General features: G+C 59.6%; 118 protein-coding genes (2 of these 118 running past the window's edge). 41 read left to right on the forward strand and 77 right to left on the reverse strand.

The genetic code is table 11. The features are described 5' to 3' along the window. From AC53L6_RS10805 to AC53L6_RS10815, 3 genes are all read left to right on the forward strand, one after another. Window positions 1–64, forward strand: the 3' portion of a protein-coding gene (locus AC53L6_RS10805; RefSeq protein WP_299741924.1) for a protein-L-isoaspartate(D-aspartate) O-methyltransferase. 587 nt of this gene lie to the left of the window's left edge; the window shows 64 of its 651 coding nt (coding positions 588–651); the start codon falls outside the window, past its left edge; it ends in the stop codon at window positions 62–64. Between the two features lie 68 nt (window positions 65–132). Next, window positions 133–1335, forward strand: a complete 1203-nt coding sequence (locus AC53L6_RS10810) for a peptidoglycan DD-metalloendopeptidase family protein (protein WP_496907838.1) — start codon at window positions 133–135, stop codon at window positions 1333–1335. A 167-nt stretch (window positions 1336–1502) separates the two neighbouring features. Further along, window positions 1503–2546 carry a Hint domain-containing protein gene (locus AC53L6_RS10815; protein ID WP_496907839.1) on the forward strand — a complete coding sequence of 348 codons (1044 nt, stop codon included), beginning with the start codon at window positions 1503–1505 and terminating at the stop codon, window positions 2544–2546. Here AC53L6_RS10815 and AC53L6_RS10820 read toward each other — a convergent pair. The 4 genes from AC53L6_RS10820 to AC53L6_RS10835 are packed head-to-tail and all read right to left on the reverse strand — an operon-like array spanning window position 2543 to window position 4989. Then, window positions 2543–3385 (reverse strand): ATP-binding protein, encoded by an 843-nt coding sequence (locus AC53L6_RS10820; RefSeq protein WP_496907840.1) that lies wholly within the window; start codon window positions 3383–3385, stop codon window positions 2543–2545. The genes AC53L6_RS10815 and AC53L6_RS10820 overlap by 4 nt on opposite strands. Then, window positions 3382–4311, reverse strand: coding sequence for a twin-arginine translocase subunit TatC (tatC, locus tag AC53L6_RS10825; protein ID WP_496907841.1), 930 nt, complete (start codon window positions 4309–4311; stop codon window positions 3382–3384). The genes AC53L6_RS10820 and tatC overlap by 4 nt, the downstream gene beginning before the upstream one ends. Beyond that, complete coding sequence (gene tatB, locus AC53L6_RS10830) at window positions 4312–4767, reverse strand: Sec-independent protein translocase protein TatB (protein ID WP_299597370.1); 456 nt, start codon at window positions 4765–4767, stop codon at window positions 4312–4314. Between the two features lie 3 nt (window positions 4768–4770). Beyond that, window positions 4771–4989, reverse strand: a complete 219-nt coding sequence (locus tag AC53L6_RS10835; RefSeq protein ID WP_299200556.1) for a twin-arginine translocase TatA/TatE family subunit — start codon at window positions 4987–4989, stop codon at window positions 4771–4773. A 212-nt stretch (window positions 4990–5201) separates the two neighbouring features. Here AC53L6_RS10835 and AC53L6_RS10840 point away from each other — a divergent pair, with 212 nt between their 5' ends. Continuing rightward, window positions 5202–5576 (forward strand): hypothetical protein, encoded by a 375-nt coding sequence (locus AC53L6_RS10840; RefSeq protein WP_496907842.1) that lies wholly within the window; start codon window positions 5202–5204, stop codon window positions 5574–5576. A 1-nt stretch (window position 5577) separates the two neighbouring features. Next, complete coding sequence (locus AC53L6_RS10845; protein WP_496907843.1) at window positions 5578–6249, forward strand: helix-turn-helix transcriptional regulator; 672 nt, start codon at window positions 5578–5580, stop codon at window positions 6247–6249. A 31-nt stretch (window positions 6250–6280) separates the two neighbouring features. Here AC53L6_RS10845 and AC53L6_RS10850 read toward each other — a convergent pair whose 3' ends face one another. From AC53L6_RS10850 to AC53L6_RS10865, 4 genes are read right to left on the reverse strand one after another with little or no spacing between them, the layout of a single operon-like run. Beyond that, complete coding sequence (locus tag AC53L6_RS10850) at window positions 6281–6619, reverse strand: Lin0512 family protein (protein WP_496907844.1); 339 nt, start codon at window positions 6617–6619, stop codon at window positions 6281–6283. Continuing rightward, window positions 6612–6959 (reverse strand): Lin0512 family protein, encoded by a 348-nt coding sequence (locus AC53L6_RS10855; protein ID WP_496907845.1) that lies wholly within the window; start codon window positions 6957–6959, stop codon window positions 6612–6614. The genes AC53L6_RS10850 and AC53L6_RS10855 overlap by 8 nt, the downstream gene beginning before the upstream one ends. Next, window positions 6956–8044, reverse strand: a complete 1089-nt coding sequence (locus AC53L6_RS10860) for an ABC transporter ATP-binding protein (RefSeq protein ID WP_496907846.1) — start codon at window positions 8042–8044, stop codon at window positions 6956–6958. Before AC53L6_RS10860 ends, AC53L6_RS10855 begins: the two co-directional genes overlap by 4 nt. A gap of 36 nt (window positions 8045–8080) precedes the next feature. Then, the gene (locus AC53L6_RS10865; RefSeq protein ID WP_496907847.1) at window positions 8081–9436 is read right to left on the reverse strand and encodes an SLC5/6 family protein; all 1356 of its coding nucleotides are present in this window, start codon (window positions 9434–9436) and stop codon (window positions 8081–8083) included. A 183-nt stretch (window positions 9437–9619) separates the two neighbouring features. Between AC53L6_RS10865 and AC53L6_RS10870 the strand changes: the two genes are divergently transcribed. Then, window positions 9620–10096, forward strand: a complete 477-nt coding sequence (locus AC53L6_RS10870) for a hypothetical protein (protein ID WP_496907848.1) — start codon at window positions 9620–9622, stop codon at window positions 10094–10096. 55 nt (window positions 10097–10151) lie between these two features. Here the strand turns inward: AC53L6_RS10870 and AC53L6_RS10875 are convergent, their stop codons facing one another. After that, window positions 10152–11279: a YhaZ family DNA alkylation repair protein gene (locus tag AC53L6_RS10875; RefSeq protein WP_496907849.1), complete on the reverse strand. Its 1128-nt coding sequence runs from the start codon at window positions 11277–11279 to the stop codon at window positions 10152–10154. Between the two features lie 122 nt (window positions 11280–11401). After that, entirely contained in the window at window positions 11402–12181 is a 780-nt protein-coding gene (locus AC53L6_RS10880; RefSeq protein WP_496907850.1) for an SDR family oxidoreductase, read from the reverse strand. Between the two features lie 136 nt (window positions 12182–12317). Here AC53L6_RS10880 and AC53L6_RS10885 point away from each other — a divergent pair, with 136 nt between their 5' ends. Next, window positions 12318–13319: a Hint domain-containing protein gene (locus AC53L6_RS10885; protein WP_496907851.1), complete on the forward strand. Its 1002-nt coding sequence runs from the start codon at window positions 12318–12320 to the stop codon at window positions 13317–13319. Between the two features lie 84 nt (window positions 13320–13403). Beyond that, a complete protein-coding gene (locus AC53L6_RS10890; protein WP_299597403.1) occupies window positions 13404–14243 on the forward strand; it encodes a universal stress protein in 840 nt (279 codons plus the stop codon). A gap of 88 nt (window positions 14244–14331) precedes the next feature. On the opposite strand, the gene AC53L6_RS10895 is transcribed toward AC53L6_RS10890, so the two are convergent. Continuing rightward, entirely contained in the window at window positions 14332–14697 is a 366-nt protein-coding gene (locus tag AC53L6_RS10895; RefSeq protein WP_299200580.1) for a nuclear transport factor 2 family protein, read from the reverse strand. Window positions 14698–14756: 59 nt separating this feature from the next. Next, window positions 14757–15140 carry a BrnA antitoxin family protein gene (locus AC53L6_RS10900; protein ID WP_496907852.1) on the reverse strand — a complete coding sequence of 128 codons (384 nt, stop codon included), beginning with the start codon at window positions 15138–15140 and terminating at the stop codon, window positions 14757–14759. A 189-nt stretch (window positions 15141–15329) separates the two neighbouring features. Here AC53L6_RS10900 and AC53L6_RS10905 point away from each other — a divergent pair, with 189 nt between their 5' ends. The 4 genes from AC53L6_RS10905 (at window position 15330) to AC53L6_RS10920 (ending at window position 20388) form a co-directional block, all read left to right on the forward strand. After that, complete coding sequence (locus tag AC53L6_RS10905; RefSeq protein ID WP_496907853.1) at window positions 15330–16928, forward strand: peptide chain release factor 3; 1599 nt, start codon at window positions 15330–15332, stop codon at window positions 16926–16928. Window positions 16929–16932: 4 nt separating this feature from the next. Continuing rightward, complete coding sequence (locus tag AC53L6_RS10910) at window positions 16933–17886, forward strand: glycosyltransferase family 2 protein (RefSeq protein WP_496907854.1); 954 nt, start codon at window positions 16933–16935, stop codon at window positions 17884–17886. 3 nt (window positions 17887–17889) lie between these two features. Beyond that, window positions 17890–18822, forward strand: a complete 933-nt coding sequence (locus AC53L6_RS10915) for a glycosyltransferase family 2 protein (RefSeq protein ID WP_496907855.1) — start codon at window positions 17890–17892, stop codon at window positions 18820–18822. 123 nt (window positions 18823–18945) lie between these two features. Continuing rightward, window positions 18946–20388 (forward strand): DEAD/DEAH box helicase, encoded by a 1443-nt coding sequence (locus AC53L6_RS10920; RefSeq protein ID WP_496907856.1) that lies wholly within the window; start codon window positions 18946–18948, stop codon window positions 20386–20388. Between the two features lie 51 nt (window positions 20389–20439). On the opposite strand, the gene AC53L6_RS10925 is transcribed toward AC53L6_RS10920, so the two are convergent. From AC53L6_RS10925 to AC53L6_RS11075, 31 genes are all read right to left on the reverse strand, one after another. Further along, window positions 20440–22110 carry a ribonuclease J gene (locus AC53L6_RS10925; RefSeq protein ID WP_496907857.1) on the reverse strand — a complete coding sequence of 557 codons (1671 nt, stop codon included), beginning with the start codon at window positions 22108–22110 and terminating at the stop codon, window positions 20440–20442. Window positions 22111–22114: 4 nt separating this feature from the next. Next, complete coding sequence (locus tag AC53L6_RS10930) at window positions 22115–22888, reverse strand: type III pantothenate kinase (RefSeq protein ID WP_299200596.1); 774 nt, start codon at window positions 22886–22888, stop codon at window positions 22115–22117. A gap of 13 nt (window positions 22889–22901) precedes the next feature. Next, window positions 22902–23651, reverse strand: a complete 750-nt coding sequence (locus AC53L6_RS10935) for a biotin--[acetyl-CoA-carboxylase] ligase (RefSeq protein WP_496907858.1) — start codon at window positions 23649–23651, stop codon at window positions 22902–22904. A gap of 54 nt (window positions 23652–23705) precedes the next feature. Then, the gene (nuoN, locus tag AC53L6_RS10940) at window positions 23706–25142 is read right to left on the reverse strand and encodes an NADH-quinone oxidoreductase subunit NuoN (protein WP_299200600.1); all 1437 of its coding nucleotides are present in this window, start codon (window positions 25140–25142) and stop codon (window positions 23706–23708) included. 10 nt (window positions 25143–25152) lie between these two features. Further along, entirely contained in the window at window positions 25153–26694 is a 1542-nt protein-coding gene (locus AC53L6_RS10945) for an NADH-quinone oxidoreductase subunit M (RefSeq protein ID WP_496907859.1), read from the reverse strand. After that, window positions 26694–28820, reverse strand: coding sequence for an NADH-quinone oxidoreductase subunit L (gene nuoL, locus AC53L6_RS10950; RefSeq protein ID WP_496907860.1), 2127 nt, complete (start codon window positions 28818–28820; stop codon window positions 26694–26696). The genes AC53L6_RS10945 and nuoL overlap by 1 nt, the downstream gene beginning before the upstream one ends. 6 nt (window positions 28821–28826) lie before the next feature. Then, on the reverse strand, window positions 28827–29132 hold the full coding sequence (nuoK, locus tag AC53L6_RS10955) for an NADH-quinone oxidoreductase subunit NuoK (RefSeq protein ID WP_039686350.1): 306 nt from the start codon (window positions 29130–29132) through the stop codon (window positions 28827–28829). Between the two features lie 45 nt (window positions 29133–29177). Beyond that, window positions 29178–29609, reverse strand: coding sequence for a hypothetical protein (locus AC53L6_RS10960; RefSeq protein ID WP_496907861.1), 432 nt, complete (start codon window positions 29607–29609; stop codon window positions 29178–29180). Between the two features lie 42 nt (window positions 29610–29651). Beyond that, window positions 29652–30254 (reverse strand): NADH-quinone oxidoreductase subunit J, encoded by a 603-nt coding sequence (locus tag AC53L6_RS10965; RefSeq protein WP_189369898.1) that lies wholly within the window; start codon window positions 30252–30254, stop codon window positions 29652–29654. Further along, window positions 30251–30673, reverse strand: coding sequence for a carboxymuconolactone decarboxylase family protein (locus tag AC53L6_RS10970; RefSeq protein WP_299200610.1), 423 nt, complete (start codon window positions 30671–30673; stop codon window positions 30251–30253). Before AC53L6_RS10970 ends, AC53L6_RS10965 begins: the two co-directional genes overlap by 4 nt. Continuing rightward, complete coding sequence (locus AC53L6_RS10975) at window positions 30670–31362, reverse strand: DUF4259 domain-containing protein (RefSeq protein WP_496907862.1); 693 nt, start codon at window positions 31360–31362, stop codon at window positions 30670–30672. Before AC53L6_RS10975 ends, AC53L6_RS10970 begins: the two co-directional genes overlap by 4 nt. Continuing rightward, complete coding sequence (nuoI, locus tag AC53L6_RS10980; RefSeq protein WP_299200614.1) at window positions 31362–31856, reverse strand: NADH-quinone oxidoreductase subunit NuoI; 495 nt, start codon at window positions 31854–31856, stop codon at window positions 31362–31364. Before nuoI ends, AC53L6_RS10975 begins: the two co-directional genes overlap by 1 nt. Window positions 31857–31858: 2 nt before the next feature. Further along, window positions 31859–32053, reverse strand: coding sequence for a hypothetical protein (locus AC53L6_RS10985; protein ID WP_299200616.1), 195 nt, complete (start codon window positions 32051–32053; stop codon window positions 31859–31861). Between the two features lies 1 nt (window position 32054). Beyond that, complete coding sequence (gene nuoH, locus AC53L6_RS10990; RefSeq protein WP_299200618.1) at window positions 32055–33092, reverse strand: NADH-quinone oxidoreductase subunit NuoH; 1038 nt, start codon at window positions 33090–33092, stop codon at window positions 32055–32057. Window positions 33093–33098: 6 nt separating this feature from the next. Next, on the reverse strand, window positions 33099–33479 hold the full coding sequence (locus AC53L6_RS10995) for a YNQ4 family lipoprotein (protein ID WP_496907863.1): 381 nt from the start codon (window positions 33477–33479) through the stop codon (window positions 33099–33101). Next, window positions 33476–35494, reverse strand: a complete 2019-nt coding sequence (gene nuoG / locus AC53L6_RS11000; protein ID WP_496907864.1) for an NADH-quinone oxidoreductase subunit NuoG — start codon at window positions 35492–35494, stop codon at window positions 33476–33478. The genes AC53L6_RS10995 and nuoG overlap by 4 nt, the downstream gene beginning before the upstream one ends. 3 nt (window positions 35495–35497) lie before the next feature. Continuing rightward, window positions 35498–35896 carry a DUF5333 domain-containing protein gene (locus AC53L6_RS11005; RefSeq protein WP_496907865.1) on the reverse strand — a complete coding sequence of 133 codons (399 nt, stop codon included), beginning with the start codon at window positions 35894–35896 and terminating at the stop codon, window positions 35498–35500. Between the two features lie 123 nt (window positions 35897–36019). Beyond that, the gene (locus tag AC53L6_RS11010) at window positions 36020–36394 is read right to left on the reverse strand and encodes a hypothetical protein (RefSeq protein WP_299768604.1); all 375 of its coding nucleotides are present in this window, start codon (window positions 36392–36394) and stop codon (window positions 36020–36022) included. Window positions 36395–36421: 27 nt separating this feature from the next. Next, window positions 36422–36865 (reverse strand): DUF3291 domain-containing protein, encoded by a 444-nt coding sequence (locus AC53L6_RS11015; RefSeq protein ID WP_496907866.1) that lies wholly within the window; start codon window positions 36863–36865, stop codon window positions 36422–36424. Window positions 36866–36870: 5 nt separating this feature from the next. Continuing rightward, window positions 36871–37134: a hypothetical protein gene (locus tag AC53L6_RS11020; RefSeq protein ID WP_496907867.1), complete on the reverse strand. Its 264-nt coding sequence runs from the start codon at window positions 37132–37134 to the stop codon at window positions 36871–36873. A 9-nt stretch (window positions 37135–37143) separates the two neighbouring features. After that, window positions 37144–38424, reverse strand: a complete 1281-nt coding sequence (gene nuoF, locus AC53L6_RS11025) for an NADH-quinone oxidoreductase subunit NuoF (RefSeq protein WP_496907868.1) — start codon at window positions 38422–38424, stop codon at window positions 37144–37146. Window positions 38425–38464: 40 nt separating this feature from the next. Continuing rightward, entirely contained in the window at window positions 38465–38683 is a 219-nt protein-coding gene (locus tag AC53L6_RS11030) for a DUF5337 domain-containing protein (protein WP_496907869.1), read from the reverse strand. A gap of 3 nt (window positions 38684–38686) precedes the next feature. Further along, complete coding sequence (locus AC53L6_RS11035; RefSeq protein ID WP_496907870.1) at window positions 38687–39436, reverse strand: helix-hairpin-helix domain-containing protein; 750 nt, start codon at window positions 39434–39436, stop codon at window positions 38687–38689. A 26-nt stretch (window positions 39437–39462) separates the two neighbouring features. Beyond that, window positions 39463–40614: an NADH-quinone oxidoreductase subunit E gene (locus AC53L6_RS11040; protein WP_496907871.1), complete on the reverse strand. Its 1152-nt coding sequence runs from the start codon at window positions 40612–40614 to the stop codon at window positions 39463–39465. A gap of 74 nt (window positions 40615–40688) precedes the next feature. Continuing rightward, the gene (locus AC53L6_RS11045; RefSeq protein WP_496908076.1) at window positions 40689–41906 is read right to left on the reverse strand and encodes an NADH-quinone oxidoreductase subunit D; all 1218 of its coding nucleotides are present in this window, start codon (window positions 41904–41906) and stop codon (window positions 40689–40691) included. A 121-nt stretch (window positions 41907–42027) separates the two neighbouring features. Continuing rightward, on the reverse strand, window positions 42028–42195 hold the full coding sequence (locus AC53L6_RS11050) for a hypothetical protein (protein ID WP_299201149.1): 168 nt from the start codon (window positions 42193–42195) through the stop codon (window positions 42028–42030). A 5-nt stretch (window positions 42196–42200) separates the two neighbouring features. Further along, window positions 42201–42809 carry an NADH-quinone oxidoreductase subunit C gene (locus tag AC53L6_RS11055; RefSeq protein ID WP_496907872.1) on the reverse strand — a complete coding sequence of 203 codons (609 nt, stop codon included), beginning with the start codon at window positions 42807–42809 and terminating at the stop codon, window positions 42201–42203. A 9-nt stretch (window positions 42810–42818) separates the two neighbouring features. Further along, complete coding sequence (locus AC53L6_RS11060) at window positions 42819–43352, reverse strand: NuoB/complex I 20 kDa subunit family protein (RefSeq protein WP_299200639.1); 534 nt, start codon at window positions 43350–43352, stop codon at window positions 42819–42821. Then, the gene (locus AC53L6_RS11065; protein ID WP_222520372.1) at window positions 43349–43714 is read right to left on the reverse strand and encodes an NADH-quinone oxidoreductase subunit A; all 366 of its coding nucleotides are present in this window, start codon (window positions 43712–43714) and stop codon (window positions 43349–43351) included. Before AC53L6_RS11065 ends, AC53L6_RS11060 begins: the two co-directional genes overlap by 4 nt. A gap of 150 nt (window positions 43715–43864) precedes the next feature. After that, window positions 43865–44656, reverse strand: a complete 792-nt coding sequence (locus tag AC53L6_RS11070; protein ID WP_496907873.1) for a GAF domain-containing protein — start codon at window positions 44654–44656, stop codon at window positions 43865–43867. A 176-nt stretch (window positions 44657–44832) separates the two neighbouring features. Further along, window positions 44833–45114, reverse strand: a complete 282-nt coding sequence (locus tag AC53L6_RS11075; protein ID WP_299699273.1) for a DUF1330 domain-containing protein — start codon at window positions 45112–45114, stop codon at window positions 44833–44835. A gap of 93 nt (window positions 45115–45207) precedes the next feature. On the opposite strand from AC53L6_RS11075, the gene AC53L6_RS11080 reads away from it, so the two are divergent. Further along, a complete protein-coding gene (locus tag AC53L6_RS11080; RefSeq protein WP_496907874.1) occupies window positions 45208–46119 on the forward strand; it encodes a LysR family transcriptional regulator in 912 nt (303 codons plus the stop codon). Here the strand turns inward: AC53L6_RS11080 and AC53L6_RS11085 are convergent. From AC53L6_RS11085 to AC53L6_RS11110, 6 genes are all read right to left on the reverse strand, one after another. Further along, window positions 46116–46901, reverse strand: a complete 786-nt coding sequence (locus AC53L6_RS11085; RefSeq protein ID WP_496907875.1) for a crotonase/enoyl-CoA hydratase family protein — start codon at window positions 46899–46901, stop codon at window positions 46116–46118. The genes AC53L6_RS11080 and AC53L6_RS11085 overlap by 4 nt on opposite strands. A gap of 16 nt (window positions 46902–46917) precedes the next feature. Beyond that, the gene (locus AC53L6_RS11090) at window positions 46918–47772 is read right to left on the reverse strand and encodes a hydroxymethylglutaryl-CoA lyase (RefSeq protein WP_496907876.1); all 855 of its coding nucleotides are present in this window, start codon (window positions 47770–47772) and stop codon (window positions 46918–46920) included. Further along, the gene (locus AC53L6_RS11095; RefSeq protein WP_496907877.1) at window positions 47773–48438 is read right to left on the reverse strand and encodes a glutathione S-transferase family protein; all 666 of its coding nucleotides are present in this window, start codon (window positions 48436–48438) and stop codon (window positions 47773–47775) included. It lies immediately after the preceding gene. Beyond that, window positions 48435–50369: an acetyl/propionyl/methylcrotonyl-CoA carboxylase subunit alpha gene (locus tag AC53L6_RS11100; protein ID WP_496907878.1), complete on the reverse strand. Its 1935-nt coding sequence runs from the start codon at window positions 50367–50369 to the stop codon at window positions 48435–48437. Before AC53L6_RS11100 ends, AC53L6_RS11095 begins: the two co-directional genes overlap by 4 nt. Before the next feature lie 87 nt (window positions 50370–50456). Beyond that, window positions 50457–50687, reverse strand: coding sequence for a hypothetical protein (locus AC53L6_RS11105; RefSeq protein ID WP_496907879.1), 231 nt, complete (start codon window positions 50685–50687; stop codon window positions 50457–50459). A 62-nt stretch (window positions 50688–50749) separates the two neighbouring features. Continuing rightward, complete coding sequence (locus AC53L6_RS11110) at window positions 50750–52354, reverse strand: carboxyl transferase domain-containing protein (protein WP_496907880.1); 1605 nt, start codon at window positions 52352–52354, stop codon at window positions 50750–50752. Between the two features lie 137 nt (window positions 52355–52491). On the opposite strand from AC53L6_RS11110, the gene AC53L6_RS11115 reads away from it, so the two are divergent. Continuing rightward, window positions 52492–53097: an OmpW/AlkL family protein gene (locus tag AC53L6_RS11115; protein ID WP_496907881.1), complete on the forward strand. Its 606-nt coding sequence runs from the start codon at window positions 52492–52494 to the stop codon at window positions 53095–53097. A gap of 14 nt (window positions 53098–53111) precedes the next feature. On the opposite strand, the gene AC53L6_RS11120 is transcribed toward AC53L6_RS11115, so the two are convergent. The 6 genes from AC53L6_RS11120 to AC53L6_RS11145 all read right to left on the reverse strand — a co-directional run bounded on the left by AC53L6_RS11120 (window position 53112) and on the right by AC53L6_RS11145 (window position 58916). Then, complete coding sequence (locus AC53L6_RS11120) at window positions 53112–54578, reverse strand: AMP-binding protein (RefSeq protein WP_496907882.1); 1467 nt, start codon at window positions 54576–54578, stop codon at window positions 53112–53114. Further along, the gene (locus AC53L6_RS11125; RefSeq protein WP_496907883.1) at window positions 54575–54850 is read right to left on the reverse strand and encodes a hypothetical protein; all 276 of its coding nucleotides are present in this window, start codon (window positions 54848–54850) and stop codon (window positions 54575–54577) included. Before AC53L6_RS11125 ends, AC53L6_RS11120 begins: the two co-directional genes overlap by 4 nt. Continuing rightward, the gene (locus AC53L6_RS11130; RefSeq protein ID WP_496907884.1) at window positions 54850–56013 is read right to left on the reverse strand and encodes an isovaleryl-CoA dehydrogenase; all 1164 of its coding nucleotides are present in this window, start codon (window positions 56011–56013) and stop codon (window positions 54850–54852) included. The genes AC53L6_RS11125 and AC53L6_RS11130 overlap by 1 nt, the downstream gene beginning before the upstream one ends. A gap of 79 nt (window positions 56014–56092) precedes the next feature. Then, entirely contained in the window at window positions 56093–56815 is a 723-nt protein-coding gene (locus AC53L6_RS11135) for an EF-hand domain-containing protein (protein WP_496907885.1), read from the reverse strand. A gap of 155 nt (window positions 56816–56970) precedes the next feature. After that, on the reverse strand, window positions 56971–58170 hold the full coding sequence (locus tag AC53L6_RS11140; RefSeq protein ID WP_496907886.1) for a DegT/DnrJ/EryC1/StrS family aminotransferase: 1200 nt from the start codon (window positions 58168–58170) through the stop codon (window positions 56971–56973). A gap of 80 nt (window positions 58171–58250) precedes the next feature. After that, complete coding sequence (locus AC53L6_RS11145; RefSeq protein WP_299744089.1) at window positions 58251–58916, reverse strand: HAD-IA family hydrolase; 666 nt, start codon at window positions 58914–58916, stop codon at window positions 58251–58253. 127 nt (window positions 58917–59043) lie between these two features. Here AC53L6_RS11145 and glmU point away from each other — a divergent pair, with 127 nt between their 5' ends. Genes glmU through AC53L6_RS11160 form a run of 3 tightly spaced genes read left to right on the forward strand, consistent with a single transcriptional unit; the run spans window position 59044 to window position 62891 of the window. Then, the gene (glmU, locus tag AC53L6_RS11150) at window positions 59044–60399 is read left to right on the forward strand and encodes a bifunctional UDP-N-acetylglucosamine diphosphorylase/glucosamine-1-phosphate N-acetyltransferase GlmU (protein ID WP_496907887.1); all 1356 of its coding nucleotides are present in this window, start codon (window positions 59044–59046) and stop codon (window positions 60397–60399) included. Then, window positions 60400–62220: a glutamine--fructose-6-phosphate transaminase (isomerizing) gene (gene glmS / locus AC53L6_RS11155; RefSeq protein ID WP_496907888.1), complete on the forward strand. Its 1821-nt coding sequence runs from the start codon at window positions 60400–60402 to the stop codon at window positions 62218–62220. Then, on the forward strand, window positions 62217–62891 hold the full coding sequence (locus AC53L6_RS11160; RefSeq protein ID WP_496907889.1) for a DNA alkylation repair protein: 675 nt from the start codon (window positions 62217–62219) through the stop codon (window positions 62889–62891). Before glmS ends, AC53L6_RS11160 begins: the two co-directional genes overlap by 4 nt. A gap of 10 nt (window positions 62892–62901) precedes the next feature. On the opposite strand, the gene AC53L6_RS11165 is transcribed toward AC53L6_RS11160, so the two are convergent. Beyond that, the gene (locus tag AC53L6_RS11165) at window positions 62902–63351 is read right to left on the reverse strand and encodes a hypothetical protein (protein ID WP_496907890.1); all 450 of its coding nucleotides are present in this window, start codon (window positions 63349–63351) and stop codon (window positions 62902–62904) included. A 76-nt stretch (window positions 63352–63427) separates the two neighbouring features. Between AC53L6_RS11165 and moaA the strand changes: the two genes are divergently transcribed. Genes moaA through AC53L6_RS11180 form a run of 3 tightly spaced genes read left to right on the forward strand, consistent with a single transcriptional unit; the run spans window position 63428 to window position 66780 of the window. Then, complete coding sequence (gene moaA, locus AC53L6_RS11170) at window positions 63428–64435, forward strand: GTP 3',8-cyclase MoaA (protein WP_299200677.1); 1008 nt, start codon at window positions 63428–63430, stop codon at window positions 64433–64435. 7 nt (window positions 64436–64442) lie between these two features. After that, a complete protein-coding gene (locus AC53L6_RS11175; RefSeq protein WP_496907891.1) occupies window positions 64443–65738 on the forward strand; it encodes a 3-deoxy-D-manno-octulosonic acid transferase in 1296 nt (431 codons plus the stop codon). Continuing rightward, window positions 65731–66780: a glycosyltransferase family 4 protein gene (locus tag AC53L6_RS11180; RefSeq protein WP_496907892.1), complete on the forward strand. Its 1050-nt coding sequence runs from the start codon at window positions 65731–65733 to the stop codon at window positions 66778–66780. The genes AC53L6_RS11175 and AC53L6_RS11180 overlap by 8 nt, the downstream gene beginning before the upstream one ends. A gap of 49 nt (window positions 66781–66829) precedes the next feature. Here AC53L6_RS11180 and AC53L6_RS11185 read toward each other — a convergent pair whose 3' ends face one another. The 4 genes from AC53L6_RS11185 to argE all read right to left on the reverse strand — a co-directional run bounded on the left by AC53L6_RS11185 (window position 66830) and on the right by argE (window position 71788). After that, complete coding sequence (locus AC53L6_RS11185; RefSeq protein WP_299200683.1) at window positions 66830–67996, reverse strand: M20 aminoacylase family protein; 1167 nt, start codon at window positions 67994–67996, stop codon at window positions 66830–66832. 15 nt (window positions 67997–68011) lie between these two features. Next, entirely contained in the window at window positions 68012–69178 is a 1167-nt protein-coding gene (locus tag AC53L6_RS11190) for a M20 aminoacylase family protein (protein WP_299742087.1), read from the reverse strand. 12 nt (window positions 69179–69190) lie between these two features. Further along, on the reverse strand, window positions 69191–70537 hold the full coding sequence (locus tag AC53L6_RS11195) for an NAD(P)/FAD-dependent oxidoreductase (RefSeq protein WP_496907893.1): 1347 nt from the start codon (window positions 70535–70537) through the stop codon (window positions 69191–69193). 90 nt (window positions 70538–70627) lie between these two features. Next, window positions 70628–71788, reverse strand: a complete 1161-nt coding sequence (gene argE, locus AC53L6_RS11200; RefSeq protein ID WP_496907894.1) for an acetylornithine deacetylase — start codon at window positions 71786–71788, stop codon at window positions 70628–70630. An 83-nt stretch (window positions 71789–71871) separates the two neighbouring features. Here argE and AC53L6_RS11205 point away from each other — a divergent pair, with 83 nt between their 5' ends. Beyond that, window positions 71872–72324 (forward strand): HIT family protein, encoded by a 453-nt coding sequence (locus AC53L6_RS11205; RefSeq protein ID WP_496907895.1) that lies wholly within the window; start codon window positions 71872–71874, stop codon window positions 72322–72324. On the opposite strand, the gene AC53L6_RS11210 is transcribed toward AC53L6_RS11205, so the two are convergent. Continuing rightward, window positions 72318–74150, reverse strand: a complete 1833-nt coding sequence (locus tag AC53L6_RS11210; protein ID WP_496907896.1) for an ABC transporter ATP-binding protein — start codon at window positions 74148–74150, stop codon at window positions 72318–72320. The two genes, AC53L6_RS11205 and AC53L6_RS11210, sit on opposite strands and share 7 nt — an antisense overlap. 293 nt (window positions 74151–74443) lie before the next feature. Between AC53L6_RS11210 and AC53L6_RS11215 the strand changes: the two genes are divergently transcribed. The 3 genes from AC53L6_RS11215 (at window position 74444) to AC53L6_RS11225 (ending at window position 78201) form a co-directional block, all read left to right on the forward strand. After that, on the forward strand, window positions 74444–76147 hold the full coding sequence (locus AC53L6_RS11215; protein ID WP_299597569.1) for a peptide ABC transporter substrate-binding protein: 1704 nt from the start codon (window positions 74444–74446) through the stop codon (window positions 76145–76147). 82 nt (window positions 76148–76229) lie between these two features. Then, on the forward strand, window positions 76230–77237 hold the full coding sequence (locus AC53L6_RS11220; RefSeq protein ID WP_299200697.1) for an ABC transporter permease: 1008 nt from the start codon (window positions 76230–76232) through the stop codon (window positions 77235–77237). Beyond that, complete coding sequence (locus AC53L6_RS11225) at window positions 77230–78201, forward strand: ABC transporter permease (protein WP_496907897.1); 972 nt, start codon at window positions 77230–77232, stop codon at window positions 78199–78201. Before AC53L6_RS11220 ends, AC53L6_RS11225 begins: the two co-directional genes overlap by 8 nt. A 129-nt stretch (window positions 78202–78330) precedes the next feature. On the opposite strand, the gene AC53L6_RS11230 is transcribed toward AC53L6_RS11225, so the two are convergent. The 4 genes from AC53L6_RS11230 to AC53L6_RS11245 form a co-directional block, all read right to left on the reverse strand. After that, complete coding sequence (locus AC53L6_RS11230) at window positions 78331–79614, reverse strand: DUF3422 family protein (RefSeq protein WP_496907898.1); 1284 nt, start codon at window positions 79612–79614, stop codon at window positions 78331–78333. 192 nt (window positions 79615–79806) lie between these two features. After that, window positions 79807–81303: an NAD(P)(+) transhydrogenase (Re/Si-specific) subunit beta gene (locus AC53L6_RS11235; RefSeq protein WP_299200703.1), complete on the reverse strand. Its 1497-nt coding sequence runs from the start codon at window positions 81301–81303 to the stop codon at window positions 79807–79809. A gap of 15 nt (window positions 81304–81318) precedes the next feature. Beyond that, on the reverse strand, window positions 81319–82893 hold the full coding sequence (locus tag AC53L6_RS11240) for a Re/Si-specific NAD(P)(+) transhydrogenase subunit alpha (protein ID WP_496907899.1): 1575 nt from the start codon (window positions 82891–82893) through the stop codon (window positions 81319–81321). A 146-nt stretch (window positions 82894–83039) separates the two neighbouring features. Further along, window positions 83040–83492, reverse strand: a complete 453-nt coding sequence (locus AC53L6_RS11245; RefSeq protein ID WP_496907900.1) for a methyltransferase family protein — start codon at window positions 83490–83492, stop codon at window positions 83040–83042. 168 nt (window positions 83493–83660) lie between these two features. Between AC53L6_RS11245 and AC53L6_RS11250 the strand changes: the two genes are divergently transcribed. Continuing rightward, window positions 83661–84428: an SDR family NAD(P)-dependent oxidoreductase gene (locus tag AC53L6_RS11250; RefSeq protein ID WP_496907901.1), complete on the forward strand. Its 768-nt coding sequence runs from the start codon at window positions 83661–83663 to the stop codon at window positions 84426–84428. A 95-nt stretch (window positions 84429–84523) separates the two neighbouring features. On the opposite strand, the gene AC53L6_RS11255 is transcribed toward AC53L6_RS11250, so the two are convergent. The 4 genes from AC53L6_RS11255 to AC53L6_RS11270 form a co-directional block, all read right to left on the reverse strand. Then, window positions 84524–85096, reverse strand: a complete 573-nt coding sequence (locus tag AC53L6_RS11255) for an REP-associated tyrosine transposase (RefSeq protein WP_496907902.1) — start codon at window positions 85094–85096, stop codon at window positions 84524–84526. Window positions 85097–85131: 35 nt separating this feature from the next. Then, complete coding sequence (locus AC53L6_RS11260) at window positions 85132–85911, reverse strand: gamma-glutamyl-gamma-aminobutyrate hydrolase family protein (protein ID WP_299200709.1); 780 nt, start codon at window positions 85909–85911, stop codon at window positions 85132–85134. 111 nt (window positions 85912–86022) lie between these two features. Further along, entirely contained in the window at window positions 86023–86448 is a 426-nt protein-coding gene (locus tag AC53L6_RS11265) for a GlcG/HbpS family heme-binding protein (protein WP_496907903.1), read from the reverse strand. Between the two features lie 105 nt (window positions 86449–86553). After that, entirely contained in the window at window positions 86554–88695 is a 2142-nt protein-coding gene (locus tag AC53L6_RS11270; protein WP_496907904.1) for a malate synthase G, read from the reverse strand. 452 nt (window positions 88696–89147) lie between these two features. Between AC53L6_RS11270 and AC53L6_RS11275 the strand changes: the two genes are divergently transcribed. Together AC53L6_RS11275 and AC53L6_RS11280 are read left to right on the forward strand one after the other, a co-directional pair. Next, window positions 89148–90056, forward strand: a complete 909-nt coding sequence (locus AC53L6_RS11275; RefSeq protein WP_496907905.1) for an NAD(P)-dependent oxidoreductase — start codon at window positions 89148–89150, stop codon at window positions 90054–90056. Next, window positions 90053–90916: a sugar phosphate isomerase/epimerase family protein gene (locus AC53L6_RS11280; RefSeq protein WP_496907906.1), complete on the forward strand. Its 864-nt coding sequence runs from the start codon at window positions 90053–90055 to the stop codon at window positions 90914–90916. The genes AC53L6_RS11275 and AC53L6_RS11280 overlap by 4 nt, the downstream gene beginning before the upstream one ends. 347 nt (window positions 90917–91263) lie before the next feature. Here AC53L6_RS11280 and AC53L6_RS11285 read toward each other — a convergent pair whose 3' ends face one another. Next, window positions 91264–91428, reverse strand: coding sequence for a DUF2256 domain-containing protein (locus AC53L6_RS11285; protein ID WP_189369841.1), 165 nt, complete (start codon window positions 91426–91428; stop codon window positions 91264–91266). Continuing rightward, the gene (locus AC53L6_RS11290; protein ID WP_496907907.1) at window positions 91428–92954 is read right to left on the reverse strand and encodes a cryptochrome/deoxyribodipyrimidine photo-lyase family protein; all 1527 of its coding nucleotides are present in this window, start codon (window positions 92952–92954) and stop codon (window positions 91428–91430) included. The genes AC53L6_RS11285 and AC53L6_RS11290 overlap by 1 nt, the downstream gene beginning before the upstream one ends. 111 nt (window positions 92955–93065) lie before the next feature. Here AC53L6_RS11290 and pepN point away from each other — a divergent pair, with 111 nt between their 5' ends. The 5 genes from pepN (at window position 93066) to AC53L6_RS11315 (ending at window position 98292) form a co-directional block, all read left to right on the forward strand. Further along, window positions 93066–95609, forward strand: coding sequence for an aminopeptidase N (pepN, locus tag AC53L6_RS11295; protein WP_496907908.1), 2544 nt, complete (start codon window positions 93066–93068; stop codon window positions 95607–95609). Window positions 95610–95687: 78 nt separating this feature from the next. Then, on the forward strand, window positions 95688–96203 hold the full coding sequence (locus AC53L6_RS11300; RefSeq protein ID WP_496907909.1) for a DUF1993 family protein: 516 nt from the start codon (window positions 95688–95690) through the stop codon (window positions 96201–96203). Window positions 96204–96224: 21 nt separating this feature from the next. After that, window positions 96225–96968, forward strand: coding sequence for an SDR family oxidoreductase (locus tag AC53L6_RS11305; RefSeq protein WP_299699231.1), 744 nt, complete (start codon window positions 96225–96227; stop codon window positions 96966–96968). Continuing rightward, on the forward strand, window positions 96965–97396 hold the full coding sequence (locus tag AC53L6_RS11310; RefSeq protein ID WP_496907910.1) for a hypothetical protein: 432 nt from the start codon (window positions 96965–96967) through the stop codon (window positions 97394–97396). The genes AC53L6_RS11305 and AC53L6_RS11310 overlap by 4 nt, the downstream gene beginning before the upstream one ends. Continuing rightward, window positions 97393–98292 carry an alpha/beta fold hydrolase gene (locus tag AC53L6_RS11315; RefSeq protein ID WP_496907911.1) on the forward strand — a complete coding sequence of 300 codons (900 nt, stop codon included), beginning with the start codon at window positions 97393–97395 and terminating at the stop codon, window positions 98290–98292. Before AC53L6_RS11310 ends, AC53L6_RS11315 begins: the two co-directional genes overlap by 4 nt. Window positions 98293–98383: 91 nt before the next feature. Here AC53L6_RS11315 and AC53L6_RS11320 read toward each other — a convergent pair whose 3' ends face one another. Beyond that, on the reverse strand, window positions 98384–99007 hold the full coding sequence (locus tag AC53L6_RS11320) for a transglycosylase SLT domain-containing protein (RefSeq protein WP_496907912.1): 624 nt from the start codon (window positions 99005–99007) through the stop codon (window positions 98384–98386). 279 nt (window positions 99008–99286) lie between these two features. On the opposite strand from AC53L6_RS11320, the gene AC53L6_RS11325 reads away from it, so the two are divergent. Continuing rightward, window positions 99287–100594 carry a hypothetical protein gene (locus tag AC53L6_RS11325; RefSeq protein ID WP_496907913.1) on the forward strand — a complete coding sequence of 436 codons (1308 nt, stop codon included), beginning with the start codon at window positions 99287–99289 and terminating at the stop codon, window positions 100592–100594. Here the strand turns inward: AC53L6_RS11325 and AC53L6_RS11330 are convergent. Beyond that, entirely contained in the window at window positions 100591–101085 is a 495-nt protein-coding gene (locus AC53L6_RS11330; RefSeq protein ID WP_496907914.1) for a hypothetical protein, read from the reverse strand. The two genes, AC53L6_RS11325 and AC53L6_RS11330, sit on opposite strands and share 4 nt — an antisense overlap. A gap of 104 nt (window positions 101086–101189) precedes the next feature. On the opposite strand from AC53L6_RS11330, the gene gatB reads away from it, so the two are divergent. After that, complete coding sequence (gene gatB / locus AC53L6_RS11335; RefSeq protein WP_496908077.1) at window positions 101190–102704, forward strand: Asp-tRNA(Asn)/Glu-tRNA(Gln) amidotransferase subunit GatB; 1515 nt, start codon at window positions 101190–101192, stop codon at window positions 102702–102704. A 37-nt stretch (window positions 102705–102741) separates the two neighbouring features. Here the strand turns inward: gatB and AC53L6_RS11340 are convergent, their stop codons facing one another. Then, on the reverse strand, window positions 102742–104340 hold the full coding sequence (locus AC53L6_RS11340) for a C1 family peptidase (RefSeq protein ID WP_496907915.1): 1599 nt from the start codon (window positions 104338–104340) through the stop codon (window positions 102742–102744). Window positions 104341–104460: 120 nt separating this feature from the next. Continuing rightward, window positions 104461–105648 carry a class I SAM-dependent methyltransferase gene (locus AC53L6_RS11345; RefSeq protein WP_496907916.1) on the reverse strand — a complete coding sequence of 396 codons (1188 nt, stop codon included), beginning with the start codon at window positions 105646–105648 and terminating at the stop codon, window positions 104461–104463. 85 nt (window positions 105649–105733) lie between these two features. On the opposite strand from AC53L6_RS11345, the gene AC53L6_RS11350 reads away from it, so the two are divergent. Both AC53L6_RS11350 and AC53L6_RS11355 read left to right on the forward strand, forming a co-directional pair. Then, window positions 105734–106207 (forward strand): thioesterase family protein, encoded by a 474-nt coding sequence (locus tag AC53L6_RS11350; protein WP_496907917.1) that lies wholly within the window; start codon window positions 105734–105736, stop codon window positions 106205–106207. A 66-nt stretch (window positions 106208–106273) separates the two neighbouring features. Continuing rightward, on the forward strand, window positions 106274–106750 hold the full coding sequence (locus AC53L6_RS11355; RefSeq protein ID WP_299200745.1) for a DUF4177 domain-containing protein: 477 nt from the start codon (window positions 106274–106276) through the stop codon (window positions 106748–106750). 6 nt (window positions 106751–106756) lie between these two features. Here the strand turns inward: AC53L6_RS11355 and AC53L6_RS11360 are convergent, their stop codons facing one another. Beyond that, window positions 106757–107014: a BolA family protein gene (locus AC53L6_RS11360; protein WP_496908078.1), complete on the reverse strand. Its 258-nt coding sequence runs from the start codon at window positions 107012–107014 to the stop codon at window positions 106757–106759. Between the two features lie 88 nt (window positions 107015–107102). Here AC53L6_RS11360 and AC53L6_RS11365 point away from each other — a divergent pair, with 88 nt between their 5' ends. Further along, the gene (locus tag AC53L6_RS11365; RefSeq protein ID WP_299200746.1) at window positions 107103–107729 is read left to right on the forward strand and encodes a J domain-containing protein; all 627 of its coding nucleotides are present in this window, start codon (window positions 107103–107105) and stop codon (window positions 107727–107729) included. Here AC53L6_RS11365 and AC53L6_RS11370 read toward each other — a convergent pair. Further along, a complete protein-coding gene (locus tag AC53L6_RS11370; protein ID WP_496907918.1) occupies window positions 107722–108195 on the reverse strand; it encodes a hypothetical protein in 474 nt (157 codons plus the stop codon). The genes AC53L6_RS11365 and AC53L6_RS11370 overlap by 8 nt on opposite strands. A gap of 191 nt (window positions 108196–108386) precedes the next feature. Between AC53L6_RS11370 and cobS the strand changes: the two genes are divergently transcribed. The 4 genes in view from cobS to AC53L6_RS11390 are tightly spaced (at most 48 nt apart) and all read left to right on the forward strand, a layout consistent with a single transcriptional unit that may run on beyond the window. Then, on the forward strand, window positions 108387–109373 hold the full coding sequence (cobS, locus tag AC53L6_RS11375) for a cobaltochelatase subunit CobS (RefSeq protein WP_299200750.1): 987 nt from the start codon (window positions 108387–108389) through the stop codon (window positions 109371–109373). A 15-nt stretch (window positions 109374–109388) separates the two neighbouring features. Then, complete coding sequence (locus AC53L6_RS11380) at window positions 109389–110090, forward strand: aspartate/glutamate racemase family protein (RefSeq protein WP_496907919.1); 702 nt, start codon at window positions 109389–109391, stop codon at window positions 110088–110090. After that, entirely contained in the window at window positions 110087–111964 is a 1878-nt protein-coding gene (gene cobT, locus AC53L6_RS11385) for a cobaltochelatase subunit CobT (protein WP_496907920.1), read from the forward strand. The genes AC53L6_RS11380 and cobT overlap by 4 nt, the downstream gene beginning before the upstream one ends. 48 nt (window positions 111965–112012) lie before the next feature. Then, window positions 112013–112260, forward strand: the start of a protein-coding gene (locus AC53L6_RS11390; protein ID WP_496907921.1) for an aminopeptidase P family protein. The gene runs 1543 nt beyond the window's last position; 248 of the gene's 1791 nt are visible here — the first part of the coding sequence; the start codon lies at window positions 112013–112015; the stop codon falls past the right edge of the window.

Raw genomic sequence — 112260 nt, forward strand, 5'->3', positions numbered from 1 at the left:
CGAATATGACGAATTGCGCGATGTGCGCTTTGTTCCCTTGCTCGAGGGCTTGGGCAAAGACTGAAACTGGTGTAAACATCGCGCAACCGACAAGGCCCCCATTCACGAGGGGTCAGGAAGAGGACGACGCAGATGATCCCGACCCTACAGCGCCCCCGTGCGCCCCTGATGATTGCAACCTGCGGCTTGCTGGTGCTGGCAGCCTGCGAAGAGCCGCTGGATTTTGACCTGCGCGGTCTTGGTGGCGGGTTTACGACGGCCGAGGCGGCACAGAACGCAACAGCGGACAGACCGGAACCGGACAACCGCGGCGTCATCTCCTATCCGAACTACCAGGTTGCCGTCGCCAGGCGGGGCGATACGCTACAGGATGTGGCGACCCGCGTTGGGTTGCCAGTGACTGAGTTGGCAAGCTTCAATGGCGTTGAAACGGACGTGCCGTTGCGCAACGGCGAAATCATCGCCCTGCCCCGCCGTGTGTCGGAACCCTCACCACTGACCGGCGCGATCGGCACCGGCCCCATTCAGCCATCATCCGTGGATGTGACCACGCTTGCGGGCAATGCGATCGACAATGCCGCACCGACGCCTGTGGCCAATGCTCCGACAACCACACCCCTGCCCCAAACGGGCCAGGAGCCGATCCGCCACAGGGTGGAACGGGGCGAAACCGCCTTTACAATCGCGCGGCTGTACCAGGTACCCGCAAAATCGCTGGCGGAATGGAATGGCCTTGGTGCCGATTTTGCCGTGCGCGAAGGACAGTATCTGCTGATCCCCGTGGCGCGCGCCAACGCGCCCGAACGGCGCGCCGCAGCACCTGACACCGCCACAACGGCTCCCGGTGCAGGTTCGCCGACGCCGCTGCCGCCGAGCGCAACCAAGCCTTTGCCGGAGGACGATACCGCCAACCCACCCGCCGCAACCCCGGATCCCGACAAGCCGGTTGCAGATGTTGGCCAGACCAGCGCCCCTGCCCAGTCCGGTGAAATGTCTCTGCCCGTTCAAGGGACCATCATTCGGGACTATGCCAAGGGCCGGAACGAAGGCATCGACATCCAGGCCGCACCGGGCACGGCTGTCAGCGCAGCGGCCGGCGGCACCGTCGCCGCCATCACGGAAAGCGCCGAGGGCGTGCCGATCATCGTTGTGCGGCACCCGGATAACCTTCTGACCGTTTATGCCAACGTCACGGACGTAACTGTTGCAAAGGGCGACACGGTATCGCGTGGACAGTCCATCGCAAAACTGCGCGACACCAGCGACACGGCGTATGTCCACTTCGAAGTGCGCGACGGTTTCGACAGCGTGAACCCCAACCCGTTCTTCAAATAAGGCCGACCTTGGGCAATTGCGGCTGATTGCCACTCACGCGGGTGAATGTGCCGAAATTGCCCCAAACATTCCCTGAATTCTCCGCAAACAGCGGCGTATGGCCCTAACTCCGCCCGGTTGAGGGATCAGAAACAATCCAAAGAAACGGTTTGGATTGGTTCGGGCGCATGCCTGTCTTTTATGGATACAGCTTTGCCCTGCGGGGCATTCAGAGCACCGTCAACGGCGCGGCGAACAACTATGCGTTCGCGCCGACAGGCACGTGGCGCTACACGGGCGACACCACCTATTTCGTGGTGAATGAAAATGATGGCGCGACCGTATTCAATGGTGACGGCGCCAACAACGAAACAGTCCAGGCCCAGGAACGCATTGGCGGCGCTTTCCCGCAAACAGTCACCATTGATGGCACAGACCGACAGGTCATCTGGGACTACACGTTCACGGTGACTGACGGCACAACCACATGGCAAGTGGCTGTCATCGACGTCGACCTCAACAATGACAACGACCTCAATGATGGTGCTGATGCGACCGCAACCGATGAAGACGGGTACTTTCTTGTCTTTCCCGATGGCATCCCCCCGCCCAACACAGACCTCACGATCGGTGGTATCGTCGAAAACGGCGAATTCGTCGCACACGGAGATCTTGGCGGCACCATTGTGTGTTTTGCGTCCGGCACATTGATCGAAACACCGACGGGCCCCCGCACTATTGAGGCGTTGAACGAAGGCGACCTTGTCCAAACTGGCGCGTCAGGCCCGCAACCCATTCTCTGGGTGGGCCAAACAACGGTTCTGGCCACGGACGACCTGGCCCCTATCGTCATCTCTGCTGGCACCCTTGAAAACGACCGTGATCTTGTCGTTTCACCACAGCATGCAATCATGCTGACGGATTGGCGGGCCGAGTTGCTCTTTGGTCAGGACGAGGTTCTTGTTCGGGCCAAGGACTTGCTTTGCATGGATGGTGTCTATCGCAAGGTCGGAGGGCGCGTGACGTATCATCACATCCTGCTCAATGAGCATAACGTCGTGAAGTCGCACGGAATCTGGAGCGAAACCCTCTATCCCGGTTCAATTACCATGGGTGCTGTGGGCGACGATGCCCGTCGTGAAATCGAACAACTGTTCCCGGACCTGACCGGATATGGCCCGATGTGTGCGCCCTGTCTGAAAGGTTACGAAGCACATCTTCTGGCCGCCTAGATCGCGACGCCCCGCCGCCCGGCTAAATCGCAAAAGTACTGCCACGCCACGCGCCCCGATCTGGACCCGCGCGTGGCCTGCCATTCAATGGCCTCGGCCCACAGCGTATCGTCGTCGATCTTGACCTCGTAAGCCGCGCAGTAGCCCCGGATCATCGCCAGATACTGATCCTGATCGCAAGCGTGGAAGCCCAGCCAAAGGCCAAAGCGGTCGGACAGGCTTACCTTCTCTTCGACTGCTTCGGACGGGTTGATGGCACTGCCGCGCTCATTCTCGATCATATCGCGGGGCATCAGGTGACGGCGGTTGGACGTCGCATAAAGGATCACGTTGTCAGGCCGCCCTTCGATACCGCCATCCAGTACAGCCTTGAGGGATTTGTAATGCTGATCATCGTGGCTAAAGCTCAGATCATCGCAGAACAGGATGAAACGTGCATCAGGTGCTTCGCGTAGAACGTTCAGCAAGCGGCCAACTGTGGGCAGGTCCTCCCGATGCAGCTCGACAATCTTCAGCTGCCGAAAATCAACTTCAAGTGCGCCATGTATTGCTTTGACAAGGCTGGATTTCCCCATGCCACGCGCACCCCATAGCAGCGCGTTGTTCGCAGGCAGTCCTTGGGCAAATTGACGCGTGTTGGCCAACAATGTATCGCGTGATCGCTCGACACCCAGCAGCAAGTCCAATGGCACGCGCGACACATGCGCGACGGGTTCGAGCCGGTCAGGACCTGTTTGCCAGACAAAGGCCGATGCCGCATCAAAATCAGGGGCCTCCAACGGCGCAGGAGACATCCGCTCAAGCGCCGCTGCAATGCGGTCCATGGGGTCGTCGATCACTTCAGGTCTTCCTCGGTCATGTCACCAAGGTCATCCTCGTCGTCAAAGTATCCTTCTTCACGCAGCTGCGCGTCGCGCTTCTTCTCGACACGCCGGACGAGCCAGATCGACACCTCGTAAAGACCGTAAACGACCGTGAATAGGATCAACTGCGTGATGACATCAGGCGGCGTGACAACAGCGGCCAGCACCAGAATGCCAACCATCGCGTATTTGCGCACATTGCCGAGGCCCTCGGAACTGACCAGCCCCGCCTTGCCCATCAAGGTCAGCAGCACGGGAAGCTGAAAGCACAAGCCAAAGGCCATGATGAATTTCAGCGTGATATCAAGGCTCTCGTTGACCTTCCCGAAAAAGGTGATTGTCGGACCTTCGGTCGCTGCATCGGGCGTTATCACGGCGCCGTCGGGTAGGTTTTCCGGGTTGCCAAACACAATCGCCAGAACGGATGACACATCAGCAAAACCCAGGAAAAACGCCATCGCCAGCGGTGTCACCACAAACTGCGCAAAGCTTGCGCCGAGCAGGAACATCACGGGTGATGCGATCAGGAACGGCAGGAACGCGTTCTTTTCCTGACGGTACAGTCCCGGCGCCACGAACCGCCACATCTGAAAACCAATGACCGGAAAGGCCAGAGCAAACCCAAACACCATCGAGATGCGGAACAGCGTGAACAGATACTCTTGGGGCGACGTATATTGCAGCGTGGGCGACGGGTCTCCCAGATCGCGCAATGTGTCGACGATCGGCTCCATCAGGAAGTTCAGCACATGCACCGCAATGAACTCGCCCTGGATGGGGATAAAGAACACCGTAATCGCAATGATGAACGCAATCACCGACCGGATCAGCCGCGTGCGCAGCTCGGCCAGATGTTCAATCAGTGGCGCTGTGCTGTCGTCGATGTTTTCGGTCTGGCTCATCTAGCTCTCTTTCGGCGCCTGTGCTTCAAGCTCTTCGGCTTTTTTCAACGCATCTGCGGCCTCTTGGGCCTTGCGCTCGGCCTGTGCACGGGCGGTTGCGGCTTGGATCTTGCGCGCATTTTCGGCCCGCTCCGCCTTGTCCGCGGCCAGCTTTCCCGTCTCGCTCTCGGGATCGAGATCGGTCAGCGAAGATGTCACATCGCGTGCCGCATCTTTCACCCCATCCATCGCACTCTTGACCGGATTACTGGCAGTCTTGATCGTGCGCTGAATGTCTTTGACGCCCGCCTCGTCCGCAGCCTGGTTCATGGCAGACGAAAACTCGCGTGCCATGCCCCGTGCCTTGCCGACGAAGCGGCCGACATTGCGAAACACCATTGGCAGGTCTTTGGGGCCAATGACGATCAGCGCCACGATCCCGATGACCAGCAATTCCGCCAGCCCAAGGTCAAACATGGATCAGACCTTGTCTTTTTCGGACTCGGGCGTGATGTCCTTGGCCTCATCGGCCTGCGCTGCTTCCAGCTCTTCCTTGCCTTCGTTGATGCCCTTCTTGAAGCTGGTGATGCCCTTGCCGACCTCACCCATCAGGCTTGAAATCTTGCCCCGGCCAAACAGCACCAGCACCACAACGGCGATCAGCAGCAGGCCCGGAAGTCCAATGTTTCCAATTCCCATGGTGTCTCTCCCATCTCTGGCGACGGAATGCCGCCTGTCGGTTAGTGTTCTATGGTTTTGCCGCAGTTGCGAAAAGGCTGACGGCCAGCTTCGCGGTAACGAAGACGCCAAATCCGCAAGAAAATTCCTGTGGCCTGCGTTCAACTGACAGGTTAATGTCAGTTGGATAGTCCTAAACCCGGCGCATCACCGCTCGAACACAGGAGAAACCGATGCGCACACCTATAACCAACCTCTTTGCACCTGCCATTAACCACGCACCCACAGGCGAAGGGACAGCAGGCGCTCAGCCCGTCGCCGAAATCGTGACATTCCGGCTGGTCGACGGCACCGATCCGGCGTCTTTCATCTCTGCCGCAGATGGCATGGGACCCTTTCTGCGCAGCACGGGCGCGATGATCAAACGCACACTGTCGTCAGATGAAAGCGGTCTCTGGACCGACCACATCACCTGGACATCCCTCGAAGCCGCCAAAACGGCTGCAAACGAAATGTTCCAAAGGCCCGAGGCGCAGCCCGTCATGTCGATGATAGATCACGACAGCATCGACATGCGCCACGCCCCCATACAGTTACAACAGGAGTAACATGCGCCGCACCGACCGCCTTTTTGACATCATCCAGATCCTGCGCGACGGCAAGTTGCACAAAGCACAGGAGATCGCGGATGTCTGCGAAGTGTCGGTGCGCACCGTTTACCGCGACATGGACACGCTGGTGGCCTCGGGCGTGCCCGTGCAAGGTGAACGCGGGGTGGGCTACATGATCACCGAAGCGATCAGCCTGCCGCCGCTCACCCTCACGACCGAAGAGCTTGAGGCGCTGAACCTCGGCATGGCGATTGTGGCCGAAGCGGCGGATGACACGCTCAAATCCGCGGCCCGCACGCTGGCCGACAAGATCGACGCTGTGCTGCCCGAACGGACCGTGGCCGAAGCTGACAAATGGAAGTTTGCAGTCTACCCCTTTGCCGACGCAGTGCGTGGCTTTGCCCAGATGCCCACCTTGCGGGCGGCGATCCGTGCCAAGCAGAAACTGAAGCTAACCTATCACTCCAAAGGCGACCGGATCAGCACCCGCACCATCCGCCCATTGCATATGGAATACTGGGGCCGCGTCTGGACGCTGACCTCGTGGTGCGAGCTACGCGACGACTTCCGCGTCTTCCGCGTGGATCTGATCCAGTCGGCCGAGGCACTGCCGGAAATGTTCGTGGACGAACCGGGCAAACGTTTGTCAGATTACGACCCGAATCTGTGACGCACGCGACCAGATTTTTCGCAGAAAAATCTCAGCCCTGCACCGGCAGGAACACTTCGATGGCCGCGACAGCCATCACTGCTACATCTCCGGCCACAGGCACATCCAGCCCGCCCTGTTCCGCGACAACCTCAACCGACCCATAGGGCAGCAAACCTGCGATCACATCGACATCCACTGCCTCGGGACGTGGCACAGCCACATGCACCACAACGCGCATCGTCTCGCGGTCCACACCCAATGTGCCAAAGATCGGCAAGGATGCGCCCTGCAACGCCTGCTCCACCGCGCGCTTTGCCGCCTTCGTGTCGTCGCGGCCATGCAGATCAACACCCTGCGCCATCTCGATGATCAACCGCTGCTCAGGCATTTGACACCCCCACCGACACGATCAACGCCGCCTGCGCCATCACTGTCGGGTTTCCCTGCCCCTCAGGCCGCGCAACATCAAGACCGCCATGCCCGACGACGAAAGAGGTCTCACCATAGGGGAACACCTCGGCCAACACGTCGGTGTCCACCAGTTCAGGCTTGGCACACCCGATATGCACTTCGATGCGCATATCCTCTTTGCCAACGCCCATATATTCGGCCAGGTTGATCGAATTGCGCCACAACGCCGCGCGCACAGCCCGCGCCGCCGCCTCGGTATAGCTGCCCCGGCGCAAGGACGTACCCAGGCCGAATTCCACAATCATCGGTCCACTCATTCCGCCGCCTCCGCGCTTGGAAATACATAGCATTTGTCGCGCCGGACGCGCAGCCACATCACGGTATCGGGTTGCGGCAGAAACACGCCCGGCACGGTGCTCTTGATCTGGGCAACCCCGTCATCCAGACGAAACTCCACAAGGCTCTCATTGCCCATGAACCGCGCCCGCACCACATGGGCCCGCGCCGCCGTCCCCTCCGTCGCCGTCGGACTGGGACCAATCCCCGCTCGGTCGAAGTCGATCTTCACATGCTGAGGGCGAAAAACGATATCCACCTGCGTGCCATCCGCCACACCCGGGGCCAGGAAGTGACCAAAGGGCGTTATCGCCAAAGCCCCTTCAACAACGGACCGCAACCTATTGGCATCGCTGAAAAATGCAACAGACGCGCGATCCACAGGGCGGGTGTAGACATTATACGGTGCACCCTGCTGCACAATATGACCATCCCGCATCAGGGCAATCTCATCGGCCATGCGCATGGCCTCTTCCGGTTCATGCGTGACAAGCAGTACGCCGGTATCCTCTTCCTTGAGGATCGCCAGCGTCTCGTCCCGAATGCCATCCCGCAACCGGTTGTCGAGGCCGGAAAACGGTTCATCCATCAGCATGATGCGTGGACGGGGCGCCAGTGCCCGGGCCAAAGCGATGCGCTGCTGCTCACCTCCAGACAACTGGTGCGGATACATATCGATGAAGCGCGACATGCGCACCCGCGCCAGCATCTCGACCACACGCGCGCGCTTTTCGTCATGACTGCCCGACAGACCATAGGCGATATTGCCCTCAACGCTCAGATGCGGGAACAGGGCAAAGTCCTGAAACATCAAGCCAATCTCGCGCCGTTCAGGCGGCACACGAAACCGGGTGTCACAGATCAGCTTGCCATCAACGTATATCTCGCCCGAGTCCTGCATCTCGACCCCGGCAATCATACGCAAGGTCGTCGACTTGCCACATCCGGAGGGTCCCAACAGGCACGTCACCTGCCCAGGCTGGATCGACAGGCTCACCCCATCGACCACACGCCGCCCCCCAAAGCTGCGCACGAGATTGCGAATTTCCAGCCGAGGTGCAGTCACGGCGTCCCCATACCCGATCAAAACAGTCGGGACGTATCAGGCCCGGCGCGCGCCCGCAAGCACTGCTGCAAATCCGGCGACCAGAACGAAAACACAAATCACCAGCAATTGCTCGTACTTGTGACCCTCCGGCAGGACAGAGGCAAAGACAGGCCACGCGCGCCCGAAATAGGCCAAAGCCCCAAGCATGGCAGCGGCAAAGGCGAGCAGATAAGACCACGTTGGCACGCGCAAACCCATCACCAGCCCCACGATCAGCACGGGTGTCAGGAACATCGACGCCGTACCACTGACGGCCACGGCATCAAACAGCGTCGCATTTCCCCAAAGGGTCAATGCCGCGCCCAACACCATGAACACCACCATCACAGCGCGCCCGCCCATCAGCGTGCGCGGTGCCAGCGCCAACTCCTCAACCACCAACCGAGCCGAAGAGGACAAGGCTGAATCCAGCGTCGACAGGGCCGACACAAGCAGCGACAGCATCAAGAGGGCAAAGACCCACATCGGGAACATTGTCCCCCATGTGCCAATCAACTCGCCCTTGTACTCTGCCCCCACAAGGCTTGCTTGAATGCCAAAGAACCCGAACCCGATGATGCAAAAGGTCGACAGCCAGAAGGCATACAAGAAAGACCGGCGCGTGGTCTCTTCATCCGCAATGAACCCCCGGTCCATCATCACTGGATCATGGGCGGGATAGGAAAACACCTGAAGCGCCGCAACAGCCAGCAACACCCACCCATTCCAAGCCCCTGCCGTCCCCGGCGCGGTCAGCACAGCCCCCAGCGAAAAGCCGGGGCTCAGCACAAGGTAGAGGAGCGCAAGGCCAAACACGCCAAGAAAAACTGACATCTGGACGACATCTGTACGTAAGGCAGCACTCAATCCTCCCCACGCGGAATAGGCCAGCCCGACAACGGCCACGATCAGGATGGCCCACGTGCCACTACCCTCAATCACGGCACCTGCAATCAACCCAACCACCAACAGATTGGCAAACACCTCGGACAGCAGGCGCAGCGCAATGACAAGGTTGTAAGCCACGGTGCCGCGCGCACCGAACCGGTCGTGCAACCAATCCTGAACGGACATTGCCCCTTTCACCCGCAACCGCGCGACGATGAAGCCACCGGTCAGAAAGCTGCCGTAGTAAGCGGCGTAGGCCAACGTGCCGGCAATCCCGTAGAAATAGCCAAGAATGGCGGCGTTCATAAGGCTCCGGGCAAAGATCCAGGTCGTGACCTGGCTTAGCACCAGCACCCACAAACCGGGTGCCTGCCCCGCCACCTGACCCGAATAAAACCCCTCGACCGACACGCGGCGCGGCGCCGCCAGCACGCTCGCCCCGATCAGGACAACAAAAAGTACAATCAATACAAATGGATCCATTGCTGCTCACCCCATTTCATTTGATCGCAGCGGTAACACTGACGTTTGGGGTTGGCCACGCATGTTGCACGTCTGCACCGGATTGTGAGCTGACGTTAGGTCGCGTCAATCGCCGATTGGATGCATCAACCGGGGATGGCAAGACTGCGGCACCAAAAAAACCAACAAAGGTACGGAACCATCATGAAACTGAAAGCCAGTGTGCTTGCCGCATGTCTCCTTGTGGCGGGCTGCGACTATGCCGAGGTCACGCAAGCACCCGTCGAGGTCAGCATGAAAACAAGCGGACGCCAAGTACTCGGATTTACAGAACCCACGATGCGTACATTCGTGCGCAAGGACGGCAATCAAAGCGAAGTTGTGGGCGCGCGCTGCACGTTTGACTCAGCCGAACTCACCGGCTCGGCCGTCACACCAGCCATCGTGCGCATGCCCATCTTCAAAGGGCAGCCAACCGCCCTGCGCGTTGATTGCAATGCACCCGGCCTCAGCGGCAAACAAACAGTCAACCCAGTCCTGAACGGCACCGCAGTGGGCGCCGCTTCGCCCGCTGGTTTGGTGGTTGGCCTTGTGACCGCTTCTATTGTCGCCGCGCAGGACAAGTGGTCCTACGGTGCCAACAACAGCATCATGACCATCAATATGGATCAGGCTGAATGATCATCAGGGTCGGTGGGTGGGCGAATTTGCGCAGCAAAGAGTGCACGCACCAACCCTAAACGATGTCGAATGACGCCTCGGCACGATCCACACCGTTCACCTGCACAACCAGCCCATGCGCGCCGGGGTGCAATTCAAAGGTCGTCGCATTGGCCTTCAGCTTGTGCACCTTTTTCAGCACCAGCGGCTTGCCAGGCTTCACCTCCGCCACCTTCAGTTTGAACACTTTTTCACCGGTTTTCCCCCCGGGCCGCGCAAACCGGATGCGGTAGTCAACCAGCACGGGGGTTGCCTCTGCCCCCTCCAGTGTGACGGTGAATGCCAACCCATCGCCCAACGGCACCTTTGGCGTCGCCACATCAACAGACACCGACAGGTCCGCATCGCCGCGATAGCCCAGCATGTCCATCGCGCTCGGATGCCCATCCTTGATCAGCGTCCGCAAGGCATGTCGGCGCATCCACGCGCGCTCCTTGGCGTCCTGCGTGGCTTGCGCCTCCCACGTCGCCAGCCGCTCCAGCACGGCATCTGGCGCGGTCTTGGCCACGTCATTGAGATGGTTGGCGACAGAACGGGTCACAAAGCGCGTGGAATCCGCCTGCAAACGGTCCAGCAGCGGCAAGGTCTGGTTCAGCGTCAGCTCCACCTTCCTTGCCCAGGGCAGCTTGGGCCGCATCCCTTCACTGACCAACCGCCTTACATGGTAATTCTCGTCACCGGCCCACATCTCCAGGCGGGCCAGTGTTTCATCCGCCCACCGGTTCAGGAAGGCACGGATGTAAAATTCCATGGAAAAGCGCTGCGTGGCTTCATAGAGCAGGTCCAACGCACGCTCCCGGTGATCCTCCAGCCCGTGCCGGACCGCCAGAACCCCCGGCACTGCGTGAATGAAGCGGCCAAAATCGTCATCGCGTAGCGCGGGGTCAAGCCGGGGCGGCATTGCCGCCTGCAACTGGTCCGCCATCGTCGGGAAATCAGCGGCCAGATGCGGCTCCAGACAATCCGCAAACCAATCCAGACACTCCATCAACGACCGCTCGGCAATGCCCGACAGGGCCGCGGCATGAAAAGCATCGCGGTCAAATCCGGGCACGCCCGCTACAAACTCATCCGCCAAGTCACCCAAGGACTCCGCGTTGAAAAGTTGGTCTTTCAGCGAAAAAGTCGGCTGCGCCTTGGCCATTGGGTCTATCCTTCAATGCAAAGATGGTTGCGTGCACAGTCCCAATAGCCCCGGGACGCTGACAGTTTTTGGCAGCAGAAGCGACCCTTGCCACTGGCCGCGTCTGCCGATGCGACCGCTCTTTATATTGTCGCCACCGTTGCGCCGCCATCCAGCAGCAGGTTCTGACCCACGATAAAGCCCGCATGCTGCGAACACAGGAACGCGCAAGCGGCGCCAAACTCTTCGCGAGTGCCATAGCGGCCCGCCGGAATGGTGGCTGCACGCTCGGCGCGTGCCTCCTCCAACGTGATGCCCTTGGCCGCCACCACGCCCCCGTCCAGCGCATCGGCACGGTCCGTGGCATGAATGCCAGGAAGCAGGTTGTTGATGGTCACGCCCTTGTTTGCCACCTGCCGCGAGGTGCCCGCGACATAGCCGGTCAGACCCGCCCGGGCCGAGTTCGACAACCCAAGCACGGGAATGGGCGCTTTCACCGATTGTGACGTGATGTTCACCACCCGGCCCCAGCCGCGATCCATCATGCCGGGCACAAGGGCTTTGATAAGAGCAATGGGCGCAAGCATGTTGGCGTCGAGCGCTTTGATGAAATCGTCACGGTCCCAGTCATGCCACATGCCGGGGGGCGGGCCGCCTGCATTGTTGACCAGAATGTCGGCATCACCAGCAGCCGCGACCAACGCGCTCTGCCCCTCGGCCGTTGTCACATCAGCCGCGACCGTCTGCACATCAACGCCGTGCGCCGCGCGGATCGCGTCTGCCGATGCCTCCAACGCCTCGGCGCCACGCGCATTCATGACCAGATGCACACCCGCAGCCGCCAGCGCCTCGGCGCATCCCAGACCCAGCCCCTTGGACGAGGCGCACACAACCGCCCGCTTGCCTGCAATTCCAAGATCCATGATCGCTCTCCCATTCAGTTTTCGCACCAACAGGTAACGGGACGTTCACTGATGCGCCAGTAAAAGACCAAATCGTTGACCGGGGGGGGCACAATTCTATTTAAGTGGGTGGTATATTACCCAAGTAGCAAATCAGATGACGAAGATCGCCCATACACCAGCGCAAAGCATGTCCGTCTTCCGCGCAGAAGACTTTGTGGTGAGTGAAGGCGCCAATCTGGGCGACCCTTTGACGTACGCGGACGATATGCTGCTGGATGATATTTATGCGCTGGCCGCGTCAGCCCAGCCCATGCGGCTGTCGACACATGCCGGTGACCCGGCTCATCTGACCGTCGCGGAAGGCAGCGAATGCGGCGCGCCCGGGGCGGCCATCCACCTCGATTGCGCCCTCACGCTCATGTCGCCAGATGGGCACATCACGGACGCCATCGTACTGGTCGAAGTGGACGCTGCAGGCAATATCAATCAGGTCTACCTGCTGCCACTCGCCCGGCTGGCTCCGCGGATCGGTTACGCCCTTGTCGGCATCGAACGGGACGAAGCGCGTAGTAAACTTGCGCATCTCACCTGCGCCCGATTCACCCGCGGCACCCATATTACTATGGCCTCCGGCGCCCAAAAACCGATCGAAGACCTGGTGGTCGGAGAGCGCGTGCTGACGCGCAATGATGGTGTGCAAGAGGTGCGATGGGTTGGTCAATCGACGGTTCGGGCGACGGGCGACTTCGCCCCCATCCGCATTCGCGCAGGCACATTGAACAATGACCGCGACCTGATCGTTTCACCCGATCACCGGCTGTTCATTTACCAGCGCAAGGATCGTCTCGGTGCTGGCCGTTCCGAACTTCTCGTCAAGGCCAGGCACCTGGTCAACAATGACAGCGTGACGGTGCAGGACGGCGGGTTCGTGGACTACTTCGAACTTCTCTTCGACACCCACCAGATCATATATGCCGAAGGCATCGCGGCGGAATCCATGCTGATCGACACGCGGACAATGCCAGTCTTGCCCAAAGAGATCTCATCGCAACTCACCTCACACACCGACGCGGGCCTGTCCGGCCTCGATGTGACCGAGACGCTTTTGGACCGTCCGGACGTTGCCGAATTGCTCAAACGGGCATCAACGCGCTGAAATCCGCCGACGCTTGACGCATATCAAGGCAAGCAGGCGTCGCAGTCGCCACATCAGGTTCAAGCACCTGAAACGGAGACATCAATGACCAAGCTGACCTCGATCCTTGTTGCCACAGACCTGTCCATCCGGTCTGATCGGGCCGTGCGCCGGGCCGCGCAAATCGCGCGTGAACATGGTGCTGCGCTGACGGTTCTGACGGTGCTGGACGATGCGATGCCATTGGAGATCATCGACACCCTGCACGCAAAGGCCCGCGCCACGCTGGACCGGTTCGTCACCTCGGTCTGCGACGGGGTGAACGTGACGATCAAGGCCGAACCAGGGGATCCCAGCGCCAACATCATTCGCGCCTGCACGGACGAGGTGGATTTGCTTGTCATGGGCACGCACCGTCAACGCCCGTTTCTGGACGCCGTGCGTGAAACGACGATGCAACGCATCGTGCGGCGCATATCAACACCTGTTCTTCTGGTGACGGACCGGGTCGATCATGCCTATTCCACGATTCTGTCTGCCTGCGACTTTTCCCCGGCCTGCAGCGGCGCCATGCGGATGGCGCACGCCTTGGCGCCCACCGCCACCATTCACCCAGTGCACGCGCTGCACATCCCCTATTCTGGCATGCTGTCGCAGACCAAGGCCGCCGCCGACGCCATCGAAGCGTCGTTCCGACAAGAAGCAGAAAGTGCAGCAAAAGCTTGGATGCGAGGCGAGGACCTGCCATCGGAACAGATGGAGCAACTCGAAATTCTGGCGGGCGTGCCCTACCCCATTCTGCGCCGCAAGGTAGACACCGGCAATGTTGACTTGATTGCCGTGGGTGCCCACGGGCGGGTTGGTGCGGCGCGCAGCCTGCTTGGCTCACTTGCGACCGACCTCATGCGGGAACCCCTGTGCGATGTATTGATCGCAAGACCTTAACCAGCATTACAAAGACTGCTGACAAAGCGCGAGAGACTTCGATGCGCCTCTCGCGCACATCATTGATGAAAGAAACAAACGGGTAAGCTCAGACCGAGTAGAAAAACTCTTCCCGCGCGATCTTACCATCCGCGACCGTATACAGCGCCACTTCCTTCATGTCGGTGACCTCACCACTTTCCTTGTGCTTGGCCTTCAACTCAAAGATCACGGCAAAACGGTCGTCCGGGTGCAGCATCGCATCCGAAACCGAAGCATCCATGACTTCAAACGTGGCTTCCCACCAGTCGTGCTTGCCCCGGATCGCCGGAATACCCTGAACTTCGCGGCCCATGCCATTGTCCGTCGCTTCGACCGAAACAGCATCTGCGGCATAGAGCGCGTCAAGATTGTCCGCCGAGGTGTTGTTGCGGCAGCCTTCGACCAGTTTGTCGGCAATTTCATTTAGCGTCATGGCGATATCCTCGTTGAAATGAATATCCCAACCCTACGCCGCCCTACTGACAGTTTTTGTCACGACGGCTCGGTGATCCCCATGTCCGCATTCTGCTCTTTCAGCCGGCGGTTCAACGCACTCATCTCCAGCGACATGCGCGGCATGGGGTCGTCTCCGATAAAGGCCGTGATTTGACCGCCCATCAATGCAGACCAGTAGATGCGCAAAACATCGTTCATCCGTTGGGAATAATTCGGCCCCAGCTTGCGAAACCACTTCACCATGTCCGCATCCAGTCGAATGGTGACGCGCGTCTTGTGCGGCTTGACGCCATCGAAACTGTCCAGCCCGTTCCAGGCCGCCGGGATCGACTCTTCGATATGCTTGTACCGCATTTCACCCTGATGACGGTCCAACGTGACCATCAAATCCAGTTGGGCTTTGCGCTGGCTCTGGTGCATGTCGTCGGCTCCTGACTTCGATCTGCAAACAGGGCAAGACTGTCACCAAAGGGTTAACGTGCACTGACCGATGCGCGCGTTGGGGGTGCACAGGGGGTGTACGGATGCTGCACGGGGGGTGACACCCTGCTGCTGACCCCGAAACATGCTGCGCTTGCCCCGGTTTAAGACCCCGGATATACGGCGCTCATGTTGGATAACCGCCCTGAATTGCCCCCCGAAATCGCCCGTCGCCGCACCTTTGCGATCATCTCGCACCCCGACGCGGGCAAGACGACCCTGACCGAAAAGTTCCTGCTGTTCGGCGGGGCTATTCAGATGGCTGGACAGGTCCGGGCCAAGGGCGAGGCGCGGCGCACCCGCTCTGACTTCATGGCGATGGAGAAAGACCGCGGCATCTCCGTCTCGGCCTCTGCAATGTCGTTCGATTTCAAAGAGTTCCGGTTCAATCTTGTCGACACACCCGGCCACTCCGACTTCTCGGAAGACACCTATCGCACGCTCACTGCAGTCGACGCAGCGATCATGGTCATCGACGGGGCCAAGGGCGTCGAAAGCCAGACGCAAAAGCTGTTCGAGGTCTGCCGCCTGCGTGATCTGCCCATCCTGACCTTCTGTAACAAGATGGACCGCGAAAGCCGCGACGTCTTTGAGATCATTGACGAAATTCAGGAAAACCTCGCTATTGACGTCACCCCGGCCTCCTGGCCCATCGGTGTGGGCCGCGACTTCATCGGCTGCTACGACATCCTGCGCGACCGCTTGGAACTCATGGACCGCGCGGACCGCAACAAGGTCGCGGAAAGCATTGAAATTAACGGCTTGGACGACCCCAAGCTGGCCGAGCACGTGCCCGAAGCACAATTGAACCAGCTCCGCGAAGAACTTGAAATGGCCCGCGAGTTGCTGCCACCGCTGGATGCCGAGGCGATGCTGCAAGGCACGCTGACACCGATCTGGTTCGGCTCGGCGATCAACTCGTTTGGCGTCAAGGAACTGATGGACGGCATCGCCAACTATGGCCCGCAGCCACAGGTTCAGTCCGCACAGCCCCGCCAGATTTCACCCGAAGAAACAAAGGTTTCCGGCTTTGTCTTCAAAGTGCAGGCCAACATGGACCCCAAGCACCGCGACCGCGTGGCTTTTGTCCGAATGGCCTCGGGTCACTTCAAACGCGGCATGAAACTGACCCATGTGCGGTCCAAGAAACCCATGGCCATCTCGAACCCTGTCATGTTCCTCGCCTCCGACCGCGAACTGGCGGAAGAGGCTTGGGCCGGCGACATCATCGGCATTCCGAACCACGGCCAATTGCGCATCGGCGACACGTTAACCGAAGGTGAAGCTTTGCGTGTTACAGGTATTCCAAGCTTTGCGCCTGAACTGCTACAAGGTGTCCGCGCAGGCGATCCATTGAAGGCCAAGCATCTGGAAAAGGCGTTGATGCAATTTGCAGAGGAAGGGGCGGCCAAGGTTTTCAAACCGTCCATCGGAGCGGGCTTTATCGTTGGTGTAGTTGGCGCACTGCAATTCGAAGTACTCGCCAGCCGGATCGAGCTGGAATACGGGCTGCCCGTGCGGTTCGAACAATCACAATTCACCTCTGCCCGCTGGGTGAGCGGTGACAAACAAGCCGTTGATAAATTTGCGGAAAGCAACAAACAGCATATCAGTCACGACCATGACGGCGACATTGTCTACCTCACGCGCCTGCAGTGGGACATCGACCGCGTGGCCCGCGACTATCCGGATGTGACACTGAGCGCGACCAAGGAAATGATGGTCTGACGACATGACCAACGGGCCGCAAATCCCGGTCCCGCAGCCGGTTCAAACAGACCCGGAAAAACTGCGTTGGGGCATCGTGTCCACTGTCAAAGCGCCGTTGCGCAAGATCGCGGAATTCATCGCCTTTCACCTCGATCTTGGCGCCCAACGCATCCGCATCCATCTGGATGTGCCTGACCTATCCATCGCTGAACGGCTCGCACATCCACGGGTGCGCTTCACGCAATGTGACGACGGGTATTGGCAAGGCAAGCCCAGCCGTGCCTGGACAACCCACCAGAGGCGGCAAATGTTCAATGCCGCCCGGACCTACCGGATGAGCCAGCTGGATTGGCTGATACATATCGATGTGGACGAGTTTATTCTGAGCCCGCACCCGCTGGCCGACTTGTTGGCTGCAGTTGAGCCCGATGCGTCACATATCGAACTGCAACCTGTTGAAATGATGGAAGGTTCTGCAGACCCGCATCACTTCAAACGCCCAGCCTCAAAGACGATCCGACGTACCATCTACCCGGTGTTCGGAGAGCACATCCCCGGCGGGTTCATCGGCACACGTTCTCCAAAAATTGTGGCACGCACCGGGTTGCCAAATGTCCGCCTAGGCATCCACGCGCTGCACCATGCCGGTCAGCCGGTTCCGGGGGCCGCACTGCTTCCGGGTGTCGAACTCGGGCACGCCCACGCTCCCAATTTCGAGACGTTTGAACGGCATTTGGCCTACCGGTTGTCAAAGGGCAGCTACCATGACCGCAACGGTGAAACGAACCTGCGGGGTCACCTGTTCAGGGCTTTGATGGATGACCCGGAACCCGACGCATTGCGCGCATTCCATACCGAGCTTTGTGTCCCTACAAAGGAGCGAATTGCACTTTTAAAGGAACATGATTTGCTTCGGGTGGAGGCGCTGAACCTGGATGCCAAGGTCGAACGTTTCTTCGGAAATCTGGAGGATTGAGGGATGGTCAAGTGGGGTCTCTCAGCAACCATTCTTGCCCCGACCCAAGACATCCTGCGCTTTGCGGCCCATCACATCGAGCTGGGCGCGCATCGGCTCTACATCTATCTGGACGATGACAATCGGGACGCTTTCAACCATCTGAAAAAGCACCCGAAAGTGCGCGTTCAAACATGCGATGCCACCTACTGGAAGCAGCAGGGTGGGCGTCCAGTCAAGCATCAGGTGCGCCAGACAAAGAATGCGACACATGCGTACAACCGGCGGCCCGAGGTGGATTGGTTGATCCACATGGATGCTGATGAATTTCTGGTGCCAGACCAGTCAGTTTCAGAGCGTCTGGTGGCTTTGGACGCCAAACAACACCACGCCCGCGTCCGCCCGATGGAGGTGCTGGGCGGGTCTGACAACGCGTTCAAGGCATATCTGCCACCGGGTTCGAACAGGGCAAAGATCGTACGCGCGACCTACCCCACATTCGGCGCATATGTGAAAGGTGGCTTCCTCAGCCATGTTGCAGGCAAACTCTTTGTCCGCACCGGCCTGCCGGACATCCAGGTCCGCATCCACAATGCCTTTCAAAGCGGCCAGATGTTAGCGAACGCTGTCGAACTGCCCGAGATCGCACTCGCGCATTGTCACTCCAAATCCTGGGAGGCTTGGCGGGCCACCTATGCATACCGGCTCGAAAAGGGGTCCTACCGCGCGGAACTCAAGCCTGCCATGACACCCGAGAAAGGTGGGATGACACTGCACGAGGTGTTCAAGCATCTGGAAGCGACTGAGGGCGAAGATGGGCTGCGTGCGTTTTATGACGAGGTGATCGGCGACAGCCCCGACATGCGTGCCCGATTGCAAGCGCACGGTCTCTTGCGCGAGGTTGATTTGAACCTCGAAACCCTGATGGCCAAGCATTTCCCCAACGCCGCAGTTTGACCTCAAGCAGCGCCTTTGCTATGGACGCGCAGCATGTTGGGGCACGGTGCCCCCTTTGGGCCACTCCGGCTAACATCATCATACGCCGCGGGCCAAGTCAGTGTCCGCAACCAACGGACATACATGACAAAATTTTCTGATCTGAACCTGAATCCAAAGGTGCTGAAAGCCATCGATGAAGCTGGCTATGAAACGCCAACCCCAATTCAGGCGGGTGCGATTCCCGCCGCCTTGGACGGGCGTGATGTTCTGGGCATCGCCCAGACAGGCACCGGCAAGACCGCCAGCTTCACCCTGCCCCTGATCACCGCGCTGGCCCGTGGCCGCGCCCGCGCCCGGATGCCGCGCAGCCTTGTGCTGTGTCCGACACGCGAACTGGCGGCACAGGTGGCCGAAAACTTTGACACCTACGCCAAGCATGTGAAGCTGACCAAGGCTTTGCTCATCGGCGGCGTCAGCTTCAAGGAACAGGACCTGCTGATCGACAAAGGTGTCGATGTGCTGATTGCCACACCCGGCCGCTTGCTCGATCACTTCGAGCGCGGCAAGCTAATCCTGAACGATGTAAAGGTCATGGTCGTGGACGAAGCCGACCGGATGCTGGACATGGGTTTCATCCCTGACATCGAACGCATCTTTGGCCTGACACCATTTACCCGCCAGACACTGTTCTTCTCTGCCACCATGGCCCCCGAGATCGAGCGCATCACCAACACCTTCCTGTCGAACCCGGAACGTATCGAAGTGGCCCGTCAGGCCACCGCATCCGAGACGATCGAACAGGGCGTTGTCATGTTCAAAGGCTCGCGCAAAGACCGCGAGGCTTCGGAAAAACGCAAAGTTCTGCGCGGCCTGATCGATGCCGAAGGCGAAAAGCTGACCAATGCGATCATCTTCTGCAACCGCAAGACGGATGTAGATATCGTCGCCAAGTCTTTGAAAAAATACAAATATGATGCTGCCCCGATCCACGGTGATCTGGATCAGTCACAACGGACCCGCACACTGGATGGCTTCCGCAACGGTGAACTGCGTATCCTTGTGGCGTCGGATGTGGCGGCGCGCGGCCTTGATGTGCCGTCGGTGAGCCACGTGTTCAACTTCGATGTCCCCGGCCACCCCGAGGACTATGTTCACCGCATCGGTCGGACCGGCCGCGCCGGGCGGGCGGGCAAGGCGATTACCATCTGCGTGCCCCGCGATGAAAAGCAGTTCGACGCGGTCGAGAAGCTGATCCAGAAGGAAATCCCGCGCCTCGACAACCCGGTGAAATCGTCCAAACCTGCGGCAACAGAAAAAACCGACGCAGAAGAAAAACCAAAGTCGACACGCAGCCGGTCGTCACGGTCAAAGTCGGAACCGAAAACCGAAACACCTGTCGAAGCCATAACCGAAACCAAGGCAGAAACGCCTCGCGAGGACACCTCTTCGAAATCGCGCAGCCGCTCATCCTCCAGCCGCAGCCGGTCGTCCCGCGATGATCGTGGTGGCAACAAGGTTGTTGGATTGGGTGATCATACGCCCAGTTTCATTGGCCTGAGCTTTGAAGAGCGTATGGCGAGCTGACCATCGCATTCTTATGAAGAAAAAGGCGGGCCTTGGCCCGCCTTTTTTTGTTCAGTGCATCCGACTGATCACAACCGTCACTTCGGGCTTCTTGCCGATCTCATCCTGCGCCGACTTGCGCACGATGCGCCGCAACGCTTCGGTCAAGCTATCATCGTCACGCAAGGTCTTGGCATCTGCCCGCCCAAGGAACTGGCTCAGGTCTTCTTCCAGCACCTCAACCAGCGCAGCATTGCTGCGCCCGGTCTCGGACAGGCCCATCAGTTCACACCATGGCTCACCGAGCGGTTCATCCTCTTCATCCAAGATCAGCGTGACCAGCACATGCCCGTTCAGCGCCATGCGGATACGGTCACGGACCACACCGTCCAACGCACCGATCTGCACGGATCCATCCAGATACGTCCGCCCGGTTTCGATATACTCCGCAACCTTCGGGGCATTGCCGCTCAGGTCAATCATCATGCCATTCACAGCAAGGACACCTGCGCGCCCCTTACCCTCGGTCAGCTTAACATGTTCCCGCAAATGCCGGTGTTCACCATGCATGGGAACAACGATCTGAGGGTTCACGATGTCCTGCAGGCGTTCAAGATCGGGCCGGTTGGCGTGCCCCGATACGTGGTAGAGCCCCGATGAATCATCGACAACATCAACACCCTTTTCGGAAAGCTGGTTGATGATGCGGATCACACCACGCTCGTTGCCCGGAATGGTCTTGGACGAGAACAGGAACAGATCGCCCTCTTTCAGCTCCAACCCCATGTACTTGCCATTCGCCAGTTGGGCTGACGCCGCACGCCGTTCGCCTTGACTGCCGGTGACGAGCAGCATCAGGTTTTCACGCGGGATGTTCTTGGCATCCTCCGGGCTGACAACCGATGGAAACTCCGTCAGGACACCAGTCTCAACGGCGGCCTCAATCATCCGGCGCATGGCGCGACCCAGCAGGACAATGGACCGCCCTGCCCGCTCACCCGCCTCGGCCAGCGTTTTGACCCGCGCGACGTTCGATGCAAATGTTGTGGCAACCACGATCCCCGAGGTGTGGCCACGCACCAGCTTTTCGATCTCCGGCCCCACCGAAATCTCGGACCGTCCGGGATGCGGTGAAAAAATGTTGGTCGAGTCACAGACCAATGCCTTGACCCCGTCCTTGCTGACGTCGGCCCAAAGGTCTGGATCAAAAGGCTCGCCAACAACAGGTGTCGGATCCAGTTTGAAGTCGCCCGAATGGATCACACGGCCCTCAGGGCTGTCGATGATCAGCGCAGCACTTTCCGGGATCGAATGGGACATCGGCAGAAAGCCCACGTGGAAAGGACCCGCATGGACCTGATCCGGCCATCCAGCCACGACCCGAACGGCATCGTCGGGGTGCCCGTGCTCATCCATCTTGCGACGCGCGATATTGGCCGTGAAAGGCCGTGCATAGATCGGTGCGCCAAGCTGGCCATAGGTATGCGCGACGGCCCCGATGTGGTCCTCGTGGGCGTGCGTGACAAAGATACCATCGATGCGATCCTTCCGCTCAGCCAACCAGGTGATGTCGGGCAGGATCAGGTCCACACCGGGCGTGCTGTCCATATCCGGGAAGGTCACGCCCAGATCGACCACGATCAGCCGCTCGGCATCTTCGGGGCCATAGCCATAGACATAGGCATTCATGCCAATTTCACCCGCTCCCCCGAGGGGCAGGTAGATCAAACGTTTACTGCTCATTGCTTCAGTTGTTTTCCTTGTTAAAGCGATGGATGACCGTCAGGCCATGCATCGTCAAATCGTCTTGAAAGTCGTCAAACAGCGGCTCGGACTGCTGAAACAGGGGGGCCAGCCCCCCTGTCGAGATCACGCGCATCTCGCGGGCGCGCTCCGCTTTAATTCGGGCACATATCTCACGAACAAGGCCCACGTAACCCCAAAAGACGCCAGACTGCATACAGGCCACGGTGTTCGTGCCCACAACGGCCTGTGGCTTGGTGATATCGACATGTGGCAGCGCTGCCGCTGCACTATGTAGGGCCTCAAGGCTCAAGTTCACACCGGGTGCGATAACCCCACCGACATAGGCACCGTCGGAGGCCACGACGTCAAAGGTGGTCGCGGTCCCAAAATCCACAACGATCAGGTCGCCGCCACACCGGTCATAAGCCCCCGCCGTGTTGACCAGACGGTCTGGACCAATCTGCGTCCCTTCATCCACGCGCGGCGGTGCTGGCAGTAAACAGTCAGACTTGCCCACAACGTAAGGACGGCAGTTAAAATAGCGGTCACACAGGACGCGCAGGTTAAAGACAACGCGGGGAACCGTGGATGAAATGATGACATCCGTGATGTCCACGTCCAGCTTCTGGAACTCCATCAGGGTCGACAGCCAGACATAGTATTGATCTGCGGTGCGCTGCCATTCGGTCGAGGCGCGCCATGTGGCAAGGAACTCTGTTCCATCCCAGATCGAGAAGACTGTGTTCGTGTTGCCGCAATCGATGGTTAGAAGCATCGTATGCCCCTTTTCAGAAATAGACGTCGCCCGCCGGGATGGTGATCCGGCCCTTGGCCGTCTCTAGAACAAGTTGACCATCGCGGTCCACGTCCATGAAAGTACCGACATGTGTGTCGCGCGTCGTGCGGGCCGTGATAACCTCGCCCATTTTGGCCGCGTGCGCGCGCCAAGCGGTGCGGATCGGATCAAACCCATAAGTTCGGAATTGGTCTTCGTAACGCGCGTAGGCAGCCGCTAGCAAGTCCAGGAAGCTTTCCGGCGAGATATCCGCTCCGAGCGTCGGCTTGAACGCCACGGGCGGCAGCGCCCCTTCTTCTACCTGAGATGCGTCAGGCGCTGCAGCAAGGTTTACGCCCACCCCAATTGCCAAATGAGTGACCCGCGCACCACTGCCAACGCTCTCCAGCAGGATACCGGCCACTTTGCCACCGCGCAGCAGCACATCATTGGGCCACTTCAGAGCGAACACATCCTCTCGACCCGTTGCGGCCACAAACGCATCGCGAAGGGCCAAAGACATGACAAAAGACCGCAAGGCAGCCTGCCCTGGCTCCTCGTCCAACGGCAACACCAACGTGCCAGCAAAGTTGCCGGCCGGCATCGCCCAAGTCCGACCGCGACGCCCACGCGCTGCAGTTTGCTCCAGCGCCAAAAGCCACTCCGGTCCCGCCAGATCGGATGCGATACGCGCCGACTCGCTCAGGGTTGAATCCACCGACGGCAGTACGCGCCGCCCATATCCTGAGGGCCAAGCGGTCATGACTTCCCTGTTTCCAAAAAATCCTCCCCGAAGGGCCGGTGTGTCAAAGGCGCCCTAGTTCACCAAGGTCAGCGCAGCCGCAGCAGCAGCCCCTTCGACACCGAACATGTTGATGATCCCCAGCACCATGACGGCGGCCGATCCCATCAGCATCGCCCACAGGATCGGGGATTTACCGCCGTTCAGGCGCTCTTCATCCGTGTCGCCAAAGTACATGTAGAAGACAATGCGCAGGTAATAGTAGGCACCGATCACGGATGCGATCACACCCGCGATGGCCAACCATGCCAGTCCGCCCTCATAGGCCGCGCGCAGCACATAGAGTTTGCCAAAGAAGCCCAGCATCGGCGGAACGCCAGCAAGCGAAAACAGCAACACCAGCATTGCCAGGGCCTTGCCCGGTTCGCGCTTGGAATACATTTTGAGCGAGTCGATCTCGACCACCGGCTGCCCGTCCTTCTCCATCATAAGGATGAAGGCAAAGGTACCCACGTTCATGGTCACGTAGATCGCCATGTAGACCAACATCGCCTGTACACCCAGTACGGTGCCCGCCGCCAACCCCATGAGGGCATAGCCCATATGGGCAATGGACGAAAACGCCATCAGCCGCTTGATGTTGGTCTGGCCGATAGCAGCGAAGGCCCCAAGGAACATCGACAGCACAGACAACAGCGCCATCACCTGCTGCCAGTCGGCCACCGCGCCGCCAAAGGCGTCATGCATCACCCGGGCAAACAACGCCATGGCTGCCATCTTGGGGGCCGTTGCAAAGAACGCTGTAACCGGCGTGGGCGATCCCTCATAAACGTCCGGTGTCCACATGTGGAAGGGCACAGCCGAAACTTTGAACGCAAAGCCAGCCATCAGGAAGACGAGACCGAAGAGCAGGCCAAGCGACACGCCCTCTTCCGCGACTTGCACAATGCCGGAGAACAGCGTGGTGCCCGCATAGCCATAAACCAGCGACGCACCATAGAGCAGCAAGCCGGAGGACAATGCGCCCAGCACAAAATACTTCAGACCCGCCTCGGTCGACTTCACAGAATCGCGGCGCAAGGACGCCACCACGTACAAAGCCAGCGACTGCAATTCGAGGCCCATATAGAGCGCCATCAGATCACCGGCGGAGACCATAGTCATCATGCCGACCACCGCCAGAACAACCAGCATCGGGTATTCAAAGCGCAGCAGCCCACGCTGCGACATGTAACCTTCGCTCATCAACAGGACTGCGGCGGCGGACACAAGGATCGTGACCTTGGCAAAGCGCGAAAACCCGTCATCAACGAACATGCCGCCAAAGGCGACATTCGTCCCCTCACCCGCAAACCCGATCCAGGCAGCAACGGCCAAGAACACGGCGGATGTCGCCCAAAGCAAAGGTGACGCGAGGCCGTCCTTGGACGTGTAAACCGCCCCAATGAGACCCAGCATGGCAAAGACGCTCAGCAGGATCTCGGGCAGGATGATGGTCAGATCAGCAGACATATCAGCGTCCTTAGTTTTCGGCGAACTGCGTCGCAGCTTCCGCCGCGGCCAGTGCCGTATCGTATTGGGTCACAAGGGCAGCCACCGACGGGCCAATGATGTCGAGGATCAGCGCCGGATACACACCCAGCAGGATCGTCATCACCACCAGCGGGGCAAAGATTGCCCGCTCTCGGCGGCTCATATCGGTGATCGACTTCAGGCTTTCTTTGATCAGATCGCCCATCACCACTCGGCGATAGAGCCATAGTGCATAGGCGGCAGAGAAGATCACACCGGTCGTCGCCACAGCCGCGACCCATGTGTTGACCTGGAACACCGCCATCAGCGTCAGGAATTCGCCGACAAACCCGGACGTGCCTGGCAAGCCCACATTGGCCATGGTGAACAGCATGAAGATCAGCGCATAGGCCGGCATCCGGTTCACCAGACCGCCATAGGCGTCAATGTCCCGCGTGTGCATCCGGTCATAGATCACGCCAACACACAGGAAGAGCGCGCCTGAGATGAACCCGTGGCTAAGCATCTGGAAGATCGCACCGTCCAGCCCCTGTTGGTTGGCGGCAAAGATGCCCATCGTCACAAAACCCATGTGGGCCACCGACGAATAGGCAATCAGCTTCTTCATGTCCTCTTGCACAAGCGCCACGAGCGAGGTGTAGACAATCGCAATCGCCGACATCCATAGCACAAGCGGGGCCATCACATCGGATCCAACCGGGAACATGCCGATTGAGAAGCGGATAAAGCCGTAGCCACCAAGCTTCAGCAGGATGGCGGCCAGCACGACCGACCCGGCCGTTGGGGCCTGAACGTGCGCATCTGGCAACCACGTATGCACCGGCCACATCGGCATCTTCACTGCAAAACTGGCGAAGAAGGCGAGGAACAGCAGCGTCTGCATCCCGCCGACAATCTGAATGCCCAGCAAGCTGAACGTCTCTGTCCGGAACTGGTGGTTCAGCAGCGTCTCGATATCGGTGGTGCCGGCATCGGCATACATCCCGACCATCGCCACCAGCATCAGCACCGAGCCGAGGAAGGTGTAGAGGAAGAATTTGAAGCTCGCGTAGATGCGGTTCGCCCCGCCCCAGATGCCGATGATCAGGAACATCGGGATCAGACCGGCCTCGAAGAACAGGTAGAACAGCACGAGATCCAGCGCCATGAACACGCCCAGCATGAGCGTTTCCAGCAGCAGGAAGGCAATCATGTATTCCTTGACCCGATCCGTCACGGACCACGACGCAGCAATGACCAGCGGCATTATGAAGGTGGTCAGCATCACGAACAGAACGCTGATCCCGTCGACCCCCATCTTGTAGGTCAGGCCCATGATCCACGTGCCCTCTTCCACGAACTGGAAGCCGGTGTCGTTGGGGTCGAATTCGAACAGGATGAACAGCGACGCGATGAAGGTGATCCCCGTCGTGGCCATGGCCACCCACTTGGCATTGCGCTGCGCCGCTTCATCCTCGCCCCGCAGAAACACGGCTAGGATCAACGCTGCCAGCGCGGGCATGAAAGTGGTGATGGAAAGGATATTGTCCATCAGTTCGCTCCTCCGCTGAGCGTCATCCAGGTGACAAGGACCGCGATCCCGATCACCATGGCGAAGGCATAGGTAAAGATGTAGCCGGACTGCGCGCGGCCCGCGAGCCGGGTGAAGAAGGGCACGATGCCCATCGACACGCCGTTGATGGTCCCGTCAATGACGTTGCCATCGCCCTTCTTCCACAGCTTCTTGCCGATCCACATGGCGGGCTGCACAAAGATGAAGTCGTAAAGCTCGTCAAAGTACCACTTGTTCTTCAGGAACAGGTAGAGGGGGCGCTGGTTCTCGGCCAGGCGCTTCGGCAGCTCCGGGTTCTTGATGTAGAACCAGTAGGCCATCAGGAAGCCGATCAGCATCGCGGCAAAGGGCGAGGTTTTCACCCAGTACGGCACCTTGTGGGCGTCATCCAAGACGGTGTTGCCCTCGCCGATGTAGATAGCGCCCTGCCCCGGTTCCCCGGCGAACATGTAGTGATGCTCGTCCTTGGCCTTGCCGTGGTCGTCACCGTGATCATCCGCTTTCGCTTCGTCATGATCGTCCGCCTTGGCGTGATCGTCCCCATGGCTCTCTTCTGCGTAAGGAATGCCGTAGAACTTGGCGACCTGATCCGTGTGACCAAAGAAAGACCCGTACCAGACCATCCCGGCAAAGATCGCGCCCACGCTCAGAACACCCAGCGGAACGATCATCGTCATTGGGCTTTCATGGGCGTGGTCATGAGTGTGCTTGTCGCCCCGCGCCTCGCCGTAGAAGGTCAGGAACATAAGGCGCCACGAGTAGAAGCTTGTGAACAGCGCGGCAATCACAAGCGCCCAGAAGCTGAAGCCGGTGCCAGCCGCATAGGCGCTTTCCACAATCGCATCCTTGGACTGGAAGCCTGCAAAGCCAATCGGGATCTCACCCAGCGTAAAGATCCAGACCGGAATACCAACACCAGTGATCGCCAGCGTGCCAATCATCATCGCCCAGAACGTGTAGGGAATTTTCTTCCGCAGGTTGCCGTAGTTCATCATATCCTGCTCGTGGTGCATCGCGTGGATCACCGAGCCTGCGCCAAGGAACAACATAGCCTTGAAGAAGGCGTGCGTCAGCAGGTGGAACATGGCCGCCGAATACATACCAACGCCCGCGGCCACGAACATGTAGCCCAGCTGCGAACACGTCGAGTAAGCGATCACACGCTTGATGTCGGTCTGAACCAGACCCACAGTCGCCGCGAAGAATGCGGTGGCGGCCCCCAGGAACGTTACAAAGGCCATCGCCTCGGGCGCGAACTCCATCAGCGGCGACATGCGGCAAACAAGGAACACACCCGCTGTCACCATGGTCGCGGCGTGGATCAGGGCCGACACAGGCGTCGGCCCTTCCATCGCGTCAGGCAACCAGGTGTGCAGGAACAGTTGCGCCGACTTGCCCATGGCCCCGATGAACAACAGGAAGGCGATCAGATTCGCCGCGTTCCACTCGCTCCACAGGAAGGTCAGCTGCGTTTGCGCCAGCTCGGGTGCAGCTGCAAAGATGTCGTCGAACTTGATTGAGTCAGTGAGGAAAAACAGCGCGAAAATACCCAAGGCAAAGCCGAAATCGCCAACGCGGTTCACCACAAACGCCTTGATAGCGGCCGCATTGGCCGATGGTTTGCGGTAGTAGAACCCGATCAACAGGTACGAAGCGACGCCCACGCCTTCCCAGCCAAAGAACATCTGAACAAGGTTGTCTGCTGTCACCAGCATCAACATCGCGAAGGTGAAGAACGATAGGTAGGCAAAAAAGCGCGGCTTATAGCTTTCGCCCTCTTTCCACTGCGGGTCGTGGTCCATGTAGCCAAAGCTGTAAAGGTGGACCAGCGACGACACTGTGGTGATCACGATCAGCATGATCGCCGTCAAACGGTCAAGCCGGATGGACCAATCTGTGCTGAGCGATCCGCTTTCGATGAAGCGCAGAATCTGGATCTGCTCGGTCGTGCCGTCAAAGGTCAGGAACACGATCCAGGACAGGATGGCCGACAGGAACAGCAGGCCCGTGGAGATCCACATGGCGGCGGTTTCGCCAAAAATGCGCCAGCCAAACCCGCAAAGCAGCGCGCCAACGAGAGGGGCAAAAAGGATAATGGTTTCCATTGTGACTTAGCCCTTCATCACGTTGACGTCTTCGACAGCGATGGTGCCGCGGTTGCGGAAGAAACAGACCAGGATGGCCAGACCGATGGCGGCCTCAGCCGCGGCGACGGTCAGCACGAACAGGGTGAACACCTGCCCCACAAGGTCATCCAGGAAGGACGAGAAGGCCACGAGGTTGATGTTCACCGCCAGCAGCATCAACTCGATGCTCATCAGCAGGATGATCACATTCTTGCGGTTCAGGAAAAGCCCGAAGATGCCAATGACGAACAGCGTCGCCGCGACGGTCAGGTAATGCTCAAGTCCTATCATGTCGTCCCTCCGCGGTGTGCCCCCGCTTGTCGTCTGTTGCAGGGCTCAGCCCAGCATGAATTCCGTCTTGTCACCCCGAACCTCGGGGTAGAGTGCGGCGCAGGCGCAAGGCTCTGCTTCCAGCGTGATGATGTTGATGTCTCGCGCGATGCCATCCAGATCGGCGGCGATGCGGTCAAAACTGGCAAAAGCCCGTGCCCCGCTTTCGTGGCGATCAATCACAGCCAGCGCCTTGTCGGTCCGGTCAAAGGGCAAACGATTGCCCATGTTCTCTTCTTGCGTACGGAAGCTCAGAGCTGTGCCGGGCGCGCAATCTACAACCGAAAACGACGTCGCCGTCCCTTCCTGGCTCCACCAGTCACGCCACATCACGCGACCCTCGCCCAGATCGACGTGGTCAGCCTGACCGCCATGCGAGATATGCGTGGTGCGGTCACAATCGGTTAGGGCCAAGGCAACGGCCTCACCACCAAGCATTGCGACAAATGCTGCAAGATATATGCACCGTTGAATCAAGGGTTACAGCCCCTGCCCCGGTTTGACATCCTTCAGCTCCATCGCTGTCGCAGGGTCGCGCATCATCTGGGCGATAACGTCCTGTCGCTTCACGTCTGAACGGTGGCGCAGGGTCAGCACGATTGCACCCACCATGGCGACCAGCAGTATCAGACCCGCAAGCTGGAAAAGCAGGAAATATTGGTCGTAAAGGATCATCCCAAGAGCTTCAGTGTTGTGGCGATCCACGGGCGTCACCTGCGCACGCAGACCTTCGGCGGCGGCGTTCGATTCCCATGCGCCAAAGGCCATGACGAACTGCATCAGGATTACTACAGCAATAAGCAGCGCAAGCGGCATGTACTTCGCCATCTCCGCCTTCAGCTCGGCAAAGTCCACGTCCAGCATCATCACCACAAAAAGGAACAGCACCGCGACCGCGCCCACATAGACAATGATCAAAAGCATCGCGACGAACTCAGCGCCCAAGAGCACGAACAAGCCCGCCGCGCTTAGGAAGGACAGGATCAACCATAGGACCGAGTGGACGGGGTTGCGGCTGATCACGGTGAACAGGCCGCCCGCGATCACGCTGATCGCAAAGAGGTAGAAGGCAAATACAGTCATGTCTCGTCCTCGTCGTCACCCATGACCTCTTGGGCCAATGCCATCGCACGGGTCATGGCGGGCACACCGGCAAACATCGCCATCATGCCCAAAGTCTCGGAAATCTGTTGGTCGGTGGCACCCGCCTCGCGTGCGTGTCGCACGGTCTGGCGAATGGCCGTATCAGCCTGGGCACCTTGCATGGTCAGCCCGGCAAGGGTCAGCAGGAGCCGGGTTTTGGCATCCAGCCCATTCTCATTGAGTTTGTTGCCAAACCACGTCTCCATCAAATCCTTGGGCATGGTCGGCCACAGGGCCTCGAACATCTTGGGATCAAACCCTTTCGACGGATCGAACGCCGCCATTTGCGGAAACGCTTTGGTCATCTCCTGCATCTGGGCCAGCATCGCGGCAAAGGGGTTGTTCTTGTCATCTGTCATGAGCGTTGCCCCTCGAGACCTTCGATGCGGGCGGTCAGTGCATCCAGGCTATCCGCAATAAAATAGCGCGTGTTGTTGATGTCGCTGTGAATCAGATGCAGCTTGCGCACCAAATGGCGCAGAACCTCGACTTGAACGTTACCCGCCGCGCCATCGGCGAGACGCTCGATCTCAACCATCATGTCGGCATAGACTTGATCTACGTCACTGCGCAGCGCCTGTTCAGGGTCAGCCTCACGCGCGTCGGGTGCGAAATCTGTCGCAAGGTCATGGACTTTCGCCGCGGCCTTCAAACGCGCGGCAAGATCAGCAACGCTTGCGCGCCACGTGCTCGCATCTTCGGTCTCGTCCCACAGTTCAGCCAGTTCTGAGCCTGCGGTGGTCACCCGGTCCAAAGCCGCAAGAGCCATCCCGACTGCGTCATCGTAAAACTTGAACGAGGCTTCGAGATCAAACGGCGCTTCGGCCTCGTCCTTCGGCTGCCCCAAACACGCCGCAATAACCTCGGCTCCGGCCACCGCTGTCGATGCCAGATCCGCATCAAGATCACCCGCCGGTGCCTCAAACACTGCCTCAAAGCTTTCGCAAACAGCTTCGGCCTGCTCGAACGGCTGATCGAGGTTTTTCAACGTATCCAGCAGGTCGGCTGCCGTATCGTTGTCAAAGCTATGTGGTCCCCAGGCTCCCATCAGCGATACGGTGCATCCAGTTCAAGATTGCGTGCGATCTCGGCTTCCCATCGCTCACCATTCTCCAACAGCTTTTCCTTGTCATAGAAAAGCTCTTCGCGGGTCTCGGTGGCGAATTCGAAGTTCGGACCTTCGACAATGGCATCGACCGGGCACGCTTCCTGACAGAAGCCGCAATAGATGCATTTGGTCATGTCGATGTCATACCGGGTGGTGCGGCGGCTGCCGTCCTCGCGCGGTTCAGCGTCGATGGTAATCGCCTGCGCCGGGCAAATCGCCTCGCACAGCTTGCACGCGATACAGCGTTCTTCCCCGTTGGGATAGCGGCGCAGCGCGTGCTCGCCGCGGAAACGTGGGGACAAAGGCCCCTTTTCGTGCGGGTAGTTCAGAGTGGCCTTGGGCGCAAAGAAGTACTTGAGCCCCAGCTTCATACCTTGCCAGAAGTCTTGCAGCAGGAAGTATTTGGCGGCGCGGCCGTAGTCGATCTGCGTCATTGCTAGTCTCCCTGTGTTCCGTCGTTAAGATGCATATACGCCCAGGCCTTGAGGGCCGAGACGACTTCCCCGGGATCCGCGCGGTCAAGCGCCCCGTCTTCATCGGTCGTTCCAATGGCGAACTCGGAACTTAGGAACGACACAAGGTCATCCAGATGGTGTTCCGGCGCTTCATTGATGGCAGTGGCCAATCCCATATCAGCCCCCTACGGCCCAGCGGGCATAGATGCCCCAGAACCAATCGAACTTGGCGGCAAAGGCCACGAACACGACCCAGACCAGGCTGAAGGGCAGGAACACTTTCCAGCCCAAGCGCATCAGTTGGTCATAACGGTAGCGGGGCGTAATCGCCTTCACCATGGCGAAGAGGAAGAAGAAGAAAGCCATCTTCGCAACCATCCACAGCACGCCGTCCGGCAGGCCGGGGATGGGCGACAGCCAGCCGCCAAAGAACAGCAGCGACATCAGCGCGCACATCAGGAAGATGGCGATGTATTCGCCCGCCATGAACAGCAGGAACGGGGTCGAGGAGTATTCGACCTGATAGCCGGCGACCAATTCAGATTCCGCTTCCGGCAGATCGAACGGCGGACGGTTCGTTTCAGCCAAGGCGCTGATGAAGAACAGGAACACCATCGGCAGGTGCGGCAGCCAGTACCAACCGAAGAAGCCGTAGCCAGTATCTTGCGCGTTCACGATCGCACCGAAGTTCAGCGACCCGGTCGACAGGATCACTCCGATGATGATCAAGCCAATGCTGACTTCGTAGGAAATCATCTGTGCTGCGGACCGCAGCGATCCAAGGAACGGATATTTCGAGTTCGACGCCCAGCCGCCGATGATCACACCATAAACCTCAAGCGACGAGATGGCGAAAACATAGAGGATCGCAACATTGATGTCGGACAGCACCCAACCATCGTTGAACGGGATCACCGCCCACGCCACCATGGCAAGTACGAAACTGGTCATCGGAGCGAGCATGAACAGGGTCTTGTCTGCGCCAGCAGGCACGACGACCTCTTTCACCACGTATTTCAGTGCGTCGGCCACGGTTTGCAGCAGGCCGTAGACACCCACCACGTTCGGCCCCCGGCGCATCTGCACGGCGGCCCAGATCTTGCGGTCACCATAGACCAGGAACAAGAGTGAGATCATGACGAACGCCACGACGGCCAGCACTTGGGCCAAGATCAGGACGGCGATGCCGCCAGGAGTGGTAAAGAAATCAGCCATCAGTCCTCACACCGTCGGTATTCCCCTCTCCGCACAGGCAGCGGCCACGACTTCGGCGTCGATGGTCTTGATCCCACGCGGGAGGGCTGGCGAAATCGTGTAAACAGCATCCGCTCTCCACACGCCAGCCTCTTCATTCACATTTGTGCGCAAATGACGCGCAAATCCCCAACCGCGGATCAACGTATATCCAGCGGCGACACATTCGGCGTAATCCTCAACATCGGCTGTTGTCAGCGCGTTGGTCATCTCAACATCAAACTGCACAAGATCCTCGGCCAAGAGCTTCGTTTCGACCCCGCGATAGTCGGGGATGAACTGTTCAGCTGTCGGCACGGGTTCGCAGGCCATAAGCGGTGTCAGGGATATGAGCCAACTGGCCTTCATTCGGCGGCCATTGCCTCGGTCCGGCGCGCCTTGGCATTGGCGCTCAGTTCGGCCATCAACTGGCTGGCACGGGCAATCGGGTTGGTCAGGTAGAAATCGCTGACGGTCGAAGTCAGAACCCCACCTTCAATCTTGCCAGCTTCCAACGCGTCCCCAGTATTTTCCGCAACAACATCCACATCGCCGAGGTGCGGATGGTCGCCCACCAGTTTCTGACGTAAAGTAGCAAGGCTGTCATAGGGCAAGGTCGCGCCCATCTCGCCCGACAAGGCACGCAGGATGGCCCAGTTTTCCTTTGCCTCACCCGGTGCGAAACCAGCGCGTTGCGCCAGCTGTGGTCGCCCTTCGGTGTTGACGAACAGCCCGCCTTCTTCGGTGTAGGCCGCCCCCGGCAGGATCACATCGGCACGATGCGCGCCGCGGTCGCCATGGCTGCCCTGGTAGATGACAAATGCCCCGTCGCCGATTTCAATTTCATCGGCGCCGAGGTTGTAGATGACATCCGCTTTCTCAATGGCCGTCATTGCATCAGGGTTTGTGGCGCCAATATCCATCGCACCGACCCGGCCCGCTGCCGTGTGCAGGATCATAAGACCCGACTTGGTGCTTTCCGCCAGCGCCTGCGCCCCGGCAAGGATTGCCGCGCCATCGCCCCGGGTCAGGGCACCCATGCCGACGATGATGATCGACGGCTTTTCCTGCACCGCCGAATGATCACGCTTCAGCAGATCATTGATGACGGTTGCATCTGTCCCGATGTGGTTCGCCTCATAGGTCAGGTCCGGCATCTCACCGATCACACCCACATTGGCGCCACGTGCCCACGCCTTGCGGATACGCGCGTTCAACACAGGCGCCTCCAGACGCGGGTTGGTGCCGATCAGCATGATTGCTTCAGCTGTGTCGATGTCTTCAACAGCAGCCGTCCCGACATATGCGGCCCGGTTGCCCGAGGGCAGCTTAGCGCCATCAGTGCGGCATTCGACGAGACCGCCCTGCCCTTCGATCAGCTCCTTGAGCGCATAGGCGGCTTCAACCGAAGCCAGATCACCGACCAAACCGGCGAGCGAAGACGCGCCCTTGATCGCATCCGACGCTTTGCCCAATGCCTCACCCCAAGAGGCTGCACGCAGCTTTCCATTCTCGCGGATGTAAGGTCGATCAAGACGCTGACGGCGCAGGCCATCCCAAACGAACCGGGTCTTGTCGGAAATCCATTCTTCGTTCGTGCCGTCGTGGTTGAGCGGCAGGAAACGCATGACCTCGCGGCCCTTGGTGTCCACGCGGATGGAGGACCCAAGCGCATCCATCACGTCGATGCTCTCGGTCTTGGTCAGTTCCCAAGGACGGGCGGTGAACGCATAGGGTTTCGACACCAGTGCACCCACGGGGCACAGATCAATGATGTTGCCCTGCAGGTTCGAATCCAATGTCTCGCCCAGATAGGAAGTGATCTCGCTGTCTTCACCCCGGCCTGTTTGACCCATCTGCGTAATGCCCGCGACCTCGGTCGTGAACCGCACGCAGCGGGTGCAGGAAATACAGCGGGTCATGTGGGTTTCAACAAGCGGACCAAGATCCAGATCATCCACGGCACGCTTTGGCTCGCGGAAGCGGCTGAAATCAACACCGTAAGCCATTGCCTGATCCTGCAGGTCACACTCACCGCCCTGGTCGCAGATCGGGCAATCCAGCGGGTGGTTGATCAGCAGGAATTCCATCACGCCCTCGCGGGCCTTCTTGACCATGGGCGAATTGGTTTTCACGACCGGCGGCTGCCCTTCGGGACCGGGTCGCAAGTCGCGCACCTGCATCGCGCAGGAGGCCGCGGGCTTGGGTGGACCGCCCACAACTTCCACAAGACACATCCGGCAGTTACCTGCGATCGACAGACGCTCATGATAACAGAAGCGCGGAATTTCAATCCCCGCCTCTTCACAGGCCTGGATCAGGGTCATTGCCCCGTCCACCTCGATCTCGTTGCCGTCGATGATGATCTTGCGGAGGTCGCTCATGCGTCAGTTCATCCTCAGTAGGGCGCCGATCTGGCCGCCTTTTTTGATTTCTGCGCGGCCAAGCGCACAGTAGCTTGCCGGCTGGCCAGCGGTCACGCCGCCTTGTTTCAGATATGCCCTGCGCTTTGCCTTCAGACGCTCTCGTTCAGCATCAGAATTGCGGTAGGCATCAATCTCTTCGTCCGAGTAACCCAGGTTCCGGGCGCGGGACTTCAAACCATTCGCAACGCTAAACGCCCTGAACATGCGGGCCGAAATACTCGGGCAGTTCTTGCGGATCTCGTCCGCGATCCCAATCGCCAGAATGGTGCCATCAATCTCGGGCACATCCCGAAGGTGTGGCTTCGCCGAGGCTATCCCGGCAGTCAGGCTAAGGATCAAGGCCATGGTCATCGCGCGCATCGTTTTCTCTCCACGTACTGCATCACTTTGATGCCATGTGGGAAAGCAGGTCTGTGCTATGCAATAACACGGGCCGACACAACCCGTTAGGACGCAAAATGTCGCCTTGAAAACGGGTTGTTATCACGCTGGCGTGCAGGTGCCGCGCAAGAGCAGCTTGTCCCCGGAAATACGCAGCCTGCCGTCCTCGGCATCCGGCCCTTCGATCCATACGATATCAGAAGAACCGAACTGCTTGATGCAATAACGTACCGCCTCATAGCGCCCCGCTTCACGTGCACCTTCAAGAGATGCAGATACGGGACTGACACCAATTTCGAATTGTTCGCGTTCCTTGTCTACCTTGCCCGAAGTTGCACGGAAAAACACGCCGTCAAAAGCAACGCGCTCCGAGCGCCGTTCTTGACAGGCAGACAGAAGCAAGGCCGCGATCAACAGCGCACCAGTCAAAAGTGTTGGCCGCATATCGGGCAATGCGCGGGTTTTCGTCTGGATCAATGCGGTCTCCTCCACCGGATCTTGGCCTTAGTGCGGCAGGTGGTCCCAGCCAAAGGCAACGTCAGTATTGCCATGGTTTTCAAGATGATGGAAGCGGTCGATTGCCTCTTTGATCGTGGGTATATGTCCTTCGGGAACCCACCACATGACAAAACGCAAACCCTGATCGGGGTCGTACCACTCGCCCTTGCGGTCATAGAACTGCTTGTGAACGGTGTTGAAGGTGAAGTTGTGCAGGCTTTCGATGTCTTTCCAGACAGATAGCGTGCTGGCCGTGCGCGGGTTGCCACCCAGCGGCCCTTCGGGGTCAAGCTGCGCAACCTCCATGTCGTCGCCTTCCAAATGCCAGACATAACCCGGCGACCGGCGCGCAATGTCATAGACACGGTCGAGATTGTTGAGAAAGTCCGCGACACGCGGGTCTTCCCAGTCGTATTTTAGGGTGCCGATGTTGAATTCAGCGAGGTGCATGGTGGTTAGGTTTTTATCTTGTTTGCAACGGACTTAGCCAACGCAAACAAGACAACCATGGCACCAACGGGCCCCACGCCGCTCACAGTTTCGACGACGATTTCAGGTGCGGGAAACACAAAAACCAAGATAACCATCGCTGCAGGTATGACAACTACAGCCAGAGTTAGCGCGGCGGCTCTCGCCTTGCTCCATCCATCTGCACACGCAAGCACATAAATCGTAAGGAGAAACAGGATCAGCGATGCGAAGGTATAAAAAGTGTTCACAGCCTTGGATTACTCCGCCGCGATCCGCTTGCCTGCGATCCGATCCTCAATCTCATCCCGGAAATTTCGGATCAGCCCCTGGATCGGCCATGCCGCCGCGTCACCCAGCGCACAGATCGTGTGCCCTTCGACCTGCTTGGTCACGTCAAGCAGCATGTCGATCTCCTCGACCTCCGCCTCGCCGCGCACCAGACGGTCCATCACACGCATCATCCAGCCCGTGCCTTCGCGGCATGGCGTGCACTGACCGCAGGACTCGTGCTTGTAGAACTTCGACAGCCGCCAGATCGCCTTGATGATATCGGTGCTCTGATCCATCACGATCACCGCCGCCGTACCCAGACCTGACTGCAGATCATTCCGCAGATAGTCGAAGTCCATGATGGCGTCTTTCATCTTTTCCCCGCGCACACAGGGAACAGAAGACCCACCGGGGATCACGGCCTTGAGGTTGTCCCAGCCGCCCCGAATGCCGCCGCAATGCTTTTCGATCAACTCTTCAAAGCTGATGGACATCGCCTCTTCGACGACACACGGGTTGTTCACATGGCCCGAGATGGCGAACAGCTTGGTGCCGGCGTTGTTCGGGCGACCAAAGCCAGAGAACCACGAGGCGCCACGGCGCAGGATCGTCGGAACAACGGCAATGGATTCAACGTTGTTCACCGTGGTCGGACAGCCATACAGGCCCGCGCCCGCCGGAAATGGCGGCTTCATACGGGGCATGCCCTTCTTGCCTTCGAGCGATTCAAGCAGGGCGGTTTCCTCACCGCAGATATAGGCCCCTGCCCCATGGTGCAGGTAAATTTCGAAATCCCAGCCCGAGCCTGCCGCGTTCTTGCCCACCAGACCTGCATCATAGGCTTCGTCGATGGCCGCCTGCAGCGCTTCCTTTTCCCGGATGTATTCACCGCGGATGTAAATGTAGCAGGCGTTTGCATTCATCGCGAAGGACGCAATCAGGCACCCTTCGACCAGTGTGTGCGGATCATGGCGCATGATCTCGCGGTCCTTGCACGTGCCTGGCTCAGATTCATCAGCATTAACAACAAGATAGCTTGGCCGCCCGTCACTTTCCTTGGGCATGAAGGACCATTTCAGACCGGTCGGAAATCCAGCACCGCCACGACCGCGCAGGCCGCTGTCCTTCATCTCTTGCACGATCCAGTCGCGCCCCTTCCGGATCAGCTTGTCCGTGCCATCCCAATGCCCACGCGCCTGCGCACCTTTCAGCGTGCGGTCGTGCATGCCGTAGATATTGGTAAAGATGCGATCCTTGTCAGCCAGCATGGGTGTTATCCTTTGCCTCGAAGCCCTGCGCGCCGGGCTATCAGTTGTCACGGCTCTTTTGCCAAATCCTGATGGCAACCACCAGAGACCAAATGAACGCAGCCAGTGCAAAAAGCAAAATCAGAATTTCGTAACGCGCAGGTAAACCAAGGCCCTGCACAATCACCGGCGCGAACACAGACAACAAAGCGGCCCCTGCAATGACAAGGGCCGCGATACGGCCCTGCCGGGCCAGTTTTGGATCAAGCCGATCAGACATGCGTTAGTAAACGTCGCCTTTACCGACCTTCTTGGAGAACTCGGTTTCACCGCCCTCGGCAAGAATCTTGGCCTGCGCGACCCAGTCGTCGCGGCTAACACGGCCCTTGAAACCCTGCAGGTTCTGATCAACCCAGGCCACCTCGTCGGCACCCCAGCCCGCAACCTGATCGAAATGGTAGAAACCCATCGAATGCAAAAGCGCCTCAAGCTTTGGCCCGACGCCCTTGATCTCTTTCAAGTTGTCAGGACCACCCTCGCGTGCGGCTGAAAGCGTCTCGGGCTTGGTGCCCTCGCCCGGCGCAGCGGCTTTTTTCTTGGCCGCGGGTTTCTTGGCAGCTTTCTTCGCCTTTGGCTTTTCGTCGGCCTTCGGCTCAGCCTCGTATTTCCATTCGCCCTTGCGCGCCGCTAGATCAGCTTCGCCCGGCAACGGTGTCGAAGGTTTGATCTCCGGCTCGGCAGTTGCGGCGGTAGACGCTGCAGTGGCTTGAGCCGACGATTTTGCAGCGGGGCGCGGAGCCTCTTCCGGTTTCGCCGCGTCAACTGATGCTTCGCCGACCGCCGGTAGCGGTTTGCAAATGATCCAGCTGAGAAGCGCACCGGCGACGACAAATACAACGACGCCCATAAACACGCCCTGCATAAACGTCCAACCGCCCAGCACCATCAGCAGCATCGCTGCCAAAACACCACCCAGCAGCGCGACCAGCCAGCAGCCCACTGCGCAACTGATCATTCCCTCGTTCTTGTTCATAACGATACCTCTCCTGTTTAAGGATGTTATTCTTTATAGATATCGTCTTTTTTCGCGCGTTGGGAAAATTCTGTCTCTTCTCCCCGCGCGAGGGCCTGCGCCTGCGTGACCCAATTGTCACGGCTCACCCGACCTTTGAAGCCCACGAGGTTCTGATCCGCCCAAGCGACTTCGTTATCACTCCAGGCTGCGATCTGGTCATAGTGGAACACGCCGATGCCGTTCAGAACACCCTCGAGCTTGGGTCCGACGCCTTTGATCAGCTTGAGATCATCCGCCCCACCATCGCGTGCTTCCGAAAGCAACGTGGGTTTTGTCCCCGCGGGGACAGCGATACCCTTTTGTTTTTCCTTGGATTTATTCTTCGTTGCCGGTGCGTCCGTTTTGGATTTCGCCTTGGCCTTCGCCACCTTAGCGGCAGGTTTCGCGGCAGGCTTTTCATTGGCGTTGCTGGCATCCGCCGATGCGTTCGCCTTCCCCCATGGTGCCAGCAATGGCACCTCGGCCCCGTCGATACGCTTGACTGTGTCGCCGATGTCCGTGGCGAGCTGAACAGAGGCGTTGTATTTCGTATGCCCGCTGTCAAATTCCTTGAGGCTGGTCAGACCGCTCAGGGGTTCAGAGGCAAAGCGCCCGTTCTGCGGCCCGGGCGTTGGCACTGTGCCAGCGGCCAGTTCGTCGATGATTTCTCCCATCCGCGCAGCGGTCAGGTCCTCGTAGTAGTCCTTGCCGATCTGCGCCATGGGCGCGTTGGCGCAGGAGCCGAGGCATTCGACTTCCTCCCATGAAAACTTGCCATCGACGGACAACTGATGCGCTTTTGGGGCAATCTTGTCCTTGCAGACGGCGACGAGATCTTCAGCCCCGCAGATCATACAGGATGTCGTGCCGCAAACCTGAATATGAGCAACAGAACCAACGGGTTGCAGCTGAAACATGAAGTAGAAAGAGGCTACTTCCAGTGCGCGGATATAGGCGAGGTCCAGCATGTCCGCGACTGCTTCGATCGCCGGTCGGGTCAGCCAGCCCTCTTGTTCCTGTGCACGCCACAGCAACGGAATGATGGCGCTGGCCTGACGGCCTTCGGGATATTTGGTGATCTGCGCTTCGGCCCATGCCTGGTTGTCCGGGGTGAACGCGAAGCTGTCTGGTTGTTCTGAGTGGAGACGGCGGAGCATTATGGTCTTCCCTTGGTCTGCGTGGAAACTGCGGGAGCCTCCGGCGGAAGTTTATTTGGCAAGATGAAGGTGGATCAGCGGTCAATTTCCCCGAACACCACGTCCATGGTGCCGATGATCGCGGCGACGTCGGCCAACTGGTGCCCTTTGGAGATGTAGTCCATTGCCTGCAAATGCAGGAAGCCCGGCGCGCGGATTTTGCAGCGATAGGGTTTGTTGGAACCATCGGCCACAAGGTACACGCCAAACTCGCCCTTGGGCGCTTCGACCGCGCAATACACTTCGCCTTCGGGCACGTGGAAGCCTTCGGTGTAGAGTTTGAAGTGGTGGATCAGCGCTTCCATCGACGTTTTCATGTCGGTGCGCGACGGTGGTGTGATCTTGCCGCGCGCCAGAATGTCGCCGGGGCAATCGCGCAGTTTGCCGATGGCCTGCTTGATGATCGACACAGATTGGCGCATCTCCTCCATACGGACGAGGTAGCGATCGTAGCAGTCGCCGTTCTTGCCCACAGGTATCTGGAAGTCGAATTCGTCGTAGCATTCGTAGGGCTGCGAGCGGCGCAGATCCCAGGCGAGGCCACTGCCCCGCACCATGACGCCCGAGAAGCCGTAGTTCAGGATGTCTTCTTCGGTGACGATGCCGATATCGGCGTTGCGCTGTTTGAAGATGCGGTTTTCGGTCAACAGGCCGTCGATATCTTCCATGAACCCAGACATGAACTTGTGCGCCCATTCCTCGATATCATCGAGCAGTTCGGGCGGCAGGTCCTGATGCACACCGCCGGGGCGGAAATAGGCCGCGTGCAGGCGCGCGCCGCAGGCCCGTTCGTAGAAGATCATCAGCTGTTCACGCTCTTCAAAGCCCCAGAGCGGCGGCGTGAGCGCGCCCACGTCAAGCGCTTGCGTGGTGATGTTGAGCAGGTGGTTCAGGACGCGACCGATTTCGCAAAACAGCACGCGGATGAGGCTGGCCCGACGGGGTACTTCGACTCCTGTGAGCTTTTCGATGGCCAGACACCAGGCGTGTTCCTGGTTCATGGGGGCCACGTAGTCGAGCCGGTCAAAATAGGGCAGGTTTTGCAGGTAGGTCCGGCTTTCCATCAGCTTTTCGGTGCCACGGTGCAACAGGCCGATATGCGGGTCGCAGCGTTCCACGACCTCGCCATCCAGTTCGAGCACCAGCCGCAGAACCCCGTGCGCCGCAGGGTGTTGCGGGCCGAAGTTGATGTTGAAGTTGCGGATTTTCTGTTCGCCCGTGAGGGCGTCGTCGAAACCTTTGGAGCCGTCCATCATGTCGTTTCTCCGAGCGAAACTACACAAAATGTGTAGTCACAAGATTTTTTAAAAAAGGGCAAGGACGCCAACCCCAAGCCTGCAGCCGCAATCGCAGTGTTGATAAGCTCAAACCACATCACCGCTTCTCCAGCTCTTGCAGCTTCATCGCCATGATCCAGAGCAGTACGATGGTCCCTACGGGCAGGATGCAGAACAATGCCCAGTACTGGTTGATCCCGAAATGGGGCAGCAGTTTGAACATCGGGATGATGCTTGCCGCAGCGATCAGAAGCCACCAGATCATGTCCACTACTTCGCCTCCGCTTCTTTTTCGTCGCCCGGAAGGATGTATTCGGCCCCTTCCCAAGGCGACATGAAGTCGAATTGGCGGTATTCTTGCACGAGGCTGACAGGTTCGTAGACAACGCGCTTTTCAGCCTCGTCATAGCGGACCTCGGTATAGCCCGTGGTCGGGAAGTCCTTGCGCAGCGGATAGCCGCGAAAGCCGTAGTCCGTGAGGATGCGCCGCAGGTCCGGGTGGCCCGAGAACAGGATGCCGAACATGTCGAACACCTCGCGTTCGAACCAGTTGGCGGACGGGTGGATGTCCACGATTGACGGCACCATCTGATCCTCGCGGATCGACACGCGCAGGCGGATTCGGTGGTTCTGGTACATCGACAGGAAGTGGTAGACGACGTCGAACCGTTTGGCCCGGCCGGGGTAGTCGACGCCTGTGATGTCCACGAGCGACGAAAATTTGCAGGTGCTGTCGGAGGTGATGAATTCGACAAAGCCAGTCAGGCTGGACGGGGCCACGTCGATGTTCAGCTCGCCATGGGTGACGTCCCACGCCAGCACGCAATCGGGGCGCTTGGCTTCGAGATAGGTGCCAAGTTCGGTCATTGCTTCGGACATGAGGACCCCCTAGCGGACGATGGTGCCAGTGCGGCGGATTTTGCGTTGCAGCTGCAGGATGCCGTAAAGCAGCGCCTCGGCTGTGGGCGGGCAACCGGGGACGTAGACATCGACCGGGACGATCCGGTCGCAGCCGCGCACCACGGAGTAGCTGTAGTGGTAATAGCCGCCGCCATTGGCGCAGGAGCCCATGGAGATGACATAGCGTGGCTCGGGCATCTGGTCATAGACCTTGCGCAGCGCTGGCGCCATCTTGTTTGTGAGCGTACCCGCAACGATCATCAGATCGGACTGGCGCGGGGAAGCGCGGGGCGCGGTGCCGAACCGTTCGAGGTCATAGCGCGGCATGGAGGTGTGCATCATCTCGACCGCGCAGCAGGCGAGGCCAAAAGTCATCCAGTGCAGCGAACCGGTGCGCGCCCAGTTGATGATGTCGTCGGTCGACGTGAGCAGGAAGCCTTTATCCTGCAGCTCGGCATTCAGGGCCTGCGCGGCGTGGTCCTTGTCTCCACCTGCATAGGCGGGACCGGCGGTGTCTGTCATTGCCATTCCAGCGCCCCCTTCTTCCATTCATAGGCAAAGCCGATGGTCAGAACGCCCAGGAACACCATCATGGACCAGAACCCGACCATGCTCACATCCTGGAACGCGACGGCCCAGGGGAACAGAAAGGCGATTTCCAAATCGAAGATGATGAACAGGATCGACACGAGGTAGAAGCGCACATCGAATTTCATGCGCGCATCGTCAAATGCGTTGAATCCGCATTCGTAAGCCGACACTTTTTCAGGGTCCGGGTTGCGTACAGCAAGGACCACAGCAGCTAGGATAAGAACAAGTCCGAGGCCAATGGCGACGGCCAGAAATACGAGAATGGGGAGATACTCCCGCAACATCTCTTCCACGTTGGGCTCCTTTTCTTGGCGCGAGCGTGAGTGCGCCAGGTCAAGTGGCATGATTGGCTGACAACGGGTTTACGCGCGCCACCCGGCAGGGTCAATAAAGGCAGGTGCACGAAGACGCGGAAATTACCGGGTGATTTCGACGCAGCGTCTTCAGATAAATGTGATTGACGCGTCGCTCCTGCTCCACTCGGCCAACGTCAATCCTTCCTTCGGCGCGTAGAGCTGAACGTGCAGTGCCTGGCTTGGGCGACCCGGCGCGCTGACCGATACCGCGCCGGACCTTGCACCATCACTGGCAAGCCGCTGCGCGACGTGAGGAAGTGTAAGCAGTTCCTGATATGTAAGTTCCAAATCCGCCCGAAGTGCCGCATTGGCAAAGACCAGTTCGCCTGCATCATTGTGAACAGTGATGGCTTTGCCGCTTGTCTCGGCGAGTGTAGTCAGGATTGCATCGTTCTCAGCAAGCGCATCACTCAGTGCCTTTTGCTCGTATCGCAGCATAAGGCGCTCAATTTTACTGCCGATCAGGTCAGCAATTGTCTCGAGATAGGCGAGCTCTTCATCACTCCAGATGCGCGGCGCACTTGAGAGCACGCACACGGCGCCGACTGGGTCGCCTTCGTTCAACCGAACAGGCACCCCGAGGTAAGCGCCTATGTTAAGGGTTGTCGTAACCGGCGCGTGGCGCCAGCAACTATGGCTTGGAACATCAACCACACGCAGCGGCGCCCGGATTTTCATCGTGTACGTGCAGATCGTGTCCTGCGCGGCAAACAAGCGATCTTCGAGCTGCGTTGACTTGGTCGAATGACCCAAAGCAAGGATCGCGTCGTCTTGCCGTACACTGATCATGCTTGTTTGGCAGTTCAGCTTCGTTTTTATGGCACGCGCAAGTTTATCAAACTCGTCCGTATGGCTGAAATCAAATGCAAAATCTGCCATCTTTCTAGATCCACTACGCAACCCGTCATGCGCAGTATAGCGCAGCGTACTCAATGAGAAATATCGAAATGTTGACGCCAGGTAAAACAAAAACGATCCGAAGGGCTGACCCGCCCATCGGACTTTGCGTTTGCATCCAACGATTGCACAAACGATTGCTTTGAGTCACGCGGCAATCACATCAGTATTATGTCCGAGCCACCGCTGGCGCGTCTCAATTCATGGATGCTCTGCAGCTCTGGGTCGGCTTTCCACGCTTCAGCGGCAGCGCGATCAGGAAACCGCAGGACCGCAAGCACGTCTGGCATCACAGGCGCGCCCTCAAGTGCAATCGGATCAGGAGAAGCCTGCACCACTTCCCCACCGTGGCGGGCAAGTGCATCAGCAGCCTGCTCACGATATTGAGCCAGGCTTTCCGGGTTTGTGATCCGCATCATCACGACGGCATGCGTGGTCATGTTTTCCATCCTTTGCTTTTGGAGTTTCCACATATCTTGACCACGTCCAACCTGTGAGGAAAATGAGAGTATTTGCGCAAACCATGTGCAAAAATGGTCAAGCGTGGCAGTGAGGACGAGGGCGATATGGATTGGAATGATCTGAAATATGTTCTGGAGACTGTTCGGCACGGCGGCATAAGCGGCGCATCTCGGGCGCTTGGGGTCAATCACGCCACTGTCTCGCGCCGGATTTCGGCAGCAGAAGCGGCGCTTGGAACATCACTTTTTGACCGCCGCCCCTCTGGATATGTGCCCACACAAGCCGGCCGTGATGCAGCCCGCACCGCAGAAGCATTTGAAATCGAGCATGCCAGCCTGTCGCGTGCGATTGCCGCACGCGATGTTGCCCTGAGCGGTCCGCTGACCGTCACGGCCCCCCATTTGATGGTGCAGTCTGTGCTTGCGCCAATCCTTGGCGATTTTGCACAAGCGCACCCCGACATCGAGCTGACGATCATAGGCAGCATTGAAACGCTGAATCTTGCAGAACGCGAAGCTGACGTGGCCATTCGAATCTCGGACACTCCCGATCCGGATCTGGTCGGACGGCAAGTGGCGGTCCAGAAATCCGCTGTTTATGCGAGCAAAGCCTATATCGCAAAGCTGGAAAGCGACCCAAATCGTTGTTTGCGGTGGTTGCGCTTTCTGCATTGGCAGCCGACGCCCAAAGAGGTGCTGACCATTTATCCGAACACGAGAACCTTTATGGCCCTTGATGACATGGTGGCCATGCTGGGGGCGATACGGGCCGATCTTGGCGCCTCGCGTGTTCCTTGCATTATCGGCGACACGGATCCGGACCTTGCCCGCGTGCCCGGCCTCCCGCTTATGCCTTACCTGCCCATATGGGTGCTGACCCATGCAGATTTGCGTGCGGTACCACGCATCGCCACCTTTACCGAATTCGTCTCAACTGCGCTGCGCCGGAAACGTTCTGCCTTTGCCGGTGCGGACGAAGACTAGGCCCGCACCCAGGTTGCTTTGCGCTTGGCAAAGAAAGCGTCAATGCCTTCTGCGGCCTCTTCCGTTTCCCAGCGTGCTTTCAGTGCTGCAATGGACGTGGCAATCGTCTGGTCATCAATCCGGGAACCAAACTCCCGCGCCAATGCCTTGGCGGCGGCGACGGCGCCGGGTGCACAGTTCAGATACGGGGTCACTTGGTCCTCGACGGCCTGCATCAGATCATCCGCCGGCACCGCTTTGGCCAAAAGGCCAAGCTCAACCGCTTCGGACGCATCAAACAGCCGCGAAGACATGAATACGCGCCGGGCACGCCCCTCGCCCATCCGCGCGACCACATAGGGACCAATTGTTGCTGGAATAATGCCAAGCCGAGTCTCGGTCAGTCCCATCTTAATGTGATCAGCCCCTATCGCCACATCGCAGACCGACGCCATGCCAACCCCGCCCCCAAAGGCATTGCCATGCAAGGCGCCGATGAGGGGCTTCGGCATTGTGTTCAAAGCGTGCAGCATGTGGGCGAGCTTGCCGGCCTCGTGCGCTCTTGTGTCCGCATCCGACTGCATCTGCTCACGCATCCAGCCCAGATCGCCACCTGCGCAGAAGGTTTTGCCGGCGGCGGCAAGCACGACAACACGAACAGCGTCGTCGCTGCCCAGCGCCTTGGCTGCCTTGTGCAGGTCCGCAATCATGGCCGCATTCATCGCATTGTGCTTGTCCGCACGGTCCAGCAGCAGCGTTGCAACACCGCGTGGATCAACAGTGATCGAAAGAGTGTCAGTCACGGTTCTGTTCCTTGCCTTACGCTGTATTGCGCATGCTGCGCGCCAACTCGGCAGCTTCTTCGATCAGCGATTGATCAAGCTCGGTCTCGTATCCCAGACGTTTCAAATGCGCCGCCACCGCTTCGGTCGCAACATTGCCCGCCGCCCCCGGCGCATAGGGGCATCCGCCCAAACCACCGACGGCGGCGTCAAAGACCCGAACACCCAGCGCAAGAGATGCGTCGATGTTGTCGAGCGCCCGTCCATTGGTGTCGTGAAAATGCCCCGCGAGGCGGCCCACTGGCACCACGTCACGCACGGCAAGCAGCATGCGCGCGACCGCGTCCGGCGTGCCCTGCCCAATGGTGTCCCCCAGACTGATTTCATAGCAGCCCATGGCGAACAGGCGGTCCGCGACGCGCGCTACTGCCTCGGGGTCAACCGCGCCGTCGTAGGGGCACTCCACCACGCAAGAAACATAGCCCCGCACGGGCAGATCGACGGCGCGCGCGGCATCGATGACGGGGGCAAACCGATCCAGTGACTCGTCGATACTGGCGTTTATGTTGGCGCGCGAAAACCCTTCGCTGGCCGAGCCAAACACCGCAATTTCATCCGCTCCAGCGGTTCGCGCGTCGTCAAAACCGCGCATGTTCGGGGTCAAGGCGGCATAGCGGATACCGGGTGCACGGGTAATACCCGCCAGAACCTGGGCGCTGCCCGCCATCTGCGGCACCCATTTGGGGCTGACAAAGCTCGCGCACTCGATCCGCCGAAAGCCTGCTGCGCTCAGTTTGTCGATAAGGGCGATCTTGTCTGCAACGGGGATCTCTCCAGCCTCGTTCTGCAGACCGTCGCGCGGTCCAACTTCGTAGATTTCAACCGCGTCCATTTATGCCTCCCAAGCAGGATAGAAGTCTTGATCATAGAGCCGGTCGGACACATCCGGCAAACTTGCCTGAAATGCCGGGCGTTCGGTGATCCGCTCAAACCAGCGCGCCAAGGCTGGATGATCATCAAAGGTGCGGAAGTACCGCGCCATATAGACAGCCTGCCCAACGGAAACATCCGCAGCAGAGAAACCTGACGTTAGCAGATAATCGCGTTCAGCGGACGGGTCGGACAAGCGCGCCTCGATCGCGTCATAACATTTTCCCAGACGCGCCGCCTCAAGCTTCATCACGGTCGGGCTGCGCATGTTGTCATCATAGAGAACAACATGTTGCTGCGTCAGCGCAGCCGCGTGCTGGCTGACGGTTTCCGCGAAGTGCACCCAGACCAACCAATCCATGCGCTCAGGCGTGCCGGGGCGGCGGCCAAGCCCATCGGGGCTGAAACGCTCGCACAGATACTGCGTGATGGCGCCGGTTTCGAACATGCGGTGACCGTCAATCTCAAGCGCGGGGACCCGACCAGCGGGGCTGAGGTTCAAGAACTCCGGGGCGCGCAACGACTTGTCGAACGGGTGCACGTGGACCCGAAAGTCCACATCCAATTCGTGCAGCAACCACAGCGACCGCATGGATCGGGTTTGGGGGCAGTGATGCAGCGTGATCACGCCTGATCCTCCAACCGCACCAGCGCAGCGCCCGCGACCACCTGATCGCCTGCGGACGCCAACACCTCCGCCACCGTTCCATCGCGCGCCGCCAGTAGGACGTGCTCCATCTTCATCGCCTCAAGAATGGCGAGCCTGTCGCCTTCGGCGACAACCGCCCCTGGTGCAGCGAACACCGCCTTGACCAGACCGGGCATCGGTGCCTCAACCACATTGCCGTCACCCGCCGCTGTGGCGTTCACATTCAAAGGATCGACAATTTGGAACGCAATTCCATAGCCGTCAAAGACCGTGGCGATACCATCGGCAACGTGCATATCCGGAGCGAGTTGACCACCGATCGTCCATTGTCCCTGCCGTCGCTCGGCTAACACATCGGTTCCATCAAGATGCCAGCGCTGCGTGTCCTGATCCAGAACCTCGACACGGCACTCCAATACGTCGTCGCCATACATCAGCGGTACTGAGCGTCGCAGTGGCTGCCAGAGAGTGAACCCGGCGTTGGAGACAACGCCATCCAGACCGGACACAGCCATCGCAGCCGCAATGGCGTGCCTTGGCTGAACCTCTGATAGCGTGGTCAAGACATCAATGTCGCGCGCAATCAGGCCGGTATCTACCTCGCCAGCCGCAAAGCCCTCGTGCCCCGCCAGCGCGCCAAGGAAAGCAAGGTTGGTCACCGTGCCCGCGACCTGTGTCTTTGCCAGTGCCTGCGACAAGCGTTTCAGCGCAATATCACGCGTCGGCCCGTGCACGATGACCTTGGCGATCATCGGATCGTAATGCGGGCTGATCTCATCCCCTGCACGCACGCCGCTGTCAGCGCGTGCCGCGTCCGGGAAACTCAGATGCGTCAGTATCCCGGTTGCGGGCAGGAACCCGGCCGGTACATCCTCGGCATAGAGCCGCGCCTCGAACGCATGACCCGAAATCGCCAGATCATCTTGTGTGGCAGGCAAAGGCTCCCCCGCCGCGACGCGCAATTGCCATTCGACCAGATCGACGCCGGTGATCGCCTCGGTCACCGGGTGCTCGACTTGCAGGCGCGTGTTCATTTCCATGAAAAAGAAGCCGTCGGAGCGCAGCGGGCCGGAGCCATCAACGATGAACTCAACCGTCCCTGCCCCCTTGTAACCGATGGCTTCCGCTGCCCGCACGGCAGCAGCCCCCATCGTCGCCCGCATCTCGTCTGTCATGCCGGGCGCTGGCGCCTCTTCAATGACCTTCTGGTGACGGCGCTGCAGCGAACAGTCGCGTTCAAAGAGATGCAGAGCGTTCGTACCGTCGCCAAAGACCTGCACTTCGATATGGCGGGGGTGCGTTACGAATTTTTCGACCAGCACATCCGGGTTGCCAAAGGCAGTCTGCGCCTCGCTTCGGGCGCTGGCGAGCGCGTCTGCAAAGTCGGCTGCACGTTCCACGAGGCGCATACCTTTGCCACCGCCACCTGCAACGGCCTTGATCAGAACGGGATAACCCATCTTGCCCGCCTCGGCCGCCAAAAGGTCATCGGACTGATCCGCGCCGTGATAGCCTGGCACAACAGGTACGCCCGCTTCGACCATCAGGGCCTTGGCCGCGTCCTTGAGCCCCATGGCCCGGATCGCTTGCGCCGATGGCCCGATAAAGGTCAGGCCCGCCGCCTCAACCGCTTCCACGAAATCCGGGTTTTCAGACAGAAAGCCATAGCCGGGATGGATAGCTTGCGCACCAGTTTCTAACGCAGCTTGAATAATCACGTCGCCTTTCAGGTAACTATCAGCAGGCGCTGCACCGCCGATGGACGCGGCTATGTCGGCCATTTGCACATGTTTGGCCGATGCGTCGGCTTCAGAATACACCGCCACACAACGCACGCCCATGGCTTGAGCCGTTTTGATAACGCGGCACGCAATCTCGCCCCGGTTTGCTATGAGTATTGTATTAAACATCCGGCGAGTCCTGACAGCTTAGTAGAAGAAGTTTGCGAGGTGAGTGCCGTCGTTCTGTGAAGCCAGCGGTGTTGTCAGCACGGCGCGTCATTGCTCAGTCACCTCCTCGATCCATAGACCGCGCAAGCCCGCCGTGGCCGCACTCCAATCAAGGCGAACGGCCCCATATCGTGGGCAAGGTTGGCCTGTAAGGCAGTCTCGGTCGCTGATCGGCTTGCCATCCGTTGTATTGCGACCCAGCTCCAGAATTGTGGTGCGCGCGTCGTTGAGAGCCACTTTCATTCCGACGACCGGATCTCCTTCTACATGCGTCAGCATGAATCCGGCACCTTTTTGGGGAATGTCAAAAACATGTTCTACTTGACCTCGGAAACGCTTCATCACATCCGGAACACGCCAAAGCGTGTGTCCTCAATCGGTGCATTCAGGGCAGCGGACAGACTGAGGTGCAAAACGTCCCGCGCCTTGCGGGGATCGATCACGCCGTCATCCCAAAGGCGCGCAGAGGCGTAGAGCGGATGCGACTGCTCTTCGAACATATCTATGGTGGGCTGTTTGAACGCGGCCTCTTCCTCGGCTGACCACGTGCCCCCGCCCCGCTCGATCCCGTCCCGTTTCACAGTGGCCAGCACACCCGCGGCTTGTGCGCCGCCCATGACGGATATGCGCGCGTTCGGCCATGACCACAGGAACCTTGGGGAATAGGCGCGCCCGGCCATGCCGTAATTGCCCGCGCCAAAGGATCCACCGACAAGCATCGTCACCTTCGGCACAGACGTGGTTGCCACAGCCGTCACCATCTTGGCCCCGTGGCGCGCGATCCCTTCATTTTCGTATTTCTGGCCAACCATAAAGCCAGTGATATTCTGCAGAAACACCAGGGGGATTTTGCGCTGCGAACACAGTTCGACAAAATGCGCGCCCTTCTGAGCCGCTTCGGAAAACAGCACACCGTTGTTGGCGATGATGCCGACGGGCACGCCCTTGATATGGGCAAAACCACAGACCAGCGTTTCGCCAAACCGCGCCTTGAACGGATCGAAGCGTGAACCGTCAACGACACGGGCAATCACCTCGTGAATGTCATAAGGTGTGCGCAGGTCGGCAGGCACGACACCAAGGATTTCCTCGGGGTCATAAGCAGGTTCCTCAACACTTTGCAGCGTGACGGTGGTCGGCTTGCGCAGGTTGAGGTTGCCAACGCTTCTACGCGCCAAAGCCAGTGCGTGCGCATCATCCTCGGCCAGATAGTCGGCCACACCAGAGAGACGCGTGTGTACGTCGCCGCCGCCAAGGTCTTCGGCGCTTACGACCTCGCCTGTGGCGGCCTTGACCAGTGGCGGCCCGGCCAGAAAGATCGTGCCCTGCTCCTTTACGATGATTGTCACGTCGGACATGGCAGGGACATAGGCGCCACCCGCCGTGCATGACCCCATGACGACCGCAATCTGGGGAATGCCCTTTGCGCTCATCTGCGCCTGGTTGAAGAAGATGCGCCCGAAATGGTCACGATCCGGGAAAACCTCGTCCTGATTGGGGAGGTTCGCACCACCGCTGTCGACCAGATAGATGCAGGGCAGATGGTTCTGTTCCGCGATCTCCTGCGCGCGCAGGTGCTTTTTGACGGTCATGGGGTAGTAGGTGCCGCCCTTCACGGTGGCATCGTTGCACACCACCATGACCTCGTGCCCCATGACGCGCCCCACACCTGCAATCACCCCGGCACAGGGTGCCGCGCCGTCATAGAGCCCGTGCGCGGCAGTCGCCCCAACCTCAAGGAAAGGCGAACCGGGGTCCAACAGGTTTGCCACACGATCACGCGGCAACATCTTGCCGCGACTGATGTGCCGGTCGCGTGACCGTTCGCCGCCGCCTTGCACCGCCGCGTGCGCCGCCTCTTCAACAACGCGCAAAGCGTCCAGATGCGCCGCGCGGTTGGAACGAAAATCGTCGGACCCGGTTAGGACCGAAGAGGTCAGGCGCATGGCATAACTCCGTATGTAGAGAGATTTGCGGACGGAATGTCGCAACCGAATTGTGACTGCGATTGATCTGGATCATCGCGAGAAATTGCTGATTGGGCAAAAGATACGCAGGAACTCAAAAACAGGTGAAAAAAGAGATGAAACACACCAGTAGATTCGTAATCGCCGCCTGCGCAGTGCTGGCTCTTGCCGGTGGCGCAGCCGCTCAATCGAAAGGAGACTGGACCCTTGGTGTCGGTCTGGGTGGGGTTTTCCCCGACTCTGACAATGGGACCGTTGCCTCTCAAACTGCAGATGTCGATGATGGCTATGCGCTGACCATTACCGGTGAATACTTCTTTGCCGACAACTGGGGCATCGAACTTTTGGCCGCAACCCAATTTAAACACGACGTATCCTTGTCCACCTCGGGCGATATCGGGTCGGTCAAACACCTGCCTCCGACCTTGTCGGTCAACTATCACTTCCCCACTGATACCGCCTGGAAACCCTATCTGGGCATCGGTGTGAACTACACCACCTTCTCGGACGAATCCTCGCGTCTTGGCGACCTCGAGCTGGATGACAGCTGGGGTGTGGCTGTGCAGGCCGGTGTCGACTATGCGATCAGCGATCGCGACGCCTTCCGAGCCAACATCCGTTGGATCGACATCGACAGTGATGTGACCCTGAACGGTGCAAACGTCGGCACCGCCGAGATTGATCCGATCGTTCTGAACTTTGCCTACGTGCGGCGCTTCTAAGGCCAAGGCGCGCATCAGTCCTGCACCTCGCGGATTGCACGCGCCTTGAGTTCTTTGCGAATAACCTTGCCTGTGACGGTCATGGGCAAGGCATCCAAAAATTCGATTTCCCTTGGGTATGAATAGTTTGCGAGCCTCTCTTTCACGAAGGCTTGCAGAGAATTCGCGTTAGGCTGCCTACCCGGTTTTGGCACAACATAGGCTTTGACGATCTCGGTTCTCAATGCGTCGGGCTTGCCCACGACTCCAACAGTGGCGACGTCCGGATGCGTCAACAGGCAGTCTTCAATCTCGGCCGGTCCAATACGATAACCTCCCGACGTGATGACATCATCGTCGCGTCCAACAAAGCGGATATCGGGTCCGTCTTGTTGACCACGATCCCCGGTCAGCATCCACTCGCCTCGAAACTTGTCTGCCGTCGCCTCCGGGCGCTGCCAATACTCAAGCATCATTGAGGGAGCACCGCGCCTGACCGCTATATCGCCCTCACCTTCCGCTATGTTGCCATCTTCATCGATGATCGCCACGTCAAAGCCGGGCACCGGGCGGCCCATGCATCCCGGCTTGGTCTCATACTGTGCAGCGCAGGATGTCACCACCATGTTGCATTCCGTCTGGCCATAAAACTCGTTGATCGTGACACCCAGTGCGTCCCTACCCCAGGCCAGCATTTCCGTGCCCAACGGTTCGCCGCCACTGGCAACCGACCGCAATCCGCCAATCCGAGCGCCCTCAGCCTTCAACATACGCAGAGCCGTTGGGGGAAAAAACACATTTCGTACAGATGCTTGTTCGATTGTCTTCAGGCAACCTTCCACGGTGAACTTTGGCATGCGTGCGGCGACAACGGGCACGCCCAAGGCAAGCCCCGGCATCAACACATCAAAGAGGCCACCAATCCAGGCCCAGTCCGCTGGTGTCCACAAACAATCGCCCGCCCGGCCCAGCTCATCATGGCTGAGCGAGACACCGGGCAAGTGGCCGTCCAGAACCCCGTGCCCATGCAGTGCGCCCTTCGGGCTGCCGGTGGTGCCGGATGTGTAGATGAGAACGGCCGGAGTTTTTGCCGTCGCAGATGCAAAAGGCACAGGATCACCCGGGATGCCTGCCTGATCGGCCTGCCAGCACGGGGCCAGCTCCCCAACCAGTGCGGCACCTTCCGGATCCGTCAAAACCAAAGAAATCGCCGCATCGCTGATACGAGACTGCAACGCGTCATGCTTGAATAACTTGAACAAAGGCACTGAAATCGCGCCAATTTTCCAGATCGCCAGATGCGCCGCAGCGCACCAAGGCGACTGTGACAACAACACGCCCACGCGATCACCCGGTCTCACTTCGGCTTGCAAAGCGCGGGCCAATCCGTCCACCATCTCGGACAAATCGGCATAGGTCACGTCGACACGATCGGTTGGCGCGAGATCAATGATTGAGACCTGTTCGTCGGGATGTTTCAGGCATTGGGCCGCCATGTTCATGCACCGTCCTCCTGATCAATCAAAGAGACACGCCCCCACCTGTCCACAGCATAAAGTGATGCACCGCAACGAACCAAAAAGACAGCGCTGTCATCCCCGGGCCACCCAACGCATTGGCTGCGATCGCCGCCATGTATTGCCACATGGGCATCGGCGACTGCCTCGATCACACCAGTCGCGTCCAGGTTCACCTGCCGCTGGCCCAGCCAGAAGCCACCGAGCGCGGCCAGAACAACCAAAGTGGCCGTTGTAATGACAACCTGGCGCGGCATCACATCATGGCCGAAACCAGCTCACGCCCCACCAGCATGCGCCTGATTTCCGATGTTCCCGCCCCGATTTCCATCAGCTTTGCGTCGCGGAAAATCCGCGCAACGGGTGCATCGTTCAGAAATCCTGCGCCACCCATGGCCTGAACGGCCTGATGCGCCTGTTTCATGGCTTCCTCGGACGCATAGAGACAGCATGCAGCCGCGTCCTGCCGCGTGACCTCGCCCCGATCACAGGCCTTGGCGACTTCGTAGACATAGGCGCGGGACGAGTTCATCGCGGCATACATGTCTGCGATCTTTCCCTGCATCAATTGGAAGTTTCCGATGGGCTGACCGAATTGCTTGCGCTCGGTGACATAGGGCATGACCTCGTCCAGACATGCCGCCATGATGCCAAGGCCAATCCCCGACAGAACAACCCGTTCATAGTCCAGGCCCGACATGAGGACGGCCACGCCGTGACCCTCTTGGCCAAGGATATTCTCGAACGGAACTTCGACATCCTCAAAGATCAACTCGCCCGTGTTCGACCCGCGCATGCCCAATTTGTCAAAGTGTGGAGGCGTCGAAAACCCGACCATACTGCGTTCGATCAGGAATGCTGTCATGCCCCGGGCACCGGCGTTCGGATCAGTCTTGGCGTAGACAACCAGCGTATCGGCGTCCGGTCCGTTGGTGATCCAATACTTCGTACCGTTCAGGATAAAGCGATCATTGCGTTTCTCGGCATGCAGTTTCATCGACACAACGTCCGAGCCAGCGCCAGCTTCCGACATGGCAAGTGCGCCGACATTTTCCCCGCTGACCAATCCGGGCAAGTACTTTGCCTTCTGCTCGGGGGTGGCATTCAGTTTGATCTGGTTCACACAAAGGTTCGAATGCGCACCGTAGCTGAGAGAGACCGAAGCGCTGGCCCGTGCGATTTCCTCGACAGCGACCGTATGGGCGAGATAGCCCATGCCCGCCCCACCGTCTTCCTCTGACACGGTAATGCCAAGTAGACCAAGCTCACCCATCTCGGGCCAAAGTTCGGGCGGAAAGCTGTTGTCCGTGTCGATCTTGGCCGCAATCGGTTTCACACGATCCTGCGCCCAACGATGGACCATATCGCGCAGCGCGCCGATCTCGTCACCCAGATCGAAAGTCATTGATGCGTGGAACATGGGTCCTCCCCCGATATTCGCCCGTAAATTGAACGCACGTTCAATAATAGCGAGGAAGGATTTCAGTGTCGAGTCCCGGTCAGTGGTCCACGAATTCCCGCAGACTCACGTGGCCATCGCCATCGGCGTCCAGAAACTCGAGGATGTCAGGGGCTTTTGCCGCGCTCTGCATCCCGATTGCCGCACGGCATTTGGCACTCACTTTGGCTTCATCCAAACGATACGCCGCTTCAAGCTCGCTCAGGGTGACAAAGCCGCTGTTGTCCGTGTCTGCATCAACGAAGTCGTTTGCTCTCTGACGTTCAAAGGAGGCTATGTATTCCTTCAGCGTCACTTCCCCGTCACCATTTGCGTCATAAAATTCCATATGCCCATCGGCCAACTTCTCGGGTGTGGCGGTCCAGCGTTCTTCCCATTGCGTGCCTTTGCACGAACGTGGAATGTCTGCCTGTGCAATTTGATGGGTCATGTCCGCCACAAGTTCTGCGCGGTCGACCACACCATCCCGATTGGTATCCAAGGAGCGAAAGTTGCCCTTGAAATCAGTTTTGGCTTCCGCTCCGGCAAGAGAGACGGCGATCAGGACAGAAGCGGTGAGAGCGGCCGGCGCACCGGCAAAGACGAATTTTCGCCACATGGGAACCTCATTGAATAAAAGATGAGGCACGGCATCTTCTGCAATCAGCCTGCGCAGGGCAGCGCTCATGGATTCGCCCCGCGCAGCCGCACGGGCTGCAAAGGCGGATTTTTCACTCAGGCTCACCCGAACTTCGAGGGTCTCAGACTTCTTCTCTGTGCGCATAGTCGATAGCTTTTGGTCAATGTCGTGCTGCTGAACATAAGCCGCACGGAATGCACCAAATGCTATCACCAACGTGCCGGGACGCACGCCAATTCGTGTCCGGACAAAGCATTTGAGCCCGCTAGAGCGGCGCCCATCCGCCTATTTATCCACGTTCAGGCCGTCATGCGATTGTTGATACGGGTGACTTCGTCCCGAATGATCCGGGCAATCAACGCGCAGTCTTCCAGGCTGAACGTCAAGGGAACACGCATATCCACGATGCCCGCCAGCACCCGGTCACTTGCCGCCATCGGTTTTGAAGGGGCATAGCGCCAGCTGTCATAGCGACTGGTGAACGCAACCGGTTCTGCTGCGCCAAACCATTTCAATTCAACACCACGTGCACCGCATCGGCTAATGACTTCGCGCACCGCGGATGCAGCCCAATCCAGCAAAAGAAACTGAATGGACGACCCAACAATCGTTTCTGCCTTGGGACGGTCAATAACGGTCAGGCCAGGCGTGTCGCGCAAACCGTCTTCAATCGCATAGTAGCGGTCGTTCCAGCGCTGACACTGTGTTGCAATATCCGCAATCTGTGGGCGCAGGATTGCTGCGCGCAGGTTGTCCATACGCCCTGAGATGTTGGGTGTGTGGTATTTGATGTCGTCGAACGCCTCTTTCGGCGGGGCGGCAAGGTGACGCTCGAACAGCATGTAGCTGCCGGACAGCATTATGGCCTTGGCCGCCAGATGCGGATCATCAGTGACCAGAAATCCGCCCTCGCCCGAATTGACGTGTTTATAGGTCTGGCAGGAATAGCAACCAATGGCCCCATGTCGCCCCGACGCTGTCCCGTTCCATGCAGCCCCCATGGTGTGGGCGCAATCCTCGACCACCGTCACGCCAGCGGCGTTGCACATGGCCATCAAGCGGTCCATATCGCAGATATGCCCGCGCATGTGACTGAGCAGCAGCACCTTCGCTTCACCCAGTTTGCCCTCGAGATCATCCAGATCGATGGTCAGGCTTTCAGTCACCCCAACAAACACAGGCACGGCACCAAGCGATGCAATCGCACCAGGCACCGGCGCGAGGGTAAAGGCATTTGACAGCACCTTGTCCCCTGCCTGCACCCCGACCGCACGCAGGGCCGTCGCCATGGCATACCCGCCCGATGCCACGGCAAGGCAGTATTGCGCGCCGACCTCGGCTGCAAACTCCTGTTCCAGCAGCGCCGTTTCCGACAACTCGCCTTCGACCGTGTTGTATCGGTGCAAGCGGCCATGCCGCATAACTGCAATCGCCGCCTCGATCCCCGCTTCGGGAATGGGCTCTTGCTGGGTGAAACTGCCGGTAAAATGCTCTGTCATGGTGGTGTTTGTGAGATGTGGCGCAGAACCCGTCAAGACATCCGGGCCTTATTTCATGTTCCGAAAGCGAACCTGCGGGATTACGCCAATGGACGCAGCGCTGTGACAACGCTGGGCAGTGCGGCGTAGTCATCCAGCAATGCTTCGGGTTCCAGGGCCGCCATATCTTCGCCAGACGGACCAAAGGTGACAAGGACCGAGGGCACACCCGCAGCGCGGGCAGTGTTCCGGTCGGTGTCACTATCACCCACCAGAATGCAGGTCTGCGGATTGATCCCAAGACGACGGGTCGCTTCGAACAACGGTTCCGGGTCAGGTTTGCGCACCGGCAGCGTATCCGCGCCGACCAGGCTGCCGAAAGCGTCCCGTACACCAAGGTCCCGCATCAATTGTTCGGCCAACCCTTCGGGTTTGTTGGTGCAGATGCCGATGGCATAGCCCTGATCGGACAAGGCCGCGATAGCTTGCATAACGCCGGGGTAAAGTGTTGTGCGGCTGCTGATGTCCCCTGCATAAGCTTCGAGGAGTATGGGGTAGTACTTGTCGATCACCGCATCATCCATCTGCTCCACACGTGTCAGGCCAGTGCGCAGCATCATCCGCCCGCCCCGCAACGCCACACCCGCATCGTCCGGCCCCAGAACATCACCCAAACCCATGTCGCGAAAACAGTGATTGGCTGCGGCCAACAGGTCCCCACTGGTGTCCGCCAATGTGCCATCGAGATCGAAAATCACTGCCGCCATGCGTCGCCCCTTCTGGCGGATGACCGCCCATTCCTGTTGCAAGCCGAAATCTTCTTTGATTGCCGCACGCTTGCGCCTTTGCGCCCAGCGGATAAACAGGGCCAAACAAAAATACAAAGAGAAAGCCATGAGCGTTGCACTAATCATCCTGGCCGCGGGCAAAGGCACACGGATGAAATCGGACCTGCCCAAGGTCCTTCATCCCATTGCTGGCGCCCCGATGCTGCACCACACGCTCAGTGCCGGATCAGCCCTCGAACCCGCACACACAATCGTGGTCGCAGGACACGGCAGCGATCAGGTGCGCGCGTCAGCGATGGATTTTGAACCAAGCGTTCAGGTGGTGCTTCAGAAAGAACAGCTTGGCACCGGCCATGCTGTGAATCAGGCCCGCGCAGCGCTTGAAGGATTTGAGGGCGACGTGGTTGTCGTCTTTGGTGACACACCCTTTCTGCAACCCGACACCCTCACCCGTATGGTTGAGGCCCGGCGCACCCACGATGTCGTCGTACTGGGCTTTGACATCGCCGAGCTGCAGCCCCGCTACGGACGTCTGGTCATGGACGGGGACCGCCTGATCAAGATCGTCGAATACAAGGATGCCACCGAAGACGAACGTGCCATCCGCTTTACCAACAGCGGGTTGATGGCCTGTGACGCAAAGGTGCTGTTCGAACTTCTGTCTGAGGTCACAAACGACAACGCATCGGGCGAATACTACTTAACTGCCGTGCCTGAACTGGCCAATGCGCGCGGACTGAAGGTCACGGCGGTGAAGTGCGATGAGGCCGAAACCCTGGGTGTCGACAGCCGCTCTGACCTTGCCGATGCCGACGCTATCTTTCAGACCCGCGCGCGCGCTGAATTGCTGGACAGTGGCGTGACAATGATGGCCCCCGATACGGTGTATCTGTCCTTTGACACCGTCGTCGGGCGGGATGCTTTGATCGAGCCAAATGTGGTCTTCGGCCCTGACGTGACCGTTGAAAGCGGCGCAACCATCCGCGCCTTCTCGCATCTGGAGGGGTGCCACGTATCGCGCGGTGCGATCGTTGGCCCCTATGCCCGCCTGCGCCCCGGTGCCGAGCTGGCCGAGGACGTGCGCATCGGCAATTTCGTCGAGGTCAAGAACGCGACGCTGGCCACCGGGGCCAAGGTCAATCACCTGTCCTATATCGGCGACGCGTCGGTGGGCGAGGCCAGCAATATCGGCGCGGGGACCATCACCTGCAACTACGACGGCGTCATGAAACACCGGACCGAAATCGGTGCACGTGCCTTTATCGGGTCCAACACGATGCTTGTGGCGCCTGTGTCCGTCGGTGATGAGGCAATGACAGGCTCCGGCTCGGTCATCACATCCGATGTGGAGGATGGCGCTCTTGCCATCGCCCGCGCGCCGCAAGTCGAAAAACCGGGTATGGCCCGCAAACTCTTTGAAATGTTGCGCGCCAAGAAGGCCCGTCAGAGCAGAGGCAGTTAAATGTGTGGAATTGTAGGCGTTCTGGGCGATCATGAAGTGGCACCCATTCTGGTCGAGGCGCTGAAGCGGCTCGAATACCGTGGCTATGACAGCGCCGGGATTGCAACGATCAACGGTGGTGTCCTTGACCGCCGCCGTGCCGTTGGCAAGCTCGTGAACCTGAGCGACAAGTTGGTGCATGAACCCCTGGCTGGGAAAGCGGGGATAGGTCACACCCGCTGGGCCACACATGGCGGCCCAAGCGAGGGCAACGCGCACCCGCATCGCGCCGGTCCGGTTGCGGTGGTGCACAACGGTATCATCGAAAACTTCCGCGAATTGCGTGCTGAACTGGCCGACGCCGAGATCAGTTTCGAGACCGAGACAGACACCGAAACCGTCGCCCTGATGACGCATCACCACATGCAGCAAGGTGCCGAGCCAGTTGAGGCCGCGTTCAAAACGTTGGACCGGCTTGAGGGCGCATTCGCCCTCGCCTTTCTTTTTGATGGTCACGATGATCTGATTATCGCCGCACGCAAGGGCTCCCCCCTTGCCATTGGTCATGGTGAGGGTGAGATGTTTGTCGGGTCAGATGCCATCGCGTTGGCCCCCCTGACAGACCGCATCACATACCTGGAAGAAGGCGACCGGGCTGTTGTTACCCGCCAAGGGGTCGAAATCCGGGATGCCAACGGCACTTTGGCCAACCGGGCGGTACGTCAAATCCAGATCGATGCGGCCCGCGTGGACAAGGCCGGTCACAAGCACTTCATGGCCAAGGAAATCGCGGAACAGCCCAATGTTCTGAACAATACGCTTGCCAATTATCTGGGCAGCGATGGCGAAATCACCCTGCCCGACCCCGGCATCGACTTCAAAAACATTGAGCGGCTGACCATGGTTGCTTGCGGCACTGCATACTACGCCTGCCTGACCGCAAAGTACTGGTTCGAACAGATCGCTCGCCTGCCGGTCGAGGTCGATGTCGCGTCCGAATTCCGCTACCGTGAGCCACCCATCCCCGGCAAGACGCTGGCCCTGTTTGTCAGTCAGTCCGGCGAAACAGCCGACACGCTTGCCGCCTTGCGCTATTGCGACGGCAAGGCGGACAAAATCGTATCCGTGATCAACGTCCCTGAAAGCTCGATTGCCCGCGAAAGCGACCTCGCCCTGCCGATCCATGCAGGGGTCGAAGTTGGCGTGGCATCGACCAAGGCGTTCACCTGCCAGTTGACGGTTCTATTGATGTTGGCCCTGCGCGCAGCGCGGGATCGCGGAGAGATCGACGCAGCAACCTTCGCCGATCATGTATCGGCACTGCGCAGCCTGCCATCGCTGATGACACATGGCATCGACCGAAGCGCCGTGATGAAGCGCACGGCACGCAAGCTGGCCGAGGCGCGGGATATCCTGTTCCTCGGGCGTGGCGTCATGTATCCACTCGCTTTGGAAGGCGCGCTTAAACTAAAAGAAATCAGCTATATACACGCTGAAGCTTATGCATCAGGTGAGTTGAAGCACGGGCCCATTGCGTTGGTCGACAAACATGTTCCGGTGGTTGTCATGGCGCCCAAGGACGGGTTGTTCGACAAAACGGTGTCAAACATGCAGGAAGTCATGGCTCGTAAGGGCAAAGTAGTTCTGGTCTCAAATGCGTCCGGTATTGCCGAAGCCGGGGATGGCGTTTGGTCAGAGATCGCCATGCCCGACTGTCCGGATATCGTCGCACCCATCCTCTATGCCCTGCCCGCGCAGTTGCTGGCCTATCACACTGCTGTCGCCAAAGGCACCGATGTGGATCAGCCCCGCAACCTCGCCAAATCCGTGACCGTGGAATGACCCCCGAAGAGGCACTGGATCAGATAAATGCGCATGCTGATGTCGAACGTGCAGCGGGCGCGAAAGCCTATCACAAGTCTGACCGGCTGCATTTGGGCGTGCCGAACCCTGTTCTGAACGACCTGTCCAAGCAATGGCGGCAGTCACTGGACGTTCCAGCGCGCATCGCCTTGGCCGACGGGCTTTGGCAGACGGACGTTTACGAAGCGCGTGTTGCAGCCGCCAAGCTGTTGACGCAAGCGCGGATGCGGCCAGATGAGGATGCCTGGGCTCTGATCGCGTCATGGGTTCCCGACTTCGACAGCTGGGCCATCGCCGATCACGCCTGCATGGCGGGTCAAAAACGGCTTGTCGCTGACCCAACGCGAGTAGATCAAGTCGAAGCCTGGACAGGCTCGGATCACATGTGGACGCGCCGAGCGGCTCTGGTCATTACCCTCCCGTGGACCAAGCAGAACAATCCCAAGCCGCAGGACATTGAAATACGTGACCGCGTACTGGGCTGGGCCGCAACCTATGTGCCGGATCAGACGTGGTTCATCCAGAAAGCGATTGCATGGTGGGTGCGTGAGCTTTCAAAACACGACGTCCCGCGCGCCACAGAATTCTTGGCAACATACGGTGATGCGATGAAACCCTTTGCGCGGCGTGAGGCGGGAAAGTACCTCTGAAAGCCTAGCGCTACGCGCCAAAAACATCCACTTCCGGCAGTCCGGTCAAAGGCGCACCCAGCGCCTGCATCGCCTGAAGGGACAGGCGACTGCCTGCTGTGCTGGGTCCGTCAATGGGGATCAATGTGACGTCCACGGTCGTATTGGTTTCGGCATAGTACACGCGGCCACTCTGTTCGACCGACACCAGCGGCGTCTTCAACCACAACCCCGGTTCCGCCGCATTCCCAAGCGATGCAACGGTGCGCCCAAGTGTTCCGATCGACACCTCGGTCGCGTCATCAGGTGCTGCAGCAGATTGTTCATCAACCGCGTCGTCCGCATCAGTTTCCGCCCCTCCAGCCTGTTCATCGACCGGTTGTTCCACCTTTGGCGCGGGCCTGGCACCGCCCGCCCATTGGGGCAGCGCATCGCATCCCGCCACACTCAGAACGCAGACACTCAACATAAACCAGCGCATTCGCATACCTCGACTTTGGTCCATTGTCGCGCAATGCCCCTTGCAGGTAGGCCGCGCGATGCATACCAATTAACCTATGACAGCCCCTTTGATCGACCCCTTCCAGCGCGCCATCACCTATCTGCGCGTATCCGTTACCGACCGGTGCGATTTTCGCTGCGTATATTGCATGTCGGAAAACATGACCTTTCTGCCCAAGAAAGAGTTGCTGACACTGGAAGAACTGGACCGCATGTGTTCGACCTTTGTCGACCTCGGCGTGCAAAAACTGCGCATTACAGGCGGCGAACCGCTGGTGCGGCGGGACATCATGACGTTCTTCAACGGCATGGGTCGGCATCTCGATGCGGGATCGCTCAAGGAACTGACGCTCACGACAAATGGCAGTCAGCTGGAGCGTTTCGCCAAGGATCTCTATGCTGCGGGTGTCCGTCGGGTGAACGTATCGCTGGATACTCTGGACGAGGGTAAATTCGCCGACATCACACGCTGGGGCCGCCTGCCCCAGGTGCTGCGCGGCATTGATGCAGCTCAGGCAGCCGGCCTGCGGATCAAGATCAACGCCGTCGCACTCAAGGGCTTCAACGAAGACGAGTTGCCGACCATCACCCAATGGTGCGCTGAACGCGACATGGACCTCACCTGGATTGAGGTCATGCCGATGGGCGACATCGGCAACGAGGACCGGTTGGGCCAATACTGGTCACTGAAGGATGTGCGCGCGCGCTACGCTGAACACTACACAGTCACCGATCTCGCCGAACGCACCGGCGGCCCGGCACGCTATGTCCGGCTGGAGGAAACAGGTCAAAAGATCGGCTTCATCACCCCGCTGAGCCACAATTTCTGCGAAAGCTGCAACCGCGTGCGGATCACGTGCACGGGCGAGATATACATGTGCCTTGGTCAGGAAGATATGGCCGACCTGCGCGCGCCATTGCGTGATTTTCCAGAGGACGACGGCCCGCTCAAGGAGGCCATTCGGGCGGCCATCGCGCTCAAGCCCAAGGGACATGATTTCGACTATTCTCGTCAAAGGCTGGATGGGCAGATGCCCCGGCACATGAGCCATACGGGCGGCTAGGACGCCCATGCACCCCACGGCCCTGTTCCGGCTTTACCGCGCCCTCAGCGCGGTGGCCCTGCCCTTTGCCGCGCGCTCTGCTGTAAACAAATTGCGGCGGGCTGGGGTTACAGTGGATCGCGCGCATGAACGGCTGGGACACGCCAGTGCTGAACGTCCGCTTGGACCATTGATCTGGTTTCATGGCGCTTCGGTGGGCGAAGCAAAATCGGTGCTGCCGCTGATCAAGCGCATCCGCGATGTGGCTCCGGATGTGCAAGTGCTGCTGACGTCGGGCACCGCCACTTCAGCCGAAGCTGTTGCTCCTCATCTGCCCACAGGCGTCCTGCACCAGTTCAGTCCCCTGGATGGCATGGGTCCCCTCACCCGCTTTCTGAACCATTGGCGCCCCGACCTGTGTGTACTGGTCGAATCCGAGTTATGGCCCAACCTGTTGGATATCTGCGCGCAACGGGATTTGCCCGTTGCACTGCTAAATGCCCGTTTGTCAGATCGCAGCGCGGACGGGTGGAAGAAATTTCCAACCACCGCGTCCTATGTTCTGCGCGGGATAACCTGGGCGCATTGCCAGGACAGGCGCAGCCGTGACCACTTACGGGATATGGGGCTCATTGAGGCTGAACAGGGCACCAACCTCAAATCCATCCTCGGAGCACCCCGCGTCAAACCGGAAGAGTTGGATGCGGCACACAGCGCGCTGGGAGGACGACCTGTCTGGGTCGCAGCCTCAACCCATCCCGGCGAAGAAGAACAGGTGCTGGCCGCGCACAACGTTCTGCTGAAGTCGCACCCGAACCTGTGCCTGATCCTTGTGCCACGCCATCCAGAACGGGCTACCGATATCCTGTCCTTGATCCGTGAGGCCAACCTAAGCGTCGCACAGCGCAGCATGGGGCAGAGTTTGGACGCACCTACGCAAGTCTATCTCGCCGACACGATGGGCGAGACAGACCTTTGGTACGCGCTCAGTCCAATCGTGTTTCTCGGCGGCTCTTTCTCGGATGTCGGAGGCCACACGCCGTTCGAACCGGCAGCGGCACATACAGCCATCGTGCACGGGCCGAACTACGCAAACTTCGCGGAGGCCTACGCCGCTTTCCGGATGAAGGACGCAAGCGTGCAAGTGACAGACAGCGCCACACTCGCCGCAGAGATCGACACACTCCTCACCCACCCAAGCCGCGCCGCGCAACTGGCCGCCAACGCCCGCCCACTTGCCCCCACGGGCACCGAAGCGCTGGATGCGATTGCGCACCGCCTCTTCTCTCTGATGGATGGTCAGGCTATGGACCCTCATGCCTGACCTTGCTGACATCGACGTTATTGCCCCAAATTTCAAAAGACGGCTTTCGGGTGTAACAGCCACCGTTGCGCGGCTGGTGCCGCTGCAAGCGCAGTCCATCGCCATTACCGCCTGCGCCCCCGAAATGCCGGACGACGTACCAAACGTCCCATGGTCCCGCCTTCTGAACATGCCGCGCAGCGGTCCGTCCGGCGCACGGGTCTGGCATGCCCGGCGCAATGTGGAGATGATCGCTGGCTTGGCCCTGCGCGGGCTGCTGGGAAAGCGGCTCAAGCTGCTGTTTACCTCAGCCAGCCAACGCCACCATACGGGGCTGACCAAGGCGCTGATCGCACGCATGGACGCGATCATTGCCACGTCTGCTAAGACGGCCAGCTATCTTGAGCGCGATGCCACGGTTATCCACCATGGTATCGACACCAACACCTTTGTGCCGCATCCGGACAAGGCAGCACTCAGGTCAGAACTCGGGTTGCCACATGGTCCACTCATGGGCTGTTTCGGGCGCATTCGGGCGCAGAAGGGCACGGATGTCTTCGTTGATGCAATGATCCGGGTGTTGAACGATCATCAACGGGCTGCCGCCATTGTCATGGGCCGGGCCGTCGACAAGGATCAAAGCTTTCTCGACGACCTCAAAGCGCGTGTGCAGGCCGCTGGTCTTGCTGATCGACTACTGTTCCTGCCAGAGGTTCCCGTCTGGGAAACCCCCCGCTTCTACCAGGCCCTCGACATCTACATCGCACCCCAGCGGTGGGAAGGCTTTGGCCTCACTCCGCTTGAGGCCATGGCCTGCGGTGCGCCCGCCATCGCCACCCGTGTTGGTGCGTTCGAAGAGTTGATTGTTGATGGGCAAACAGGCACGCTCATCGACGCTGGAGATGTGGACCAGATGGTGGATGCATCGACCGCGCTGCTGACCAATCCAGACAAACTAACCGAATGGTCGAACAACGCCCGTCAGCACATGGTCGATCACTTCCAGCTTCAGCAGGAAGCGGACGCAATCATCGCGATCTACAGATATCTTCTAAGCACCTGAAGGGACGGTCGGTGGGGCGATCTGCCAAAGGCAGGAGCGTCACACGCCGTCACGACGCAATTGGTAACCGCTGCTCCACAATCTCCGCCCACCATGAACAACCCGCCGGAATCGCCTCGTCATTGAAGTTGTATTCCGGGTGATGAACCATCGCCGTGTCACCGTTACCCATAAGGATGTAAGCCCCGGGACGTTCCTCCAGCATAAAGGCGAAATCCTCGCCTCCCATAACCAACGCAGCCTCTTCGCATTGCCCTGACACCGACCGCGCCACGTCAGCAGCGAATTCCGTCTGCTCATCATGGTTCACCATCACCGGATAGTTCCGGTTGTAATTCACCCGCGCCACGCCGCCAAAAGTGCTGGCAACACCCTCACAGATTTCCACCACCCGCTTTTCGGCCAGATCGCGCGCCTCGGCACTCATGGTGCGTACCGTGCCCATGATCTGCACCGTTTGCGGGATCACGTTAAACGCCTTAGACGATGTCTCGAACGACGTGATGGACACCACGATCCGGTCGATCGGGTCCGCATTGCGGCTCACGATCGATTGCAGCATCGTCACGGCATGAGACGCCATCAGGGTCGTATCGATTGTCTCGTGCGGCTTTGCTGCATGCCCGCCAAGACCTTCGAACTCGATCTCAAGCAGGTCGGTTGCCGCAAAAAACGGCCCCGGACGGATGGAGAATTCGCCCACAGGACGGCCCGGCCAGTTGTGCATGCCATAGACTTCATGAATGCCCCACCGATCCATCATGCCATCATTGCACATCTCGCGACCGCCGCCGCCACCCTCTTCCGCAGGCTGGAAGATCACGACAACCGATCCGTCGAAGTTCCGCGTTTCCGAAAGATACTGCGCGGCCCCAAGCAGCATCGCCGTGTGCCCATCATGGCCGCAGGCATGCATTGCCCCGTCGGTTTTCGACGCATATTCAACGCCGGTCGCCTCGTGGATTGGCAGCGCATCCATATCTGCGCGCAGACCAATGACCTTGCCCGATCCATCAGCCTTCCCTTTGATCACGCCCACGACGCCGGTGCGTCCAATCCCTTCAACCACTTCATCACAGCCAAAAGCGCGCAGCTTTTCGGCCACCAGCGCGCTGGTGCGATGGGTATCGAACAGAATTTCGGGATGCTGATGGATGTCACGTCGCCACGCAGTGATGTCGGCGTGCATTTCGGCAAAGCGGTTCTTTATGGGCATTAATGCGTCCTTTGTTTACTGCGCAGGCATACGTTGTTCGACCAGTTCCACGAACCAGCTGGCGCCTGCGGGAATAGCTTCGTCATCGAATTGATATTCGGGGTGATGCACCATCGGCCCATCTCCATTCCCCAGCATGATATAGGCACCGGGACAGGCATTTAACATGAACGAGAAATCCTCGGCTGCCATGATGGGCGGGATATCGGTAATTACGTCCCCGGCCACGGCGCGGGCAGCCGCCGCCGCATATTCTGTATGTTCATCATGGTTAATGGTCACAGGATACCCAACGGTGTAATCCACCTTGGCTTCACATTGGTAGGCTTGAGCTGTGGCGGTTACGATCTCGGTCACCCGCGCTTCCACGAAATCCCTCACCTCTGAGTCCAGTGCGCGAACCGTACCGGTCATCCGTGTGACCTGTGGGATGATGTTGTGCGTGTCGATGTCGGAATGCAGCGCGCACACCGACACAACGGCCGAGGCGAGCGGGTCCACGTTCCGGCTCGCAATACTTTGCAAGCCAAGGATGATATGGGCCGCCGCCACGTTGGGGTCGATGGACTGGTGTGGCGCGGCGGCGTGGCCGCCTTTGCCCGTTACCGTGACCTCGAATTCATCGGCGGAGGCCAGCAAAGCCCCGGGCCGAATGGCAAAGCTGCCTGTAGGCAGGCCCGGCATGTTGTGCAGGCCATACACTTCCTGAATGCCCCAGCGATCAATCAGCCCGTCATTGACCATCTCGCGCCCCCCGCCGCCACCTTCCTCGGCAGGTTGGAAGGCGAGCACAACCGTGCCGTCAAAGTTCCGCGTCTCAGCCAGATATTGCGCTGCCCCGAGCAGGATCGACGTGTGCCCGTCATGGCCGCAAGCATGCATCTTGCCCGGGTGCTTCGACGCGTAGTCAAGCCCGGTTGCTTCTTCGATCGGAAGTGCATCCATATCGGCGCGCAGACCAACAACACGACCCTTCGTGTCCGTACGGCCCTTGATGACTGCAACCACACCGGTCTTGCCGATACCCGTTGTGATGTCGTCAACACCGAAGTCTCGCAGCCGTTCCACAACGAAAGCCGCCGTTTCATGCACGTCGAAATCCAGTTCTGGATGCGCATGCAGGTGGCGGCGCCAGCCCGTGATCTCAGCGTGGGTCTCAGCAAGGCGGTTCTTGATGGGCATAGTGTGATCCTGTCAGACAGATGGGCCGAGGCGCATCTTGCTGCCATCGGAAAAACGGCTCAGGCGGAACCGTGTCAGATCATGACCCGGATCGTCGCCCATGACCAGAGCGGCCAACACCTTTCCCATACCCGGTCCAATACCGAAACCATGACCGCTCATGCCCGTGCCGATGGTCAGCCCTGGCAAGGCGTCCACCCGATCCACGACCGGAACCACGTCGGGCATCGTGTCAATCATGCCCGCCCACGCGGTCTTGATCCGCACAGGGCCAATATCGGGGAACAGCGCGTGAAACCTGCTGGTCAATTGCGCAACCTTGCGGCGATTGGGTGCCGGGTTGAGAATGCGCATCTTTTCGAAAGGGCTTGGACCATCGGCATCCCAACGGCGCGGCGTTGACCACGCGTCGGGATACCCACGCGGTGCGGCTGGCAGGAACCGCGTGCCGAACGGATCGGCGCGCAATTGGGCTAGGTATTTCGGCAGCGCACGAAACGCATCCGGGCCAACGAACAATTCGTGAGACCCACCAGCCGCAAGGGAATAGCCCCCATCCTTGCGCGGTCGGAATGCAATCCCGTCATCGGCGGCACCGCCGGGAAACACCATCGGCAGTGGATCCGTTGCAGCAACGGTCGCACGCACCGACAGCTGCGGTAACGCAATACCGTGACGGCGAAGCAGCAATGCAGACCAAGCGCCCCCCGCAAGCACAACTTCAGGCGCTGCGATCCGGCCCTGTTCGGTAACAACCCCTGCTACGCGACCCGCCTGTATATCGAGTGCCCGAACCGCGCAGTTCTCAACAATGGTTGCACCTGCACGCGCGGCAACGCCCGCCAGCGCTGGCACGGCCACCCAAGGTTCGGCCCGCATGTCAGACGCGGTATAGAGCGCACCGGCATAGCCCCGCGACATTCCCGGGATAAGGTCGGCCACTTCACCTGCGCGCAGCAGGCGGCTATCCACATCATGCGCTGCGGCGTGGTGTATCCAATCGGCATAGCGCGCCATTTCGGCATCCGTTTTCGCCAGGTAGGTCACCCCACCTTGCGTCAGACCGATATCAACATTGGTTCGCTGGGCCAGATCGCGCCACAGGCGGTTGGCCTCTACCATGATGGGCAATTCGTCCGGATCGCGCCCCTGCTGACGGATCCACCCCCAATTGCGGCTGGACTGTTCCCCGGCAATGCGGCCCTTTTCCAAAAGAACGACTCGTTGTCCGGATTCCGCCAGATACAAGGCAGTGCAGACGCCGATGACACCGCCGCCAATCACCACCACATCTGCCTCTTCCGGCTGTGGGCCGGGCCAGGTCACGGGGGTTGCATCGTCGATAGGGAAACCGGTCATGCCAAACCGACGGATGTTGCACCGGGTTTCAGTCGCAAAAGACAACACCGCACAGGCTCCGACCCGTTTGGCGCCTCATGTCCCAGTGCCCTAAGCAAGGCGCGCCACCAGATCACGCATGAATGCGTGCCCGGCTTCGAACTGGGCGATAGTGATAAACTCGTTGGGCTGGTGCGCCTGCGCAATGTCGCCCGGTCCACAGACCACCGCAGAGTAACCGGCTGCCTGGAACTGCCCAGCCTCGGTTCCGTAGCTGACGACATGGGTGCCATTGTCGCCTGTAATGGCGCGTGCAAGTCCCTCGGCTTCACCGTCCTCTTCCGGTTTCAATGGCGGCACATCAAACCGGGTTTCGATCTCGACCCGGGTCTCGGGATGTATGGCTTTCATCCCTTTTTCAATCTCTGCAACATGGGCCAGATAACCCTCTTTCAGGGCAACCAAGTCATCCCCCGGGACTGCGCGAAAATCCATCGCGAAGTGACAGTCCTTGGCCGTGATATTGTGCGCCGTTCCGCCGTGCACCTGCCCGACATGCCACGTTGTAAAGGGCGGGTCGAACATAGCCGCCAGCGTCGAAGGTTCAGCCGCCATGTTCTCGGCATTCCGCTGGTTGGCAAAGTCGATGATCTTTGCACCCTCAAGGATCGCGCTTACCCCTTGGGGAAGCAGGGACGAATGCACTTCGAAGCCCACCACATGCGTGTCAAACCCCTGCCCGCCCTTGTGGCCTGTCACGGCTTTCATCATCGAAGGTTCGCCGACGATGACCGGACCACCCTTGGGCACAACACCTTGCATGGCCTTGATCATCGGTGGTGCACCCAAACACCCGATCTCCTCATCAAAGCTCAGCGCCAGCTGCAACGGTGTTTTCACACCCGCATGATGTGCTTCCACCAGCGCCCAAAGGGCTAACGCGTCGAACCCCTTCATGTCGCATGTGCCTCGTCCGAAATACTTTCCGTCCTTTTCGGTGACCACAAACGGATCTGTGTCCCAGGGCTGCCCATCCACGGGCACGACATCGGTGTGGCCGGACAGAACAACAGCCCCTTCAACCTCGGGACCGACATGGGCGTAAAGGGCCGCCTTGGGCTCCTCCGGGTGATAATACCGATGCGCCGAAATGCCGTGGTCGTTCAGATACCCCTCGACCCAATCCACCAAGGGCAAGTTGGTGTCGCGGCTCACTGTCGGAAAACTGATGAGCTTGGTCATCAGCTCAAGAGGCGTCATTCTGCGTGTCATTTGGATCCCGTTTGATGCGCGTTCAGCCTAGGCGTAGTGCTGACCTATCGCCAGTGCAAGAACTCCGGACTTGAGCCAAGGAAATGACCGATCACAACGGCACCACCTGCATATTTTGCGCCATCATAGCAGGTCATGCGCCCGCAAGCGTCGTGCACCGCGATGATCAATGCATGGCCTTCATGAACCTTCGCCCACTACATCCAGGCGAGTTCATGGTGATCCCGCTGCAGCACATCGATCATTTCACCGACCTGTCCGACGATCTGGCGGCGCACATCATGGTGACAGGCCAACGGTTGGGACGGCGGATGATGCAGGTCTTCGCACCCAAACGGGTTGGATACGTGGTGCATGGGTTCGGGGTTGCACATGCACATCTCAACGTTGTGCCCCTACAGGAAAGCAATGACATCGTCTCGGCAAAGCACATCGTCCAAACAGACGCGGGACTGCGCATTGCCCACGATGCCGTGCCATTGCGGTCACGTTCCGATTTGAATGCCGATGCGGCGCAGCTCCGCCGCGATCAGTAACCGCTGTCCGTGGTCAGGACGAAATGGCCCGGCTCAACTTCGTTATACTCAGATGGCGCAGGATCATAATCGACCGGGTGAATGGGTGATGGGATCGGCTTGAAATTCAAGTCTTTCTCGGCCTTCCGCTGGCGCGGATCAGCAATCGGCACAGCCTTCATCAAGGCTTGAGTATAGGCGTGCTGCGGGTTCTCGAAGACACGAGCGCGCGGACCCATTTCGACAATGCGGCCCAGATACATGACGCCCACATGGTGGCTGACGCGTTCAACCACCGCCATGTCGTGGCTGATGAATAGAAAGGAAAGTCCCAACTCTGCCTGCAACTCCATCATCAGGTTCAAAACCTGCGCCTGAACAGACACGTCTAACGCTGAAACGGCCTCATCCGCGATGATCAGCTTGGGGTTCAACGCCAGCGCACGGGCGATGGCGACACGTTGCCGCTGACCTCCAGAGAGTTCGTGCGGATACCGGCGCATGAAGCTGCGTGGCAGTTCCACCCGGTCAAAGAGCATTTCAACACGCTTGGTGCCTTCGTCGCCCTTGAACATGCCGAAATTGTGCATCGGTTCGGCCACCTGATCGGCCAACTGCATTTGCGGGTTCAAGGACGCAAACGGATCCTGAAAGATCATCTGCATGTCACGCCGCGCCTCGCGCAAATCGCGATCGTTCAGCGCCATGATATCGGTGCCATCCAGTACGATATGCCCCGATTGCGGCTCGACCAAACGCAGGATCGACCGACCCGCTGACGATTTGCCACAGCCCGATTCCCCAACCAAGCTCAGGGTTTGGCCCTTGTTGATGGTAAAGGACACATCCTCGACAGCGTGCACGTTCGCCACTGTGCGCCGGAAAAACCCACCCTTGACCGGAAAACGCGTGGTCAGGTTAAGCACTTCCAGCAGCTTTTCATCGGTGCCGGGGATCGGGGCGATTTCACCCTGCGACCGGCCCAAAAGCTTCATCGGCTCGGGATAGGTCTTGCCTCGCATCTCACCCAACTTGGGCACGGCGGCCAGCAATGCCTTGGTGTAAGGGTGCTGCGGATTCTCAAAAATCTCGGCGACCGGGCCTTCCTCGACCTTATTGCCGCGGAACATGACAACGACACGATCCGCCATCTGCGCGACGACGGCCATGTCGTGGGTGATAAACATCACCGCCGTGCCGGTTTCGCGCTTCAACCGGTCCATGAGTGCCAGAATTTCCGCCTGGATCGTAACATCCAATGCAGTCGTCGGCTCGTCCGCGATCAGCAAACGCGGCTCACACGCTAGTGCCATGGCAATCACAACACGCTGCCGCATCCCGCCCGACAGTTCGTGCGGGTATTGCTTCATCCGGCGGGCAGGTTCCGGAATGCGCACCTGCTGCAAGAGCGACAGGGCACGTTCTTCAGCCTGCGCCTTGTTCAAGCCTTTGTGCAGGCGCAAACCTTCGGTGAGCTGACGCCCCACGGTGAACACGGGGTTCAGCGCCGTCATCGGCTCCTGAAAGATCATACCAATCTCGTTGCCGCGAATGGTGCGCATCAGGTTTTGATCCGTGTTGGCCAGATCGACGGCATCCGCTGCCTTGCGATCAAACAGTAGCCGACCGCCTGCAATCTCGCCCCCACCGAACTCCACAAGCCGCATCAGTGACAGCGACGACACCGACTTGCCGGACCCGGATTCGCCAACGACACAAACAGTTTCACCGGCGTGGACCTCGAACGATACATCCTCGACACCGAGGACAGGGCCGTCCTTGGTTTGAAACTGCACGCGCAGGTTCTGAATGTTGGCAATCGGCGACGTATCTGTGTGGTCGAGCATTCGTATCCCCGCAATCGAGCCTTTTCGGCTCAGGTTTTCCAAAGAGTGGGCGAAGGTACGGGCACTGTCAAACATAGACCTACGAAATTCATCGTTGACCGCACGCAACGCTTGCAATTTCCCCAAAAGCTGTTTCGATATTGCCTGTCGCTTGGGGGCCAAGAGTAAAAACTACGGGGAAACCGTAGGTTATCGCGTACACGTATCCTCCCCTCAAGCTGGATTTGCGCCATACTGGGTTTGGCGTGCATTTGACGAGCAGGCCAAACCTGCCGTCCAACAAGGAGTATGATATGACCCTCAAAACCCTTCTCATGGGTGCTGTGGCATCGGTGGCACTTGCCCCGGCAGCCTTTGCCGAGCGTGGCTCGGATGGCGAACTCAAGATCATCTACTGGCAGGCGCCATCGATCCTGAACCCGTATCTTTCGGGCGGCACCAAGGATATCGAATCCGCCTCCATGATCATCGAACCCCTCGCCCGTTACGACGAAACCGGCGCCCTGACACCCTGGCTGGCTGCGGAAATCCCGACTGTCGGCAACGGCGGCGTGAGCGAAGACCTCACCACCATCACCTGGAAGATCAAGGAAGGCATCACCTGGTCTGACGGCACCCCGTTCACCTCGGCTGACGTGAAATTCACCGCCGAGTACTGCATGCACCCCGAAGGCGGCTGCGCGCAGCTGGCATTCTTCGATGGCGTGGAGAATGTCGAAGCACTGGACGATCTGACCGTGAAGGTCACGTTCAACCAACCAAAACCCAACCCGTATGGCCCATTCGTGGGTGGCCAATCACCGATCATCCAGGCAGCGCAATTCGCCGAATGCCTGGGCGCCAAGGCCCCCGAATGCACCGAGGCAAACTTCAATCCCATCGGCACAGGTGGTTTCAAGGTTGAAGACTTCCGTCCCAACGACGTGATCACCATGGTCGCGAACGAAAACTACCGCGACCCAGCGAAACCCGCTTTCGCACGCGTGACGTTCAAAGGTGGCGGTGACGCAACCGCTGCTGGCCGGGCCGTACTGGAAACGGGCGAGTTCGACTACGCCTGGAACCTGCAACTGGCACCCGATGTCATTGCCAAGATGGAAGAAGGCGGCAAGGGCAAGGCCATCGCCGGATTTGGCCCGCTTGTTGAGCGGCTCGAAATGAACCTGACGAACCCGTCCCCATCGCTGCCGGCAGAGACGCGGTCGACCGTGGCTGAACCGCACCCATTCCTGAGCGATATGGCTGTACGTCAGGCCCTATCCATGGCCATCGACCGTCCGCTTCTGGTTGAGGTAGGTTATGGCAAAGCAGGCAAGGTGACCTGTGACCTCGTTCCCGCACCGGACATGTTTGCCTCCGGCGACATGCACTGTGCCACGCAGGACATTGATGGCGCCAAGGCCCTTCTGGACGAAGCAGGCTGGGTAGACAGCAATGGCAACGGCATCCGCGACAAGGACGGCGTCGAATTGTCGATCCTCTACCAGACGTCGACCAACGCCGTGCGTCAGGACTTCCAGGCGCTGATCAAGGCATGGTGGGAAGAGATTGGCGTGGAAACGGAACTGCGCAACCTGGACGCGTCCGTGTTCTTCGGCGGTGACCCGGGCTCGCCCGACACGTTCCAGAAGTTCTATGCCGATGTTGAAATGTACGCCAACACGTTCAACGGCACCGACCCCCAGCAATACCTGGCGGCCTACCGGTGTGGCAACGAACCACGTCCTGCAAGCCAATGGCAGGGTGAGAACATCAACCGCTTCTGCGATCCCGAATATGACGCACTGATCGATGAACTGGCCCGCACGGGTGACATCGAAAAACGCGCTGAAATCGCGATCAAGATGAACAACATGATTACCAAAGACACCTTCACCATTGTGCCACTTGTGCACCGTGGCCGCGTGTCCGCCCACTCGAATACACTGGGCGGCGTAAAGCTGAACGTCTGGGACAGCGAGATCTGGAACACTGCGGACTGGTACCGCGTCAAGTGATCAGATTTTCGGGGTGGGCGATATCGCCTGCCCCGCTCTCTGACCAATAACAAAAAGACCTCCGCAAAAGGATTGGCCTCATATGCTGACCTTCACAATCCGCCGGTTGATCCTGTCGATCCCGACGCTTTTGTTCATCAGCCTTGTTATTTTCCTGCTGTTGCAGCTCGCCCCGGGCGACCCGATGGCGCAGGTCCCGCTGACCGTTCCCCCCGAAGTCAAAGAAAAGATGCGCGAAGCGCTTGGCCTCGGTCAGCCCATTCATATCCAATACTGGAAATGGATCGTTCAGTTTTTCTGGATCGAACCGCAGGTGCTTTTTGACCACTGGTTCGGCACCTCTTTCGCCGAAGGCAAGCAACGCGTGATCTCTTGGCAGACCCGCAGCCCGGTCATGGACATCGTGGTGCAGCGTATCCCGCAAACGCTCTGGGTGGTTGGCCTGTCCTATATCGTGGGTATCCTGATTGCCCTGCCCATCGGCATCTACTCCGCCTACAAGCAATACTCCGTTTTCGATCAGTCCGGCACGTTCATCACGATGATCGGCTTTTCGATCCCACCCTTCTTTACCGGCCCCCTGCTGATCGTGGTCTTTTCGGTACAACTGGGCTGGCTGCCCTCGATCTATGACACGACGCACGTGGTCACCGACTGGGCCAGTTTCAAAGTGCAGTTCATGCAAATGGTCATGCCGGTGATGGTGCTGGCGCTCCAGACCACCGCCCAGATCAGCCGGTACATGCGGTCTTCCATGCTCGACAATCTCGGTCAGGACTATGTACGCACGGCGCGGGCCAAGGGCCTGCGCGAAGGTGTCGTCGTGATGCAGCACGTTTTGCGGAACTCGATGATCCCGGTCATCACCGTGATCGCGCTTGGCGTGCCTTCGATCTTCGGCGGCGCTATCATCACCGAGAACGTGTTCAAGGTGAACGGGATCGGGCAATTGCTGCTGACAGCACTGTTTGCCAACGACATCCCGATGGTCATGACTCTGACCTTCATCTTCGCGATCCTGATCGTGCTCTTCAACCTGATTGCCGACGTACTCTACGGCGTGCTCGACCCGAGGATCCGCTATGACTGATCAAGCAGCAGACCCCTATGCCGCGCTCCAGGACAAGGAGCCGCCAAAAGCCCCGCGCAGCCAGTGGAAGGATGTGTGGGATCAGTTCAAACGGCACAAGGGCGCCCTCTTTGGCGGTGGCTTCCTCGTGTTCATCACTCTGGCGGTGATCCTGGGCCCCTATATCTGGCAGGTCGATCCGCAAAAGCTGGATATCCGGAACAAGGATATGCGGCCCATCTACGTGGCCCTCTGGAATGGCGACGCCAAGGTCGGGTGGTTCCGGCCCCTGGGCACCGACAACCTGGGCCGTGATATCCTTGCCAACCTGATTGCCGGCGGTCGCGCCTCCATGGCCGTTGGCTGGGCCGCGATGGTCCTTGCGCTGCTGATCGGTACGTCCATAGGCGTGATTTCCGGGTATTTCAAAAAGGCCGACTTCTGGCTGATGCGTTTCACGGACCTGGTTCTGTCTCTGCCCATCCTGCCGCTGTTGCTGGTGGCCGTGACCCTGTTCCGCGAACCGCTCAGGGCCAATTTCGGCCCCGAAGGCGGCATGTTCATCCTGATCGTGGGGGTCGTGGGCCTGACGTCATGGATGCAAACAGCGCGCATCGTGCGCGGCGATATCCTGGCGCTCAAGGAACGCGAGTTCATCCTCGCCGCCCGCTCCATCGGCACCACTTCGGGCAAGATCATCCGGCGGCACCTGCTTCCCAACGTGATCTCGCCCATCATGGTGTCGGCCACTTTGGGTCTCGCAACGGCGATCATCACCGAAAGCGCGCTCAGCTTCCTTGGCGTCGGCTTCCCTTCCGACTTCCCCACTTGGGGCAAATTGCTGGCGGACGCCGTGCAACGGATGGAACAATACCCCGAACGCGTTGTGCTGCCCGGCATCCTGATCTCGCTGACGGTGTTGGGTGTGAACTACCTCGGTGATGGCCTGCGCGACGCACTCGATCCACGGATCCGCGGGCGCTGACGTCTTCTGACTGAAAATAGGATGGGGGCGCAGCCGCGGGGCAGCGCCCCTCGTCGATTCTACCCGTAACAACAAAGGGACGGCGGGCGGGGCGCATTTGCCAAAGGCAAACAGCGTCCGCCCCCGTCCCTACCGCTCCACCTTGCTCTTCAAGCGCTTGATCGCCGTCCACACAAGGAACACCACCGGCACCGTAATCAAAGCGGTCATCAGGTTCTTTGAAATACCCGTCGTCGCCTCCAGCGAATAGAACAGGTACGACAGCAACGACACCGAATAGTAACTGATGGCCACCGCCGAGAACCCTTCGACCGTGCGCTGCAAACGCATCTGCAAGTCCGACCGCCGGTCCATGCTTTCAAGCAGCGCCTGGTTCTGAGCCGACCGCTCCACGTCCACCTGTGTCCGTAATAGGTCTGCGGCACGTACACTGCGGTCCGACATGGCAGCCAAGCGCCGCTCAGTGGACTGTACCGTTCGCATCGCAGGTTGATACCGGCGCATCATGAACTCGGCAAAGGTCTGGCGCCCCTGATAGCGATCCTCGCGCAAGGCTTCGATCCGCTCGTTCACAATAGCCTCATATGCCCGGGTAGCCCCGATACGAAACGAAGATTGCGCCGACAGGCTTTCCAGCTCTGCGGAAATGGACAACAGCGCCCGCAGGGTCTCTTCGGCTTCCGCATGTTCGCCCGACATGCTCTCGACCAATTCGATCAACCGGGTGTCGAGTGCGGTCAACTGCGCACCGGTCGTGCGGGCGCGGGCAAAGCCCAGCATCGACATGGATTTGTATGTCTCGATCTCGCACAGGCGTTGTACGATCCGCCCGACGCGCCGCTGGCCCGTCTGTTCAGAAATGAAGGCGGCGAAGCGCATATTGCCATTCTGATCGATCCGAAAATCCCCAGCAATGACAGCGGCATCATCCAAGACAGAGCTGACGGCCAAGCTTTCCGGCACAAACCAGTCCAGCAAACGGTTTTTAATCTCTGCCTCTTCCGGTCGTGGTTCAACCCGAATGAGGACCGATGTAAAACGCTGACCTGGCGCGGCTTCCAGCCATTCTTGCGGAAACGGTTCGAACGCACGGGCGTCAAAGGGGCGATCTTCGACCCCATCCGAAAAGATGGTGTAGGTCACAAACTCGGTATGCTGTTCCCACTTCAGCCAATGCCGCCCGATCTGCCCATAGTAGTGCGTGGCCCCCGGCTGCGGATGCGGTGCCCCGTGGCGATCCAGCAAAGCCTGCAAATGCGCAACATCCTTGGCGCGGTCGCGGTTGACCGCCATCTCCGGCTGCTTGAACGCGACATAAGCCGCAGCACACGGCGCGCGCATGGACGGAAACGGGCGGGCATGTAGCTCATTCGCCAGTTGATAGCGCAGGGGATGATCTTCGATAGGGGCCATGCTCGCTCCGATGATTAGTATTGCCCAAATAATATCAAATCAGCCAAAGTCAACCAAGATTATCATATCTTATCAATGGCTTATCGGGGTGCAATGGTATACCGAAGTCATTCAACCCCCTTCGGTGCACCCGGAATCAAAAAAGGCGGGCCAATCGACCCGCCTTCCTGACTCAATGCGAATGGAGGTCCGTCAATCGATCATCGGCAACAGCTTGTCGATGGACTGCTTGGCATCACCGTAGAACATGCGCGTATTCTCCTTGAAGAACAGCGGGTTCTCGATGCCGGAATACCCGGTGCCCTGCCCACGCTTGGACACGAACACCTGCTTGGCCTTCCAGCATTCAAGCACTGGCATACCTGCGATGGGGCTGTTGGGATCGTCCTGTGCGGCCGGGTTCACGATGTCGTTCGAGCCGATAACGATGGCCACATCCGTGTCCGGGAAGTCGTCATTGATCTCGTCCATCTCCAGCACGATGTCGTAAGGCACCTTCGCCTCGGCCAGCAGCACGTTCATGTGACCCGGCAAACGACCCGCAACGGGGTGGATCGCAAAGCGCACCTCCTTGCCCGCAGCGCGCAGCTTGCGCGTCAACTCGGCCACACCTTGCTGGGCTTGCGCCACGGCCATGCCGTAGCCCGGGATGATAATGACGCTATCGGCCTCGTTCAGGGCCGTGGCGACGCCATCTGCTTCAATAGCGATCTGCTCACCTTCAACGGCCATCTGCTCCCCTGCCGGGCCACCAAAGCCGCCCAGAATGACAGAGACAAAGGACCGGTTCATCGCCTTACACATGATGTAGGACAGGATCGCACCAGACGAACCCACAAGCGCGCCCACAACAATCAGCAGGTCGTTGCCAAGGCTGAAACCAATGGCCGCCGCCGCCCAGCCGGAATAGCTGTTCAGCATTGACACCACGACCGGCATATCCGCCCCGCCAATGCCCATGATCAGGTGCCAGCCAATGAACAGGGCCAGCAAGGTCAGCAGCACCAGCGGCAGCAATCCACCCGTGGCGAAGTAGATGATGGCAAGGATCAGCGACGCGCCCGCCGCAGCGGCGTTCAGCATGTGCCCGCCCGGCAGCTTGGTCGCCGCAGAGTCGACCCTGCCCGACAGCTTGCCCCAGGCCACGTAGGACCCGGTAAAGGTCACCGCACCGATCCAGACACCCAGCACCAGCTCGATCTTCAGGATAGTGATCTCAACAGTTGTTTTCTTGGCAATCAGCTGACCAAAGGCCGACAACGGCTCAAGCACGGCCTTTTCGACTGACTGAATCCACTGCCCATTGGCCAGCGCACCGCCCAGCTGCGCACCATTCTCGGCCAAGTGGTTGTCCACGTAGCCGATCATGATATGCGCGTTGAAGCCGATGAAAACGGCAGCCAAACCCACAAGGGCGTGCATACCGGCCACAAGCTCGGGCATCTGCGTCATCTCGACCTTGGTCGCGAGTTGGTAGCCAACCACAGCACCACCCGCGATCAGCACCAGCGACAACAGCCACAGGCCCGATCCCGGTCCGATCAACGTCGCAACAACGGCGATGAACATGCCCACGATGCCATACCAGACGGCCCGCTTGGCGCTTTCCTGACCGGACAGACCGCCCAGGGACAGAATGAAAAGAACAGCCGCAACAGCGTACGCGGCGGTAGTAAATCCGAGTTCCATAGTTCCCGCCCCTACTTACGATTTCTGGAACATGGCGAGCATGCGCCGTGTCACGAGGAAGCCACCGAAGATGTTGATGGCTGCCATGAATATCCCGAATATCGCCAGGAACGTGATGACCCCTGAACTTGATCCGATCTGTATGAGTGCGCCAAGGATCACGATGGACGAAATGGCGTTTGTTACCGCCATCAGTGGTGTGTGCAGACTGTGCGCCACACCCCAGATCACCTGGAAGCCGATGAACACGCTCAACACGAAAACAATGAAGTGCTGCATGAAGCTGGCCGGGGTATAGAGCCCCGCGAGCAGCACCAACCCGCCACCAATGGCCAGCAATGTGACCTGGTTCTTCGTCTGGGCCTTGAACGCCGCCACTTCTGCGGCGCGTTTCTCTTCAGGCGTCAGTTCCTTTGCCGCTTCCTTTTTCGGGGCTGCGGCAATCGCAGCCACCTTGGGCGGTGGCGGTGGGAACGTGACTTCTTTTGCATGGGCGATCGTCGCGCCACGGATCACGTCATCTTCCATGTCATGGTTGATGACACCGTCTTTTTCCGGCGTCAGGTCCGTCATAAGGTGACGGATGTTGGTGGCATAAAGGCTCGATGACTGCGTCGCCATCCGGCTAGGGAAGTCGGTGTAGCCGATGATGGTCACGCCATTGTCGGTCACGATCTTCTCGTCGGCTACGGTCAGCTTGCAGTTACCGCCCTTTTCCGCAGCAAGGTCCACGATGACCGAACCGGGCTTCATGGCTTTCACCATATCCTCGGTCCACAGCTCCGGCGCTTCGCGGTTCGGAATCAGGGCCGTGGTGATGACAATGTCCATCTCCGGTGCCAATTCCCGGAACTTGGCAAGCTGCGCTTCGCGGAATTCAGGCGAAGAAACAGAGGCATAGCCGCCGGACGACGACCCGTCCTGCTGTTCCTCTTCGAAGTCGAGATAGACAAATTCGGCACCCATCGACTCGACCTGCTCAGCCACCTCGGGGCGCACGTCAAAGGCATATGTGATGGCCCCGAGCGAAGTCGACGTCCCGATGGCAGCCAGACCGGCGACACCTGCACCAACCACCAGAACCTTGGCCGGTGGGACCTTACCGGCGGCAGTGATCTGTCCGGTAAAGAAGCGGCCAAAATTGTTGCCCGCCTCGATGACAGCGCGGTAGCCCGCGATGTTCGCCATGGATGACAGCGCGTCCATCTTCTGGGCGCGGCTGATGCGGGGGATCATCTCCATCGCCACAACAGTGGCACCCTTCTTGGCGGCAGAGGCCATCTTGGCCTCGTCGGCCACGGGGCTGAAGAACGAAATCAGGGTCTGATCTTCGCGCAGGCGCTTCATCTCGGTCGCGTCAGGCGCGCGTACCTTGGCAACCACATCTGCGGCTTTCCAAAGGGCGGCTGCGGTCTTGACCACCTCGACACCGGCCGCCTTGTAATCGGCATCGGAAAACCCGGCCTCGGTCCCCGCCCCCGTCTCGACCACACAGTCGTGGCCCAGCTTTTGCAAGGCTGCGGCACTCTCCGGCGTCATGGCGACGCGGCGCTCTCCCTCAAATATCTCTTTTGGTGTTCCGATCTTCATTCGAAGAACCCCCATCCGTTCGTGGCAGTCAATTTCACGCTTAACCCAAAGGCGATGTGGCGCAGCGCCGTAAGCTGTCCACTACCCAACCCATCCCCGAGATACAAGAAGCGCCCCTGCGTCATAAAAGTAAGATTCGAAAAATTTCAGACCCACCTGCGCACTTTTTGTTCGTAGCGCGCAAACTCCGCCCTGAAAATGCGGCGCATCCGGTCCTCTTCCGGGATGATGAACTGGTGCTCGATCCACCAGACAAAGGCCGGAACCAACACCAGGGATGGAACCGCGTCAAAGCGAAGGATCAAACCCGCAAGAAGGAGTGTGTCGCCCAGATAGATCGGATTTCGGGTGCGGGCAAAAACGCCATCGGTGATCAAGCGCTGCGGTTCCTGGTGCGGGATCACCGTAGTCTTGTGCCGCCAGAACGCGCGCAACGCCGCTGCCATCAAAAGCAGGCCAGCACCGATCATCAGACCTGCCATCATGTGCGTCACCGGGTGATCCACACTCATCCCAAGCGGCAGATAGCGTCCTTGGCACCACGCCAGAAACACGCAGAACACAAGCCAGACCGGAGGGATATGCAATAGGCTGATCATTGGGCACACAAGAGAAGTGGATGTACCTGAAGAGAAAATGCGCGCCACTGTCAACGCCTTGCAAAGAAACCGCGACCAATGGCGCATTCAACCGGTGGATTGTGATTGATCCTTCAGCGCAAACGGCCCAATCTCGGTCCACTCCTTGGCACAAAAAGGAACACCATCATGACATCCGATACGTCCCTGACCGGAAAGCACGCTCTTGTCACCGGCGGTGGCACCGGCATTGGCCTTGCCATTGCGCACGCCCTTGCCCAGCGCGGCGCGCAGGTGACCATCACGGGCCGACGGCAAGAGGTCCTGGATGCGGTCGCGGGCGACGGACTGTGGGGTGCCGCCATGGATGTGCGGGACGAAGCATCGGTCGATACGGTGATAAACACGGCCGTGGCAGCACGCGGTCCTATCCAGATCTGCGTTCCCAACGCGGGCATCGCCGAAGGGCGGGCGTTGCACAAAACCAAGCTGGATTTTTGGCGAAACATGATGTCCACGAACCTCGACGGGGCGTTCCTGACCATCCGGGCCTGTCTCCCCGGCATGCGAGACACTGACTGGGGCCGCGTGATTGCCGTCTCGTCCATCGCAGGACTGCGTGGTTTGCCAGGCGGTGCGGCCTATTCGGCCTCCAAGCACGGGCTGATTGGCCTGATCCGCAGCCTCAGTGAGGACTACATGGGCCAACCCTACACCTTCAACGCGCTCTGCCCCGGATATGTCGACACGCCGATTGTCGACCGCAACCAGGTCGCCATAGCCGAACGCACCGGAATGAGCACAGAAGACGCGCGGCAGGTGATGATCGATTCCAACCGTCACAAACGGCTGATCGACGCGGATGAAGTGGCTGCTGCCGCGCTCTGGCTCGTTGGTCCGGGATCGCAAAGCATCAACGGCCAATGCATCCAGATCTCTGGCGGGCAGACAGCGTAAGGCGGATCCTGATCCGCCGATGGCGGAGGACACCTCCGCCTTACAGTTCACGTCAGCGCACCAATCAGTGTCCCACGGCGGGGCGCAGCCCCGCCTTACACTACAGCGTGTCGTACATCGTAAGGCGCACGTGCCGTGCGCCCCGCCGTTGGCAAAGGGCGGTATGCCCGACCAACAGGGCCGCCAGCAATATATCGTCCCTGCGCAATGGCCCGGTGAATTGACGAATGCGGCCAGTCTTCCGGGCGGTTCACCAAACCAACCTGCACAGGGGCCGAAAAAATCATATACCGATGGGCCGCCAAATCATCCCCATCCCGTATGGCATGTTCCCAGAAGCGGCGCTGCCACAGCCCTTTCTCGCCCGCACGCAAACGCGGCGCAGCAACATCCTGCGGCGCATCTACGGACCGGGAAAACAGGCTTTTCAGCATCCGCCACCGGGTGGAAAAATCGGCATCTCCTTCGGGCAACTGCCACAGGGTATGTATGACATCCCCCAAGACAACGATCTCTTCTATGGAAAACGGATACCTCTCCCGCGTCTTGCGCATGGCGGCACGCAGCGGATCTATCTCGCGCAAGAACAGATCAGTGCCGCGGCGCGCGGCGCGGGCCGTAAAGAAGTAGGTGGAACCGGGTCGATCAGAGCGGACATAACGTGGCATGCCGCCACCCTGCCCGCGTCTTGGTTAACGACCGTTTAAGCCGAGCGCAAAACCGGGCGCGCGCGCCCGCCATCCGCCCAATCGCGGCACGCCTCGCCAAAGGCCTCGAACAACGGGCGCGAAACGGGATCGCATTTCGCATTCCACTCCGGGTGCCACTGTACCGAAAGGGTAAAACCGGGCGCACCGTCGATATAGATGGCTTCAGCCGTACCATCAGGTGCATGACCATCCACCACAATACGCGGGCCAGCAGTCTTGATGCCCTGCCCGTGCAGTGTGTTCGTGGGCACGGACTGGCGCCCCATTAGACGATGAAACACGCCGCCCTCGGAAAAGGTCACATCGTGGCGCAAGGCAAACTTTTCTTCCAGAGTTCCATCAGGGGGCATGCGATGGTTGTCGCGGCCCGGCAGATCACGGATCTCTGGATAGAGTGAGCCACCCATGGCCACATTCACTTCCTGAAAACCCCGGCAAATACCAAGAAAGGGCTGGCCGCGCTCTACACAGGCACGGATCAGGGGCAAGGTCACGCCGTCCCGGTTCCGGTCAAACGCCCCATGGGCCTCGGTTGGCTCTTCGCCATACTCTTCAGGGTGCACATTGGCGCGCCCGCCGGTGAACACAAAACCCGCACAATGCTCCAGCAGATCGGAAATCCGCACCTTCGCAGGCTCCGCCGGGATCAGCATGGGCAAGCCTTCGGCCACATCTGCGACAGCCGACACGTTGATCAGGCCAGCCGCCTGCACCTCGTATTCGTCATTGATCACGTGGTGGTTCGAAATGATGCCGATGATGGGCCGGGCCATGGGGTCCTCTGCACTGGTTGCGTTTGACCTGATATACGCAGACGCCCGCCTCCTGAACAGAGAGACGGGCGCGCAACGACCTGTGCAAAAAGCCGCAGAAGCGGCCGATGCCTAAATTTCAGCCACCAGCGACACGGCTTCGATGCCCACAACGGCAGCAACCGCATCGTTGTCCGATGTATCGCCAGTTACACCAACAGCGCCGATAACGGCCCCTTTCCTGTCACGCACCAGCACACCGCCCGGTACAGGCACAACCTGCCCGCCATAAACACCGTTCACCGCCGCCATAAAGTAAGCCTGCTGTTCAGCCCGCGCCATCTGCGCCGTACCCGCCATGCCCAGCATGACAGCGCCATAGGCCTTGCCTTGCGCAATCGCGAACCGACCGGGCGCCGCGCCATCCTCACGCTCAAAGGCTTGCACGTGCCCACCGGCATCGAGCACCACAACAGACAGGGGCTTCAACTCCATCTCCCGCCCCTTCTCCAACGCTTTGCGAATGATGGTCCGCGCCTTACGCAACGAAATCGCCATGTCTTGTCTCCTGATTGGGGCCATCGCCCCAGTTTCTTCTGACTGAAAATACGACGGGGAGCCCGAGGGGCAGCGCCCCTCGGTCCCACCAGTTCAAAACGCGGTTCAGGCCGCCTTGAACTCCAAGCGGCGCGCATGCAGCACCGGCTCTGTGTAACCCGACGGCTGCACCCGGCCCTTCAGAACCAGATCGCACGCCGCCTGAAAGGCCACGCCGTCAAAACCCGGGGCCATTGGCAGATACGCGGGGTCATCCACATTCTGACGGTCTACAACTTCCGCCATCTTCTTGAGGGACGCCATCACCTGATCCTCGCTCACCACGCCATGATGCAGCCAGTTCGCCATGGCCTGCGCGCTGATCCGGCATGTCGCGCGGTCCTCCATCAGACCCACATCATTGATGTCCGGCACCTTGGAACAGCCAACGCCGTGATCCACCCAGCGCACAACATATCCAAGGATGCCCTGCGCATTGTTCTCCATCTCGCGGGCAATTTCTTCGGAGGAGAAATTGCGCCCCACGGCGACAGGGATGGTCAGCAAATCCTCCAGCGTGCCACGCGCACCACCCGCTTTCAGCGTGTCCTGGCGCGCCATCACATCCACCTTGTGATAATGCGTGGCATGCAAGGTCGCAGCCGTTGGTGACGGCACCCAGGCACAGGTCGCGCCCGATTGCGGATGCCCGATCTTCTGCTCCAGCATCTCCGCCATACGGTCCGGCATGGCCCACATGCCCTTGCCGATCTGCGCCTTGCCCTTCAAACCACAGGCGAGACCGATATCGACATTGCGATCCTCATAGGACGCAATCCACGCCGCCCCCTTCATCTCGCCCTTCGGGATCATCGGCCCCGCTTCCATAGACGTGTGAATCTCGTCCCCGGTCCGATCCAGGAAGCCAGTGTTGATAAAGGCCACACGCGCCCTTGCCGCCCGGATACACTCCTTGAGATTGGCCGACGTGCGCCGCTCCTCGTCCATGATGCCCAGCTTGACGGTGTTGGCAGGCAGGCCCAGCACCTTCTCGACCCGGGTGAAAATCTCGTCAGCGAATGCCACCTCGACCGGCCCGTGCATCTTGGGCTTCACCACATAGACCGACCCACAAACCGAATTGCGCAGCCCTTCGGTCTTCTGCAGGTCGTGCATGGCGATCAGGGTGGTGATCATGGCATCCATCAGCCCCTCACCCACCTCGTTGCCATCGCGGTCGTGAATGGCCGGATTGGTCATCAGGTGCCCCACATTGCGGACCAGCATTAGGCTGCGGCCCTTCATGCTCAGGTCAGACCCATCAGACGCAGTATAGGTCCGGTCGCTCGCCATCCGGCGGGTGATGACCTTGCCACCCTTCTCAAAGCTTTCTTCCAGATCGCCTTTCATCAGGCCCAGCCAGTTGCCATAGGCCAGCACCTTGTCCTCGGCGTCCACAGCCGCCACGCTGTCCTCGCAATCCATGATGGTGGACAGCGCGGACTCAAGGTTGACCGCAGAAATACCCGCAGGATCAGAGGCACCGATCACATCATTGCGGTCCACCACGATCTCGATGGCCAGATGGTTGTTGCCGAACAAGAATGTCTGCGCCTCCTCGTCCCCGCCATGGCCCAAAAACTGTGCCGGGTCGGACAAGGAAAAGGCCCCAAGATCCAACGCCCCGCCAGACACGCCCAAAGAGGTCACCTCGGTCCACGACCCACCGTTCAATGGCACAACCTCATCCAGAAACGTCTTGGCCCATGCAATCACACGCGCGCCACGGGCGGCGTGATAGCCTTTCCCACCGGGCAGGTCGCCCAGCGCATCGGTGCCGTACAGGGCGTCATACAGGTTCCCCCACCGCGCATTTGCGGCATTCAGCGCAAACCGGGCATTCATGATCGGCACGACCAACTGCGCACCGGGGGTGCTTGCAATCTCAGGGTCCACATTCTGGGTCTCGATCTCGAAGTCAGGCCCCTCCGGAACAAGATACCCGATTTCTTCCAGAAACGCGCGATAGGCCGCCGGATCATGGTCCGCACTGCGATGCGCTACATGCCAATCATCGATTTTGGCCTGCATGCTTTCACGTTCGGCCAACAGGTCCCGGTTCTTTGGACCCAGATCGTGCACCAGTGCCGAAAACCCGGCCCAGAAATCGGCCGACGCAACACCTGTGCCCGGCAGGGCATGCGTTTCGATGAAATGCGCGAGGCTGTCCGCCACCTTCAAATCACTGCGGTCCACATAAGCTGTCATAGGATGCCCTCCCGGCCTTGGATTACGACTCATCGCAAGGCTTAGAGAAAAAGTTTCCTATCGTAAACATCATTGGTCAAAAAAATTTACCAATACCACTTACCAGCCAAAAAATGCAGCTTCATAAGACCTCAAACACAGACGCACCGCGCGTGAAAAAACCTCATAGGCGCGTCCGTTAGCTCCGGAAACGCGGTTCATCCTCGGGTCACGACCCCGCTTTCGATCGGCGCCGAAAGACACAGCACGCATATGCACCCAATTTTTCTTGCAGAAATCCAGGAATCCGGCTTCCCTTGTCTCACCTAACTGGGCAGCGGGGTGTCTTCCGGACTCGCCCAACGCCGCACATCGGCGTGTGAAATCCCCGCGAAATTGGATGCCCCTTGGCATCTTTTCGAAATGTCAGCCCGCATCCGAATGCGGCTGCCTAAAACAGCGGGAGGTTTTTTATGAAAACCGTAGGCGTAGTGGGACTTGGCGACATGGGCAGCGGCCTAGCCAAGAACCTCATTGGAAGTGGATTTCAAACCTGGGGCCTCGATCTGAGCAGAGATCGCATGGCCCAGTTTGAAGAGATGGGAGGCACCCCGGCACACAGCCCGGCAGAGATCGGGGCACAGTCGGACTGTGTCTTCGTGATGGTGATGAATGGCGATCAGGCCAAATCGGTTATTCTCGGCCCCAACGGACTTGTCGCCAACATGTCCCCCGGCGGATCAGTCATCCTCACGGCCACGATAAAACCATCTGAGGCGCAGGCGATCGGTCACGCGATGCAAGGGTCAGGCGTGCATCTGATTGACAGCCCCGTGTCCGGCGGCTTCGCGGGCGCACAGAATGGAACGCTCACCATGATGGCCGCAGCCGATACTGCGGTGCTTGACGCCAACGCCTCTGTCATGAAAGCGGTCTCGGCAACCATCCATCACGTTGGCACCAAGGCAGGCGATGGGCAAACCATGAAGGCGTGCCTGCAAACACTGATCGGGTCGATCTTTTCCGCCACGTTCGAGGCCAGCGCCCTTGCCGCAAAAGCGGGCGTACCCGGCGATGCCCTGTTGCGCGTCTTCTCGACCTCCGGCGCAGGCTGCGGCGTGGCGAACACGGCATTGGAACACATCATCGACAGGCAATTCGAAGGCACGGGCAGCCATATCTCGACCATGCACAAGGACCTCACCATATCGCTCGAACTGGCATCCAATCTTGGCGTGCCCATGCACACCGCCTCGGCCGCCATGCAGATTTTCCAGGCGGGTAAATCGAAATACCCGGACGGTGACAACTGGGTGTGCACCCGCGTGATCGAGGATATCGTCGGCGCCGAGTTGCACCGCAATCCGGAGGGCTCGACATGAAACTGGGGGTTATTTGCGACGGCATCAGCCGTGATCTTGGCCACGCTATCGACGTGATGGACGAATTTGACCTTGAGTATGCCGAGCTGCAATTCGTCGGCGACACAGAGGTGGGCGATCACTCAAAGGCAGAAATCGCCGAGATAAACAGCCTTCTGCGTGACCGGGGCAAGCCCGTGTCCTGCCTCTCGCGCCACATATTTGCGGGAATGACAGCGGCCAACCGACCGGGTGATGCGCTACATACCCAACACATGGATGCGCTCAAACGGGTCATCGACATGGCACATGTCGTAGGTGCGCCGCTGGTCCGCATCATGACCCAACGCAAGGAACAGATCCTCTGGGGCAGTCATGGCGCCGAAAAATGGAATGTCGCACACGGGGTCTGGGACACGATGCCGCCGCTGATCGCACCAGCCGTCGAACTCGCAAAATCCGAAGGGGTGGTTCTGGTTGTAGAAACAGGCAACGGCACGCTTGTGAACTCCTGCTACACGGCGCGGAAACTCATTGATGATCTGGACGCCAAGGACACGCTGAAAGTGCTTTGGGACCCGGGCAACAACTGCTGGTGTCATGAACGCGCCTACCCCGATGGCTATGAAGAAATGCGCGGGGGCTACCTGGGCCATGTTCACATAAAGGATGTCATGGTCGACACACCGCGCGCCACGCTTGAAGTGCGCCGCATGGGTGAAGGCCAGCTCGCGGACCAGTTTGAGCCGATGGCGAATGCCATGCGGGACGATGGCTATGACGGCGTGATTTCCTTTGAAAGCGTGTACCATCCCGGCAACGGCAACTTCGAAGACGGCTTTCGACTATGTGTCGACAAGTTCAAAGCGATTTTTGCCTAGACCGCGTTGCGGAAAGCAGCTGCGTTTGTCGGACATGTATTACGGCGTAGGACTAGGACCGCAGTGATCGGCCCCACCCTGCAATGCCGTCTTGGCTCGAACCGTACGTTGCTCGGATCAACGCCGGGCGACGTCTTACAAGGCGATCATCGCTGGGTGATTGGTGGCCGCTGACCCGACCAAACAAAGTGCCGCCGCCTCTCGGGGTGCAGTGTGCGTTCCCGGTGGTTAAAATCCACAAAACGCACCGTGCGATGGGTCAACCCGTTGATCCATCTGCACTTTCGCAAAACCATGAAAATTCAATGAGCTGACCGAAAAGCGTGTCCCCGCGGGGACAAATCGGCTCAAGGCCGTCTCAACGCCTTTGTCCGCGCCTCGCGACGGCACCGATCCGAGCAATATTTCACCTCGTCCCAGACCTTTTCCCACTTCTTTCGCCACGTGAAAGGACGGTCGCAAACCGGGCATGTTTTCTCAGGCAAGTCCGCCTTCTTCCGCATCCGACCCATCAGAAATCAAACCCCATCTGTCGGCCGTCCTTGGCTGGTGACACCGATGCTTTGCGCCGCCTTGGGGCGCGGTCATCAACAAAGTGTCCCTGCGGGTCCTTGCGGCTGGCATGCTTGTGCACAACGCGCTGCGCCTCTTCCCGAAACGCCCCACCACGACGCACGGCCCAGACCCTTTCCCGCGCTTCGCGGGCCGCCTCCGAAACATCCACAATAGGCGCTGGATAGGCATTGCCCAGCAACGTCCCCGCCCCCTCCCATGTCCATGGCTCCTGCAAGAACGCATCCGGCACGGGTGCCAGTTCAGGACACCATTTTCGTGTGAACACGCCGGTCGGGTCCTGATCCTTCCCCTGCTTGACCGGGTTATATATGCGGACGGTATTCATGCCCGTGGTCCCCGATTGCATCTGGCTTTGCGGCCAATGAATGCCCGGCTCAAAATCGGTGAACTGCCGCGCCAGATGCAGCCCGGTCACCCGCCAGTCGAGCCAAAGGTGATAGGACGCAACAGCCATCAACATCGACCGCATCCGAAAGTTCATCCACTCCGTCGCCGCCAGATATCTCATGCAGGCGTCGACAAATGGCATCCCGGTCTCGCCCTTCTCCCAGGCTGCGAGCCGCTCCGCATCAGGCACTTTTGGACGCATATCCTCGTAGGCCGAGTGCAGGCAAAGGTGTTCCAGCGCCGGTTCGTCCTCAAGCTTCTGCATGAAGTGATCCCGCCACGCCAACCGCGCCTGAAAAGACTTGAGCGACCCGCCCCACCCTTCCCGCGTGCCCTTCACCTCGCGCTGTCGCGCTGCAGCGGCCTGAGACGCCTCGCGCCCCGACAAACAACCGAACGCCAAGTAAGGGGACAGCCGGGAACAGGACCACTCACCGGTCACAGGTGACGACATGTCCTTGCGATAATGCTGCCCCCGCTCCGTCAGGAATGACCCCAACAGGGACAACGCCATCTGCCGCCCACCGCGCTGCCGTTCGGGGCAATGATCACCCGCCACAAAGGTCGGCACATCGTCAGGGGGCAACTCGGGCCCGGTCATCCCCGCGGGGACATCCACCTGCGGCTGTCGCAAAAAAGCGTTGCGCTGCTTGGCCCACCCGTCTCGACCGTTCAGACGGCGGACCACGCCGGACTGCGCCAACTCTTCCCAAGCCACACTGTTGTCGCGACACCAGGCAGCCACCTCGCGATCCCGGGCAAAGGTCCAAGCACTGCCCGTTTCCTCGTGACTGATCACCGCGTCAAATCCAAAACGCGCATGAAGATCGGCCGGCACATCCACAACACGTCCCACCCGCACCACCAAAGGCACGCCAAGCCTTGAAAGGGCACTTGACAGATCATCAATGCTTTCACGCACAAATGCGAACTGACGGCCCGACACATCCGGCTCTGCCCAGTATTCCGGCTCAAAGACATAGAGCGGCACCACATCCCCCCGCGCCGCTGCCCGTGCAAGCGCCGGGTGGTCTGTCACCCGCAAATCCCGTTTGAACCATACGACTGTTGTCATGTGCCAAAAGCTAGCAGTGAACACATCCTTGCCAACCCACCCGCGACACTCTTGCCGCTGCCGCGCCATCGGCCTACCGTCCGCGCAACCCTGGACCACAAAGGCGACCCCATGCGCGACGCATCCCCACAGACGATCTACCTCAAGGACTACACCCCCTTCGGCTACGTTGTGGATGAGGTGCATCTGACCTTCGATCTGGCGCCCTCAGCCACGCGGGTCACATCGCGCATCAAGTTCTCGCCAAACCCCGACGCCACCAACAAGACGTTTTTCCTGCATGGCAAAAACCTGTCGCTGATCTCGGCCAAGATCGACGGAGAGACGGTCAAACCGACGCTCACGGACGAAGGGCTGACCTGCGACGTGCCCAATGTGCCCTTCACATGGGAGGCGGAAGTCCAGATCGACCCTGCGGCCAACACGGCGCTTGAAGGGTTGTATCTGTCGAACGGGATGTACTGCACCCAGTGCGAGGCCGAAGGGTTTCGCAAGATCACTTATTATCCCGACCGGCCAGATGTGATGTCGACCTTCTCTGTCCGGGTAAACGGGCCGCACCCAGTGCTTTTGTCCAACGGCAATCCGATAGCGTATGGCGAGGGTTGGGCCGAATGGCACGATCCGTGGCCCAAGCCCGCCTATCTGTTCGCGCTGGTGGCCGGTGAACTGGTCGCTCACCGCGATAGCTTCACAACGATGGAAGGGCGCAAGGTGGATCTGGCCCTGTACGTCCGGCCCGGAGACGAAGGCAAATGCGCCTTTGGGATGCAGGCGCTGAAAGACTCAATGAAGTGGGACGAAGACGTCTATGGCCGCGCCTATGACCTTGACGTTTTCAACATCGTCGCGGTGGACGATTTCAACATGGGCGCGATGGAGAACAAGGGGCTGAACATTTTCAACGCCTCTGCTGTCCTGGCCTCGCCCGAAACCTCGACCGACTCCAATTTCGAACGGATCGAGGCGATCATCGCGCACGAATACTTCCACAACTGGACCGGCAACCGGATCACGTGCCGGGACTGGTTCCAGCTGTGTCTGAAAGAGGGACTCACGGTGTTCCGTGACAGTCAGTTCACCGCCGACATGCGGTCGGAACCGGTGAAACGCATCAGCGATGTGATCGATTTGCGCGCGCGCCAGTTCCCCGAGGATCAGGGGCCACTCGCCCACCCGGTGCGCCCCGAAAGCTTTCAGGAAATCAACAACTTCTATACCGCCACCGTCTATGAGAAAGGGGCGGAGGTGATCCGCATGCTCAAGACGCTGGTGGGTGATGAGGGATATAGCAAAGCGCTCGACCTCTACTTTGACCGTCACGACGGCGACGCGGCCACGATCGAAGACTGGCTCAAGGTGTTCGAGGATGCCACGGGCCGTGACCTGACGCAGTTCAAACGTTGGTATTCACAAGCCGGCACGCCACGGGTCGCCGTCACGGACAGCTTTGACAATGGCACATATACGCTGACATTCGAGCAACTCACGCCACCCTCTGCCGCAACTCCGGAGCCGCAGGCGCAGGTGATCCCGATTGCTGTCGGCCTGTTAGGTCCAAACGGGGACGAGGTTTTGCCAACCCAGGTGCTGGAACTGACCAAAGACAGCCAAAGCTTCAGCTTTCCGGGGTTGGGTGCCAAACCAGTGCCATCGATCTTGCGCGGATTTTCGGCGCCCATCGTATTGGAGCATACCCCCGACCACGCGTTCCTGCTGGCCCACGACACCGACCCGTTCAACCGCTGGGAAGCCGCGCGCAACCTGGGCAAAGCATCCCTGATCAGTGCGGTGACAAAAGGCAGCGCGCCCGACGCCAAATGGCTCGACGGGGTGGCGGACCTTCTGATCGACGACACGCTCGACCCGGCCTATCGTGCCTATTGCCTCGCCCTGCCCGGTCAATCGCAATTGGCCGCCGACCTGCATGCCAACGGCACAACGCCGGACCCGGACGCGATCTGGGACGCGTGCGAAAGCCACCGACAGGCGCTGGCACAACGCGTGTCGGACGCCCTTCCCGACCTGTACACACGCCATCAGGTGCACGGCCCATATGCCCCGGACGCAGAGCAATCGGGGCAGCGCGCATTGGGGAACGCGGCGCTGTCCCTCCTGACGCGGCTTGATAGCGGGGACATGGCACAGGCCCAATTTGACGGCGCCACCAACATGACCCAGCAATTGGCGGCCCTTGCCTACCTGATCCGCGCGGGCCGCGGCGATGCGGCTCTGGCCCAGTTCGAGGCGCAGTGGAAGCATGACCGCCTGGTGATGGACAAATGGTTCGGCATGCAGGTGATGGAGGCCAAGCCGGACGACGCCGCCGACACGGCCAAGGCGCTGACCAAACACACCGATTTCAACTGGAAGAACCCCAACCGGTTCCGCGCGACCCTGGGCACCTTTGCCGCCCATCACGCCGGTTTCCACGCCAAGGATGGCTCGGGTTACACCCTTCTGGCGGACTGGTTGATCAAGCTTGATCCGGTGAACCCGCAAACGACAGCGCGTATGTGTTCCGCCTTCCAGACCTGGCGCCGTTATGATGCGATCCGCCAATCAATGATCGGCAAGGAGCTAGAGCGTATCGCATCCACCCCGAACCTGAGCCGCGACACGACCGAGATGATCACGCGTATTCGCGAGGGCTGATCCGCCTTCATCTTGCCAAGTAAACTTCGGGGGTCCGGGGGCAGAGCCCCCGGTCCTTACATTAGAACCGAGCCGACAATGGACATTTACGACGTAACGATCCCCCCTTTGAAGCGGCTCACCGATGCGGTGCAGCGCCTGCTGTCGTGCCTTGACGATCCGGTGCAGCTTGAGGCACGGCTGGCCCCCGACAGCTTTTCCGCGGCCGAACATTTCTGCTTGGCCTTGGGCTATGTCGCGCGCACAGTGATGCCACTGATGGGCGATGAGGTGCCCGAGATGCCCATGGACACCGATCCGGGCGCTATTCTTGCGTTGGCTCATGACATGCGGTTCTTGCTGGACCAGTTGGACCGCTCTGCCTTTGACGATGCTGATGCGCGCGAGATCACGCATGTTGCAGGCGAGGCAGAGCTGACGCAATCGGGCCGCGATTACGCCTTGCTCTATGCCTTGCCCAACGCCCAGTTTCATCTGACCCTTGCCTATGCCACCGTGCGGATGGCCGGTGCAAAGGTTGGGAAGGGTGATCTGGATGGGTTTCACATCTACGGTCCCGGCACCAGTTTCGTGTCCGACACACCCCTGAACTGATTGAATTCGAAAGGTTATTCCATGTCCAAACGCCCTGTCTGCCTGATCACTGGCGCGTCCGCCGGTATTGGTGCCGCATGTGTCCGGCTTGGTGCTGCAGACTATGATTTCGTTCTGGCCTACCGGTCCGATCTGGGTGGCGCGAATGCTGCAAAGGCTGCCGTTGAAGCGGCTGGCGGCACGGCCATCACCGTGCAGGGCGACGTGGCAGAGCCCGAGGACATCGCCCGCATCTACCAGGCCGCCGACGATGCCTTTGGCCGTGTCGACGTGCTGATCAACAACGCAGGCATCGTAGATCAGTCCGCCACGTTGACCGATATCGACCATGCCCGCCTGACACGTATGATGAATGTCAACGTGATCGGCGCGATGCTGGTCGCAAAGGAGGCTGTGATACGTATGCAGGCGCAGGGCAGCGGCGGCGCGATCATTAACGTTTCCTCTGCCGCAGCACGGTTGGGCTCGGGCAATCAATACATCGACTATGCCGCCTCCAAGGCCGCCATCGACACCTTTACCAAGGGGTTATCAGACGAAGTGGCGCCAGATGGTATTCGCGTCATGTCTGTCCGCCCCGGACTGATCGACACAGAGATCCACGCCAAGGGCGGCCAGCCGGGGCGCGCGCAAAAGCTGGCCCACATGGTGCCCATGCGCCGCGAAGGATCGGCCGAGGAGGTGGCCAAGGCGATCCTCTGGCTGGCGTCGGACGAGGCAAGCTACGTGACCGGCTCGACCCTTGACGTGACCGGCGGGCGATGACGCCATACCGGTACGAAACAACCGGGCGCAACCGGCGGACGCTGGTTGTGCTGGTGGTCGTATGGTCTTTGATACTTGCGGCCATCGCGCTGCTTGACGCGTCACTGATCCTGATGGCGCTGATCGCGCTGTGCACGGCGCCCGCGCTTTATGATCTGGTCTCCGGGCGCAGCGCAGGCATCGCTTTGGCGTCAGATGGGCTGAGCTGGTTTGCGGGACGCCGCACCGGAGAGATTGCATGGGACAAGATCGACCATATCCGCCTCGACACCCGCCTCGATTTCTCGGTGCGGACCAGTGCAGTGCTGACCTCGGGACGCAAGGTGCGCGTCCCACTGGAAGCGACCCCGCCTGCAGACACATTCGAAACCGTGCTAACAGACCGGGGGATCACCGTGAAACGGCACCATTTCTCGCTGCTGGGATGAGGTGGTTCTGCGCCCTCGCCGCAAGCCTCTGGCTGTCCGCCTGCGCGGTACAGGAAGCCAGCCCTCCCACTGACCCATTGCTCTATGATGCAAGGGCGCTGGCACAGGCAGATAGCGTCGTGATTGGTATCCCCGGCGCAATGACGTCGATCCGCGTGTTGCGCCCCATCGATGAATTGGAAACCAGGGACCGGGCCGTCGCCTATTTCCGCCTGCCAGGGTTTGACGGCCGTCCTGCAGAGGAAAGTATCGTGCTAGACCGCGCCGCGGCACGGATTGCGCGCCTTGTCCGAACCCATGATCTGAAACGCATCGACCTGATCGGCCATTCCACAGGTGCGGTGATCGCACTGGAAACGGCCAAGGACATTCGCGCAGCCTCTCCGGATGTCGAGGTGCATGTCATCGGCATCTCGACTGCGCTGCCCGCACCACAACCCGTGCTGGCAGGGCTGCGCGGCGCGGCTGGAACTGCCGCCGCAGCGGCCCGCGCCCGCAGCCTGAACCCGCGCAAGGTGTGGCTCGAATACTATCGCCGCCTCGCCTATGGTCCCGATGTCGATACGCGCCCGGAAACGGTCGAGGCTGCCGACGCATTGGTCGCCGCCAATGACAAGCGGATCCGGTTGCCAGAAAACGGGCTCTACCGCCGTCACACCCGTGACTTGCGGCGCTGGACGAACCCCGATCCCGAAGCATTGGCAGGGGCGGATATCTCTTTTTACCACGGGGCCGTCGACCCGGTCTTTCCACCGCGCCCGACGCAACGCTTCGTCGACACGCTGCCCGATGCGCGCGCCACCTTTATCAATGGGCACGGCCACCTGATCCTGCTCACCTACCCACAAGTCTGGGATCACATCGCATCAACACTGACCCAGGCTTCTTCTGACTGAAAATACCACGGAGCGCGAGGCAGAGCCTCGCACCAAAACAGCCGCCGGAGGGGGCTGCAAAACATCGTGTGCGCCCGACAGGGTGCGCCGCTTAGTCGGTCACCACCGTCAGAGCAGGTCTGGACACCGGACGGACCGTATCCAGGGGCGCGCAATAGCGTTGGCGTTTGAGCCAACCGGCCATGTCCGCCCGTTTGGACGAAGATCTCATAGGGCCCCAATCGGCGGCCACGCCCTTGCCGCCACGCCCATAGATCACCCCGTCCCGGGGGACGGTCGTGGCCATGATCCGCACAGCGCAACTGAGGTTCGCAGCACCGTTTTTCAGCGCCTCACCCGTCCCTACATTGCAGCCATAGCCGCGTGCTGTTGCAGGCAATATCTGCAAAAGCCCGTACCATTTCCCGCCGCCTCCGACGGCACGCGGTTTGTAGGTGCTTTCATACTTGGCCAAGGCCGACATGAACCCAAGCCAGAACGCACGGCGGTCATCATCATTCGCCGCCGGATAGCGCGGACACCAATCCGCGATGTCTGCAGGCACCAGATCAACCAGCGGTTTACCATGCCCCTTTAGCGCGGACAGGGCGGCGCGATTCCACAGAACATAGCCTGGCTGATGCGTCCATCGGGTACGTGGTACGTCCCCCGTTCGAGCGGGCGGGCGCAGCCCGGCATAGGGATCACTGTCCTGCCCCTTTGAAAGATTCGGCATCAAAAGGGCAGTTGCGAGGACAAGCAGTATGCGCAGACCGGACATGACGGCAAATATGCGCGTTTCCTGCCGACTCTGTCCACCCGGCGCACAGGCTGAAATCCGCGGTCTGTGGCCGCGTTGGCAACAATCTGCACGCATGCGGTGCATTGATAAAACCAGCGCGAGAGTTTGCCAAAAATGGCTGCATACAAGGCCCGAACTTGTCCCGGCCTCGCCCCTTTTGTGACCCATTTTTCGGGCAAGTTTGATGCTGTAACGAGTAGCGGACAGGTAACTATGGCTTTTGCAGAACGCCTCAGGGCGCCATGGGCGCATATTCGCAACATGTTTGCGACGCCACATTTCACCATGGCCTCGGATGGCGTTCTGCAGATGGGACGCGAGGCGCCCGATGTATCCGACCCGCTTTCACCCTGCCAAGCCGAAACACCCGCTGGAAAACTGTCGATCCCCTGCCCCAATCCGACGGCAGAAGAACGCGCACGCGACACCCATCAGGCGCGCGGGTTGAAATTGGCTCGCCTTGACGAATGGTCCCGGCTGACAGCCGAAATCACCCGAACCGACAAAGCCAGGCAAAAGACGCTGGGCGGCACGCCTGTTGCAGAGCTATTGGCCTTTGGTGCGCGCGCGGACGTGGTGAGCGCGGCCGAACATGCCCTTATTTCAGGTCGTCCCGATCCGGGCGCGCCCCTTTTGGCTGGCATCGAGGCGCTGGAAAGGGTTCTGGCAGAGCATCCAGCCAACCCTGTCATCGCCACCATCGTGGCGCAAACGCATATGGATCTGGGGTGGGCCTGGCGCGGGACAGGCTGGGACGTTGAAGTGCCTGAACGCAATCGCGAGGCGTTTGCCGCCCATTTTGACAGGGCAGCCGACATCCTGATGGATTTCGACGCGAGAGAACATGCTTCGCCCCTGCTTGCTGCGGCGCATTGTGCCTTGATCACCGGACAGGGCGGCGCGACGTCAAGGGTCGTGTCCAACTACGAGACCTGGATTGATCTGGATCCAAAGAACCCGCGCGCATTTCGGGCGATGGGCACCCACTTGCTGCCACGCTGGCGAGGTTCATACGCGCGTCTGGACGTCGAAGCCCGCCGCGCCGCCGGTCACAGTTTTGATTTGTGGGGGTCCGGCGCCTACGCTTGGGTGATGTTCGATGCAATCGCCCAAGACAGCGAAGCCTGTGCACGGCTTGATCTGGATTTCTTTCTGGATGGTCTGAATGACATTCTGAAACGCAGCCCTGATCAGCATACGGTCAACCTGATTGCGGCCTATTGCGCCAATACGATGGGTGCAGCACCCACGGGGGATGACGAAACGGATTATATCCGCATTCAGATAGCCGCGGCCGCCGACGAGGTTGTGCGCGAGCATCTGACCGAAGTGCACCCGATGGTCTGGGCCCACGCCGCCCGCGGGTTTGACAACGGGTTGCGCGTGCGCTGTGCAGACCGGTTTGCCGCGTCAGGCCACGCCGATGCCTTGCGCTATCTGACCCAGTTGTTTCGCCGCGAATTGGCATCGGGCAAAAACGTGGTTTTCACTGACCACGGCCCCGAGCTTCAGTCCTTCTAAACCCGGCGTGCCGCGCCTGACAGAAGTGCGCGAGAGTAGACTTTGTGCGCGCCGATCAGGCTGTGAAACACCGGTCCAAGTGTCAGCTTGCCAGACTTGGTGCGCAGCGGGACCACGATGGATCCGAACCGCATGCGATCCTCTGTCACCATCAGCCAAGACATCGTGCGCCCTGCCCGGTCCGCCATCAGAATCTCGGCCGGAGTGCGGCCTTCGACCTGCCACACCGCGAACCGGTCTGTCGTTCCCTTGGCAAGCGCCTCTGCCTCGGCATCTGTTGACGCCTGCTGCGCTAGCAAACGCAGAACCACCCGTTCTGCCTTGAACAAGGGTTGGGTGTAGAAGGCGTATACAAACGTCTCCAGTGACACCGGCGCTGAAACCGGTGTCTCAAAGCAATCGGTATAGTGCGCCTCTTTTTCAGCGTAGGGCGCGATCAACGTGCCCTGCGGCACCGGGATTTCATCAATCTTCATGGCGCCAGCTTGCATGATACGCCCCTTCTGCAAAGACGCCGCATCGTCGCGCCCTCTTGCGAGCGCTGCAGCAGCGCATTACACCGCCACGAAGCCCCTTGATGCAGATCGGTGAGACCATGCTTGACCTGACCTATGACCTTCCCAAACCCAAAGTGATTTCCGGTGCCAAGCACGATTGGGAACTGGTGATCGGGATGGAGGTGCACGCACAGGTGTCATCCAACGCCAAGCTGTTCTCAGGGGCCTCAACCAAGTTCGGCGCTGAGCCCAATTCCAACGTCGCATTCGTCGACGCGGCCATGCCCGGCATGCTGCCCGTCATCAACGAGTATTGCGTGGAACAGGCGGTGCGCACAGGGCTGGGTCTGAAGGCCGAGATCAACCTGAATTCGGCCTTTGACCGGAAGAACTATTTCTACCCTGACCTGCCGCAGGGCTACCAGATCTCGCAGCTCTATCATCCTATCGTGGGTGAAGGTGAAGTGCTGGTCGAATTGGGTGACGGCACCGCGCGCATGGTGCGGATCGAGCGTATCCACATGGAGCAGGACGCAGGCAAGTCGATCCACGACATGGATCCGAACATGTCCTTCGTGGACCTGAACCGTACGGGCGTTTGCCTGATGGAAATCGTCAGCCGCCCCGACATTCGCGGCCCCGAAGAGGCCGCCGCCTATATCGTCAAGCTGCGCCAGATCATGCGCTATCTCGGCACCTGCGACGGCAACATGCAAAACGGCAACCTGCGCGCGGATGTGAACGTGTCGATCTGTCACCCCGGTCAGTACGAGAAGTACCAGGAAACGCAGGACTTCTCGCATCTGGGCACGCGCTGCGAGATCAAGAACATGAACTCGATGCGCTTTATTCAGCAGGCGATCGAGGTCGAGGCGCGGCGTCAGATTGCGATTGTCGAGGCCGGTGGCTCCGTTGATCAGGAAACACGCCTTTATGACCCGGACAAGGGCGAAACGCGGTCGATGCGGTCGAAGGAAGAGGCGCATGATTATCGCTATTTCCCCGATCCCGATCTGCTGCCGCTTGAGATCGAGCAGGCATGGGTGGATAACATCGCCGCCTCCCTGCCCGAACTGCCAGATGCCAAGAAGACCCGGTTCATCGGGGATTTTGGACTGACCGACTATGACGCGTCCGTGTTGACCGCCGATGTGGATACGGCAGCCTACTTCGAGGCCGTTGCCGAAGGTCGCGATGGCAAGCAAGCCGCAAACTGGACGATCAACGAGTTGTTTGGCCGCCTGAAGCGCGACGATGACAAGGGCATCACCGACAGCCCCGTGTCCCCGGCCCAGTTGGGCGGCATCATCGACCTGATCGGCAAGGGTGACATCTCGGGCAAGATCGGCAAGGACCTGTTCGAGATCATCTATACCGAGGGCGGCGACCCGGCTGAGGTCGTCGAGGCCCGTGGCATGAAACAGGTGACAGACACAGGTGCCATCGAAGCCGCCGTGGACGAGGTGATTGCCGCCAACCCCGCGCAGGTCGAAAAGGCCAAGGCGAACCCAAAACTGGCGGGCTGGTTCGTGGGTCAGGTGATGAAGGCCACGGGCGGCAAGGCCAACCCCAAAGCCGTGAACGACATCGTCGCCAAGAAGCTTCAGGGATGAGGCACGCGGGCGGTCACAGACCCGCCCGCGCCCATACTTAGCGTTTTATAAACACGGCTGGCACCAGCGTTGCCGCGGGACCGTAGGCGATACGCCCGACTGCACGATTGGCATCCCAACTCATGGCGTGGAACATGCCAATCTCGCGCTGTCCGCGCGCGAAGACAAATGATCGCTGGTTCCGGGTACGCGGCATCGTCGTGTCGTAGACCACACTGCCCTCAAGAATGCGCGGCTGACCTTGTGCCGGGTCATATCGCAACTCAACCGTGCTGACCGGGCCGCCCGCCCCAGTGTGGACGTCCCATGTGCCCTGCGCGCGTTGCCAGTCGATGCCCGACACGCGTGCCGGAGCCTGTGGTGCATCCACATCGTCACGCCACATGTACCCGCCATAGACTTTCCCGTCCGTGTCGCGATGCTGACCACTGGCAAAGCTGGCATCCTCGGTCAGCGTGTAGTCGAACGTTCGGCCCGTGAGCGTATCATAGCGCGCATTCGGATTGTCCTTGTCGATGTAGAAGCGAATACGATTGCCGGACATCGCGCCGTTCACCCGGTATGCCGTGCCGTTGGCGTCAAAGTATGTCCCGATGCGCCGATCCTGCAGGTCGTCACGGGATTTGGTGATGCTGGTCATCACACCCGGAACCTTGTTGATGTCAATCACGCCACGATGCCCATCAAAGATGATGTTCCAACGGCCAACAAAAGCCGCCTCTCGCCACGGTTTCGGTTCGACGACCCCGGTGATGTAACCCGCGTTAACCAGATTGCCCCGCATGAACGCGTAGGTGAGATAGGTAAACCCGTCGGACCGGGTGGCACCGTTCGATACCCCCCAACTGTTCTTGGCGATGAAGTAGTGGTTGGCAGGGTTCGGGTCTGTCTTGTCATAGCCGACAAGCAACATGGCATGACCGGCAGGAGGACATCCGCCTGGGCAATCATCTACCAGGATCGTATCGCGCGACCCTGCCGTCCGGATCACACCGTTGCCGTTGGTGAACCCGCCTGTCACCTCTCGGTTTTGGGCAAGCCGCCCCTCGATCTGGCGGATGGCAGCATTGACGCCGTTTGCAAAACTGATGTCTGTGTACCCGGTTCCAGCATAGTAACGCGGCGCTTCCAGCGCTTCGCGCGGCCAGATACCGCTGGTCAGGTTGAAATCGTTCATCGTGCGCTGGCTTTGCCAAAACGGTGCATTCCAGCGGTTGGCGACCCGGGGGTCGTCATTCACCGTATAGCGGTCGCGGTAGGGCCAATCGCGTTCTGTTGGCACTTTGATACCACTCGACAACAGTTTGAGCGTTTCGGTGGCAGTGCCCCCGCCCGCATAGGCCAATTGGTTCTCGGTTTGGGCGGCGGTCCCTGCCGCGACATTGGTCCACCGCGTCAGCCACATCGTCTTGATCGCGCTCCGCGCAAAGCTTTCGGACAGATCAACGCGGATACCGCGCCGCAGATACGCGGCCTCGATCGCGGCGATGGCCGCAAAATGGGTACATGTATTCTGGTTTCCTTGATTCCGAATGCCTGTCTGCTGTGATCGCAAGTCGACACTGTTTTGGGCAGATACCGCCGTCCCCAATCCAAGAAGGACAACCACAAAACCAAACACAATTCTCAATCGCATCTATTCAAACCTTTCAAAGATAACAAAAAATACGATCGAGATTTACCGCCTGCGTACCATTCGACAATCCCCCCAAACGGAGGGTTCCACCATTGCGTGTTGTTAGCTAGCGTGCCCGATTCAGCCTTGTCCGACAAACAGGTGGGAATAGTGCATCAGCCCCGATGGGCAGAGCGCCGCCTCGACCGCCGCCCAGTGGCGCAGGTCCATTTCCGACGGCGCGATATCTGCTACAGGCCGATGCCCATCCACCCTCGCAACCAGCGGCGCAGCCTGTGCCGGGATATCAAAGTAGAAGGATGCCCCTGCCGTGTCGATGGTCAGCCCCTGCCCCTTTGCCAGATGGTTGGCCACTGCTGCGGCATCCATGTCGCGCAAATGCGGCACTGCGTCAGACTGACCCAATGGTGGCGCGATCACCTGTCCCTTGGGACGGGCATAGGCGATGTGGGTCTTGAACGTGCCGCGCAGGTCCTCGGCCAATTGCATGTCTGCGACCGGGTCAAGGCCGCTTGGATCATCCAGCAACGGTGCAGGGTCATAGAGCATCGCTTCGGGCGCGCCGGCATAGTCCAACCCGGCAGCGTTCAACGCCTCGATCAGCGCCGTGATCGTGAAGGGGCGATCCTGGCTGTGCAGTAGCAGGTCATAGAATCCGGCATCCCCGTTCTTGTGATCCACAAGGCGTTGATTGCGCTTGAACGGGTGTGCATCCGGCAGACGATCAAAGACGCGCTTGGCGACCTTCAGTTGTTTCTCGGGCGGCAGGTGGTGGAGCAGTGTGTTAAAGGCGTCTTGCAGCGGGTAAACGCCAGACCGCCCGTGAGGCGCATAGACCATGAGGCCAATGCCGCCATCCGGTTTAAGAGCACCCGCGAGTGCGTTGAACCCGGCCTGTGGGTCGGAGAGGTGATGCAGCACACCGCAACAATCGATATAGTCGAAGGGACCATAGTCGCCTGCATCAAGCAGTGACCCAGTCACAAAAGTGATACCGCTAAGTTTACGCACCTCTGCCCGCTTCTCAGCAATCCGACGCGAGGCCTGTGACAGATCGAGATAGGTGATGTCATAGGACCGGCCTGCATCCGTCAGCTTCTGCGCCAGCTGGATCAGGGCATCGCCTGTCCCGCCCCCGGCGACCAGCGCCTTGAGGGGCTGCGACCAGTCCCGTGCCCCGCCCCAGAGCCAGTGGTCCATTTCGACCGGCAACGACGGCGAGCCGGTGATCAGCCGTTTGCGTTCGTCCGTGGGTTTACGCTCGGGGTAAGGAAACGCCTCGTACTGGGCGCGCACGGTGTCGGTCATGGCATATCCATTCAAACAATGGTTTTCAGCTTTACCACCCCTGCCCGCGCATGCAATCCGGTGGGACGCGCCAGCAGGAGGTTACATGCAAGCCCCGTTTCAATCGACCGTGATGACGGTCAAACCCGAGTGGATCGACTTCAATGGCCACCTGAACATGGCCTATTACGGCGTGCTGTTCGACATGGGCGCGGACCAGATGTTCGAACATTTCGGCTTCGGCCCGGACTATCAGTCGCGCACTGGCAACACGACCTATGCGGCCGAGTTCCATGTCCGCTACATCCGCGAATTGCATGTGAATGATCAGGTGATTGTCAGCTACCACCTTGTGGATTTTGATGAAAAGCGGCTGCATTCCTTTCAGGAGCTGCGCCATGCTGACGGCTGGCTGGCGGCGACGGGCGAAACGATGACGTTGCATGTGGACCAATCAGGGCCCCGCGTGGCACCGATGCCCGATGACGTGCTGGCGCGGGTGAAGGGCGTTGCACAAGCGCATGCGACCTTGGGCAAGCCAGAAGGCGTGCACGCCAGCATCGGTATTCGCCGTACGTAAGGGACGGGCTTTCCACTTTTGACCCTGCCGGATATATCCGCGCGAAACATGACGAGGGGACAGATCATGTCAGGTTGGGAATACAAGGTCGTACCCGCCCCCACCAAGGGTGTGAAGGGCAAGGGCGTCAAAGGTCCGGAAGCGCGGTTTGCACATGCGCTTGAGGCAATGATGAACGATATGGGCCGTGAAGGTTGGGAATTTCAGCGCGCTGAAACGCTGCCTTCGATCGAACGGTCCGGCCTTACAGGCAGCACAACGGAATGGCGCAACCTTCTGGTGTTCCGTCGGACGGTCAGCGACCCGATTGACGAGTTTGAACCCGAGCTGCTTCCACCGCCCACCGAAGCGTTGGAAACGGAAGCCAGTACGACCGATGTCGAAGCAGAGGACGAGCATGTAGATGCGACATTTGCGCCCGGTGAAGGCGCCACGCAGATGGCATCTGACAATGGCGTCGAAGAAACCAGTCCGGTATCCGGCATGACCGCGTCGCTCAAGAACCTGGCAAGCCAGCGCGGCAGTGCAGACGCAAAAGATTAAAGCTTTTTAAACATCCAGATCCAGCGCAAGCGCATGAATGCGCCCGATCAGCTCGGGTCCAAGCGCTGTATGCACGGCACGATGACGAGAAACACGGTTTTTCCCTTCAAAAACAGAGCTTCGCAGCATGACATTAAAGTGACTCTGCCCCGCAGCTGGCGCCCCGAAATGGCCTGCATGACTGGCGCTGTCATCGACCACGACAACCTCGCGCGGATTGAACGCGGCGCGCAGCTTGTCTTCAATTTCTTGCCGAACGGTCATTTCACCTGACATTTTTTTCATTCACCCCCTTCAATCTCTGTCCGCAGACTCTAAACTTGTGGGCCTGAGTCGGAAAGGACCCCTTCCCATGCCCAAACACGATCCATTTGGTTTTGATATGTCCGTGTCTTCTGCAAAGAAGAAGAACCCGCGCGGACGCAGGGGTATGTCAGGCGCGTCCGAAACGTCCACTCGGGTGTGTGATCACGAGGGCTGCGAAGAAGCGGGCAAGTTCCGCGCGCCCAAAGCGCCGGACGTGCTGGATGATTTCTTCTGGTTCTGTCAGCAGCACGTGCGCGAGTACAACACCAAGTGGAACTTCTTTGACGGCACAACCGAGGCCGAGATCAACGCCCAGCAGTCCAAGGACAAGGTGTGGGAACGTCAGACCAAACCGATGGGCGACCCCGAGGCACGTGCATGGGCACGCTTGGGCATCGAGGACCCGCACCAGGTGCTCGGCAAGAACGCGACGCAGAACCCCGGTCGCGGTGGCTCTGCTGCGGCCCGTCGTTTGCCGCCCACTGAAAAGCGCGCCATCGAGATCCTGGACGCCACGGCCGATGCGACCAAGGCCGAAGTGCGCAAAGCCTACAAGGCGCTGATCAAAGTGCTGCACCCCGACATGAACGGCGGGGATCGCAGTCAGGAAGAGCAGTTGCAAGAGGTTGTCTGGGCGTGGGATCAGATCAAAGACAGCCGGAATTTCAAGTAGATACCTGCCTTTCCAAACGCACAATGACATGAACCAGCGCCGCCGACAGTACCCAGACGGCGGCGACCACCCAACTGGTGGTGATGCCATCGCCGACGGCCAAAAGGCCCAGAGGAGCTGCCTCCGTCATGGCAGTGACGAAACCGCCGGCCACGCCGTAACGCATATCGGCTCCTGATAGGCCGAACGGCACCGCAGCGATGGCCGCCCCTAGTGCGGTGGCGACCGGCCAGGCCAAGATGCAGATCACCACGCCTATCAACCCACTGCGGCCCAATGCGCTGGCCAGGATGGCGCCTGCGCAAGCCGCACCAAAAACAGCTGTCAAAGTCAGAAGCCATGTTGGTGGCAGAAAGCGCGCCAAATCGCCGCCCCACAGGCTCATGGCTTGCGCTGTTGCACCACCACCTATGCCGGTCAGGATGGCGCTGTGCATTCGAATGGAGGGTTGGATGAAGCATGTCACGATGAGATTTCCTTTGTTGACGATCCCAATGTGACCAAGGGTTGTGCAGAGACTGATCTGCTGCTTGTGCAGGTCTTGCGCAAATTCCGAGGCTACCCACCCCCCTTCCCCTTGCCCTTTCCGGCTATATGTTGCACCACGATCAGCGCGCCCATCCGGGGCGCGTTTTCTATGCTGAAGGACAATTTGAGATGGCGGACGGTGGAATGGACATCAATGCAAAACCAACCGAGGAAATCTCGGTCCGCGAAGTGTTCGGCATTGATACGGACATGGTGGTCAAGGGTTTTGCAGACCGGACAGAGCGCGTGCCCGAGTTGGACAGCACCTACAAGTTCGATCCCGATACCACGCTGGCGATCCTTGCGGGCTTTTCCCACAACCGTCGTGTGATGATCCAAGGCTATCACGGGACGGGCAAGTCGACACACATCGAACAGGTGGCGTCGCGTCTGAACTGGCCTGCGGTCCGTGTGAACCTCGACAGCCATATCTCCCGCATCGACCTGATCGGCAAGGATGCGATCAAGTTGAAGGACGGCAAACAAGTTACTGATTTCCAAGAAGGTATCCTGCCCTGGGCCTTGCGCAACCCCACCGCCATCGTGTTCGACGAATACGACGCGGGCCGCGCCGACGTGATGTTCGTGATCCAGCGTGTGCTGGAGGTGGACGGCAAGCTGACCCTTCTCGACCAGAACCAGGTCATCAACCCGCACCCCTATTTCCGCATCTTTGCGACAGCCAACACGGTCGGTCTGGGCGATACGACGGGCCTGTATCACGGGACACAGCAGATCAACCAAGGCCAGATGGACCGCTGGTCGCTGGTGGCAACGCTGAATTACCTGTCGATCGATGCCGAAACGGCAATCGTGCTGGCGAAAAACCCGCACTACAACACCGCCGAAGGTCGCAAGACCGTCAAGCAGATGGTGACCGTTGCCGACCTGACCCGCACCGCATTTATGAACGGCGACTTGTCGACCGTGATGTCGCCTCGGACCGTCATTTCCTGGGCACAGAACGCCGAGATTTTCCGCAACGTGGGCTATGCCTTCCGCCTATCCTTCCTGAACAAGTGTGATGAGTTGGAGCGTCAAACAGTGGCGGAGTTCTACCAGCGTTTGTTCGACGAGGAACTGCCAGAGAGCGCGGCGAGTGTGAGCTTGGGGTAAGCCGAAGGAGGCACGATGCATATCGGCCTGATTGGAGGCATTGGTCCGGCAGCGACCATCTCGTATTATCAACGCCTTACAAGCGCGATGCGTACAGTTGGCGAACCTTTAGAGTTGACCATCGTCAATACAGAAGCCTCGACCCTGTTGGCCAACAATTTGGCCGGGGACGCCGCAGCGCAGGCGCGGATTTATGCGAAGCTCATAGACCGTTTAAAGACGGCTGGCGCCGAATGCGTGGCCATCACGTCGCTGGGCGGGCACTTCTGCTTTGATGAGACTGTCGCGCTGTCGGCGTTGCCATTGGTCAGCGCAGTGAGCCCGCTTGACGCATTCTTTGCCGCAAATGGCTTTGAAACGGTGGGATTGCTTGGAACGGGCGTCGTCATGCGTACGCAGTTGTATGGCCAGCTTGAACGCACCAAGGCCGTTACGCCGCAAGATATCGACGGAGTTGGAACGGCCTACACCGACATGGCCCTTGCCGGAGCGTGCACCGACGAGCAACGCGCCTTTTTCATCGAAGAAGGGCGCAAACTGGTCGATGCGGGGGCGCAAGCTGTTGTGTTGGCTGGCACCGATCTCAACCTTGCTTTTGACGGGCGCGACGTGGGCTATGAAGTCATCGACGCGCTTGATATCCATGTGGATGTGCTGGTTGCCCTTGCGACCGGGCGCGCCACCCTGTCTGACCATTCCGTAGGCGGTTCTGCATGAGCACCCAAAACGACAACCCCGCCGATCCGTTCAAGAAGGCCCTCGCCGAGGCCACCAAGGTCATGGCGAATGATCCTGAGTTGAACGTCTCCTACTCTGTCGATCCAGCGGGTGTGTCGGGCGATTCCATGCGGTTGCCACAGGTTTCCCGTCGTATGACCCGCGAAGAGGTGTTGCTGGCCCGTGGGACCGCCGACGCACTGGCCCTGCACCGCCGCTATCACAACGGACAGACTCATGCGCGCTACTCCCCTCAAGGAGAGATGGCGCGCGATCTATACGAAGCCATGGAAACCGCCCGATGCGAGGCGATGGGTGCGCGGGACATGCCGGGCACTGCTGGCAACATTGATGCCAAGATTGCCAATGAGGCCCTGCGTAAGGGCTATGATCAGTGCAAGCAAGCGAGCGACGTACCCTTGGCCGCAGCGGCCGGGTATCTGGTGCGCCATCTCGCCACTGGACGTCCACTACCTGCCGGGGCTGAGAATGCCATGGAGTTGTGGCGCGGCTTTATCGAGGATCAGGCGGGCGGCACGCTGGAAAACCTTGGTGACATTCTGGACGACCAAACGGCCTTTGCCCGCTTTGCGCGGCAGGTGATCACTGACCTCGGTTATGGTGATCAGTTGGGTGACGATCCTGATCAGCTGGACGAGGATCAGGAAGACCAGGCCGAGGAAGGCCAGGAAGAAGAGCAGGAACCCGACAGCACTGGTCAGGACGATCAGGACGAAGAGAACGCCGAAGGCACGCCTGAAAGCTCGCAGGACGAGACGCAGGATGCCTCAGAGGCCCAGGTGTCCATGGATGACATGGCCGATCAGGAGATGGGCGAAGAGGCGGAGATGCCCGAAGGCGAGGCGCCGCTGGAGCCCCCTGCCCCGCAGCCGGTGTCCGAGGCTGATCCGGACTACAAAGTTTACCTCGACACCCATGACGAAGAGATCGGCGCCGAGGATCTGGCCGAGCCGGTCGAGTTGGAACGGCTGCGTGCCTATCTGGATCAACAGTTGGAGCCATTAAAGGGTGCTGTTTCACGATTGGCCAACAAATTGCAGCGCCGTTTGCAAGCGCAACAGAACCGTAGCTGGGAGTTCGACCGCGAGGAAGGAATTCTGGACGCCGGGCGTCTGGCGCGCGTGGTAGCGAACCCGACGACGCCGCTGTCCTTCAAGGTCGAAAAGGATACTGAATTCCGCGATACGGTCGTCACGCTGCTGCTCGACAATTCCGGGTCCATGCGTGGGCGTCCGATTTCAATTGCGGCCATCTGTGCCGACGTTCTGGCCCGCACGCTTGAGCGGTGCAATGTGAAGGTTGAGATCCTCGGCTTCACCACCCGCGCCTGGAAAGGCGGCCTTGCCCGCGAGGCGTGGCTGAACGATGGACGCCCCAGCCAGCCCGGGCGTCTGAACGACCTGCGCCATATCATCTACAAATCTGCCGACGCGCCCTGGCGCCGGACACGGCCCAATCTGGGGCTGATGATGAAAGAAGGCCTGCTGAAGGAAAACATCGACGGTGAGGCACTGGAATGGGCGCATCGCCGGATGGCGGGGCGCCCCGAAGCACGCAAGATTCTGATGGTGATTTCGGATGGCGCGCCGGTCGATGACAGCACCCTGTCCGTGAACCCTGCCAACTACCTCGAGAAACATCTGCGAGATGTGATCGCGATGGTCGAACGGAAGAAGGCCGTTGAATTGTTGGCCATCGGGATCGGGCATGACGTGACCCGCTATTATGACCGCGCGGTGACCATTACCGATGTCGAACAATTGGCCGGTGCAATGACTGAACAATTGGCTGCGCTGTTTGACAGTGATCCACGTGCGCGGGCGCGTGTCATGGGGATGCGGAAGGCCAGTTGAGATCGACCCTTCGGGGAGGATTTTTTGAAACAGGGAAGAGGCCGAGCGATGTTCCAGAGCTTTGAAGTCACTGCACGTCCGGAACAAGGGCCGCCTCGGCTGGCTGCACTGCGCGCTGAACTGGGCAAGGATGGTCTGGATGGGTTTCTGATCCCGCGCGCAGATGCACATCAGGGCGAATATGTTTCGCCACGCGATGAACGGTTGGCATGGTTGACCGGGTTCACAGGCTCTGCCGGGTTTTGTGCCGCCTTGCGTGACGTGGCAGGCGTATTCATTGACGGGCGGTATCGCAC

It is taken from the genome of Tateyamaria sp. LSS28 (assembly GCF_059611725.1).

Excerpts from the sequence above, each read along its gene's own strand:
- argE (WP_496907894.1), bottom strand. The coding sequence starts at position 71,788 with ATGACACGCAGAATGACGCCTCTTGAGCTGATGACCAAGCTCATCAGT.
- AC53L6_RS11070 (WP_496907873.1), bottom strand. The coding sequence starts at position 44,656 with ATGGCAGATTTTGCATTTGATTTCAGCCATACGGACGAGTTTGATAAA.
- moaA (WP_299200677.1), top strand. The coding sequence starts at position 63,428 with ATGACAGCCCCTTTGATCGACCCCTTCCAGCGCGCCATCACCTATCTG.
- AC53L6_RS11255 (WP_496907902.1), bottom strand. The coding sequence starts at position 85,096 with ATGCCACGTTATGTCCGCTCTGATCGACCCGGTTCCACCTACTTCTTT.
- AC53L6_RS11175 (WP_496907891.1), top strand. The coding sequence starts at position 64,443 with ATGCACCCCACGGCCCTGTTCCGGCTTTACCGCGCCCTCAGCGCGGTG.
- nuoL (WP_496907860.1), bottom strand. The coding sequence starts at position 28,820 with ATGGAAACCATTATCCTTTTTGCCCCTCTCGTTGGCGCGCTGCTTTGC.
- AC53L6_RS10810 (WP_496907838.1), top strand. The coding sequence starts at position 133 with ATGATCCCGACCCTACAGCGCCCCCGTGCGCCCCTGATGATTGCAACC.
- AC53L6_RS11090 (WP_496907876.1), bottom strand. The coding sequence starts at position 47,772 with ATGGACGCGGTTGAAATCTACGAAGTTGGACCGCGCGACGGTCTGCAG.
- AC53L6_RS11055 (WP_496907872.1), bottom strand. The coding sequence starts at position 42,809 with ATGTCCGAAGCAATGACCGAACTTGGCACCTATCTCGAAGCCAAGCGC.
- AC53L6_RS10985 (WP_299200616.1), bottom strand. The coding sequence starts at position 32,053 with ATGGGATTGGCCACTGCCATCAATGAAGCGCCGGAACACCATCTGGAT.
- AC53L6_RS11030 (WP_496907869.1), bottom strand. The coding sequence starts at position 38,683 with ATGTCTGATCGGCTTGATCCAAAACTGGCCCGGCAGGGCCGTATCGCG.
- AC53L6_RS10945 (WP_496907859.1), bottom strand. The coding sequence starts at position 26,694 with ATGGACAATATCCTTTCCATCACCACTTTCATGCCCGCGCTGGCAGCG.
- nuoK (WP_039686350.1), bottom strand. The coding sequence starts at position 29,132 with ATGATAGGACTTGAGCATTACCTGACCGTCGCGGCGACGCTGTTCGTC.
- pepN (WP_496907908.1), top strand. The coding sequence starts at position 93,066 with ATGCGCGACGCATCCCCACAGACGATCTACCTCAAGGACTACACCCCC.
- AC53L6_RS10850 (WP_496907844.1), bottom strand. The coding sequence starts at position 6,619 with ATGCCTGAGCAGCGGTTGATCATCGAGATGGCGCAGGGTGTTGATCTG.
- AC53L6_RS11380 (WP_496907919.1), top strand. The coding sequence starts at position 109,389 with ATGCATATCGGCCTGATTGGAGGCATTGGTCCGGCAGCGACCATCTCG.
- AC53L6_RS11210 (WP_496907896.1), bottom strand. The coding sequence starts at position 74,150 with ATGCTCGACCACACAGATACGTCGCCGATTGCCAACATTCAGAACCTG.
- AC53L6_RS10965 (WP_189369898.1), bottom strand. The coding sequence starts at position 30,254 with ATGACTGTATTTGCCTTCTACCTCTTTGCGATCAGCGTGATCGCGGGC.
- AC53L6_RS10870 (WP_496907848.1), top strand. The coding sequence starts at position 9,620 with ATGAAACTGAAAGCCAGTGTGCTTGCCGCATGTCTCCTTGTGGCGGGC.
- AC53L6_RS11105 (WP_496907879.1), bottom strand. The coding sequence starts at position 50,687 with ATGCTGACGCATGTAGAAGGAGATCCGGTCGTCGGAATGAAAGTGGCT.
- AC53L6_RS11180 (WP_496907892.1), top strand. The coding sequence starts at position 65,731 with ATGCCTGACCTTGCTGACATCGACGTTATTGCCCCAAATTTCAAAAGA.
- AC53L6_RS11130 (WP_496907884.1), bottom strand. The coding sequence starts at position 56,013 with ATGTTCCACGCATCAATGACTTTCGATCTGGGTGACGAGATCGGCGCG.
- AC53L6_RS11340 (WP_496907915.1), bottom strand. The coding sequence starts at position 104,340 with ATGCGATTGAGAATTGTGTTTGGTTTTGTGGTTGTCCTTCTTGGATTG.
- glmS (WP_496907888.1), top strand. The coding sequence starts at position 60,400 with ATGTGTGGAATTGTAGGCGTTCTGGGCGATCATGAAGTGGCACCCATT.
- AC53L6_RS10855 (WP_496907845.1), bottom strand. The coding sequence starts at position 6,959 with ATGAGTGGACCGATGATTGTGGAATTCGGCCTGGGTACGTCCTTGCGC.
- AC53L6_RS11260 (WP_299200709.1), bottom strand. The coding sequence starts at position 85,911 with ATGGCCCGGCCCATCATCGGCATCATTTCGAACCACCACGTGATCAAT.
- AC53L6_RS11075 (WP_299699273.1), bottom strand. The coding sequence starts at position 45,114 with ATGACCACGCATGCCGTCGTGATGATGCGGATCACAAACCCGGAAAGC.
- AC53L6_RS10875 (WP_496907849.1), bottom strand. The coding sequence starts at position 11,279 with ATGGCCAAGGCGCAGCCGACTTTTTCGCTGAAAGACCAACTTTTCAAC.
- AC53L6_RS11250 (WP_496907901.1), top strand. The coding sequence starts at position 83,661 with ATGACATCCGATACGTCCCTGACCGGAAAGCACGCTCTTGTCACCGGC.
- AC53L6_RS11325 (WP_496907913.1), top strand. The coding sequence starts at position 99,287 with ATGGCTTTTGCAGAACGCCTCAGGGCGCCATGGGCGCATATTCGCAAC.
- AC53L6_RS10835 (WP_299200556.1), bottom strand. The coding sequence starts at position 4,989 with ATGGGAATTGGAAACATTGGACTTCCGGGCCTGCTGCTGATCGCCGTT.
- AC53L6_RS11120 (WP_496907882.1), bottom strand. The coding sequence starts at position 54,578 with ATGAACATGGCGGCCCAATGCCTGAAACATCCCGACGAACAGGTCTCA.
- nuoI (WP_299200614.1), bottom strand. The coding sequence starts at position 31,856 with ATGACGCAGATCGACTACGGCCGCGCCGCCAAATACTTCCTGCTGCAA.
- AC53L6_RS10915 (WP_496907855.1), top strand. The coding sequence starts at position 17,890 with ATGGTCAAGTGGGGTCTCTCAGCAACCATTCTTGCCCCGACCCAAGAC.
- AC53L6_RS11115 (WP_496907881.1), top strand. The coding sequence starts at position 52,492 with ATGAAACACACCAGTAGATTCGTAATCGCCGCCTGCGCAGTGCTGGCT.
- AC53L6_RS10920 (WP_496907856.1), top strand. The coding sequence starts at position 18,946 with ATGACAAAATTTTCTGATCTGAACCTGAATCCAAAGGTGCTGAAAGCC.
- AC53L6_RS11145 (WP_299744089.1), bottom strand. The coding sequence starts at position 58,916 with ATGGCGGCAGTGATTTTCGATCTCGATGGCACATTGGCGGACACCAGT.
- AC53L6_RS11220 (WP_299200697.1), top strand. The coding sequence starts at position 76,230 with ATGCTGACCTTCACAATCCGCCGGTTGATCCTGTCGATCCCGACGCTT.
- AC53L6_RS10840 (WP_496907842.1), top strand. The coding sequence starts at position 5,202 with ATGCGCACACCTATAACCAACCTCTTTGCACCTGCCATTAACCACGCA.
- nuoH (WP_299200618.1), bottom strand. The coding sequence starts at position 33,092 with ATGGCTGATTTCTTTACCACTCCTGGCGGCATCGCCGTCCTGATCTTG.
- AC53L6_RS11330 (WP_496907914.1), bottom strand. The coding sequence starts at position 101,085 with ATGCAAGCTGGCGCCATGAAGATTGATGAAATCCCGGTGCCGCAGGGC.
- AC53L6_RS10885 (WP_496907851.1), top strand. The coding sequence starts at position 12,318 with ATGACGAAGATCGCCCATACACCAGCGCAAAGCATGTCCGTCTTCCGC.
- AC53L6_RS11080 (WP_496907874.1), top strand. The coding sequence starts at position 45,208 with ATGGTCAAGCGTGGCAGTGAGGACGAGGGCGATATGGATTGGAATGAT.
- nuoG (WP_496907864.1), bottom strand. The coding sequence starts at position 35,494 with ATGAGCGACCTCCGCAAGATCATCATCGACGGCAACGAGATCGAGGTG.
- AC53L6_RS10960 (WP_496907861.1), bottom strand. The coding sequence starts at position 29,609 with ATGCTTGGTGGTGAGGCCGTTGCCTTGGCCCTAACCGATTGTGACCGC.
- AC53L6_RS11350 (WP_496907917.1), top strand. The coding sequence starts at position 105,734 with ATGCAAGCCCCGTTTCAATCGACCGTGATGACGGTCAAACCCGAGTGG.
- AC53L6_RS11110 (WP_496907880.1), bottom strand. The coding sequence starts at position 52,354 with ATGCGCCTGACCTCTTCGGTCCTAACCGGGTCCGACGATTTTCGTTCC.
- glmU (WP_496907887.1), top strand. The coding sequence starts at position 59,044 with ATGAGCGTTGCACTAATCATCCTGGCCGCGGGCAAAGGCACACGGATG.
- tatC (WP_496907841.1), bottom strand. The coding sequence starts at position 4,311 with ATGAGCCAGACCGAAAACATCGACGACAGCACAGCGCCACTGATTGAA.
- AC53L6_RS11310 (WP_496907910.1), top strand. The coding sequence starts at position 96,965 with ATGACGCCATACCGGTACGAAACAACCGGGCGCAACCGGCGGACGCTG.
- AC53L6_RS11305 (WP_299699231.1), top strand. The coding sequence starts at position 96,225 with ATGTCCAAACGCCCTGTCTGCCTGATCACTGGCGCGTCCGCCGGTATT.
- cobT (WP_496907920.1), top strand. The coding sequence starts at position 110,087 with ATGAGCACCCAAAACGACAACCCCGCCGATCCGTTCAAGAAGGCCCTC.
- AC53L6_RS11205 (WP_496907895.1), top strand. The coding sequence starts at position 71,872 with ATGACCGATCACAACGGCACCACCTGCATATTTTGCGCCATCATAGCA.
- AC53L6_RS11230 (WP_496907898.1), bottom strand. The coding sequence starts at position 79,614 with ATGGCCCCTATCGAAGATCATCCCCTGCGCTATCAACTGGCGAATGAG.
- AC53L6_RS11355 (WP_299200745.1), top strand. The coding sequence starts at position 106,274 with ATGTCAGGTTGGGAATACAAGGTCGTACCCGCCCCCACCAAGGGTGTG.
- nuoF (WP_496907868.1), bottom strand. The coding sequence starts at position 38,424 with ATGCTGGCTGACAAGGATCGCATCTTTACCAATATCTACGGCATGCAC.
- AC53L6_RS11190 (WP_299742087.1), bottom strand. The coding sequence starts at position 69,178 with ATGCCCATCAAGAACCGCCTTGCTGAGACCCACGCTGAGATCACGGGC.
- AC53L6_RS11240 (WP_496907899.1), bottom strand. The coding sequence starts at position 82,893 with ATGAAGATCGGAACACCAAAAGAGATATTTGAGGGAGAGCGCCGCGTC.
- AC53L6_RS10905 (WP_496907853.1), top strand. The coding sequence starts at position 15,330 with ATGTTGGATAACCGCCCTGAATTGCCCCCCGAAATCGCCCGTCGCCGC.
- AC53L6_RS11315 (WP_496907911.1), top strand. The coding sequence starts at position 97,393 with ATGAGGTGGTTCTGCGCCCTCGCCGCAAGCCTCTGGCTGTCCGCCTGC.
- AC53L6_RS11185 (WP_299200683.1), bottom strand. The coding sequence starts at position 67,996 with ATGCCCATAAAGAACCGCTTTGCCGAAATGCACGCCGACATCACTGCG.
- AC53L6_RS10925 (WP_496907857.1), bottom strand. The coding sequence starts at position 22,110 with ATGAGCAGTAAACGTTTGATCTACCTGCCCCTCGGGGGAGCGGGTGAA.
- AC53L6_RS11360 (WP_496908078.1), bottom strand. The coding sequence starts at position 107,014 with ATGACCGTTCGGCAAGAAATTGAAGACAAGCTGCGCGCCGCGTTCAAT.
- AC53L6_RS11060 (WP_299200639.1), bottom strand. The coding sequence starts at position 43,352 with ATGACAGACACCGCCGGTCCCGCCTATGCAGGTGGAGACAAGGACCAC.
- AC53L6_RS10970 (WP_299200610.1), bottom strand. The coding sequence starts at position 30,673 with ATGACAGATGACAAGAACAACCCCTTTGCCGCGATGCTGGCCCAGATG.
- AC53L6_RS11135 (WP_496907885.1), bottom strand. The coding sequence starts at position 56,815 with ATGCGCACAGAGAAGAAGTCTGAGACCCTCGAAGTTCGGGTGAGCCTG.
- AC53L6_RS11280 (WP_496907906.1), top strand. The coding sequence starts at position 90,053 with ATGAAACTGGGGGTTATTTGCGACGGCATCAGCCGTGATCTTGGCCAC.
- nuoN (WP_299200600.1), bottom strand. The coding sequence starts at position 25,142 with ATGTCTGCTGATCTGACCATCATCCTGCCCGAGATCCTGCTGAGCGTC.
- AC53L6_RS11045 (WP_496908076.1), bottom strand. The coding sequence starts at position 41,906 with ATGGACGGCTCCAAAGGTTTCGACGACGCCCTCACGGGCGAACAGAAA.
- AC53L6_RS11235 (WP_299200703.1), bottom strand. The coding sequence starts at position 81,303 with ATGGAACTCGGATTTACTACCGCCGCGTACGCTGTTGCGGCTGTTCTT.
- AC53L6_RS10930 (WP_299200596.1), bottom strand. The coding sequence starts at position 22,888 with ATGCTTCTAACCATCGATTGCGGCAACACGAACACAGTCTTCTCGATC.
- AC53L6_RS10995 (WP_496907863.1), bottom strand. The coding sequence starts at position 33,479 with ATGAAGGCCAGTTGGCTCATATCCCTGACACCGCTTATGGCCTGCGAA.
- AC53L6_RS11005 (WP_496907865.1), bottom strand. The coding sequence starts at position 35,896 with ATGCGCGCGATGACCATGGCCTTGATCCTTAGCCTGACTGCCGGGATA.
- AC53L6_RS11125 (WP_496907883.1), bottom strand. The coding sequence starts at position 54,850 with ATGCCGCGCCAGGTTGTCATTACAACGGCCACTTTGGTTGTTCTGGCC.
- AC53L6_RS11285 (WP_189369841.1), bottom strand. The coding sequence starts at position 91,428 with ATGGGTCGGATGCGGAAGAAGGCGGACTTGCCTGAGAAAACATGCCCG.
- AC53L6_RS11245 (WP_496907900.1), bottom strand. The coding sequence starts at position 83,492 with ATGATCAGCCTATTGCATATCCCTCCGGTCTGGCTTGTGTTCTGCGTG.
- AC53L6_RS11345 (WP_496907916.1), bottom strand. The coding sequence starts at position 105,648 with ATGACCGACACCGTGCGCGCCCAGTACGAGGCGTTTCCTTACCCCGAG.
- AC53L6_RS10895 (WP_299200580.1), bottom strand. The coding sequence starts at position 14,697 with ATGACGCTAAATGAAATTGCCGACAAACTGGTCGAAGGCTGCCGCAAC.
- cobS (WP_299200750.1), top strand. The coding sequence starts at position 108,387 with ATGGCGGACGGTGGAATGGACATCAATGCAAAACCAACCGAGGAAATC.
- AC53L6_RS11290 (WP_496907907.1), bottom strand. The coding sequence starts at position 92,954 with ATGACAACAGTCGTATGGTTCAAACGGGATTTGCGGGTGACAGACCAC.
- AC53L6_RS11265 (WP_496907903.1), bottom strand. The coding sequence starts at position 86,448 with ATGGCGATTTCGTTGCGTAAGGCGCGGACCATCATTCGCAAAGCGTTG.
- AC53L6_RS11100 (WP_496907878.1), bottom strand. The coding sequence starts at position 50,369 with ATGTTTAATACAATACTCATAGCAAACCGGGGCGAGATTGCGTGCCGC.
- AC53L6_RS11300 (WP_496907909.1), top strand. The coding sequence starts at position 95,688 with ATGGACATTTACGACGTAACGATCCCCCCTTTGAAGCGGCTCACCGAT.
- AC53L6_RS10845 (WP_496907843.1), top strand. The coding sequence starts at position 5,578 with ATGCGCCGCACCGACCGCCTTTTTGACATCATCCAGATCCTGCGCGAC.
- AC53L6_RS11140 (WP_496907886.1), bottom strand. The coding sequence starts at position 58,170 with ATGACAGAGCATTTTACCGGCAGTTTCACCCAGCAAGAGCCCATTCCC.
- AC53L6_RS11225 (WP_496907897.1), top strand. The coding sequence starts at position 77,230 with ATGACTGATCAAGCAGCAGACCCCTATGCCGCGCTCCAGGACAAGGAG.
- AC53L6_RS11015 (WP_496907866.1), bottom strand. The coding sequence starts at position 36,865 with ATGCACCTCGCTGAATTCAACATCGGCACCCTAAAATACGACTGGGAA.
- AC53L6_RS11215 (WP_299597569.1), top strand. The coding sequence starts at position 74,444 with ATGACCCTCAAAACCCTTCTCATGGGTGCTGTGGCATCGGTGGCACTT.
- AC53L6_RS10890 (WP_299597403.1), top strand. The coding sequence starts at position 13,404 with ATGACCAAGCTGACCTCGATCCTTGTTGCCACAGACCTGTCCATCCGG.
- AC53L6_RS11050 (WP_299201149.1), bottom strand. The coding sequence starts at position 42,195 with ATGATCTGGTGGCTTCTGATCGCTGCGGCAAGCATCATCCCGATGTTC.
- AC53L6_RS11270 (WP_496907904.1), bottom strand. The coding sequence starts at position 88,695 with ATGACAGCTTATGTGGACCGCAGTGATTTGAAGGTGGCGGACAGCCTC.
- AC53L6_RS11195 (WP_496907893.1), bottom strand. The coding sequence starts at position 70,537 with ATGACCGGTTTCCCTATCGACGATGCAACCCCCGTGACCTGGCCCGGC.
- AC53L6_RS10975 (WP_496907862.1), bottom strand. The coding sequence starts at position 31,362 with ATGGGAGCCTGGGGACCACATAGCTTTGACAACGATACGGCAGCCGAC.
- AC53L6_RS10880 (WP_496907850.1), bottom strand. The coding sequence starts at position 12,181 with ATGGATCTTGGAATTGCAGGCAAGCGGGCGGTTGTGTGCGCCTCGTCC.
- AC53L6_RS11035 (WP_496907870.1), bottom strand. The coding sequence starts at position 39,436 with ATGAACAAGAACGAGGGAATGATCAGTTGCGCAGTGGGCTGCTGGCTG.
- AC53L6_RS10815 (WP_496907839.1), top strand. The coding sequence starts at position 1,503 with ATGCCTGTCTTTTATGGATACAGCTTTGCCCTGCGGGGCATTCAGAGC.
- tatB (WP_299597370.1), bottom strand. The coding sequence starts at position 4,767 with ATGTTTGACCTTGGGCTGGCGGAATTGCTGGTCATCGGGATCGTGGCG.
- AC53L6_RS11165 (WP_496907890.1), bottom strand. The coding sequence starts at position 63,351 with ATGCGCTGGTTTATGTTGAGTGTCTGCGTTCTGAGTGTGGCGGGATGC.
- AC53L6_RS11365 (WP_299200746.1), top strand. The coding sequence starts at position 107,103 with ATGCCCAAACACGATCCATTTGGTTTTGATATGTCCGTGTCTTCTGCA.
- AC53L6_RS11275 (WP_496907905.1), top strand. The coding sequence starts at position 89,148 with ATGAAAACCGTAGGCGTAGTGGGACTTGGCGACATGGGCAGCGGCCTA.
- AC53L6_RS11320 (WP_496907912.1), bottom strand. The coding sequence starts at position 99,007 with ATGCCGAATCTTTCAAAGGGGCAGGACAGTGATCCCTATGCCGGGCTG.
- AC53L6_RS10865 (WP_496907847.1), bottom strand. The coding sequence starts at position 9,436 with ATGGATCCATTTGTATTGATTGTACTTTTTGTTGTCCTGATCGGGGCG.
- AC53L6_RS11160 (WP_496907889.1), top strand. The coding sequence starts at position 62,217 with ATGACCCCCGAAGAGGCACTGGATCAGATAAATGCGCATGCTGATGTC.
- AC53L6_RS10910 (WP_496907854.1), top strand. The coding sequence starts at position 16,933 with ATGACCAACGGGCCGCAAATCCCGGTCCCGCAGCCGGTTCAAACAGAC.
- AC53L6_RS10900 (WP_496907852.1), bottom strand. The coding sequence starts at position 15,140 with ATGCACCAGAGCCAGCGCAAAGCCCAACTGGATTTGATGGTCACGTTG.
- AC53L6_RS11040 (WP_496907871.1), bottom strand. The coding sequence starts at position 40,614 with ATGCTCCGCCGTCTCCACTCAGAACAACCAGACAGCTTCGCGTTCACC.
- gatB (WP_496908077.1), top strand. The coding sequence starts at position 101,190 with ATGCTTGACCTGACCTATGACCTTCCCAAACCCAAAGTGATTTCCGGT.
- AC53L6_RS10935 (WP_496907858.1), bottom strand. The coding sequence starts at position 23,651 with ATGACCGCTTGGCCCTCAGGATATGGGCGGCGCGTACTGCCGTCGGTG.